General features: G+C 69.6%; 94 protein-coding genes, 2 tRNA genes and 5 pseudogenes (2 of these 101 running past the window's edge). 50 read left to right on the top strand and 51 right to left on the bottom strand.

Annotated features, from left to right (window positions below):
- Positions 1-236, bottom strand: partial view of a carbohydrate ABC transporter permease gene (locus OG241_RS20710; protein ID WP_405826339.1) — the start only. It extends 778 nt beyond the left edge of the window; the window shows 236 of its 1,014 coding nt (coding positions 1-236); it begins with the start codon at positions 234-236; its stop codon lies beyond the left edge, outside the window.
- Positions 237-241: 5 nt separating this feature from the next.
- On the bottom strand, positions 242-1,564 hold the full coding sequence (locus OG241_RS20705) for an ABC transporter substrate-binding protein (RefSeq protein ID WP_405817018.1): 1,323 nt from the start codon (positions 1,562-1,564) through the stop codon (positions 242-244).
- A 401-nt stretch (positions 1,565-1,965) separates the two neighbouring features.
- On the opposite strand from OG241_RS20705, the gene OG241_RS20700 reads away from it, so the two are divergent.
- Entirely contained in the window at positions 1,966-3,021 is a 1,056-nt protein-coding gene (locus OG241_RS20700) for a LacI family DNA-binding transcriptional regulator (protein ID WP_405817017.1), read from the top strand.
- A gap of 72 nt (positions 3,022-3,093) precedes the next feature.
- Here OG241_RS20700 and OG241_RS20695 read toward each other — a convergent pair.
- The 4 genes from OG241_RS20695 to OG241_RS20680 form a co-directional block, all read right to left on the bottom strand.
- Positions 3,094-3,166, bottom strand: a tRNA-His gene (locus OG241_RS20695).
- Positions 3,167-3,307: 141 nt separating this feature from the next.
- Positions 3,308-3,913 (bottom strand): oligoribonuclease, encoded by a 606-nt coding sequence (orn, locus tag OG241_RS20690; protein ID WP_405817016.1) that lies wholly within the window; start codon positions 3,911-3,913, stop codon positions 3,308-3,310.
- A gap of 189 nt (positions 3,914-4,102) precedes the next feature.
- Positions 4,103-5,392, bottom strand: coding sequence for a helix-turn-helix domain-containing protein (locus OG241_RS20685; protein WP_405817015.1), 1,290 nt, complete (start codon positions 5,390-5,392; stop codon positions 4,103-4,105).
- Positions 5,393-5,778: 386 nt separating this feature from the next.
- Positions 5,779-6,108, bottom strand: a complete 330-nt coding sequence (locus OG241_RS20680; RefSeq protein ID WP_405817014.1) for a hypothetical protein — start codon at positions 6,106-6,108, stop codon at positions 5,779-5,781.
- Between the two features lie 346 nt (positions 6,109-6,454).
- Between OG241_RS20680 and OG241_RS20675 the strand changes: the two genes are divergently transcribed.
- On the top strand, positions 6,455-6,982 hold the full coding sequence (locus OG241_RS20675) for a universal stress protein (RefSeq protein WP_006376589.1): 528 nt from the start codon (positions 6,455-6,457) through the stop codon (positions 6,980-6,982).
- Positions 6,983-7,306: 324 nt separating this feature from the next.
- Here the strand turns inward: OG241_RS20675 and glmS are convergent, their stop codons facing one another.
- The gene (glmS, locus tag OG241_RS20670; RefSeq protein ID WP_405817013.1) at positions 7,307-9,124 is read right to left on the bottom strand and encodes a glutamine--fructose-6-phosphate transaminase (isomerizing); all 1,818 of its coding nucleotides are present in this window, start codon (positions 9,122-9,124) and stop codon (positions 7,307-7,309) included.
- 73 nt (positions 9,125-9,197) lie between these two features.
- Positions 9,198-9,455 carry a hypothetical protein gene (locus OG241_RS20665; RefSeq protein WP_405817012.1) on the bottom strand — a complete coding sequence of 86 codons (258 nt, stop codon included), beginning with the start codon at positions 9,453-9,455 and terminating at the stop codon, positions 9,198-9,200.
- A 164-nt stretch (positions 9,456-9,619) separates the two neighbouring features.
- Here OG241_RS20665 and OG241_RS20660 point away from each other — a divergent pair, with 164 nt between their 5' ends.
- Positions 9,620-11,191: a purple acid phosphatase family protein gene (locus OG241_RS20660; RefSeq protein ID WP_405826337.1), complete on the top strand. Its 1,572-nt coding sequence runs from the start codon at positions 9,620-9,622 to the stop codon at positions 11,189-11,191.
- Between the two features lie 79 nt (positions 11,192-11,270).
- Here the strand turns inward: OG241_RS20660 and OG241_RS20655 are convergent, their stop codons facing one another.
- The 7 genes from OG241_RS20655 to OG241_RS20625 all read right to left on the bottom strand — a co-directional run bounded on the left by OG241_RS20655 (position 11,271) and on the right by OG241_RS20625 (position 19,552).
- The gene (locus OG241_RS20655) at positions 11,271-12,164 is read right to left on the bottom strand and encodes a DUF4429 domain-containing protein (protein ID WP_405817011.1); all 894 of its coding nucleotides are present in this window, start codon (positions 12,162-12,164) and stop codon (positions 11,271-11,273) included.
- Positions 12,118-13,962 (bottom strand): IucA/IucC family protein, encoded by a 1,845-nt coding sequence (locus OG241_RS20650; protein ID WP_405817010.1) that lies wholly within the window; start codon positions 13,960-13,962, stop codon positions 12,118-12,120. Before OG241_RS20650 ends, OG241_RS20655 begins: the two co-directional genes overlap by 47 nt.
- Positions 13,959-14,540 (bottom strand): GNAT family N-acetyltransferase, encoded by a 582-nt coding sequence (locus tag OG241_RS20645; RefSeq protein WP_405817009.1) that lies wholly within the window; start codon positions 14,538-14,540, stop codon positions 13,959-13,961. The genes OG241_RS20650 and OG241_RS20645 overlap by 4 nt, the downstream gene beginning before the upstream one ends.
- Positions 14,537-15,853, bottom strand: coding sequence for a lysine N(6)-hydroxylase/L-ornithine N(5)-oxygenase family protein (locus OG241_RS20640; protein WP_405817008.1), 1,317 nt, complete (start codon positions 15,851-15,853; stop codon positions 14,537-14,539). Before OG241_RS20640 ends, OG241_RS20645 begins: the two co-directional genes overlap by 4 nt.
- A gap of 10 nt (positions 15,854-15,863) precedes the next feature.
- A complete protein-coding gene (desA, locus tag OG241_RS20635; RefSeq protein WP_405817007.1) occupies positions 15,864-17,336 on the bottom strand; it encodes a lysine decarboxylase DesA in 1,473 nt (490 codons plus the stop codon).
- Positions 17,337-17,485: 149 nt separating this feature from the next.
- Complete coding sequence (locus OG241_RS20630) at positions 17,486-18,367, bottom strand: siderophore-interacting protein (protein WP_405817006.1); 882 nt, start codon at positions 18,365-18,367, stop codon at positions 17,486-17,488.
- Between the two features lie 117 nt (positions 18,368-18,484).
- Positions 18,485-19,552 (bottom strand): ABC transporter substrate-binding protein, encoded by a 1,068-nt coding sequence (locus tag OG241_RS20625; RefSeq protein WP_405817005.1) that lies wholly within the window; start codon positions 19,550-19,552, stop codon positions 18,485-18,487.
- A gap of 376 nt (positions 19,553-19,928) precedes the next feature.
- Between OG241_RS20625 and OG241_RS20620 the strand changes: the two genes are divergently transcribed.
- From OG241_RS20620 to OG241_RS20605, 4 genes are all read left to right on the top strand, one after another.
- The gene (locus tag OG241_RS20620; protein ID WP_405817004.1) at positions 19,929-20,744 is read left to right on the top strand and encodes an MHYT domain-containing protein; all 816 of its coding nucleotides are present in this window, start codon (positions 19,929-19,931) and stop codon (positions 20,742-20,744) included.
- Positions 20,745-20,807: 63 nt separating this feature from the next.
- On the top strand, positions 20,808-21,119 hold the full coding sequence (locus tag OG241_RS20615) for a DUF6980 family protein (RefSeq protein WP_405817003.1): 312 nt from the start codon (positions 20,808-20,810) through the stop codon (positions 21,117-21,119).
- Positions 21,120-21,241: 122 nt separating this feature from the next.
- Positions 21,242-22,420, top strand: a complete 1,179-nt coding sequence (locus OG241_RS20610) for a polyprenyl synthetase family protein (RefSeq protein WP_405817002.1) — start codon at positions 21,242-21,244, stop codon at positions 22,418-22,420.
- Positions 22,417-23,064: a biliverdin-producing heme oxygenase gene (locus tag OG241_RS20605; RefSeq protein WP_405817001.1), complete on the top strand. Its 648-nt coding sequence runs from the start codon at positions 22,417-22,419 to the stop codon at positions 23,062-23,064. Before OG241_RS20610 ends, OG241_RS20605 begins: the two co-directional genes overlap by 4 nt.
- Before the next feature lie 122 nt (positions 23,065-23,186).
- Here OG241_RS20605 and OG241_RS20600 read toward each other — a convergent pair whose 3' ends face one another.
- Genes OG241_RS20600 through OG241_RS20585 form a run of 4 tightly spaced genes read right to left on the bottom strand, consistent with a single transcriptional unit; the run spans position 23,187 to position 29,007 of the window.
- The gene (locus tag OG241_RS20600; RefSeq protein WP_405817000.1) at positions 23,187-24,395 is read right to left on the bottom strand and encodes an acyl-CoA dehydrogenase family protein; all 1,209 of its coding nucleotides are present in this window, start codon (positions 24,393-24,395) and stop codon (positions 23,187-23,189) included.
- Positions 24,396-24,401: 6 nt separating this feature from the next.
- Positions 24,402-25,388: a hydroxymethylglutaryl-CoA lyase gene (locus OG241_RS20595; protein ID WP_405816999.1), complete on the bottom strand. Its 987-nt coding sequence runs from the start codon at positions 25,386-25,388 to the stop codon at positions 24,402-24,404.
- A complete protein-coding gene (locus OG241_RS20590) occupies positions 25,385-27,379 on the bottom strand; it encodes an acetyl/propionyl/methylcrotonyl-CoA carboxylase subunit alpha (RefSeq protein WP_405816998.1) in 1,995 nt (664 codons plus the stop codon). The genes OG241_RS20595 and OG241_RS20590 overlap by 4 nt, the downstream gene beginning before the upstream one ends.
- Positions 27,380-27,390: 11 nt before the next feature.
- Positions 27,391-29,007: a carboxyl transferase domain-containing protein gene (locus tag OG241_RS20585; protein ID WP_405816997.1), complete on the bottom strand. Its 1,617-nt coding sequence runs from the start codon at positions 29,005-29,007 to the stop codon at positions 27,391-27,393.
- 117 nt (positions 29,008-29,124) lie between these two features.
- Between OG241_RS20585 and OG241_RS20580 the strand changes: the two genes are divergently transcribed.
- From OG241_RS20580 to tesB, 3 genes are all read left to right on the top strand, one after another.
- A complete protein-coding gene (locus OG241_RS20580) occupies positions 29,125-29,715 on the top strand; it encodes a TetR/AcrR family transcriptional regulator (RefSeq protein ID WP_405816996.1) in 591 nt (196 codons plus the stop codon).
- Positions 29,716-29,823: 108 nt separating this feature from the next.
- The gene (locus tag OG241_RS20575; RefSeq protein WP_405816995.1) at positions 29,824-30,981 is read left to right on the top strand and encodes an acyl-CoA dehydrogenase family protein; all 1,158 of its coding nucleotides are present in this window, start codon (positions 29,824-29,826) and stop codon (positions 30,979-30,981) included.
- A gap of 73 nt (positions 30,982-31,054) precedes the next feature.
- Entirely contained in the window at positions 31,055-31,936 is an 882-nt protein-coding gene (gene tesB, locus OG241_RS20570) for an acyl-CoA thioesterase II (RefSeq protein ID WP_405816994.1), read from the top strand.
- A gap of 9 nt (positions 31,937-31,945) precedes the next feature.
- Here the strand turns inward: tesB and OG241_RS20565 are convergent, their stop codons facing one another.
- On the bottom strand, positions 31,946-32,743 hold the full coding sequence (locus OG241_RS20565; RefSeq protein ID WP_405816993.1) for a phosphatase: 798 nt from the start codon (positions 32,741-32,743) through the stop codon (positions 31,946-31,948).
- 263 nt (positions 32,744-33,006) lie between these two features.
- Here OG241_RS20565 and speB point away from each other — a divergent pair, with 263 nt between their 5' ends.
- The 3 genes and pseudogenes from speB to OG241_RS20550 all read left to right on the top strand — a co-directional run.
- A complete protein-coding gene (gene speB / locus OG241_RS20560) occupies positions 33,007-34,005 on the top strand; it encodes an agmatinase (protein WP_405816992.1) in 999 nt (332 codons plus the stop codon).
- Positions 34,002-35,702, top strand: a complete 1,701-nt coding sequence (locus tag OG241_RS20555; protein WP_405816991.1) for a thiamine pyrophosphate-binding protein — start codon at positions 34,002-34,004, stop codon at positions 35,700-35,702. Before speB ends, OG241_RS20555 begins: the two co-directional genes overlap by 4 nt.
- A gap of 82 nt (positions 35,703-35,784) precedes the next feature.
- Positions 35,785-35,949, top strand: a pseudogene (locus OG241_RS20550) (transposase); the annotation flags it as partial.
- Here the strand turns inward: OG241_RS20550 and OG241_RS20545 are convergent.
- Entirely contained in the window at positions 35,914-36,699 is a 786-nt protein-coding gene (locus tag OG241_RS20545; RefSeq protein WP_405816990.1) for a class I SAM-dependent methyltransferase, read from the bottom strand. The pseudogene OG241_RS20550 and the gene OG241_RS20545 sit on opposite strands and share 36 nt — an antisense overlap.
- Before the next feature lie 383 nt (positions 36,700-37,082).
- On the opposite strand from OG241_RS20545, the gene OG241_RS20540 reads away from it, so the two are divergent.
- Entirely contained in the window at positions 37,083-38,534 is a 1,452-nt protein-coding gene (locus OG241_RS20540; protein WP_405826335.1) for an ATP-binding protein, read from the top strand.
- Positions 38,535-39,065: 531 nt separating this feature from the next.
- Here OG241_RS20540 and OG241_RS20535 read toward each other — a convergent pair.
- Positions 39,066-39,797, bottom strand: a complete 732-nt coding sequence (locus tag OG241_RS20535) for a hypothetical protein (protein ID WP_405816989.1) — start codon at positions 39,795-39,797, stop codon at positions 39,066-39,068.
- Positions 39,798-39,836: 39 nt separating this feature from the next.
- A complete protein-coding gene (locus tag OG241_RS20530; protein ID WP_405816988.1) occupies positions 39,837-40,760 on the bottom strand; it encodes a LysR family transcriptional regulator in 924 nt (307 codons plus the stop codon).
- A gap of 168 nt (positions 40,761-40,928) precedes the next feature.
- On the opposite strand from OG241_RS20530, the gene OG241_RS20525 reads away from it, so the two are divergent.
- Positions 40,929-42,134, top strand: a complete 1,206-nt coding sequence (locus OG241_RS20525; RefSeq protein WP_405826334.1) for a M20 family metallopeptidase — start codon at positions 40,929-40,931, stop codon at positions 42,132-42,134.
- A gap of 65 nt (positions 42,135-42,199) precedes the next feature.
- Positions 42,200-42,937 (top strand): DUF6585 family protein, encoded by a 738-nt coding sequence (locus OG241_RS20520; RefSeq protein ID WP_405816987.1) that lies wholly within the window; start codon positions 42,200-42,202, stop codon positions 42,935-42,937.
- Between the two features lie 77 nt (positions 42,938-43,014).
- Here the strand turns inward: OG241_RS20520 and OG241_RS20515 are convergent.
- Positions 43,015-43,131, bottom strand: a pseudogene (locus OG241_RS20515) (ribonuclease); the annotation flags it as partial.
- Between OG241_RS20515 and OG241_RS20510 the strand changes: the two are divergent.
- The 3 genes and pseudogenes from OG241_RS20510 to OG241_RS20500 form a co-directional block, all read left to right on the top strand.
- Positions 43,131-44,070: pseudogene (locus tag OG241_RS20510) on the top strand (thiamine pyrophosphate-dependent enzyme); the annotation flags it as partial. The pseudogenes OG241_RS20515 and OG241_RS20510 overlap by 1 nt on opposite strands.
- Positions 44,071-44,142: 72 nt before the next feature.
- Positions 44,143-44,217: transfer RNA gene (locus tag OG241_RS20505), tRNA-Trp, on the top strand.
- Between the two features lie 295 nt (positions 44,218-44,512).
- Complete coding sequence (locus OG241_RS20500; RefSeq protein WP_405816986.1) at positions 44,513-44,842, top strand: hypothetical protein; 330 nt, start codon at positions 44,513-44,515, stop codon at positions 44,840-44,842.
- Here OG241_RS20500 and OG241_RS20495 read toward each other — a convergent pair.
- On the bottom strand, positions 44,826-45,257 hold the full coding sequence (locus OG241_RS20495) for a VOC family protein (protein WP_405816985.1): 432 nt from the start codon (positions 45,255-45,257) through the stop codon (positions 44,826-44,828). The two genes, OG241_RS20500 and OG241_RS20495, sit on opposite strands and share 17 nt — an antisense overlap.
- Positions 45,258-45,427: 170 nt before the next feature.
- Between OG241_RS20495 and OG241_RS20490 the strand changes: the two genes are divergently transcribed.
- Positions 45,428-45,655, top strand: a complete 228-nt coding sequence (locus tag OG241_RS20490; RefSeq protein ID WP_405816984.1) for a superinfection immunity protein — start codon at positions 45,428-45,430, stop codon at positions 45,653-45,655.
- A 131-nt stretch (positions 45,656-45,786) separates the two neighbouring features.
- Here OG241_RS20490 and OG241_RS20485 read toward each other — a convergent pair whose 3' ends face one another.
- Positions 45,787-46,596 (bottom strand): endonuclease I family protein, encoded by an 810-nt coding sequence (locus OG241_RS20485; protein WP_405816983.1) that lies wholly within the window; start codon positions 46,594-46,596, stop codon positions 45,787-45,789.
- 252 nt (positions 46,597-46,848) lie between these two features.
- Positions 46,849-49,125, bottom strand: coding sequence for a glycosyltransferase family 39 protein (locus OG241_RS20480; protein ID WP_405816982.1), 2,277 nt, complete (start codon positions 49,123-49,125; stop codon positions 46,849-46,851).
- 221 nt (positions 49,126-49,346) lie between these two features.
- Here OG241_RS20480 and OG241_RS20475 point away from each other — a divergent pair, with 221 nt between their 5' ends.
- From OG241_RS20475 to OG241_RS20455, 5 genes are all read left to right on the top strand, one after another.
- Positions 49,347-50,207 (top strand): serine hydrolase, encoded by an 861-nt coding sequence (locus tag OG241_RS20475; protein WP_405816981.1) that lies wholly within the window; start codon positions 49,347-49,349, stop codon positions 50,205-50,207.
- Positions 50,208-50,312: 105 nt separating this feature from the next.
- Complete coding sequence (locus tag OG241_RS20470; protein ID WP_405816980.1) at positions 50,313-51,392, top strand: esterase-like activity of phytase family protein; 1,080 nt, start codon at positions 50,313-50,315, stop codon at positions 51,390-51,392.
- Positions 51,393-51,599: 207 nt separating this feature from the next.
- Positions 51,600-55,340, top strand: coding sequence for an ABC transporter ATP-binding protein (locus OG241_RS20465; protein ID WP_405816979.1), 3,741 nt, complete (start codon positions 51,600-51,602; stop codon positions 55,338-55,340).
- A 174-nt stretch (positions 55,341-55,514) separates the two neighbouring features.
- A complete protein-coding gene (locus OG241_RS20460) occupies positions 55,515-55,934 on the top strand; it encodes a hypothetical protein (RefSeq protein ID WP_405816978.1) in 420 nt (139 codons plus the stop codon).
- A 131-nt stretch (positions 55,935-56,065) separates the two neighbouring features.
- Positions 56,066-57,517, top strand: coding sequence for an aminopeptidase (locus tag OG241_RS20455; RefSeq protein WP_405816977.1), 1,452 nt, complete (start codon positions 56,066-56,068; stop codon positions 57,515-57,517).
- A 136-nt stretch (positions 57,518-57,653) separates the two neighbouring features.
- On the opposite strand, the gene OG241_RS20450 is transcribed toward OG241_RS20455, so the two are convergent.
- Together OG241_RS20450 and OG241_RS20445 are read right to left on the bottom strand one after the other, a co-directional pair.
- Positions 57,654-58,334, bottom strand: coding sequence for a hypothetical protein (locus OG241_RS20450; protein ID WP_405816976.1), 681 nt, complete (start codon positions 58,332-58,334; stop codon positions 57,654-57,656).
- 188 nt (positions 58,335-58,522) lie between these two features.
- Positions 58,523-60,349 (bottom strand): glycoside hydrolase family 3 protein, encoded by a 1,827-nt coding sequence (locus tag OG241_RS20445; protein ID WP_405816975.1) that lies wholly within the window; start codon positions 60,347-60,349, stop codon positions 58,523-58,525.
- Between the two features lie 524 nt (positions 60,350-60,873).
- Here OG241_RS20445 and OG241_RS20440 point away from each other — a divergent pair.
- Together OG241_RS20440 and aroA are read left to right on the top strand one after the other, a co-directional pair.
- Positions 60,874-61,800 carry a peptidoglycan-binding protein gene (locus OG241_RS20440; RefSeq protein WP_405816974.1) on the top strand — a complete coding sequence of 309 codons (927 nt, stop codon included), beginning with the start codon at positions 60,874-60,876 and terminating at the stop codon, positions 61,798-61,800.
- Between the two features lie 256 nt (positions 61,801-62,056).
- On the top strand, positions 62,057-63,304 hold the full coding sequence (gene aroA / locus OG241_RS20435; protein WP_405816973.1) for a 3-phosphoshikimate 1-carboxyvinyltransferase: 1,248 nt from the start codon (positions 62,057-62,059) through the stop codon (positions 63,302-63,304).
- On the opposite strand, the gene OG241_RS20430 is transcribed toward aroA, so the two are convergent.
- The 3 genes from OG241_RS20430 to OG241_RS20420 form a co-directional block, all read right to left on the bottom strand.
- Positions 63,301-64,101 carry a sugar phosphate isomerase/epimerase family protein gene (locus tag OG241_RS20430; protein WP_405816972.1) on the bottom strand — a complete coding sequence of 267 codons (801 nt, stop codon included), beginning with the start codon at positions 64,099-64,101 and terminating at the stop codon, positions 63,301-63,303. The genes aroA and OG241_RS20430 overlap by 4 nt on opposite strands.
- Before the next feature lie 10 nt (positions 64,102-64,111).
- Entirely contained in the window at positions 64,112-65,059 is a 948-nt protein-coding gene (locus tag OG241_RS20425) for a GNAT family N-acetyltransferase (RefSeq protein ID WP_405816971.1), read from the bottom strand.
- A 179-nt stretch (positions 65,060-65,238) separates the two neighbouring features.
- Positions 65,239-65,634 carry a nuclear transport factor 2 family protein gene (locus tag OG241_RS20420; protein WP_405816970.1) on the bottom strand — a complete coding sequence of 132 codons (396 nt, stop codon included), beginning with the start codon at positions 65,632-65,634 and terminating at the stop codon, positions 65,239-65,241.
- Positions 65,635-65,841: 207 nt separating this feature from the next.
- Between OG241_RS20420 and OG241_RS20415 the strand changes: the two are divergent.
- Positions 65,842-66,897: pseudogene (locus OG241_RS20415) on the top strand (MFS transporter); the annotation flags it as partial.
- Positions 66,898-66,977: 80 nt separating this feature from the next.
- Here OG241_RS20415 and OG241_RS20410 read toward each other — a convergent pair.
- Both OG241_RS20410 and OG241_RS20405 read right to left on the bottom strand, forming a co-directional pair.
- On the bottom strand, positions 66,978-68,048 hold the full coding sequence (locus tag OG241_RS20410; protein WP_405816969.1) for a helix-turn-helix transcriptional regulator: 1,071 nt from the start codon (positions 68,046-68,048) through the stop codon (positions 66,978-66,980).
- A gap of 313 nt (positions 68,049-68,361) precedes the next feature.
- Entirely contained in the window at positions 68,362-69,408 is a 1,047-nt protein-coding gene (locus OG241_RS20405) for a LacI family DNA-binding transcriptional regulator (protein ID WP_405816968.1), read from the bottom strand.
- Between the two features lie 302 nt (positions 69,409-69,710).
- Here OG241_RS20405 and OG241_RS20400 point away from each other — a divergent pair, with 302 nt between their 5' ends.
- The 6 genes from OG241_RS20400 (at position 69,711) to OG241_RS20375 (ending at position 76,061) form a co-directional block, all read left to right on the top strand.
- Positions 69,711-70,868 carry a Gfo/Idh/MocA family protein gene (locus OG241_RS20400; RefSeq protein WP_405816967.1) on the top strand — a complete coding sequence of 386 codons (1,158 nt, stop codon included), beginning with the start codon at positions 69,711-69,713 and terminating at the stop codon, positions 70,866-70,868.
- Positions 70,865-72,022 (top strand): dihydrodipicolinate synthase family protein, encoded by a 1,158-nt coding sequence (locus OG241_RS20395; RefSeq protein WP_405816966.1) that lies wholly within the window; start codon positions 70,865-70,867, stop codon positions 72,020-72,022. The genes OG241_RS20400 and OG241_RS20395 overlap by 4 nt, the downstream gene beginning before the upstream one ends.
- A 35-nt stretch (positions 72,023-72,057) precedes the next feature.
- Positions 72,058-72,855, top strand: coding sequence for a sugar phosphate isomerase/epimerase family protein (locus OG241_RS20390; RefSeq protein ID WP_405826332.1), 798 nt, complete (start codon positions 72,058-72,060; stop codon positions 72,853-72,855).
- A gap of 248 nt (positions 72,856-73,103) precedes the next feature.
- A complete protein-coding gene (locus tag OG241_RS20385; RefSeq protein ID WP_405816965.1) occupies positions 73,104-74,534 on the top strand; it encodes an AAA family ATPase in 1,431 nt (476 codons plus the stop codon).
- On the top strand, positions 74,531-75,295 hold the full coding sequence (locus OG241_RS20380; RefSeq protein ID WP_405816964.1) for an HNH endonuclease: 765 nt from the start codon (positions 74,531-74,533) through the stop codon (positions 75,293-75,295). The genes OG241_RS20385 and OG241_RS20380 overlap by 4 nt, the downstream gene beginning before the upstream one ends.
- A gap of 118 nt (positions 75,296-75,413) precedes the next feature.
- Positions 75,414-76,061, top strand: coding sequence for a dihydrofolate reductase family protein (locus OG241_RS20375; protein WP_405816963.1), 648 nt, complete (start codon positions 75,414-75,416; stop codon positions 76,059-76,061).
- A gap of 78 nt (positions 76,062-76,139) precedes the next feature.
- On the opposite strand, the gene rbsD is transcribed toward OG241_RS20375, so the two are convergent.
- The 5 genes from rbsD to OG241_RS20350 all read right to left on the bottom strand — a co-directional run bounded on the left by rbsD (position 76,140) and on the right by OG241_RS20350 (position 82,555).
- The gene (rbsD, locus tag OG241_RS20370; protein WP_405816962.1) at positions 76,140-76,535 is read right to left on the bottom strand and encodes a D-ribose pyranase; all 396 of its coding nucleotides are present in this window, start codon (positions 76,533-76,535) and stop codon (positions 76,140-76,142) included.
- 316 nt (positions 76,536-76,851) lie between these two features.
- Positions 76,852-77,796: a ribokinase gene (locus tag OG241_RS20365; protein WP_405826330.1), complete on the bottom strand. Its 945-nt coding sequence runs from the start codon at positions 77,794-77,796 to the stop codon at positions 76,852-76,854.
- 199 nt (positions 77,797-77,995) lie between these two features.
- Positions 77,996-79,960 (bottom strand): substrate-binding domain-containing protein, encoded by a 1,965-nt coding sequence (locus OG241_RS20360; protein ID WP_405816961.1) that lies wholly within the window; start codon positions 79,958-79,960, stop codon positions 77,996-77,998.
- A complete protein-coding gene (locus OG241_RS20355) occupies positions 79,950-81,503 on the bottom strand; it encodes a sugar ABC transporter ATP-binding protein (protein WP_405816960.1) in 1,554 nt (517 codons plus the stop codon). Before OG241_RS20355 ends, OG241_RS20360 begins: the two co-directional genes overlap by 11 nt.
- The gene (locus OG241_RS20350) at positions 81,500-82,555 is read right to left on the bottom strand and encodes a LacI family DNA-binding transcriptional regulator (RefSeq protein ID WP_405816959.1); all 1,056 of its coding nucleotides are present in this window, start codon (positions 82,553-82,555) and stop codon (positions 81,500-81,502) included. The genes OG241_RS20355 and OG241_RS20350 overlap by 4 nt, the downstream gene beginning before the upstream one ends.
- Before the next feature lie 313 nt (positions 82,556-82,868).
- On the opposite strand from OG241_RS20350, the gene OG241_RS20345 reads away from it, so the two are divergent.
- The 3 genes from OG241_RS20345 to OG241_RS20335 all read left to right on the top strand — a co-directional run bounded on the left by OG241_RS20345 (position 82,869) and on the right by OG241_RS20335 (position 87,470).
- Complete coding sequence (locus OG241_RS20345; protein ID WP_405816958.1) at positions 82,869-83,603, top strand: family 16 glycosylhydrolase; 735 nt, start codon at positions 82,869-82,871, stop codon at positions 83,601-83,603.
- Between the two features lie 74 nt (positions 83,604-83,677).
- The gene (locus tag OG241_RS20340; RefSeq protein WP_405816957.1) at positions 83,678-85,930 is read left to right on the top strand and encodes an ATP-dependent RecD-like DNA helicase; all 2,253 of its coding nucleotides are present in this window, start codon (positions 83,678-83,680) and stop codon (positions 85,928-85,930) included.
- 241 nt (positions 85,931-86,171) lie between these two features.
- A complete protein-coding gene (locus tag OG241_RS20335; protein ID WP_405816956.1) occupies positions 86,172-87,470 on the top strand; it encodes a citrate synthase in 1,299 nt (432 codons plus the stop codon).
- 703 nt (positions 87,471-88,173) lie between these two features.
- Here the strand turns inward: OG241_RS20335 and OG241_RS20330 are convergent.
- Positions 88,174-90,459, bottom strand: a complete 2,286-nt coding sequence (locus OG241_RS20330) for a heavy metal translocating P-type ATPase (RefSeq protein WP_405816955.1) — start codon at positions 90,457-90,459, stop codon at positions 88,174-88,176.
- A 19-nt stretch (positions 90,460-90,478) separates the two neighbouring features.
- On the bottom strand, positions 90,479-90,718 hold the full coding sequence (locus OG241_RS20325; RefSeq protein ID WP_405816954.1) for a heavy-metal-associated domain-containing protein: 240 nt from the start codon (positions 90,716-90,718) through the stop codon (positions 90,479-90,481).
- 173 nt (positions 90,719-90,891) lie between these two features.
- Here OG241_RS20325 and OG241_RS20320 point away from each other — a divergent pair, with 173 nt between their 5' ends.
- On the top strand, positions 90,892-91,935 hold the full coding sequence (locus tag OG241_RS20320) for a zinc-dependent alcohol dehydrogenase family protein (RefSeq protein ID WP_405816953.1): 1,044 nt from the start codon (positions 90,892-90,894) through the stop codon (positions 91,933-91,935).
- On the opposite strand, the gene OG241_RS20315 is transcribed toward OG241_RS20320, so the two are convergent.
- The 3 genes from OG241_RS20315 to OG241_RS20305 form a co-directional block, all read right to left on the bottom strand.
- Positions 91,916-92,518 (bottom strand): GNAT family N-acetyltransferase, encoded by a 603-nt coding sequence (locus tag OG241_RS20315; protein WP_405816952.1) that lies wholly within the window; start codon positions 92,516-92,518, stop codon positions 91,916-91,918. The genes OG241_RS20320 and OG241_RS20315 overlap by 20 nt on opposite strands.
- A gap of 58 nt (positions 92,519-92,576) precedes the next feature.
- Entirely contained in the window at positions 92,577-92,777 is a 201-nt protein-coding gene (locus OG241_RS20310) for an AlpA family transcriptional regulator (RefSeq protein ID WP_055525705.1), read from the bottom strand.
- Positions 92,778-93,122: 345 nt separating this feature from the next.
- Entirely contained in the window at positions 93,123-94,061 is a 939-nt protein-coding gene (locus tag OG241_RS20305; RefSeq protein WP_405816951.1) for a sugar phosphate isomerase/epimerase family protein, read from the bottom strand.
- 162 nt (positions 94,062-94,223) lie between these two features.
- Here OG241_RS20305 and iolC point away from each other — a divergent pair, with 162 nt between their 5' ends.
- The 5 genes and pseudogenes from iolC to mmsA all read left to right on the top strand — a co-directional run bounded on the left by iolC (position 94,224) and on the right by mmsA (position 99,826).
- Positions 94,224-95,174: a 5-dehydro-2-deoxygluconokinase gene (iolC, locus tag OG241_RS20300; protein ID WP_405816950.1), complete on the top strand. Its 951-nt coding sequence runs from the start codon at positions 94,224-94,226 to the stop codon at positions 95,172-95,174.
- Positions 95,171-96,112, top strand: coding sequence for a deoxyribose-phosphate aldolase (locus OG241_RS20295; RefSeq protein ID WP_405816949.1), 942 nt, complete (start codon positions 95,171-95,173; stop codon positions 96,110-96,112). The genes iolC and OG241_RS20295 overlap by 4 nt, the downstream gene beginning before the upstream one ends.
- Before the next feature lie 41 nt (positions 96,113-96,153).
- Positions 96,154-96,369, top strand: a pseudogene (locus tag OG241_RS20290) (5-deoxy-glucuronate isomerase); the annotation flags it as partial.
- A gap of 35 nt (positions 96,370-96,404) precedes the next feature.
- Positions 96,405-98,309: a 3D-(3,5/4)-trihydroxycyclohexane-1,2-dione acylhydrolase (decyclizing) gene (gene iolD / locus OG241_RS20285; RefSeq protein ID WP_405816948.1), complete on the top strand. Its 1,905-nt coding sequence runs from the start codon at positions 96,405-96,407 to the stop codon at positions 98,307-98,309.
- A gap of 14 nt (positions 98,310-98,323) precedes the next feature.
- Entirely contained in the window at positions 98,324-99,826 is a 1,503-nt protein-coding gene (gene mmsA, locus OG241_RS20280; protein WP_405816947.1) for a CoA-acylating methylmalonate-semialdehyde dehydrogenase, read from the top strand.
- A gap of 99 nt (positions 99,827-99,925) precedes the next feature.
- Here the strand turns inward: mmsA and OG241_RS20275 are convergent, their stop codons facing one another.
- Positions 99,926-100,702: a polysaccharide deacetylase family protein gene (locus OG241_RS20275; protein ID WP_405816946.1), complete on the bottom strand. Its 777-nt coding sequence runs from the start codon at positions 100,700-100,702 to the stop codon at positions 99,926-99,928.
- Positions 100,703-100,920: 218 nt separating this feature from the next.
- On the opposite strand from OG241_RS20275, the gene OG241_RS20270 reads away from it, so the two are divergent.
- The 3 genes from OG241_RS20270 to OG241_RS20260 all read left to right on the top strand — a co-directional run bounded on the left by OG241_RS20270 (position 100,921) and on the right by OG241_RS20260 (position 106,224).
- Positions 100,921-103,584, top strand: a complete 2,664-nt coding sequence (locus OG241_RS20270; protein ID WP_405816945.1) for an alpha/beta fold hydrolase — start codon at positions 100,921-100,923, stop codon at positions 103,582-103,584.
- Positions 103,581-104,480: an ABC transporter permease gene (locus tag OG241_RS20265; protein ID WP_405816944.1), complete on the top strand. Its 900-nt coding sequence runs from the start codon at positions 103,581-103,583 to the stop codon at positions 104,478-104,480. Before OG241_RS20270 ends, OG241_RS20265 begins: the two co-directional genes overlap by 4 nt.
- A 157-nt stretch (positions 104,481-104,637) precedes the next feature.
- Positions 104,638-106,224: a von Willebrand factor type A domain-containing protein gene (locus OG241_RS20260; protein WP_405816943.1), complete on the top strand. Its 1,587-nt coding sequence runs from the start codon at positions 104,638-104,640 to the stop codon at positions 106,222-106,224.
- Between the two features lie 90 nt (positions 106,225-106,314).
- Here the strand turns inward: OG241_RS20260 and OG241_RS20255 are convergent, their stop codons facing one another.
- The gene (locus tag OG241_RS20255) at positions 106,315-106,923 is read right to left on the bottom strand and encodes a chorismate mutase (protein WP_405816942.1); all 609 of its coding nucleotides are present in this window, start codon (positions 106,921-106,923) and stop codon (positions 106,315-106,317) included.
- Between the two features lie 173 nt (positions 106,924-107,096).
- On the opposite strand from OG241_RS20255, the gene OG241_RS20250 reads away from it, so the two are divergent.
- Positions 107,097-109,034, top strand: a complete 1,938-nt coding sequence (locus tag OG241_RS20250; protein WP_405816941.1) for an AMP-dependent synthetase/ligase — start codon at positions 107,097-107,099, stop codon at positions 109,032-109,034.
- Between the two features lie 82 nt (positions 109,035-109,116).
- Here OG241_RS20250 and OG241_RS20245 read toward each other — a convergent pair whose 3' ends face one another.
- From OG241_RS20245 to OG241_RS20235, 3 genes are all read right to left on the bottom strand, one after another.
- Positions 109,117-109,524, bottom strand: a complete 408-nt coding sequence (locus OG241_RS20245; protein ID WP_405816940.1) for a rodlin — start codon at positions 109,522-109,524, stop codon at positions 109,117-109,119.
- A 139-nt stretch (positions 109,525-109,663) separates the two neighbouring features.
- Positions 109,664-110,641 (bottom strand): LCP family protein, encoded by a 978-nt coding sequence (locus OG241_RS20240; protein ID WP_405816939.1) that lies wholly within the window; start codon positions 110,639-110,641, stop codon positions 109,664-109,666.
- Between the two features lie 209 nt (positions 110,642-110,850).
- Complete coding sequence (locus OG241_RS20235; protein ID WP_405816938.1) at positions 110,851-111,261, bottom strand: rodlin; 411 nt, start codon at positions 111,259-111,261, stop codon at positions 110,851-110,853.
- 223 nt (positions 111,262-111,484) lie between these two features.
- On the opposite strand from OG241_RS20235, the gene OG241_RS20230 reads away from it, so the two are divergent.
- The 3 genes from OG241_RS20230 to OG241_RS20220 all read left to right on the top strand — a co-directional run bounded on the left by OG241_RS20230 (position 111,485) and on the right by OG241_RS20220 (position 113,403).
- On the top strand, positions 111,485-111,892 hold the full coding sequence (locus OG241_RS20230) for a rodlin (protein ID WP_405826328.1): 408 nt from the start codon (positions 111,485-111,487) through the stop codon (positions 111,890-111,892).
- Positions 111,893-112,203: 311 nt separating this feature from the next.
- A complete protein-coding gene (locus tag OG241_RS20225; RefSeq protein WP_405816937.1) occupies positions 112,204-112,431 on the top strand; it encodes a chaplin in 228 nt (75 codons plus the stop codon).
- A gap of 102 nt (positions 112,432-112,533) precedes the next feature.
- Positions 112,534-113,403 (top strand): hypothetical protein, encoded by an 870-nt coding sequence (locus OG241_RS20220; protein ID WP_405816936.1) that lies wholly within the window; start codon positions 112,534-112,536, stop codon positions 113,401-113,403.
- Positions 113,404-113,518: 115 nt separating this feature from the next.
- Here OG241_RS20220 and OG241_RS20215 read toward each other — a convergent pair whose 3' ends face one another.
- Entirely contained in the window at positions 113,519-114,787 is a 1,269-nt protein-coding gene (locus tag OG241_RS20215) for an NAD(P)-binding domain-containing protein (RefSeq protein ID WP_405816935.1), read from the bottom strand.
- A protein-coding gene (locus OG241_RS20210) for an ATP-grasp domain-containing protein (RefSeq protein ID WP_405826326.1) crosses the window boundary here: on the bottom strand, positions 114,787-115,343 show its 3' portion. It continues 751 nt past the right edge of the window; only the last 557 of its 1,308 coding nucleotides appear in the window; the start codon falls outside the window, past its right edge; the stop codon is at positions 114,787-114,789. The genes OG241_RS20215 and OG241_RS20210 overlap by 1 nt, the downstream gene beginning before the upstream one ends.

Here is a 115,343-nt window from a genome sequence, read left to right as displayed (position 1 = left end):
GAGTGCAGCGAGGCCCAGGCCGTGTAGAGCAGCGGGAAGAGCCCGAAGGCGAGGAAGAGCAGGAAGAACGGCGAGACGAACGCGTACGGGCTCCAGCGCAGGTCCCGCTGCCAGCGGCGCGAGAGCCGGTCCCGGCGGCGCTTGTCCGCGTCGGGAGCCTCGGTGGCGGGCGGACGGGCCGGGGCCGCGCCCCCCTCCTTGGCGGGGGGCGCGGCGGTGTCGTGCCGGGCGGACATACCGGTCACTTCTCCAGGTTGTTGTCGATGGTCTTGGTGGCCGTGTCCCAGGCTTCCTTGGCCGACTTGCCCTTGGTCACCAGGATCACGCCGTTGTCGCTCAGACCCTGCATGATGATCTGGTCCTTCGGGCCGATGACCTGGACCGGGATCGCCTTGGCCGCCTCGCCGAAGATCGTGCCGATGGGGGCGTCACCCGTCATCTCGTTCTTCGCGCCGGTGACCTGGGGCAGCGTGTACGCGGCGGGCGTGCTCGGGAAGTTGCCCTGCACGCTGAAGAGCTTCGCCTGCTGCTCGGGAGCGGTCAGCCAGGTGATGAGCTTCGTCGCCTCCGTCACGTGCTTGCCCGACTTGGGCACGGTGAGGAAGGTGCCGCCCCAGTTGCCGGCCTTCGGCGGCACGGCCACGTCCCACTTGCCCGCGGAGTCCGGCTTCGACTTGGCCTTGATGGTGCCGAGCATCCACGGCGGGCAGGAGATCGCGGCGAACTTGCTGTTGGCGATCGTCGTGTCCCAGGCGGGCTGGAACTGCGTCTGCTTGCCGAGCAGTCCGTCCTTCGCGGCCTTGGCGGTCAGGTCGAAGCCGGCCTTGATCGCCGGGTTCGTCTTGTAGATGACCTCGCCGGACTCGTCGTAGAACTTCTTGCTCTCACTGCCGAGGATGGCGTTCAGCAGACCGCCGGGCGAGTCCATGAAGGTGGTGCCCGCCGGTGCCTTCGCCTTGTAGTCCTGACCGACCTGGACGAACTTGTCCCAGCTGCCCGCCCACAGCTTGCCCACTTCCTCGCGGTCGGTGGGCAGACCGGCCTCCTTGAAGAGGTCCTTGCGGTAGCAGATGGCCATCGGGCCGACGTCGGTGCCGAGTCCGACGGTCTGGCCGTCCGTGGTGGTGGCCTGCTTCCACTTCCAGTCCAGCCAGGTGCTCGCCTGGACGCCCGGGGCCTTGGACAGGTCCGTCAGCTTCGCGGCCTGCGTGCTCACGATCTCGGCGATGTTGGCCACTTCGACGGCCTGGACGTCCTGGAGGCCGCTGTTGGTGGCGAGGTGGTTGAGGAGCGGCGGGTAGTAGTTCTCGTTCCGCTCGATGACGTTCTCAGCGATCTTGATCTTCGGGTTGAGCTTCTCGTACTCGGCATAGAGACCGGCTTCCTTGAAGCCCATCGTGCCGAAGAGCCCCAGCGTGATCGTGGTCTTACCGCTGCCGCCGCTGTCCGGCGACGAGGTGTCGTCGCCGCCGTCGTCGGCACAGCCGGCCAGCAGCCCGGCGCCCAGCGACGCTACGGCCGCGAGGACCACCACCCTGCGGGTGGTTCGGGTACGTGCTCGCATTGCGTCCTCCTGTTGCCCTGACGTGCCGACCCCCCGGCCAACTGCATTGTTGGGCCCGTTCGTTCGTCTTGATTCAGCGCTGCGGCTCGGGCGGGGAACGTGCGGGATGTGTATGTGTCAGGTACCGTGGGAGCGCTCCCATCGGTGATGTGTTGAAGGTTCGTCGGTCCGGGCGGGGGTGTCAAGGGTGATGACGGGAGGAAGTGTCTTCAGTTATCTGCCTGTTAACTAATTCGGCAGGACGGTACGAACGGGACGCGGACCGATGAAGATCGGCCAGTGCGAGGCCGATGCGAGGCCAGTGCGCAAGCCGGCACCGGGGTGCCCCTGGTGGTGGCGGGCGTGCCGGAGAGGGCTGTTAGATTCCAGGCCAGGGTGTTGACAGGGAAGGGCGGAGCCAGATGGCAAGCCACGGAGCGCGGGGCCGCAGCGGCGGCCGGCCGACCCTCGAAGAGGTCGCCGCGCGCGCCGGAGTGGGCCGTGGCACGGTCTCCCGGGTGATCAACGGCTCACCGAGGGTCAGTGACGTGACCCGGGCGGCGGTCGAGGCGGCGGTCGCGGAACTGGGCTACGTCCCGAACACCGCGGCCCGCGCCCTCGCGGCGAACCGCACGGACGCGATAGCGCTCGTCGTCCCCGAGCCGGAGACCCGCTTCTTCGCGGAACCGTACTTCTCGGACATGCTGCGCGGTGTGGGCGCGGCGATCTCGGACACGGAGATGCAGCTCCTGCTGATCTTCGCGGGCAGCGACCGGGAGCGTCAGCGCCTCGCCCAGTATCTGGCCGCCCACCGGGTCGACGGCGTCCTCCTGGTCTCGACCCACGCGGACGACCCGCTTCCCGACCTGCTGGCCCAGCTGGAGATCCCGGCGGTGATCAGCGGCCCGAGGTCGGCGGCGGAAACCCTCACCTCGGTCGACTCCGACAACTACGGAGGCGGCCGGCAGGCAGTCGAGCACCTCCTCTCCCGGGGCCGCCGCAAGGTCGCCCACATCACGGGCCGGCTGGACGTGTACGGCGCCCAGCGCCGCGTCGACGGCTACCGCGAGGCCCTGGAGGCGGCGGGCCACGAGGTGGACGAGGACCTGATCGAACCGGGCGACTTCACCGAGGAGGGCGGCCGCAGGGCGATGACCCGCCTCCTGTCCCGCTGCCCCGACCTGGACGCGGTCTTCGCCGGCTCCGACGTGACGGCGGCGGGCGCCCGCCAGGTCCTGCGCGAACAGGGGCTCCGCATCCCGGAGGACGTGGCCCTCGTCGGCTACGACGACTCGGCCATCGCCCGTCACATGGACCCGCCCCTGACCAGCGTCCGCCAGCCGATCGTGGAGATGGGCCGGGCCATGATCGACCTCCTCCTGGAGGAGGTCGCGGACCGCCGCCCGACGGCATCCCGGGTACTGGAACGCCGCCAGGTGGTGCTACCGACGGAGCTGATGACTCGTACGTCGTCCTGAGGGTGTTTCCGGGAGTTGGGACACGACTGAGGGGCTGATCCGTTTTCACGGGTCAGCCCCTCAGTCGATCAGGGTGAGTGACGGGACTTGAACCCGCGGCATCCTGGACCACAACCAGGTGCTCTACCAGCTGAGCTACACCCACCATGACCGGCTTGGGAAGTCCGAGTGGTCTTCCTGACCGGCCGAGAAAAAGTGTACAGGGTCCGAAGGGGTGCTCGCGCCCGGCTTTCTCGGGGCTGTCGCGAGCACAGTCGTAGGCGCTGTCGCAGGCGTTGTCGTACGGCTAACGCGCCGCAGGCAGGACGTGCTTCGCGGCGATCGTGCGGGCCGTGTCCGAGTCCGGGCCGGGCTGCGGTACGAAGATCGCCTCGCGGTAGTAGCGCAGCTCGGCGATCGACTCGCGGATGTCGGCGAGGGCGCGGTGGTTGCCGTTCTTGTCGGGGCTGTTGAAGTACGCCCGCGGGTACCAGCGGCGGGCCAGCTCCTTCACCGAACTGACGTCCACGATCCGGTAGTGGAGGTACGCCTCCAGGGTGGACATGTCGCGCAGCAGGAAGCCGCGGTCCGTGCCGACCGTGTTGCCGCACAGCGGGGCCTTGCCCGGCTCCTTGACGTGCTCGCGCACATACGCCAGGACCTGTGCCTCGGCGTCGGCCAGCGTCGTGCCGCCGGCCAGCTCGTCGAGGAGACCGGACGAGGTGTGCATCTGCCGCACCACCTCCGGCATCGTCTCCAGCGCCGAGTCGGGCGGACGGATGACGATGTCCACCCCCTCGCCGAGTACGTTCAGCTCGGAGTCGGTGACCAGTGCGGCCACCTCGATGAGCGCGTCGTCGGACAACGAGAGACCGGTCATCTCGCAGTCGATCCACACCATGCGATCGTTCATGCGTCTCACCTTACGGGGAGGGGGCGCGCGGCGAACCAGTGGTGCGGTGGGGTTGTGCGGGGGGTTGGTGTGGGCGTCGCTGGGGGCTGCCGCCCCCAGGCCCCCGCTTCGGCCCTGAAGGGGCCTTGTCCTCAAACGCCGGACGGGCTGGAGATGCCCGTCCGGCGTTCGCAGGTGACCCTCTGCGCTCTACGCGCCGCTCCGCTGGCTCGGCAGGCTTGCGCGGTTTCCGACGTACGGGTCCCGGCTGTGGTCCGCCGACAGGCCTACCGAGCTCGCCGTGCGGCGGGCCTGGATCGGGACCGGGCTGTCCGGGTGCAGGGTGCGGTCGTGGCCGCCCTGGCCGTGGCCCGGGCCGTGCTGACCGTGGCCCTGGCCCGCCGTGGTCGGCGTACCCATGCCCCCGGGGCCACCCTGCGCCCCGGTCACCGCTCCGTCCGGCTCCTGCACCCGCTCACTCTGCGGCCTGCGTGCCCGGTACGCCGCGCGGTACGCGGCCGGGGACGAGCCCAACTGGCGGCGGAAGTGGCCGCGCAGGGCCACCGGGGAACGGAAGCCGCAGCGGCCCGCGACCTCGTCCACCGAGTAGTCCGACGTCTCCAGGAGACGCTGGGCCTGCAGGACGCGTTGCGTGATCAGCCACTGAAGCGGCGCGCTTCCCGTGAGCGAGCGGAAGCGGCGGTCGAACGTACGACGGGACATGTACGCGCGTGCCGCCAGCGTCTCCACGTCGAACTGCTCGTGGAGGTGCTCCAGCGCCCAGGCGACGACCTCGGCGAGCGGGTCGGCGCCGATCTCCTCTGGTAAAGACCGATCGAGGTAGCGCTCCTGGCCGCCCGATCGGCGCGGCGGGACCACCAGTCGGCGGGCCAGCGCACCGGCCGCCTCGTTGCCGTGGTCCGTCCGCACGATGTGCAGGCACAGGTCGATGCCTGCCGCCGTACCGGCGCTGGTCAGTACGTCGCCGTCGTCCACGAAGAGTTCGCGTGGGTCGACATGGACGGACGGATAGCGCTTCGCCAGCGTCGGTGCGTACATCCAGTGAGTCGTGGCCGGCCGGCCGTCCAGCAGGCCCGCCGCCGCGAGGACGAACGCGCCTGTGCACAGGCCTACGATCCGCGCACCTTCTTCATGGGCCCGGCGCAGTGCGTCGAGCGCTTCCTCCGGCGGCGGCGCGGTGATCGAACGCCAGGCGGGCACGACGACCGTGCCTGCCCGTGCGATCGCTTCCAGGCCGTTCGGCGCGGTCAGTTCCAGCCCGCCGGTGGTCCGCAGCGGGCCCTCTTCTCCGCCGCACACCAACAGTCGGTAGCGCGGAACGCCGGCGTCCTGGCGGTCAATCCCGAACACCGACAGTGGAATGGAACTCTCGAAGATGGGGCCGCCGCTGAACAGCAGCACCGCGACGATCTCCTTGCGGCGTCGCCCGGAAAGTTTCCGGGCCGCGGCTTCCGGCGCGGCAGTGGAGTCGTGGCTCATACTGCTAAGCCCCCCTCGGTGGTCGCGTCGCCCCTATCTTGTCGGGCCTGTCGCTCCAACACGTTTCCCCTCGGTCCTGCACGAGTCCCCCGCCGTAGACAGTCAAGATCGAATCTACTGTGTCCCATGATGCCGAGGTGACCAGTTGGTCACTCGACAGATTGTCGACTTGGCAACTTGGCGTAAAGCATTCGATCACGAAGCGTTGCACTCGTGGGGCGTGCAGGGAAGTGCGCCTCGTCTCAGTGGCCAATCCGCGTAGGGTGCGCGGCCCTGCCTGGACCCTTTCAGTGCAGGTGGAACAGGGGTTTGGGGGTTGTTCGGCCAAGGGGTGCACGGTTACCGGAAGTTGGCTGAAAACCATCGGGCGCGTGCGCTAAAACAGGTCAGTCGACCGGTGTACTTCCGCCGGAGTGTCGACCGCCCCTGTGGGGACCGGAACCGGTCCTCCCGTGCCGCCCCCGGGAAGGGGCGCCCTCCTCGGCGGGCCGCCCCCGGGCCGGGGCGCTCTCCTCGGCCGGCAGGCGGGCCGCACATCGCTCGGACTGCCTCAGCAGCACCCGGCACACCCCCGTCACGGCCGCCAGGCCCAGGGCCGTACCGGCCGCGCCGCCCAGCGAGGTGCCGTAGAGGACGAGCACCACGGGGACCAGAACGCAGCTGAAGGCCGCCCAGCGGACGAGGTCGGTCGCGGAGTCCTGGGTCGGTGAGGTCATGGCTGCTCCCTGTGACGAAGGGTCACCGGGTTCAACGCCTGTTCGAGCGGTCGGTCACTGGTCATGATGTCCGGAAGATGTGCGCGAACGCGATCGGCGTAGGCGAGATGTAGGCGAACCCTGTGGAAACAGCCTGTACGTGGCAGCAACCATTGCGTTACGGGCACCCCCTCGTGCATGCTCCCTGGAACCCGTCCGGAGCATGTGCGGGCTATGGGCTACGGAGGCGTGCAGCCGTACCCTTGGGGGTATGGGGTTGGGAAGATGATTCCCGGACACAGCTCCGCCGCACACTGTCGTCCCCATCACGTTGTCCCACCACGAGGATCAAAACGCCGAGAATCCCATGGCCGGTCACGAATTCCTGGAACCCGCGGACCGCAAGCGCCCCGTCGCCGATCACACGGCGGCCGAGCCCTTGGCGGCGGAAGAACCACGTCAGTCCTGCGACCCCGCGTTCAAGCACGGTGTCGTCGTCGGTTTCGACGGCTCGACGTCGAGCGAGCGCGCCCTCGCGTACGCCATCGGCATGGCCCACCGTTCAGGTTCGGGTCTGATCATCGTGCACGTCGCCAACCGGCTGCCCACCACGGTGTGGGCAGGCTGTGAGCCGCCCGTCTTCGTCGACGTGCCGGACCACAGAACCGAGGTCCTCGGGCTCGAACTCGCGTGCGCGGACTATCTGGCCGAGGTGCCCTGGATTCTTGTCGAGCGTGGTGGTGACATCTGCCACGAACTCGAAGAGGTGGGGCGGGAGTACGAGGCCGATGCGATTGTGGTCGGTTCGACCCATGGCATCGTCGGGCGCATCTTCGGGTCGGTGGCCGGGCGGCTGGCGAAGCGGGCTCAGCGGCCGGTTGTTGTCATTCCGTAGCTCTTCGGCGCCGCTCTTCTTCGTCCCCGAACTCCCTTGTGGTACGCCTTTTTACGCTGGGCGAACCTACCCGCGCGTAGAAGTGTTTGTGCGCTTGTGAAGGGTATATGCCGGTCACCGCGCCCGGGGTGTGACGGCCACGGATAGCTGCGCAGGCTGGGGGTTGGGCGACTCCCGGCGAATATGGGCGAGCCCCCCGTGGGTGGTGGCATCACGGGGGGTTCGTTCTGTTCGTTGGCCTCTGCGGGCTGGTGGGGGCTTGTCGCGCAGTTCCCCGCGCCCCTGGCGGGCGCCCCTTCGGGGCGGCCCTTCAGCGGGGGCCGGCTACTCCACCGTTACCGACTTTGCGAGGTTCCTCGGCTTGTCGATGTCTCGGCCCAGGGTCAATGCCGTGTGGTAGGCGAGGAGTTGGAGGGGGATGCCCAGCAGGATCGGGTCCAGCTCGTCCTCGTTCTTCGGGACGATGATCGTCTCGTCGGCCTTCTCCTGGTTCTGGTGGGCCACCGCGAGGATTCGGCCGCTGCGGGCCTTGATCTCCTCCAGGGCGGCGCGGTTCTTCTCCAGGAGGTCGTCGTTCGGGACGATCGCGACCGTGGGCAGCGCGGGCTCGATGAGGGCCAGCGGGCCGTGCTTCAACTCCGAGGCGGGGTAGGCCTCGGCGTGGATGTACGAGACCTCTTTGAGCTTCAGGGAGGCCTCACGGGCCACCGGGTAGCCCCGGACGCGGCCGATGAAGAGCATCGAGCGGGCCTCGGCGTACTGCTCGGCCAGCTTCTTGATCTCCTCCTCCTGCGCCAGGATCTCGGAGATCTGCCCGGGCAGCCTGCGCAGGCCCTCGATGATCCGCTTGCCGTCCCGGACCGACAGGTCACGGGTGCGGCCCAGGTGCAGGGCGAGGAGCGCGAAGGCGACGGTGGTGTTGGTGAAGCACTTCGTCGAGACGACGCAGACCTCGGGGCCCGCGTGCACGTACATGCCGCCGTCCGCCTCGCGGGCGATCGCCGAACCGACCACGTTGACGATTCCCAGGACCCGCGCGCCCTTGCGCTTCAGCTCCTGTACGGCGGCCAGCACGTCGTACGTCTCACCGGACTGGGAGACGGCCACGTACAGGGTGTCGGGGTCGACGACCGCGTTGCGGTAGCGGAACTCGGAGGCCGGCTCGGCGTCGGCCGGGATACGGGCCAGCTCCTCGATCATCTGGGCGCCGATCATGCCCGCGTGGTACGAGGTGCCGCAGCCGAGGATCTTGACGCGCCGCACGGCACGCGCCTCGCGGGCGTCCAGGTTGAGGCCGCCGAGGTGGACCGTGGAGAAACGGTCGTCGATCCGGCCGCGCAGGACGCGGTCGACGGCCTCGGGCTGCTCGTGGATCTCCTTGTGCATGTACGTGTCGTGGCCGCCCATGTCGTAGGAGGCGGCCTCCCACTCCACCGTGGTCGGCTCCGCCGTGGTGCGGGTGCCTTCCGTGGTGTAGGTGCGGAAGTCGTCGGCCTTGAGAGTGGCCATCTCGCCGTCGTCCAGTGTCACTATCTGCCGCGTGTGGGTGACCAGCGCGGCGATGTCGGAGGCGACGAACATCTCCTTCTCGCCGATACCGAGCACGACCGGCGAGCCGTTGCGGGCCGTCACGATGCGGTCCGGGAAGTCGGCGTGCATGACGGCGATGCCGTACGTGCCCTCGATCACATGCAGCGCCTGGCGGACCTTCTCCTCCAGGGTGTCCGCCTGGGAGCGGGCGATGAGGTGGGTGAGGACCTCGGTGTCCGTCTCGGAGAGGAACTCGACGCCGTCGGCCTCCAGCTTCTTGCGCAGTTCGGAGGCGTTGTCGATGATCCCGTTGTGGACGACGGCGACCTTGTTGTCGGCCGACATGTGCGGGTGCGCGTTGTGGTCGGAGGGGGCGCCGTGCGTGGCCCAGCGGGTGTGGGCGATGCCGGTGGTGCCGGCGAAGCGCTTGGGGACCTTGGCCTCCAGGTCCCGGACCCGGCCCTTGGCCTTGACCATCTTCAGGCCCGTCGCCTTCGGCGAGGTCACGACGATGCCCGCCGAGTCGTAGCCGCGGTACTCCAGGCGCTGCAGGCCTTCGAGGAGCAGCGGAGCCACGTCACGCCTGCCGATGTATCCGACAATCCCGCACATATATGAGTGTCCCTGTCCCTGTCGTAGTCGTACGTGGTTGTACTTAGTCGTACGTGGTCGTTGCTTGGGTGAGCTAGCCGTAGACGATGCGGCGTAGCTGCCGGAGGGTGAGCTCCGGCGGTGCGACCGCGCGGTGTCGCAGCTCCGCCTCGATCCGGTCGAAGATCTCCGTGTTCACCAGTCCCTGGCCCTGGAGTTCACGGTGGCGGCGACGGACATGATCCTCGGTTGTCTCGTCGAAGTAGGCGAGAACGTCCTGAATCACCCGCAGTGCCTCGCCCCGGGAGAGGGGTGTGGTACGTGTCAGATGATCAACGAGTTCGTCGTGCACCCGACGATCCTGAGGTAAAGCGTCGGCAATCGCAAGAATCCTGCCCGATATCGGGCAACGGTCTGTTGAAACTCTCATGGGACCCTGTTCGGTGCCTGTTCACCCTGTGTCCTGCGTGGCGATGGGTACCCAGAGCACCGTTTTCAGCCATGGACACTCCTCGCATGGGCGTACCCGAGCAGCTCGCCGACCGCATGAGCATGGCTGAGCAGCACGAGTACCTTCGCGCCAAGTTCTCGCGGCGCACGATGATCAGAAGCGGTGCCGTCACCGTCGGCGCCGTCGCGGGCGGAGCGTTCGTGCCGGGCGCAGCCCAGGCCGCGACACGGACCTCCGTACCGACGCAGACGCACACACAGCCCGAGAAGGTCGACGGCGCGCTCGTCGCCCCCTTCGGCCGTCACCTCGCCTGGGGCAACGACCCCCGCACGGAGATCACCGTCTCCTGGCAGGTCCCGGTCGCGGTGAAGAAGCCCTTCATCCGGATCGGCGCCCACCCGTGGGACCTCTCCCGCAAGATCGAGGCCGAGGTCCGCACCCTCTACACCCCGGCCGGTATCGGCGCCAGCGGCGACCACACCCAGTACTACCTGCACGCCAAGCTCAGCCACCTGCGCCCGGGGAAGACCTACTACTACGGCGTCGGCCACGCGGGCTTCGACCCGGCCGAGGCGCACCTGCTGGGCACGCTCGGCACCTTCACCACCGCCCCCGACCACAAGAAGCCGTTCACCTTCACGGCCTTCGGCGACGAGGGCGTCAGCTACCACGCCCTCGCCAACAACAGCCTGCTCCTCGGCCAGAACCCGGCCTTCCACCTGCACGCCGGCGACATCGCGTACGGCGACCCGGCCGGACAGGGCAAGGCCTCCGACACCGGCTTCGACTCGCGTGTGTGGGACCAGTTCCTCGCGCAGACCGAGTCGGTCGCCAAGTCCGTGCCGTGGATGCCGGCCTACGGCAACCACGACATGGAGGCCTGGTACTCGCCCAACGGCTACGGCGGCGAGGACGCCCGCTGGAACCTTCCCGACAACGGCCCGGACAAGAAGAACCTCCCCGGCGTCTACTCCTTCGTCTACGGCAACACGGCGGTCATCTCGCTCGACGCCAACGACATCTCCTTCGAGATCCCGGCCAACCTCGGTATCTCGGGCGGTACGCAGACCAAGTGGCTGGAGGCGCAGCTCAAGAAGTTCCGCGCCTCGAAGGAAGTCGACTTCGTCGTGATCTTCTTCCACCACTGCGCCTACTGCACCTCCACCGCGCACGCCTCGGAGGGGGGCGTGCGCCAGGAGTGGGTGCCGCTGTTCGAGAAGTACACGGTCGACCTGGTCATCAACGGCCACAACCACCAGTACGAGCGCACCGACGTCATCAAGGGCGGCGCGGTCACCAAGAAGCTCCCGATCGGCGGCACTTCGTACCCCGAGACCGAGGGCGTCGTCTACGTGACGGCGGGCGCGGCCGGCCGCAGCCTGTACGCGTTCACCGCCCCGCTCTCCTACGAGGGCCACGAGAACGAGGTCGACTCGGTCGCCTCCTTCATCAACACCAAGGACGGCAAGGTCAACGAGACGGTCACCTGGTCGCGCGTGCGCTACCTCGACTACTCGTTCCTCCGCGTCGACGTCACCCCCGCGTCCAAGGGCCGCCTCGCCACGCTGAGGGTGCGCGGTATCGCGGAGACGGGCGAGGAGGTCGACCACTTCACGGTCGCCCGCCGCGTACCCTGATCATGCGCGTATGCCCGGAAGGCAGGGCGTACGAGTGAGTTACGAGTGACACCGACAGGCGGTTCTCCGGCGCGTGTTCCTACATGCGCTTGAGGACCGCCTGTTTGGCGTGCGCGAACTCGTCGTCCGTGAGTACGCCGGTCTGGTGCAGCTCACCGAGTTCGCGCAGCCGTCGGAGGTGGGCGTCGTGGTCGTGTTCGGCCGACGGCGTGTTGTCGGCCGTGGGCCCGGTGATCTCCTTCCGCCGCTGCGACGGTACGTCCGTCACGGGCGTGGCCGGATGCGGCAGCCGGGCCTGGACGGCCGCCGCGACCAACGCCATCAGCGGGTCCTTCTTGAAACCCCACAGCTCGACGGAGTTGGGGTCGTACTTCGGCGGGGCCTTGGTCGGCGCGTTGCGCACACCGAAGCGCAGGTGGCCGTTCTCCAGGCCCACCGCCGGATGCCACTCTACGGCGACGATGTCGGCGACGGCCAGGGAACGGGGGCCGGCGGCGGCCTTCGCGTCCTCCGTCTTCCAGTTCCACTCCAGCCGGACGTGCTCACCGTCGAAGGCGGCGGTGCCGTCCCCGGCCGACACGGACAGCGGTACGGCGGGCCCGGGCAGCAGATACCGGTCCACGGCACCGGACGGCACCTCGTCGAGCAGCAGCGCGTTACGCACCTCGTCCACGAAGTACTCGGCGACGCCGTAGCGGTCGGACTCCACGTTCAGCTGGTACGGGTCGTCGGTCTCCGTCAGTTTGCCGCCGGTGGCCTGGAGCAGCGGGTCGGCGCCGTCGCGCAGCCGGAGCCTGAGGCGTCCCGCCTTTCTGCCCTGCTCGAAGGAGACTCCGGCCAACGCGTGCAGGGGGACGGTGAGTTCGCCCAGATCCTTGCGGAGCAGGCTGAGGTTCCTGTCGCGCCCCGGGGTGAGCCGGAGGGCGTCACCGTCGAAGACCCAGGTGCCGTCCTTCTGGATGATTTCCGCCATGGGGCTGATTGTTCCCGATGCCGCCCGCGATCGGGTTCTTCAGGTTGCCGATCAGCTGGAGGGCGCCTGCCGGATCCGCCAGATCCACCATCTGCTTGTTGTTGCGCAGCTGCAGCCGGTTGAGGCAGGACAGGGCGAACTCGGGGGCGAACATGTCGTACTGTCGGAATTTGTCGGCCAGTTGGGGGTTCGCCTCCTGGTAGGCATGGGTGACCTCGGCGACCGTTCGCCAGAAGTCGTCCTCCGTCAGGACGCCTTCGGTGGCGAGGTTCGCGGCCAGGAAGCGGAAGAAGCAGTCGAAGACGTCCGTGAAGACGGAGAGGAGCTTCTTCTCCTCCGGGACGTCCACCCGCAGTCGCTCGACCGTCGGCGGCAGTACCGCGTCCGGGTCCATGACGGCGATCTCCTCCGCGATGTCCTTGTAGATCGCGCGCTGGACCGCGCCGGCCCGCAGGACGAGGATGACGTTCTCGCCGTGCGGCATGTAGACCAGGTCGTAGGCGTAGAAGCTGTGCAGGAGCGGGGTGAAGTAGGCGCGGAGGTAGCTGCCCAGCCACTCCTTCGGGGGCAGGCCCGACTGCTCGACGAGCGCCGCCGCGAAGGAGCGGCCCTCGTGGTCGACGTGGAGCAGGGAGGCCATCGTCGCGAGCGACTCGCCCTCCCCGAGGGACGGCACCGGGCTCTCGCGCCAGAGCGCGGCCAGCATTTTGCGGTAGGGGGAGTAGCGGTCGGTGGCGGCCTCGTACTCCAGGTGGCGGTAGCCGACGGCAGCGCGCTCCCGGATGATCGACAGACCTGTCGACTTCAACACCGGGTCGTTGTCGATGAGCCCGGCGAGCCAGTCGTTGATGGCCGGGGTCGCCTCCATGTAGGCGGCCGAAAGCCCGCGCATGAACCCCATGTTGAGGACCGAGAGAGCTGTTTTGACGTAGTGCTTCTCAGGGTCGGTCCGGTTGAAGAAGGTCCGGATGGACTGCTGGGCGAGGTACTCGTCGTCGCCCTCGCCCAGGCAGACCAGGTGCCGCTGGGCGATCTCGGCGGCGAAGGTGACGCTGAGCTTGTTCCACCACTGCCATGGGTGCACCGGGATGAAGAGGTACTCGGTGGGGTCGAGGCCCTGGTCGGACAGTTTCGTACGGAAGCGGACGACCGTCTCCTGCCCCAACTCGGCGCGCAGGAAGGCCTCGTACTCGATGCCGACGCCCGCCGTGAACGCGGCGCGGGAGCGGTGCGCGGCCAGCCACACCAGCCGGACCGGGCTCGCGGTCTCGGGTGCGTACGAGAGGTACTCGTGCACGCCGAATCCCAGTCGGCCGTTGTTGGCGACGAAGCAGGGGTGACCCTCGGTCATCCCGGTCTCGATCTCCTGGAAGCCGCTGGTCACGAGCTCGGCGACGGGGATCTGCGGCTTGGCGAGCTTGTAGCAGGTGCCGGAGAGGGTGGAGGAGATCTCCTCCAGGTACACGGGCAGGACCTCGTCGCTCAGGCCGAGCGATTTCCGCAGCTCGATGAAGAAGTCGAGGGCGGCGAGCGGGAGTTGGGCCCCGTTGCGTTGCCGGGTGATGGAGTCGGCGTCGACCTGCCAGTGGTCGAGGGCGTGGCGGGTGGCGGTGAAGCGGTAGCGGGTCAGGCCGTCGTCGCCGAGTACGACGTACCGGTTCCCGTTCTCGGCCTGCTCGGGTTCGGGGGTGATCAGGCGTTCGTGCGCGAACTCGGCGAGGGCCTTGCGGATGAGGAGGCGGTTGGCCTGCTCCCAGCGTTCGGGGGAGAGGTGGGCCGTGGCGTCGACGAGGCTCATACGGACATCGCCTTCCCCGTGGTCTTCCTTGCGGCCTTCTTCGTCGCCTTCTCGAACTGCTCGCGGGTGCAGAAACTCAGCAACGCCTTCTTCTCCGGCTTCTGTATCTCTCGCTCGGGCACGAACCCGACGGCTTCGTTGAGGGCATGCACGGCCGTGTTGGTCACATCCGGCTCGACGACGACGCGGGCGGTGCGCGGGTCCTCGAAGAGGTGTGCCATCACGGTGGTGATGACGGCCCTGGTGAACCCGGGCACAGGTGTGTCGGTCGCCGGCACCAGGAAGTGCATGCCGACATCACCGGGCTCGGGCTCGTACAGACCGACCAGCTCGCGGTGGACCGGGTCGTACCGCTCCATCAGGAAGGCGGGTTCGCCGTCCCGGAGACCGAGAAGGGCCTCCTGGTGCTCGTCGGCGGCGACCTCCATATAGGCCCGCTCGACGTCTTCGAGCCGGGCGTCCAGCATCATCCAGTAGGCCGCCTTGGGGTGCGTGAGCCAGCTGTGCAGCAGCTCGGCGTCCCGGAGCGGGTCGAGCAGGCGAACGGTCAGGCTGCCTACGGCGGTTGAGGTGCTCATACGGCGAACTCCTGGAAGGCGATGGTCTTCTCGACCGGGTAGTACTCGCTGCCGAGCAGCTCGCCGATGATGAAGCTGTTGCGGTACGCGCCCATGCCCAGGTCGGGCGACGTGATCGAGTGCGTGTGGACACCGGAGTTCTGCAGGAAGATCCCGCGTCCGGTCGTGTCGATCGTGTAGTTGCGGGCGATGTCGAAGTTGCCCTGGGTGTCGTAGCGCAGCCGGTCGCGGACGGGCCCCAGGAACTCGGGCTCGGCGTACTTGTAGCCGGTGGCGAGGATCAGGCCCTGGGTGTCCAGGGTGTAGTCCTTCTCCTGCTCCTCCTGGCGCAGCCCGAGCGTGTAGGTCCCGCTGCTGTTCTCGCTGCCACTGCTACTTCCGCTGGCGCTTTCGTAAGTCACCGTGTTCAGTGCGGAGTTGGTGAGCAGACGGGTGGGGACCGGGCCGCCGAGGTTCTTCCGGTAGAGCAGGTCGAAGATCTCGTTGATCAGCTCGCCGTCGATCCCCTTGAACAGGCCCTTCTGCTCCTGCGTGAGGCGGTAACGGGTCCGCTCGGGCAGCGCGCGGAAGTAGTCGACGTACTCCGGGGAGGTCATCTCCAGCGTCAGCTTGGTGTATTCGAGCGGGAAGAAACGCGGCGAACGCGTCACCCAGTTGAGCCGGTAGCCGTGTACGTCGATCTCGCTGAGGAGGTCGTAGTAGATCTCGGCGGCGGACTGACCACTGCCGACGAGCGTGATCGACTCCTTGGCCTGCAACTCCCGCTTGTGCCGCATGTACTGGGAGTTGTGGATGAAGTCGCCGGCCAGGTCCGCGCACGGCTCCGGGATGTACGGGGGAGTGCCGGTGCCGAGGACGAGCTTGCGCGCCCGGTGCACATCACCGGCGACCGTGCGAACGACGTACAGCTCGTCCTCGTCCGCGTAAGTCACCTCCGCGACCGTGGTGTTGAAGCGGACGCTGCGGAGTTTGTGGGCGGCCCAGCGGCAGTAGTCATCGTACTCGACGCGCAGGGGGTAGAAGTTCTCGCGGATGTAGAACGAGTAGAGACGGCCCGATTCCTTCAGGTAGTTGAGGAAGGAGTACGGGGAGGTCGGATCGGCGAGGGTGACGAGGTCCGACATGAACGGCGTCTGGAGATGGGCGCCGTCGAGGAACATTCCCGAATGCCATTCGAAGTCGGGCTTCGATTCCAGGAAGAGGCCGTCGAGTTCGTCGATCGGCTCGGTGAGACAGGCGAGTCCGAGATTGAAGGGACCGAGACCGATCCCTATGAAGTCGTAGGTCTTGCGCACTGCTTCGGTCCTTTTCATGGCTTCGGCTTCAGGAAGCGACGGAAGTGAAGGAAGTGACGGAAGCAACGCGGTCAACGCATTCTCCGAGGTACTGCTCGGCATGGCCGGCGATCAGATCGAGTACGGCGGTGATGTCGTCCGTCGTGGTCTCGGGGTTGAGCAGGGTGAGCTTGAGGTAGTGCCGTCCGCCGACCTTCGTCCCGGCGACCACGGCCGCACCGGAGGCGAACAGGGCCTTGCGGGCGTACAGGTTGGCGCGGTCGATGTCCGCGGGGTCGGTGACGGCGGCGGGGATGTAGCGGAAGACGAGGGTGGAGAGGGAGGGCTCGACGACCACGTCGTAGCGCGGGTCGGCGGCCAGGATCTCCCAGCCCTCCTGGGCCAGGTCGCACACCTCGTCGAAGAGTTCGCCGATGCCGTCGGCGCCCATCACGCGCAGGGTCATCCACAGCTTGAGCGCGTCGAAACGACGGGTCGTCTGCAGGGACTTGTCCACCTGGTTGGGGATGCGCTCCTGCACCATGCGGCGCGGGTTGAGGTACTCCGCGTGATAGGTGGCGTGCCGGAGCGTGGCCGCGTCCCGGACCAGTACCGCGCTCGAACTCACGGGCTGGAAGAAGGACTTGTGGTAGTCGACGGTGACCGAGTCGGCGCGCTCGATGCCGGTGAGGAGGTCCCGGCGCCTGACCGAGGCGAGCAGTCCGCAGCCGTAGGCGGCGTCGACGTGCAGCCAGGTGCCGTACTGGGCACAGAGTTCGGCGATCTCGGGCAGCGGGTCGATGGAGCCGAAGTCGGTGGTGCCGGCGGTGGCGACGACGGCCATGGCGACCAGCCCGTCGCGCTGGCAGCGCTCCAACTCGTGGGCGAGGGCGACGGTTTGCATCCGCTTGTCGTGGCCGACGGGGATGGAGACGACCGCGTCGGGGCTCAGCCCGAGGAGCTTCGCGGACTTCTTCACGCTGAAGTGGCTGACCTCGGAGGCGAAGATCCGCAGGTCGGCGGCGGACTCGCTCTTCGCCTCCTCCCGGGCCAGCAGCAGCGCCTGGAGGTTGGACTGGCTGCCGCCGCTGGTGAAGACGCCGTCGGCGGCGGGGCCGAGGCCGATGCGCTCGTTGGTCCAGTCGATCAGTTTGCGCTCGATGAGGGTGCCGCCGGCCGACTGGTCCCAGGTGTCGAGGGAGGAGTTGACGGCGGAGAGGATCGCCTCGCCGAGCACCGCGGGTATGACGACCGGGCAGTTGAGGTGGGCGAGGTAGCGCGGGTGGTGGAAGTACACCGCGTCGTGCAGATAGACCTCTTCGAGCTCGTCGAGGGCGGCGGCCTCGTCGAGGAGGGGCCGGTCCAGGTCGATCCGGTCGATGCGGGGTGCGAGGGCGTCGACCGTGACGCCGGTGAACGGACGGTCCGTGGTGGCGAGTTTCGCCGCCACCCGCTCGACTCCTTCGGTCACGGAACGGCGGTACCGCTCCGCCGTCGTGTCATTGAGCAGGTGCGAGCGCATCGGGGGAGCCTCCGGAGGGACAGAGAGGGCAGGTGCGGGTCCGGCGTACCGAACGATCAACTTAGGTTAGCCTAACCTAAGTTTCCGTGAATCATCGGCCCCACCGTCACGGCTGTGAGCTGGGTCTTTCCCGTCATCGGCCTCTCCCGTCATTCGGACCGCTCGCGCAGCTGCTCCTCGCTCAGCCCGCGCCGCCAGTAACCGACGAACGTGACGGCCCGACGGTCGAGTCCGCGCTCCCGTACGAGATGCCGGCGCAGCTCCTTCACGGCGGACGACTCGCCCGCTATCCAGGCGTACGGCCACTCGGCGGAGGGGAGTTGGGCGGCTCGGATCGCTTCCAGGGCGGTGGGGGCGCCTACGCCCACGCCGGCACCGGTGGCCGCGCCGCGCACGAGCCAGGTGATCTCGGCGTCGGCGGCGGTCACCAGATCCTGGATGTCCCCGGCGTGCCCTGCCTCCAGCCAGACCTGGGCCCGGGTGCCGGCGGGCAGTGATTCGAGGATCGCGGAGGCTGCCGGTACGGCGGTCTCGTCCGCCCAGATGACGACGAGATCGGTGCCGGTCGGCGGGCGGAAGCGGATCGCGCGGTTGTCGGCGACCGCCGGCCCGAGCAGGAGGACCCGGTCCCCGGCGCCGGCCCGGGAGGCCCAGCGGGAGGCGGGCCCGGCGGGGGCGACGGCACCGGGCCCGACGCCGTGCAGAACGAAGTCGATGTCGATCTCCGTCGTACGGCCGTGAGCGTCGGCGCGCAGCGCGCGGAGTGTGTACGAGCGCATCACCGCCCGTACGTCGTCCGGGAGTTCACGCCACCCCTGCCACCACCCGTCGCCCAGCTCGACGGGCACGGCGGGGGCGTCCTGTCCCGGGTGCGGAAGGAAGAGGGACAGGCTCTGGTCGCGTCCGTCGGAGAAGAAGGCCGACAGATCGTCCCCGGCGAAGGTGATCCGGACGAGGGAGGGGCCGAGGCGTGCGGTGCGAATTACCTGGAGCGCGAAGAATCGGAAGGGGGCGGCGACGGCGGTGGTCATGCGAACTCCTGATGGTTGTCAGGGGCGCAGAAAACGCGCCCCGAAAGGGGCGCGGGGAACTGCGCGACCAGCCACGACGGGCCCGCAGTTCCCCACCACCGATGAAGCTTCTGACTCTTAACCGACCTTCTTCGCCTTCTCGATCGCCTCGGCGAGCGAAGTGAGAAGCGGCGTGCACTTGTCGTACGAAAGAATCGGCTCGGGATTGCGCGCGATCACCTGACCGGCCTTCACGGCAGGCAGCTGCTTCCAGGTCGCCTCGGTGATGTCGGCGGGCTGGATGGCCGACGTACGGTTGTCCATCATGATCACGTCGGCCTGGTACTTGTCGACGTTCTCCCAGCTCAGGCTCTCGTACCAGCCGCCGCTCGCCTTCAGGACATCGGCGGCGGGCTCGACGAAGTTCACGCCGAGTGCCTTGAAGTACTCCAGGTCGATGGAGAGGTTGGAGCCGGACACGTAGAAGATGTCCTGGCTCGCGGAACCGACCAGCACCCTGACGTCCGGCTTGGCCTTAGTGGCGGCGCGCAGTCGGGCGGCGGCGTCCTCGAAGGCCTTCTTCGCGGCGGTCACCTTCGCGGAGGCGGTGTCCGCGCCGAGGGTTTTGGCCAGCTCCAGCATGCGCTGCAGCGGCTGGTCGAGCTGGATGTCGAACACGGAGATGCCGACGGTCGGGGCGCCGACGGCGAGGATCTTCTCCTTGGACTCCTCGGGGACGTACCAGAGGGTGCCCGCACTGTCGAACATCGTGGTGACGAGGAGGTCCGGGGCGAGGGCCGCGTACTTCTCGATGTTGAACTGGCCCCACTCGTTGCCGAGGACGGTCACCTTCGTGACGTCCATGTCGCCGGCCTGGACATCTGCCTTGCCGTCCTTGGTCGTGGTCGGACCGAACACGCCCTTGACCTCGACGCCGTAGTCGTGGAGCGCGGCGGCGACACCGGTGAACGCGACGATGCCGGTCGGCACCTTGTCGGCCTTGGCGGTCTGGCCGCGGTCGTCCTTGAACGACCAGGGCCCGGCGGGAGGAGTCGCGGCGGCCTTCGACGTGTCAGCGCCCGCGCCCGCTCCACCGCTTTTCGCGTCCTCGTCCCCGCAGGCGGCGAGGACGGCCCCGAGGCCGAGGGCGCCGCCTGCGGCGAGGATGCCGCGGCGGGAGAGGTGGGTGGCACGGGCGTTGGACATGAGGTGGCTGCTTTCGAACAGGGCGGTTCGGCCCGTCGGACAATTCGCTAGGAAGGTTAGCCTAACCTCACCTGATGTCCGGTGGTCGGTCCGGTCCACCTCCTCCGTTGCTGTCGCCTTCGTGGTGAAGGGTGACGGTGAATCGATTCGGCAGACGATTGCCCCTTGTGTGTAGGAAGTGTGTTCTTGATGTGTTTGAATCAAGTGCAACTCGGCCAGGTGGCTTGAACTGTCCGCCAGGTTCCCCGTGCCCTGCTCCCCAGCAGGGTTGCCGTGCGTGCTGGTTCCAGCCACTTGGCCGAGCCGCCGGCAACAGCGTGTCGGCACACCGCTTTTGTGGTGCCGACTGCCGTGCACGCACGCGAAGGGAACCCGTATGACCGCCACCGTCTCCAACTTCTACTACGGAGCCGTGACCCTGATCGCCGCCTACCTGATGGCCTGCCTCGGCGCCGGGCTCGGGCTGCGGTGCACTACGCGGTCTCTGCGGCGCCCGCAGCGCAGGACGGGGTGGCTGGCGCTGGGCGCCGTGTCGATCGGCTGCGGTATCTGGACCATGCACTTCATCGCCATGATCGGCTTCAGCGTCCAAGGCGCGCTGGTCCACTACGACATGACGAAAACGCTGCTCAGTCTTGTCGTCGCCATCGCCGTGGTCGCCGTCGGCGTGTTCCTTGTCGGGTACCGGGGCGCGTCCCCCCTCAATCTGGCAACCGCGGGTACGGTCACCGGGCTCGGGGTCGCGGTCATGCACTACGTCGGTATGGCCGCCATCCACACCAACGGCACCATCGGCTACGACGCGCCGACCGTGATCCTGTCCGTCGTCATCGCCGTCGCGGCCGCCACGGCGGCACTGTGGGCGGCGGTCTCCATCCACACCCTGTGGGCCAGCCTCGGCGCGAGCCTGGTGATGGGTGTGGCCGTGACCGGCATGCACTACACCGGCATGGCCGCCGTCTCCGTCCATCTCACCGGCGTCACCGAGACCGCCCAGTCGTCGACCGACCTGCTGTCGTTCCTCCTGGTCATGCTCGCCGGCCCGCTCACCGTCCTCCTGATCTCCGCCGTCATCGTCATGTTCGACCCCGACATGATGCTCAACGAGGACAGCTGGGACGGGACATCACCGGCGGTGCTGCAGGGGACCGGCCCCGACAATCGGGTGCGGCAGGCGTCCCGGTCTGTGTAGGTCCGGGGCGGGGGTGGACGTGAGGTGGTCCCTCGTCTGCCCCCGACGGGGGATGATCAGCGGGTGACCGAGCACTGCTGTACGGAGATGGCCCGCCGCGTGGACCCGCACTGTGACGTCCATGCCGATCCGTACGCCTGCCCGGACGCGCTCGTCGGCTTTGTCGCGAAGTTCCAGGAGTACGGGCTGGTCGTCCACGACGGTGGTACCGCCATGATCGGCATCCTCTTCTGTCCGTGGTGCGGCCGGCGGTTGCCCGAGTCGCAGCGGGACCGGTGGTTCGACGAGCTGGAGGCTCTGGGCGTCGACCCGGGGGAGGACGACGTGCCCGTGGAGTTCGAGGACGGCAGCTGGCTCAGTGGGCCCACTGGCTGATTTTCGCCGCATCGGCCATCCTCGTGTCCTCGAACTCCCTTGCGAAATATGCCAGTTGCGATCACGCTTCTGCAGTCGACGGGGGTCGGGGGCGGGAGCCGGAAGTGGAGGCTGGGGCGGGGATGAGTGCTACGGAGAAGGCCGTTGACGCGGCTGGGGGAGCGGTGGACGCGGCGGACGCGGTAGCGGGGGTGGTGCGGAGTGACGCTGCTCTGCTGGAGGACGATCTGGCCGAGTTCCTCGCGTCGTTGACCGCTCCTGCGGCGGTCCCGGCGCAGTCCGTCTACGAGGCCGCCCTGCGGCGCTCCCTCTATGAGCCCGTCGCCGACGCCGTCGGCTCCAAGGTGGGCCAGGAGGCGCTGCCGCCGACCGCCGGGGCGCCCGGCGGCAACCGGGCCCCGCTGCGGCCGTCGATGGTGTACTGGGCCTACCGCAACTACCGGGGCTTCCCCGACGAGACCGGGAACGGGACCGGGGGCGACGATTCCGCGGCCGACCTGGCCGTCGTCCGGCGGGCCGCGGTTGCCGTGCGGGTCATGCTGAAGGCATTCGTCGCCATCGACGACATCCAGGACGGCAGCGACGTCCGCTACGGCGAACCCGCCCTCCACGTCACCCATGGCGTGCCCCTCGCGCTCAACACCGGGTCCTGGCTGATCGCGGCCGTCCTGCGGCACGCCGCTGACCCCGCTGTCGTGGACAGCCTCGCGCGGGCCGTCGAGAGCGGCTTCACCGGGCAGGCCGTCGACCTGTCCACGCGTACGGCCGAGACCCGCGCCGAGTTGCTGGCCGCGCCCCTCGAAGAGCGCGTGGCCTACTGGGAGTCGCTCGCCGCCCTCAAGACCGGCACGTTGTTCCGGATGCCGCTCGACTCCGCCCTCGCGGCCTTGCGTGTCGTCGAGGACGAGCAGTACGTCCTGGACGCCGCGATGCGCCAACTGGGCCTGGCGAGCCAGCTGTTCAACGACCTCACCGACTTCGTACCCGAGTTCGGCGGGGGGCGGATCCATGAGGACTACGACGGGCTCAGCAACCGGGTCTTCCTCGAACTGATCGAACCGGACTCCTCGCCTATGGCCGGGGAGCAGCTGAAGTCGTACGTCCTCGGGCATCCGAAACTGGAGCCGACGCTTCTCTCGCTCGCCGCCGAAGCGGTCCGGCTGAAGCGTGAGGCCAAGGAGAGCGTGTACCGGGTGTGCCGGTCCGACCGCAGCGCCGCCTACTTCGACCTCACGATCGAGCGCAAGGGCTATCTCATCGACCGTCTCCACCAGACACTCCAGCAGCGGAGCGGCGCGTGACGGCGGCGCCGGCCACGATGGTTGAGCGGCTGCGTACGAGCACACGCGACTGGCACGACGCCCTGGAGGCCACCCCTTTCGCGAGCGCGATGATCGCCGGGAACCTTCCTCTGGAGCGGTACGTCGGCCAACTTGCCGCCTATCGGTCGGTGTTGGGAGCGCTGGAAGGCGAACTCTCCCGCGTCACCGCCCCGGTCGCCGATGACCCGGTGTGGTCACCGGACCTTGGCAAACTCCCGCTCGTGGAGCGCGACTTGGCCTACTTCGCGAACCTCGGCACCGCGCCCGGCCCCTCGGCCGCCGTGGAGACGGAGGCGTTCGCGGCGGAGATCCGGCAGCGGGCCGCCGAGTCCGACCTCCCTGCCCTCCTCGGGTTCCTCTACGTCATGGAGGGCTCGACGCTAGGCGCCCTCTTCCTCCACCCGTACATCACCGCCACCTACCAACTGCCCGGCACGGACGGCGTCGCCTACTACACCAGCGGCGACCGCGACCGCTGGACCCGCTTCACCGCCCGAATGAACCAGGCGTTCGCCGAACCCGAGGCCCAGGACGCCGTCGTCGCGGCCGCCCGCCAGGCCTACGGCCACGTGGCCGCGATCACCAACGCCCTGTCCGAAGGCCTCGTCCCGGCCACCAGATGAACGCCGAGCCCCTGAAGCGGAGCGGGTGGTGCCGCCGGTGAACCCGCCGACACCACCCGGTATCGGCTCGGGGGACTGCACCTCCCCCTTGGTGAAGCAGTCAAGCTGGTGTCAGTGTGAGCTCAGCTCGCCAACCCCGCCCTCGGTCCCGCCCCCGTGCCCGACTTCTCGTCCGCCCCCAAGCCCAACTCCCGTGCGATCAGCATCCGTTGCACCTCACTCGTGCCCTCCCCGATCTCCAGGATCTTTGAGTCGCGCCACATTCGGGCCACCGGGTACTCGTTCATGAAGCCGTAGCCGCCGTGGATCTGGGTCGCGTCGCGGGCGTTGTCCACCGCGATCGTGGACGAGTACAGCTTGGCCAGGGCGGCTTCCTTCTTGAAGGGCTCGCCCGTTACCAGGCGGGAGGCCGCGTCGCGCCAGGCCAGGCGGGAGGTGTGGGCCTTCATCTCCATGTCCGCGATCTTGAACTGGATCGCCTGGTTCGCGCCGATCGGGCGCCCGAACGCCTGCCGTTCCTTGGCGTACTTCACCGACTCGTCCACGCAGCCCTGGGCCAAGCCGGTCGCCAGCGCCGCGATCGCGATGCGCCCCTCGTCGAGGATGCGCAGGAACTGGGCGTAGCCGCGCCCCTCCTCGCCGACCAGGTTCGCGGCCGGGACGCGTACGTCGGCGAAGGACAACTCCCTGGTGTCCGAGGCGTTCCAGCCGACCTTGGAGTACGGCGCCGCGACCGTGAAGCCCGGCGTGCCGGAGGGGACGAGGATCGCGGAGATGAGCGGCCTGCCGTCCGGCTTGCGGCCCGTCACCGCCGTCACCGTCACGAAGCCCGTGATGTCCGTACCCGAGTTGGTGATGAAGCACTTCGTACCGTTGATCACCCACTCGTCGGTGTCGGTGTCCAGGCGGGCCGTCGTCCGAGTCGCGCCCGCGTCCGAGCCGCCGTCCGGTTCCGTCAGGCCGAACGCACCCAGGATCTCGCCGGCGCAGAGACGCGGGAGCCACTCACGCTTCTGTGCCTCCGTGCCGAAGAGGTGGATGGGCATCGCGCCCAGCGAGACCCCCGCCTCCAGGGTGATCGCCACCGACGAGTCGACCCGCGCCAGTTCCTCCAGCGCGATGCCCAGCGCCAGATAGTCGCCGCCCATCCCGCCGTACTCCTCGGGGAACGGCAGTCCGAACAGGCCCATCCTGCCCATCTCGCGGACGATCTCGTACGGGAACTCGTGCCGCTCGTAGAAGTCGCCGATCTTCGGGGCCACGACGTCGTGCGCGAACTGCTCGACGGTACGGCGGAGTTCTTCCAGTTCGGGGGAGAGCTTGTGGTCCATGGTCCTTCACTGCTCCTGGGATTCCGTCGATTCCGCGGATTGCTCGGAATCCTTGTGGGAAAGGGCGCGTACGGTGCGGGACGGGCTCGGCCGGCCCAGCTGGTCGGCCATCCAGGTGCTCGTGGCGACGAGGCTGCCGAGGTCTACGCCGGTCTCGATGCCGAGGCCCTGGAGCATCCACACCAGGTCCTCGGTGGCCAGGTTGCCGGTCGCCGACTTGGCGAACGGGCAGCCGCCGAGACCGCCCGCGGATGCGTCGACCGTGGTGACGCCGTGCTGGAGCGCGGCCAGGGTGTTGGCGAGCGCCTGGCCGTAGGTGTCGTGGAAGTGCACGCCGAGCACGTTCGTCGGCACGCCCTGTTCGTTGAGGGAGGAGAGCAGCTCCAGGACATGTCCGGGGGTGGCGACGCCGATCGTGTCGCCCAGGCTCAGCTCGTCGCAGCCCATGTCCCGCAGCGCCGTGCAGACCCGCGCCACCTGGTGCACGGGGACCGCACCCTCCCAGGGGTCGCCGAAGCACATCGACAGATAGCCGCGTACGTGCGCGCCCTGGTCCTTCGCCCGCCGGACCACCGGCTCGAACATCGCGAGCGCCTCGTCGACCGTCCGGTTGAGGTTGGCCTTCGCGAAGGACTCCGTGGCGCTGGCGAAGACGGCGACCTGGCGTGCGCCGAGCGACAGGGCCCGGTCCAGGCCGCGTTCGTTCGGTACCAAAACCGGCAGCGCCACCCTCGGATCACTCTGCTTGCTCAGATCGCTGACGAGCGGGAACAGCTCTTCCGCGTCCGCCAGTTGGGGCACCCACTTGGGGTGGACGAAGCTGGTCGCCTCGATCGTCGTCAGGCCCGCGGCGGCCAGCCGGCGGATGAACTGCGCCTTCACCTCCGTCGGGACGGTCGTCTTCTCGTTCTGCAGACCGTCACGCGCGCCCACCTCGTGGATCCTGACCCGCGCGGGCAGATCCGGGGCCGGTACGACCATGGGAAGCGTCATTTCTCCTCCTCCGCCAAGGGCTCTGCTGGCTCTGTCGGGGGCTCTGTCGGGGCCTCTACGGGGGTGATCACGGCGAGTACCTGGTCCATCGCGACCGTTGTCCCCGGGGTGACGTCCAGCTCGGCGACCGTGCCCGCGTGCGGGGCGGCGATGACGTGCTCCATCTTCATCGCCTCGACCACCAACAGGCTCTGGCCGGCGGCCACTTCGTCCCCGACCGCCACCTTCACCACCGTCACAGTGCCGGGCATCGGCGCGGTCAGCGAGTCGGCTCCCGCGTGCGCGGCGCCGGTGAGCGAGGCCGCCACCGGGTCGTGGTCGCGCACCTGCCACGCGTCGCCGTCCCGGCCGAGCCAGTCGGCGGCGCGGTGGAAGGTGTGGCGGACGCCGTCCAGGACGACGGACACCTGGGCGTCGGTGACCGTGTGGGTGCCCCGGGGGACGTACTCCACGGGGTCCTGCACCCGCAGCCAGAAGGCCGCCGGCTTCGGTGTGCCCCCCAGCCGCCAACCGCTCGGCACGGAGAAGGGATCCGTCCAGCCGCCCTCCGTCGCCTTCGGCCGCAGCGCCTCCTGTCGTACGGCCGCCGCCGCCTCGTAGACCTCCTCCGGCACGCCGTCCGGGACGAGGGAGTCGACCTCACGTTCCACCAGCCCCGTGTCCAACTCGCCCGCCACGACCGCCGGATGGGCGAGCAGCCGGCGCAGGAAACCGGCGTTCGTCGGCACGCCCAGCGTGACCGTGTCCGCGAGGGCCGCCCGGAGTTTCCGGAGCGCCGTCGCGCGGTCGGGGCCGTACGCGATCACCTTGGAGAGCATCGGGTCGTACAGCGAACCGACCTCCGTGCCCTCGCTCAGCCCTGAGTCGGTGCGGACGCCGTCACCGGAGGGTTCGCGCAGGGCGAGCACCGTGCCGCCGGACGGCAGGAAGCCGCGCGCACCCGCCCGTACGGAGACGGTCTCCGCGCAGATCCGGGCCTCCACGGCGTGTCCGGTCAGCCGTACGTCCTCCTGCGTGAAGCCGAGCGGCTCGCCCGACGCCACCAGCAGCTGCCACTCCACCAGGTCGAGGCCGGTGACCAGCTCCGTCACCGGGTGTTCGACCTGGAGGCGGGTGTTCATCTCCATGAAGTAGTAGGAGGAGGGGTCGCTCCCCGGGACGATGAACTCGACAGTGCCCGCGCCCTCGTACCCGCACGAGCGGGCCGCCTGGACCGCCGCCTCGCCCATCGCCGCACGGGTCTCCTCGTCCAGGAGGACGGACGGCGCCTCCTCGATGAGCTTCTGGTGGCGCCGCTGGAGCGAACACTCACGCTCGCCCAGGTGTACGACGTTTCCGTGGGCGTCGGCCAGGACCTGGATCTCGATGTGCCGGGGCCGGTCCACCCACCGTTCGACGAGGAGCGTGTCGTCGCCGAAGGAGGCGCGGGCCTCGCGCCGCGCGGCGGCGATCTCCTCGGGCAGGCCGGCTGCGTCCCTGACGAGCCGCATGCCCTTGCCGCCGCCGCCCGCGCTCGGCTTGAGCAGCACGGGCATGCCGATCTCCCGTGCCGCGTCGGCCAGTTCGGCGTCCGTGAGGCCGCTGCCGCTCGACCCGGGGACCACCGGGACCCCGGCCGCGCGGACCGTCTCCTTGGCGCGGATCTTGTCGCCCATGAGGGCGATCGCGTCCGCCGGGGGACCGATGAACGCCAGCCCCGCCTCGGTGCACGCGCTCGCGAAGGCGGCGTTCTCGGCGAGGAAGCCGTACCCGGGGTGCACCGCCTGCGCGCCGGTGCGGGCGGCGGCTTCGAGGAGGCGGGGGACGGACAGATAGCTCTCCGCCGCTGCCGCCGGCCCGATCCGTACCGCCGTGTCGGCCGCGCGAACGTGCCGGGCGTCCGCGTCGGCGTCGGAGTGGACGGCGACCGAGCGCACCCCGAGGGAGCGCAGCGTACGGATGACGCGTACGGCGATCTCGCCCCGGTTGGCCACAAGTACCGTGTCGAACATGGACGTTCCCCTCACATCCGGAAGACGCCGAACTGGGGGTCGCCCAGTGGCGCGTTGGCGCAGGCGGTGAGCGCGAGACCCAGTACCTGGCGGGTTTCGAGGGGGTCGATGACTCCGTCGTCCCACAGGCGGGCGGTCGCGTAGTAGGCGTTGCCCTGGCGCTCGTACTGCGCGCGGATCGGGTCCTTGAAGGCGTCCTCGTCGGCAGCCGGCCAGGTCTCCCCGCGGGCTTCCAACTGGTCCCGCTTGACGGTCGCGAGGACGGACGCGGCCTGTTCGCCGCCCATGACCGAGATCTTGGCGCCGGGCCACATCCACAGGAAGCGCGGCGAGTACGCCCGGCCGCACATCGAGTAGTTGCCGGCGCCGTACGACCCGCCGACCACGACGGTCAGCTTGGGCACGCGCGTGCAGGCCACGGCGGTGACCATCTTGGCGCCGTGCTTGGCGATGCCACCCGCCTCGTAGTCCCGGCCCACCATGAAGCCGGAGATGTTCTGGAGGAACACCAGGGGGATGCCGCGCTGGTCGCACAGTTCGATGAAGTGGGCGCCCTTCTGGGCGGATTCGGAGAACAGGATGCCGTTGTTGGCGACGATCCCGACCGGGTGCCCGTGGATACGGGCGAAGCCGGTGACGAGGGTCTGCCCGAACTCGGCCTTGAACTCCGAGAAACCGGAACCGTCGACCACGCGCGCGATGATCTCCCGTACGTCATAGGGGGTGCGGGAGTCGACGGGCACGGCGCCGTAGAGCCCGTGGGGGTCGACCTTGGGTTCGACGGAGGGCCGGACGTCCCAGGGCAGTGGCCCGCGCGCGGGGAGGGTGGCGGCGATGTTGCGGACGATGCGCAGGGCGTGCGCGTCGTCCTCGGCGAGATGGTCGGTGACGCCTGACACGCGCGCGTGGACGTCCCCTCCGCCCAGTTCCTCGGCGGTGACGACCTCGCCCGTGGCGGCCTTCACGAGTGGGGGGCCGCCCAGGAAGATGGTCCCCTGGTTGCGGACGATGACGGCTTCGTCGCTCATTGCGGGAACGTAGGCACCACCGGCGGTGCAGGACCCCAGCACGGCGGCGATCTGCGGAATGCCGGCGCCGGACATCCGCGCCTGGTTGAAGAAGATCCGCCCGAAGTGGTCACGGTCGGGGAAGACCTCGTCCTGCATGGGCAGGAAGGCGCCCCCGGAGTCCACGAGGTAGACACAGGGAAGCCGGTTGTCGAGGGCGACCTCCTGCGCGCGCAGATGCTTCTTGACGGTCATCGGGTAGTACGTGCCGCCCTTGACGGTGGCGTCATTGGCGACGATCACGCACTCCCGGCCGCTGACCCGGCCGATCCCGGCGATGACACCGGCGGCGGGCGCCTGTCCCTCGTACATCCCGTCGGCGGCGAGGGGAGCGAGTTCCAGGAAGGGCGACCCGGGGTCGAGGAGCCGGTCGACGCGCTCCCGGGGGAGCAGCTTCCCGCGCGCGGTGTGCCTCGCCCGGGCCTTCTCGCCCCCGCCCAGCCGGGCCGCGGCCAGCTTTCCGCGCAGTTCCTCGACCAGGGCGCGGTGAGCCGTCTCGTTGGCCCGCCAGGCCTCCGACGCGGGGTCCGCCGCGCTGTGGAGCTCCGGTGCCTCCTGCATCCTGCGGTCCCCTTACCCAGGTCACCCAGTGGTTGGCTGATGGTCGACAAGTTAATGAGCGTTAACCCAACCCCTTCAGGTTAACGACCGCTAACCTCCGTGTCTAGAATCATTTGCATGGCCACGAGAACCGACGCCCCGACCCGCCGCGAACAGATCCTCAAGGAGGCCGCGAGGCTCTTCGCCGAGCGCGGTTTCCACGGTGTGGGCGTGGACGAGATAGGGGCGGCCGTGGGCATCAGCGGCCCCGGCCTCTACCGCCACTTCCCGGGCAAGGACGCGATGCTCGCCGAGCTGCTGGTGGGCATCAGCGGCCAGCTCCTGACCGGCGGCAAGCGACGGGTCGCGGAGGCCGGCGGGGACTCCGGGGCACTCCTCGACTCCCTCATCGAGGGCCACATCGACTTCGCCCTCGACGACCGCCCCCTGATCACCCTCCACGACCGCGAACTGGACCGCCTGCGCGACAGTGACCGCAAGCTGGTGCGCCAGCTCCAGCGGCAGTACGTCGAGCTGTGGGTGGAGGTGGTGCGCGAGGTGTACCCGGAGCTGGCCGAACCGGCCGCCCGCTCGGCCGTCCACTCGGTCTTCGGCCTGCTGAACTCGACCCCCCACCTGGGCCGCCCGGGAGCCCTTCCGGGCCGGGCCGTCACGGCCGGTCTGCTGCACCGGATGGCGCGGGGCGCGTTCGCCGCCGCGGGGGAGTGATGAGCGTTACGGCGCGACTCCTCTGGACGGCGATTCGTACTCGCGGGTACGGTTGATCTGAGCAAGCGCTTAGCGTCGGGAAGCGACTGGAAGAGAGAGGTGCGGGCCGTGCGCCGTACTGTGTTCAACGAGGACCACGAGGCGTTCCGGGAGACTCTGCGCGCCTTCATCGAGGCCGAGGTCGTTCCCGTCTACGACGAGTGGTTCGCCGCCGGTCAGGCGCCGCGTGACTTCTACTACAAGCTCGCCGAGCTGGGCGTCTTCGGCATCCGCGTCGACGAGGAGTACGGCGGCGCCGGCATCGACTCGTACAAGTTCGAGGCCATCCTCTACGAAGAGACCGCGCGCGCGGGTGTGTCCTTCGGCGGCTCCGGTGTCCACGTGCTGCTCGGTCTGCCGTACGTCAAACTGCTCGCCAACGAGGAGCAGAAGAAGCGCTACCTGCCGAAGTTCGTCTCCGGTGAGGAGATGTGGGCGATCGCGATGACCGAGCCGGGCACCGGCTCCGACCTCGCGGGCATGAAGACCACCGCCAAGCTGAGCGAGGACGGCACGCACTACGTCCTCAACGGCTCCAAGACCTTCATCACCGGTGGTGTGCACGCCGACCAGATGATCGTCTGTGCCCGCACCGACTCGCCCAGCGCCGAGGACCGCCGCCACGGCATATCCCTCCTCGTGGTGGACACCAAGTCCGAGGGCTACTCGATCGGCCGCAAGCTGGACAAGCTCGGCCTGAAGACCTCGGACACGGCCGAGCTGGCGTTCGTCGACGTCAAGGTGCCCGTCGAGAACCTCCTCGGTGAGGAGAACAAGGGCTTCTACTACCTCGGCCACAACCTCGCCTCCGAGCGCTGGGGCATCGCCTACGGCGCCTACGCGCAGGCCAAGGCCGCCGTCCGGTTCGCCCAGCAGTACGTCCAGGAGCGCGTCGTCTTCGGCAAGCCGGTCGCGCACTTCCAGAACACCAAGTTCGAGCTGGCCGCCTGCAAGGCCGAGGTGGACGCCGCCGAGGCCGTCGCCGACCGCGCCACGGAAGCGCTGGACGCGGGCGAGCTGACCCCGGCCGAGGCCGCCAGCGCCAAGCTGTTCTGCACCGAGGTCGCGCACCGCGTGATCGACCGCTGCCTCCAGCTGCACGGCGGCTACGGCTTCATGAACGAGTACCCCATCGCCCGTCTGTACGCCGACAACCGCGTCAACCGGATCTACGGCGGCACCAGCGAGATCATGAAGTCGATCATCGCGAAGGACATGGGTCTCTGACCAACTGGCGGGTCTCTGGCCAGGACACGGACCCGTAAGGTCCCGGAAACCGCTGACCAGTAGAAATGACCCCATGAGTCAGGCACTTCAGTCCCTCCTCGATCTGCTCGACCTCGAGCAGATCGAGGAGAACATCTTCCGCGGCCGGTCCAGGCCCGCCATCGTCCCGCGCGTCTTCGGCGGGCAGGTGGCGGCCCAGGCACTCGTCGCAGCCGGGCGCACGGTCCCCCCGGACCGCCCCGCGCACTCGCTCCACTCGTACTTCCTGCGCCCCGGCGACCCCGGCGTGCCGATCGTCTACACCGTCGACCGCATCCGCGACGGCCGTTCCTTCACCACCCGCCGGGTCGTCGCGATCCAGCACGGGCAGCCGATCTTCCACCTCTCGGCGTCTTTCCAGGCGCACGAGGAGGGCCTCGACCACCAGGCCCCCATGCCCGCCGCCCCCGACCCGGCGACCCTCCCCACGGCCGAAGAACAGCTCCCCCGGTACGCGCACCTGGACCCGGCGGTCGTCGAGAGGTTCCTGCAGTCCCGCGAGGCCGTCGACATCCGCTACGTCGACGACCCGCCCTACGGCAGGTACGGCGAGCCCCGCGAACCGCGCTCCCAGGTCTGGTTCCGTACGAACGGCAAGCTCGGCGGCGCCGTCGACGAACCGCTGCTCCACGTCTGCCTCGCCACGTACGTCTCCGACTACACGCTGCTCGACTCCATCCTGCTCGCGCACGGACGGGGCGGCTGGGCGGTCAACGACGTGGTCGGCGCCTCCCTGGACCACGCGATGTGGTTCCACCGCCCGTTCCGCGCCGACGAATGGCTGCTGTACGACCAGGAGTCACCCTCCGCGTCCGGCGGCCGGGGTCTCGGCCAGGGCCGCATCTACACGCAGGACGGACAGCTGGCCATCACGGTCATCCAGGAGGGCGTGATCAGGGTCCCCCGCACCCCCTGACCTGCGTTTCTAGTCCTCGCTGAGCAGCTCGGCCTCGTTCAGCAGGAACGCCGTCAGCGGGTCGTAGAAGCGCGGGCTCGTCACATGGTCGTCGAGCGGAACGGCCACCTGGAGGGTGCCCTCCGCCTCGGCCAGGAACAGCGCCGGGTCGTTGCAGTCGGCGTACCCCACCGAGTCGATGCCGTGCTGTCCCGCGTACCCCGCCCAGCCGTGGTCGGCGACGACCAGGTCGGGCAGCGGGCGGCCCTCGCGCTCCATTGCCGTCAGGATCGCGCGCATCGGCTCGCCGGAGTGCGTGTGCCACAGCGAGGCCCCGTGCTCCAGCACCGCCACGTCCGCGAACTGGAACACGTACCCCTCGTCCGTCGTCAGACCGTCCGGGATGACGACGATCTCGCAGCCGGCGGCCCGCAGCGCCTGGGCCGTGGCGCGGTGCACATCGAGCAGGCCGCCCGGGTGGCCGGTCGCGAACAGCACCCGCTGCTGTCCGTCGGCCGCCTTGCGCAGCCGGGCCGCCAGCCGCTCCAGCCCGGCGATCGTCAGCTCGGGGTCGATGGTGTCCTGGCCGTACCGGTGTTCGGGATCGTCGTTCACGCCGACCCGCTCGGCCATCACGGCGAGCACGTCCTGCTCGTCGGTCCAGCGGTCGCCCAGCTCCAGCCCGAGCCAGTAGTGCCGTTCGCCGTTCGCCAGCTTGCGGTAGTGGGAGAGGTTGTTCTCGCGGGGCGTGGCGACATCACCCGCGATGCGGGTTCTGACGAGGTGATCGACAAGCTCGGAGCGGCTGGGAATCCCGGGTATCGGCATGCCTCCCATTGTGAGGCAGACGACACCGCGAGCACCCGGACGTCCCGGCCGCTGGGACGCAGGTCACGCGGCCTGACCACGGCGACCGCCGCGGCTGCCGACGCCCCCGGCACCCGGCCGCGCACCTTCCCCGCCCGACCACCATCTACGCTGGCGCGAGCGACTCGCCGGGCGCACCATCGAACTCATACCCGAACCCGTATCCGCGGATCCGAATCCACATCCAGACGGGCCCCGAGGCGCAGGAAAGAAGGCAGAACAGCATGACCAGCAGTTACGAGACGTCCGCGACGCCCCGCGGCCCCGTCGACTCGTCGCGCATTCCGAGGTACGCCGGTCCCGCGACCTTCGCGCGGCTGCCGCGCCTCGACGAGGTCGGCGGACGGACGGATGTCGCCGTGGTCGGGGTGCCGTTCGACTCGGGCGTCTCGTACCGGCCGGGCGCACGCTTCGGCGGCAACGCGATCCGCGAGGCGTCGCGGCTGCTGCGGCCGTACAACCCGGCGCAGGACGCGTCTCCGTTCGCCCTCGCGCAGGTTGCGGACGCCGGGGACATCGCCGTCAACCCGTTCGACATCAACGAGGCCGTGGAGACGGTGGAGGCGGCGGCCGACGACCTGCTGGCGACGGGGGCGAGACTGATGACCCTCGGCGGCGACCACACGATCGCGCTTCCCCTGCTGCGCTCGGTGGCGAAGAAGCACGGCCCGGTGGCGCTGCTCCACTTCGACGCGCACCTCGACACCTGGGACACCTACTTCGGCGCCGAGTACACGCACGGGACGCCGTTCCGCCGGGCGGTGGAGGAAGGCATCCTCGACACCTCCGCCCTCTCGCACGTCGGCACCCGCGGCCCGCTGTACGGCAAGCAGGACCTGGACGACGACGCGAAGATGGGCTTCGGCATCGTCACGTCGGCGGACGTCATGCGACGCGGTGTCGACGAGGTCGCCGACCAGCTCCGCCAACGCATCGGGGACCGCCCGCTGTACATCTCGATCGACATCGACTGCCTCGACCCGGCCTTCGCCCCCGGCACGGGCACGCCCGAGGCGGGCGGTATGACGTCGCGGGAGCTGCTGGAGATCCTGCGGGGCCTGGTGTCCTGCAACCTGGTCTCCGCGGACGTCGTCGAAGTCGCCCCCGCGTACGATCACGCCGAGATCACGTCGGTCGCGGCGTCGCACACGGCGTACGAACTGACGACGATCATGTCTCGTCAGATCGCCGAGGCGAGGGCTCAGGAAAAGGCGGCGAAGTGACCCACGACCACGACCTGGTGCTGAAGCCGACCGCCGCCCAGACGGAGGCCGCGCTGAACCCGCCCGCCGGCCGCACCGGCGGCGACCTGGTCGTGGAGACGCTGGCCGGCCTGGGCACGACGACGGTCTTCGGCCTGCCCGGCCAGCACGCCCTGGGCCTGTTCGACGCGCTGCGCCGCTCGGACCTCCGGTACATCGGCCTACGGGTGGAGAACAACGCGGGGTTCGCGGCGGACGCGTACGGCAGGATGACGGGCGAGGCGGCGCCGCTGCTGCTGTCGACCGGCCCCGGCGCGCTGACGTCACTGGCGGCACTCCAGGAGGCGGCGGCGGCCTCGGCCCCCGTCCTGGCGATCAGCAGCCAGATCCCGACGGCCGGGCTGGGCGGCGGCCGACACGGCTACCTCCACGAACTCCCGGACCAGCAGGCGTCCTTCAGGGCTGTGGTGAAGTCGGTCCACACGGTCCGTACGCAGTCCCAGATCCCCTCGGCGATCGCCGACGCCTGGAAATCGGCGCTCACGGCCCCGCACGGCCCGGTGTGGGTGGAGATCCCGCAGGACGTACTGACGGCCAGGACACTGATCCCGGTGGTGACGGGCGGCGACGCCTTCCCTGAGGAACTGCCCCCACGCCCCGAACTGACGGCGCTGGCAGCCCACTTGCTCTCGAACGCCGAGCGCCCGGCGATCATCGCGGGCGGCGGAGTCGTACGGGCGGACGCGTCGGGCAAGCTGCGGGCGCTGGCGGAGCGTCTCCGGGCGCCGGTGGTGACGACGTACGGCGGCAAGGGCGCGTTTCCGTGGACGCATCCCCTCTCCCTCCAGTCCTGGCTGGAGGACCGGCACATGACCGACTTCCTGGAGGACGCGGACGTCCTGCTGGTCGTCGGCTCGGGTCTGGGGGAACTCTCCTCCAACTACCACACGTTCAGGCCGCGCGGCCGCATCGTCCAAGTCGAGGCGGACCTCGGCAAGTTGGAGTCCAACCACCCGGCACTGGGCATCCACGCGGACGCCCGACTGGCGCTGATGGGGTTGCTGGAGGCGCTGGAGGACACGACCGGCTCCCAGGTGGACGGCACGGCGGCGGAGCAGCGGGTGCGCGAGGTGCTCGACCGGGTGCGTACGCGCCTCGAAGGGCAGCAACTAACCCTGGAACAGGGCCTGTTGACCTCGATCAGGGCAGCGTTGCCACCCCGCTCCCCGTCCTTCTGGGACATGACGATCCTGTCCTACTGGGCCTGGTCGGCCTTCGACCCGCGCGGCACCAACACCATGCACTCGGCCCAGGGCGCGGGCGGCCTCGGCTACGCCTTCCCGGCGGCCCTGGGAGCAGCGGTGGCCGACCCGACGTACCCCGTGCTCGCGGTCTCGGGCGACGGCGGCGCCCTGTACGGCATCGCGGAGTTGGCGACGGCCCGGCAGTACGACCTGAACGTCACCTGGCTGATCGTGGACGACGGGGGGTACGGCATCCTGCGCGAGTACATGACGGACACGTTCGGCGAGACGACGGGCACGGAGTTGGCGCGCCCGGACTTCGTGGCGCTGGCCGAGTCGTTCGGGGTCCCGGCGGTACGAACGTCACCGGAGACACTGGAGACGGACCTCGCGAAGGCGCTGGGGGAGGCGGGGCCTTCGGTGGTGGTGCTTCCGGCGGTGTTGCGGATGTTCGCGGCTACGCACTCGGGGTGACGGGGTGACAGGGTGAGGGGAGCGGGTGCTATCCGCGAACCGGGAGTGCAAGCAAGGGCTTCTTGGCTGCAGTGCGAGGTTGCTTAGGGCCCAGTTCACCGCCCTGCGCTACTTCACCCTCGACGCCACCGACCACGCCAGCCACAAGGAGCAGGGCAGCATGATCCGCCGCTACATCATCTGGCGGAACAACCATGCCCAGGACGAGCGCCTACGCGCGGTCGTGAACAGGGCGAACGTCGCCTGACGCAGCCGCACCCCGACGGAACAACGCGGTCCACAGGAACGTCGCGCCGAACAGCGCTGACTCGGGCGACTCCTCCCGCATGCGGCGCAGTTCGACCTCTGCCAGATCAGAGAAGATCCAGCGCAGCGATTCGGGTGTGTAGGCGAGGCCACCCTGCAACTCGCGTTCACGGTAGAGGTCCGCGTCGGCCAGCTCCGACCCCATTCCCGCCTCGCCGGCGGCGAAGCTGGTCAGTGCGAGATGGCCGCCAGGTGCGAGAACCCGGTCGAGGAGGGCCAGGTAGCTGACGCGGCGGTGCGGCGGTAGGTGGTGGAAGCACCCCGAGTCGACGACCAGGTCGTAAGGGCGGCTCAACTCGGTGGCAGGGAGAGCGAAAGCGTCACCACACAGGAAGCGGACGTCGACTCCAGCCTTGTGAGCCCGATCCTCACCCCAGGCGACGGCCACCGGGGAGAGGTCGACGGCGTCCACCTCGAAGCCGCGCGATGCAAGGTACACGGCATTGCGGCCCGGCCCGCACCCCAAATCCAGGGCCCGCCCGGGAGCGATCAGGCCCTGGTCGAGGTAGGCGGCCAAGTTCTCGTCCGGCTTCGCCACGAAGAACGGGACCGGCCTCGACCGGTCGGCATAGAAGCGGTCCCAGAAGCCCTTGCCGTCGCCCGTCGCCAAGCGGCCGGCCTCGGATTCAGATGCGAAGAGCCCGTCCAAGAGCGCAAGAACGTCCTCGACGGTGCGTACGGTCCGGTCCATCCGGCCCCCTTTCGACCGACGTCGATCATAGGAGGGAGGATAATAAAAGGCCAGGTCAGACGGCGTTTAGCCACAGCTGGAATGGGCTGCTGCGGGCCCCGAAGAAGACAGGTAAGCAACCCACTTCAGACCCCGACCCCGCGTCCGCCAGCCACCCATCAAGGGCCGGAAAGGGACCATCCTCGGCCGCGCCGGGGAGACAATTTCGACGAGTTTTCCAGCGGTGCTAAAGGGCGAACGTTGTCTGATGCGGGAGCAACTGCTGCACCTGGTTGAGTTGGCCCAGCTTCCCACAGTGCGGGCCGTGCAGCAGGTTAAGATAAACCCAGATATAATAAGTGTACCTATATATGCGAGAGTGTGCTGTGGACAAGCCTTCCGAGATGTTCGCCCGTGACTTCGAGTGGGCCGAGCTGACCCGGTTCGCAGCCCTGCCCGGTCCGCGTGCCACGCTCGGGGTGGTCTCCGGTCGTCGTCGTCAGGGCAAGACCTTTCTGCTTGACGCGGTCTCCCGGGCCGGCGGCGGCTTCATGTTCACCGCCACCGAGACGACTGAGGCCGATGCCCTGCGACAGTTCGGCGAGGCCCTCGCCCGGTACCGAGGACAGCCCACCCCGTTCCGTTTCACCCACTGGGACGAGGCTGTCACCGAGCTCATGCGCATCGCTGTCGCGGGCGAGCCCACTGTCGCGGTCATCGACGAGTTCCCCTTCCTTGCCAAGGCTTCCCCCTCTCTTCCATCGATCATCCAGCGCGCTCTCGACCCCGCCGCCCAGCACACGAACACTCCCGTACGCCTGCTCCTGTGCGGTTCCGCAGTGTCCTTCATGGGCGGGTTGCTGTCCGGAAGCGCGCCCCTGCGTGGCCGCGCCGGCCTCGAACTCATCGTCCCCACGCTGGACTTTCGGCTCGCCGCCGAGTTCTGGCAGATCACCGACCCGCGCACAGCCCTGCTGACCAATGCCGTCGTCGGCGGCACACCTGCCTACCGTCGTGAGTTCACCCAGGGCGACACGCCCTCCGGTGCTGATGACTTCGATGCCTGGGTCACCCGGGCCGTCCTCAACCCGGCCCGTCCGCTCTTTCGTGAGGCCCGCTATCTGCTCGCCGAAGAGCCAGACCTCCACGACACGGCGCTGTACCACTCCGTGCTGGCCGCCATCGCCGCGGGCAATGCCGCCCGTGGCGGCATCGCCGACTATCTCGGCCGCAAATCCACCGACCTCGCTCACCCGCTGACCGTCCTCCAGGACGTCGGCATGATCACCCACGAAGCGGACGCGTTTCGCCGAAACCGCTCCGCCTACCGCATCGCCGAGCCACTCGTCACCTTCTACCACGCGGTCATGCGTCCGGCTTGGGGCGACCTGGAACGCCCCGGGCGGGCACCCGACGTATGGCGTCGTGCCCAGGCCACGTTCCGCAGCAAAGTCGTCGGCCCGCACTTCGAGCAGGTCTGCCGGGAATGGGCCCGCTGGCACGCCGCGTCCGAAACCCACGGCGGACAGGTGACGCGTGTCGCAGGCGGCACGGTCAACGATCCTGCCGCCAAGACCAGCCATGAAGTCGACGTCGCCGTCCACGGGGAAGCCGGCGACGGTCGCGAAACGCTGCTCTCCATCGGCGAAGCAAAGTGGAACGAGGTGATGGGCAGCGGCCACCTGGAGCGCCTGAAGCACATCCGTACCCTGCTCACCTCGCGAGGCACCGCCACTGAGGCGACCCGGCTGCACTGTTACAGCGGCGCCGGTTTCACCGAAGAGCTGCACCATCTGGCCAAGAGTGACCCCGCGATCCAGCTGATCGACCTGCCTCGCCTCTACCACGGCGAATGAAGGCCGGTCCTGGAGCCAGGTCTCGTCGCGCAGGGGGGACATGACGATCCCCTCTGGGGCGGTAGACCCCTACCCCCCACGGCTTGGCCACTCAACCCGGTGAACCTTCCTGGTCACAGCACAAGCCGCGGCCGGAACGTGACGGAGCCCGGGAGCATGTCCAGCTCCCGGGCTCCAGCTTGCCACCCATTTGCGCACACCGACGGCGTTTAAGAACCGCGGGTCATATTGAGATCGACGTGTTCTGCCTTTGAACTACAGCGCCACGAGAGAGGCGCCGGGGGGACTTGAACCCCCATCCGTCGATGTTCGCCCACGTTCGGTCGATCCGGTGTTCGGCGGCGAATACTGAGACTGGAGCGAGAATCTGAGTTTCACGGGGCCGCCTCTGCCAGGCTTGGGCCACCCCCGCACGTGGTGCGGGGAGAGGGATTCGAACCCCCAACTGACACCCCTTTATCAGCTTCAACATCAGTTTCAGCTTGCGCTCATCGCGCACCCTCCGCTCGCGACGGAGGGCGTATGTGGGGGCTACCGGAAGAGGTAGCCGAATACCGCGTCGCCGACCCGCTGGTCGGTGACCTCGGTGTTGTTCGCCTCCTCACGCGCGAACTTGACGGCCTGCTGGAGCTTCTCGACTCGGTCGAGCAGCTCGTTGACCCGTCGGGCGGGCAGCGCGCCGGAGAACTTCACCGTGGTCCAGTAACCGACCGGGACGTCCTCGTAGTACACCTCGACCTGCGCCGGGTGCTTCTCCGTGGCCTCGGCCTTCACGTGGTTGCGCGGAACCTTCTTCGTGCGGATGGTCCGCACCGGGTCCGTCTTCCACGAGTCCGTCGAGGGGTCCAGGTTCCACGACTCGGAGGCGTCGAGCACCGGCAGCTTGCGAACGAAGGTGTGCAGGTCGGTGAGTTGCTTCTCCAGGAACAACAGGTACGGGACGGGCACCTGGGGCAACAGCACCGTACCGTCGACCACCACGTCCGCGACCGCGGACCGGTTCGCCCAGTCCTTCGTCGCGGTCACGTCGAAGAGCCGCGTCAGCGTCCCGGCGGTCGCCCGCAGAGCGTCCTCGGCCTTGATCTGCACTCGAGTGGACTCGGGCGGCAGCTGCTCGCCCTCCTCGTCCTTGGGCTGGTAGGTCCGGGAGATGCCGGCCAGCAGGGCGGGCTTCTGCACGTCCTGGTGAGCCTGGGTGAGCTCCTGGAGAGCCTTGGACTTGACGCCCTTTTCGACTGCGATGATCTGATTCAGCTTCGGCACACGCCGAACCTAACAACTCCGCGCCCCACGCACATCCGATTAAACGCCCGCCCTGTCGTTCCGTCCCTGGGAGGCGGTTCGGCGTGCGGCGTCCCGCAGCGACTCCCCAAGTTTTAGTGCCGCCGGCAGCGGGGCGGCGGGCAGGGCCATGTGGACCGTGCGGCGCAGCGCCGGGTCGGCGACTCGGCACAGGGCGAGTTCGGCCGGGAGCGCCCAGGTCGCCAGCGACGGGACGAGGGCCACCCCCAGGCCGGCGGCGACGTACCCGAACTTGCCTGTCCACTCCGCGATTCTGATGATTTTGCGTGGGGTGAAGCCGGCCCGGGCGCAGGCGTCGGCGAGCATGGTGGGACGGTCGCCGTACGTGTCCTGGAGCCAGGCCTCGTCGCGCAGGTCGCGCAGGTCGATCGACTCCGCTGCTGCCAGGGGGTGTTCGCGGTGGAGGGCGACGAACAGCTCGTCCGCCAGCAGTACGGCCGTCGTGATGCCGTCGGCCGAGGGCAGGCCGGAGGGGTAGTCGCTGACCACGGCCAAGTCGAGTGAGCCCTCCGCGAGTTGCTCCACCAACGTGGCGCTCCGGCCTTCGACCGCGACGATCTCGACGTCAGGTCTCGCCTGGCTGAACTCCCGCAGGGCGGCCGGTACCAGCGAGATGTTGGCGGTGGCGAAGGCTCCCACGCGGAGCATCCCGCCCTGGCCCGCGTGGATCACGGTCAGCTCCTGCTCCGCCCGCGACAGACGTTCCAGTACGTCCACGGCGTGCCGGTGCAGCGCCCGGCCTGCGGGGTTCAGGCGTACGCCCCTGGGGAGCCGTTCGAAGAGGGGGCCGCCTGCTTGTTGTTCGAGGGTGGCGATCCGTCTGGACACCGCGGACTGCGTGTAGTTGAGCTGGATCGCCGCAGCGGTGAACGATCCGGTCTCCGCCACGGTCACCAGCAGGCGTAGCGCGTCGGTCTCGAACACGTTCCCTTCCCCCCGCCCCGTATCTCTCCTGTGCGTTCTCCGTACGCATTCCTTGGCTGCATGGCTTCCATGCAATCTAGTCGCTGGTGGAATGTCACGCCCCCTCATAACGTCTCATCACGTCGCCAATTCGCAATCCGAGGGGGAAACGTGATCGCTCTGCCCGCGATGCTTGCCGATCTTGAGGAACTCGTGCTCTGCGAGTCCTTCTCCGCCGATCATGCCGCCGTCGCTCGCAGCGCCCGCGTGGTCGGCGCGCTCGGTGCGAGGCTGCTGGGCGCGGTGCCGGAGACGATCGTGGTCGGTGGGGTGACCCATCTGCGGTGGACCTTCGGCACCCCGTGTGTGCTGCTGGTGGGGCATCACGACACGGTGTGGCCCGGTGGTTCGCTGGAAAGTCATCCCTGGTCGGTGGCCGACGGGATCGCCCGGGGGCCGGGGGTTCTGGACATGAAGGCGGGGCTGGTGCAGATGTTCCACGCGCTGGCCTCCCTGCCGTCGCCGGAAGGTGTGTGCGTGCTGGTCACCGGGGACGAGGAGGTCGGTTCCCCGACCTCCCGGGAGTTGATCGAGGAGTCCGCGCGGGGCCTCGCCGCCGCCTTTGTGCTGGAGGCGTCCGCAGACGGGGCGGGCGCACTCAAGACCGCCCGCAAGGGCACCTCACGCTACGAGGTCGTGGTGCACGGCAAGGCCGCCCACGCCGGGCTGGAACCGCACCGGGGGATCAACGCGGCGGTCGAGGCAGCTCACCAGGTGCTGGCCATCGCCGGACTCGGCGCCTCGGCGGCCGGAGACACCGGCGACCCCGGAGACACCGGCGACCCCGGTGGCACCGGCGACCCCGGTGGCACAGGCGACCTCGGCGATCCCGGTGACACCGGCAACCCCGTTGATTCCGCCGGGACTTCGCCCGCCCTCGGGGCCCTCACCATCACGCCCACCCTGATGTCGGCCGGCAGCACGCTCAACACCGTGCCCGCGCAGGCGAAAATCTCGGTGGACGTACGTGCGCCGACCGTGGCGGCGCAGGACCGCACGGACGAGCTCATGCGGGGGCTCACCGCCCGGACCCCCGGCGCCCGGATCACGGTGCTGGGCGGCAGGCAACGGCCGCCCATGGAACCCGGTTCCTCCGCCGGACTGTTCGCCCTGGCCTCTCGCATCGCGTCGGAGCTGGGCCAGGAACCGCTGAAGGGGGTCGCCGTCGGCGGTGCCTCGGACGGCAACTACACGGCGGCCGTCGGCTGCCCGACGCTGGACGGGCTCGGCGGCGTCGGCAGCGGCGCCCACGCGGACACCGAGCATGTGCGCATCGCGGCGATGGTCCCCCGTACGCGACTTCTCGCCGAACTCATCGCCCGGACACGGACGTAGCTGATCGCCGGCGCCTACCCGCGCCGTCACCTTCCCGAAGTCACCCCTACGTGAAGCAGAGGCTCATGACCACACAGACGCCCCAACCACCCTCACCCGAGGCCGCCGCGCTGGCCGCTCGTCATCAACTCGGCCTTCTTGAGGGCTCGTTCGCTCCCAAGCGGCTCGGCATACTGATGTTCGTCGTCTACCTCAACATGCTTTTCGTGTCCTCGGCGTTCTTCCTGGTGCCCGGGCTCGTGTGCTTCTGGTGGCTGCGCCGCTTCCCGAACTTCAGCAGGAAGCAGGCCGCCAAGCGTCTCCACCTGTTCGAGCACGGCATGATCGTGCAACCGCAGTTCGGGGACGGTATGACCGCCATCCGCTGGGATTCCGCGAAGCTCTACCAGGACATCACCCAGTTGTTCATCAACGGCGCCCCCGCTCCTATCAAGTACGTCTACTCCATCTCCGCCCCGAGCTTCGGCGGTGCGGAGATCACGGAGTTCTACGAGAGACCCGAGGCGTGGGGACCCTGGATGCAGGAATCGATACTTCGAGCCCAGGGGCAGGCGGTCCTGGACTCGGTGCTGGAGGGCGGGAAGGCCGACTTCGGTTCATTCTCGGTCTCGCGTACCGGCGTGGCCACCGGTGGGAAGAAAGCTCTGCCGTGGTCCGAGGTTCACGACATCCAGGTCCGAGGAGGCTCGGTCCACGTCATGAAGTACGGCACGTCCAGCCCATGGTTCACCGTCACGGCCAGCGGTGTCGTGAATCTCCACCTCTTCCTGACCATCGCCGGAAGCCTCTACCGGAAGAAGTAGCCGGTACCGGTCGGTGACGCGCTGAACGCCCCGTGGGTGACGGGGCGTTCAGTGTGAGGCGGTGAGGCAAGGAACTGCTACCAGATCGCTTCGACCCACTCCGGGTGGTCGATGAACGGGTTGCTGCCGTTGCCGACCTTCTCGTTGGGCTCCAGGTCGGCCCAGCCGTCGTCGCCCTCGTAGCGGAGGGCCATACGGCGGAAAGGGCGCGTTCCCCTGGACGCACCCGCTCTCCCTCCAGCCCTGGCTGGAGGACCGGCACATGACCGACTTCCTTCAGGACGCGGACGTCCTGTTGGTTGTCGGCTCGGGCCTGGGTGAACTCTCCTCCAACTACCACACGTTCAGGCCGCGCGGCCGGGTCGTCCAAGTTGAGGCGGACCTCGGCAAGTTGGAGTCCAACCACCCGGCACTGGGCATCCACGCGGACGCCCGACTGGCGCTGATGGGGTTGCTGGAGACGGTGTCGGCGAGGGAGGAGGAGAGCGCGGGGGAGCGGGTGCGGGGGGTGCTGGACCGGGTGGCCGCGCGCCTCTGCGACCAGGAACTCGCTCTGGAACAGGGCTTGTTGATGTTGATCAGGGCGGCGTTGTCACCCCGCGCACGGTCCTTCTGGGACATGACGATCCTTCGTACTGGGCACGGTCGGCCTTCGACCCGCGCGGCAAAAACACCACCTGATCGTGGACGACGGGGGTTACGGCATCCTGCGCGAGGACATGACCGACACGTTCGGGGAGGCGACGGGGACGGAGCTGGCCCGCCCGGACTTCGTGGCGCTGGCCGAGTCGTTCGGGGTACCGGGGATAAGGACGACGCCGGAGACACTGGCGACGGACCTCGCGAGGGCGCTGGGGGAGCCTGGGCCGTCGGTGGTGGTGCTTCCGGCGGTGCTGCGGATGTTCGCGGCTTCCAGACCGGCTTCGTCAACACTCGTGGTTCCCATACGACGGTTCGAGTGCAGACGCCCTGGGCTTCGCTTGCCTTCGTGCTTGCTGCGATCACCGCGTTCCCGGCCCATCCGCGTTTGCTCACCCGAGGTTGGCTTCCCGGACTTCGACGAACGGTGTGTCCGAGCAGGCCGTCCATGCCGTCCCGCTGCGCAACTCGCTCTGCGTGCGAGGGGTGTCTAGCAGGCGCTCGCTGAACTCGGCGCACTGCAAAAGGACTGCGACAGTGAGAGTCCTTACGATGGCGGGCGGGGCGGAGCCGTAGCGCAGAGGTCGTCGCGCGCGGTCTCCAAAATCGCGAGGACGCCGGTTCGAATCCGGCTGGCTCTGCCTCCTCGCCGTATCCGGCGCGGCTGCCGCGTACAGGACGGTACCGGTGTCGGTTCGGCGTGGGGGCCTCCAATCATTCGTCTCGGGCGAGGATCAGGCTGGCCGAGCCCTCTTCGAGATGAGGCAGGGGCGCACGCTGAACGAACGCTGAGACGCTGTGACGAGCCTATGACCGGAGGGGTGGCTTCCGTCACAGCTCGGCCGGCCCTGCATCTGACGTGCTGCTGTGCGCCAGGCTCACAATCCGCACCGCCAACCCGTTTCCGACGAGGGGGTGGCTCGGGTGTCAAGGGACATGGATCGACGCGGTGAGCTGCTTGCCGCGCTGCATCGAGCGGGCCGTGAGCACAGCAACGCCGCAGTGACGTTCCATGCCGCTGTCGGGGCCCGGACGGGGTTGGGCCTCACCGAGGAGAAGACTCTCGACCTGCTGGAGCGCAAGGGGTTCGTCCGTCGGGTGCGTGACCGCGACGACGGCCGCCGGGTGATCGTCGAGATCGAACGTGAACACGTGGCGAGCTTCGGCGGTCTGTTCGCGGGATTCGTGGCCGGGCTGGAAGCCCTGTGCGCCGGCTACTCCGACGAGCAGCTCGAAGTGATTCTCGACTTCATGGTGATGGGCTGATGGCGACGAGTTCGATCTCGAAGCCGTCGTCGTTCTCCAGGTAGGCGGCGTAGTGCTGCGCGCCCCCGGCGTGCGGATGCTGGTCGGGGAACATCAGGTGCCAGCCGTGCCGGGTCGCGTCGGTGGCCAACTGGTCGACCGCAGTGGTGTCTTCGACGTGGAAGGCCAGGTGGTTCAGCCCTGGTCGGCAGCGGTCGTGCCGGTCGGCGGTGAGGGCCGGGGACTGCTCGAGGACCAGGTAGGTGTGGCCGAGCCGCCAGCTGCGTCCGTTGGTCCAGTTCTGGAAGAGGGTGTGGCCCAGGGACTCCAGCAGCCAGCCGAGAGAGGTGACCGCGCGGTCGAGGTCCGGCACCCACAGCTCGATGTGGTGCAGCGTGCCATGGGCGGGGCGGTGCACGCTGACTTCACGTCGCACTGGGTGTGCCTTCCCGACCGACGCGGCGAACGTCGGCCTGCTCGATGACCGTCAGAGGGTCATTCCAAATCGCCCTCGGCGCAACCCTGTTGATGTTCCTGGCGGCGTTCTTCCAGATTTTGGCCGCACAGAGGCCGCATAGAGTACGACGACATTCTGAAGATCGATCCGTGGAGCGCACTGTGAACATCATGCTGACCGTAGTGGTTGTAGTGGCCTTTGCCGTGCTCTACCTGCTGCCGTCGTACCTGGCGTTCGCGCGTGATGCGAAGGACCGGTGGCTGATCCTCATCATCAACGTGTTCCTCGGTGGATCGGTCATCGGGTGGGGTGTTGCCCTCTACATGGCGACCCGTACGCCCAAGAAGGCCAAGGGAGCGGCGGAGACGCTCGCGTAGGTGTCGCGCAGCCTTCCTGACCGTCGCCGAATACCTCGACGGGACACAGCAGAAGCCCTGAACTCCCCTTGGATCATGGGGAGTTCAGGGCTTGGCGGCGAGGCGTATGAGCCTGCTTGCTGCCGGATCGCCTACCAGATCGCCTCGACCCACTCCGGGTGGTCGATGAACGGGTTGCGGTTGTGCTGGTAGGTGTCGTAGATGACCTGGTTGCGCTTCTCCTCGAAGGCGCTGGGCGGGTCCGCCTCGCTCCACGCCTTGAGGACGGAGAGCTTGCCCATGAACGGGTTGCTGCCGTTGCCGACCTTCTCGTTGGGCTCCAGGTCGGCCCAGCCGTCGTCGCCCTCGTAGCGGACGGCCATGTAGAGGATCATGCGGGCCACGTCGCCCCGGTCCGCGGCGCGCGGCGCGAAGGAGTCGGAGTCGACGGTGCTGCCGCCGCCGTTGGTGACCGCGCTGCCGCCGTTGTCGAAGTCCAGGTTGCCGCGGATGCTGTTGACCTGGACGTCGGCCGGGCGCAGGTGGTGCAGGTCCGTGCCGGGGCCGGTCGCCTCGCCGAAGTCGCCGTGGGACTTGGCCCACACGTGCTCGCGGTTCCAGTCGCCGACGTCGCCGCCGTTGAGGGACTTGGCGCGGGAGACACCGCTGTACAGCAGGATCACGTTGCTGCTGTTGTTCGGGTCCTGGTCGGTGACCTTGAGCGCGTCCCAGACCGCCGAGTACGAGATCTTCGTCTGGCTGCTGATGATCGTGTGCAGCGAGGACTTGAGGCTCGTGCCGGTCTTGCCGATCGCGTCCTTGTAGTACGTCGAGTCGTACGCGGTCGTCGTCGCGCCGGCCGGGGTGGCGGTCATCGTGGGGATGGCGATGGCTGCCAGGACGGTCGCTGTGGCGAGTGCCACGGTCTTCCAGCGGCGGGTGCGTATGAGCGTCGCGGGCATCGGGGGTGTCCGTTCTACGCGTGTCGAATGGGGGAGACATCCGGGAGCGTGACATGGACATGCGTTTCAGGCAATGAACTGCACGTGTCTGTTCGGTGACTTAAAGCGGCAACTCGGTTGATTTTGGCGTCATTTGACGCGCGTAGAACCAAGAAGGAGCCAAGCGGTGGCCGAGAAACGGTCCAGCAGGCGGAAAGGGGAGTGCCCCTGACCGGCGTTACGGTCAGGGGCCACTCAGGGTCGTTCGCGGGCTCAGCTGACGTCCGACGCGTCCAGACGGTAGATCGTCGATGTCGTCGACGTCGCCGTGCTCGACGAGTTGGCCGTCTCCGTCGTCGCACCGGCGCTGTAGTCGCTCTCCTTCACCACCGTGCCGTACTTCTGCACCCAGGTGGTGAGTTCCTGATCGCCGCCGCCCATGCCGCCCATGCCGCCGCCGAGCTGGATGTAGTGCAGCTCGCCGTTCTTCACCAGTTCCTTGAGCCTGGCCAGGGTCATCGCCTTGTCCTGACCGGTGAAGCCGAACATCGAGATGACGGGCTTGTGAGTACTGAGGATCAGCTGGCCGGCGCTCTGCGAGTTGGACACCGCGAGCAGCCACTTGGCGCCGTCCTGGTGCTTCTCCAGGTACGAGACCAGCTCGTTGCTGACGCTGCCGCCCCTACCGCCGCCGCCCATGCCGCCACCGCCGCCGGGAGCCGTACCGGTCTCGCTGTTCTGGCCGCCGGTCGTGCCGCTGCCGGGAGCTGTGCCGCCGCCCGGGGACCCGCCGTTCGTGCCACCGGGTGCGCCGCCGCCCTGCGGGAGTTCACCGTTGCCGCCATCCGGCCGCATCTGGCCGTTGCCACCGCCGGGGAACTCCCCGGTCGCCCGGCCGCCCTGCTGGGTGCCGCTCGGTCGGCCGCCGTTGCCGCCGCCGAAGCCCCCGCCGCCGGGACCGCCCATGCCGCCGCCGCTCGACGGACCCGCGGTCGGGTTGGTGCCGCTCATGCCGCCGCCGGTGGAGGAGAGGGCGGGCGAGACGGCGTAGGCCGTCGGACCCGCGAGGGCCGCCACGATCGCCGCGACGACGGAGGCGCCGAGCAGCCGGACCCTCGTACCGGAGCTCGCGGTCCGCAGGACGAACAGGCCCGCGATCGCGAGGACCATGAGGACGGCGACCGTCGGCCACAGCCAGGTGTTCCAGCCGGTAGCCCGGCGCAGGACCACGATCGCCCAGACGCCGGTGACCGCGAGGCCGGCCGGCAGGACCCAGGACCAGCGGGCGTCACCGCTGCGGAAGGCGCCCCACAGCATGACGCCGCCCGCGCCGGTCAGCGCCGCGATGCCGGGGGCGAGCGCGGTCGTGTAGTACGGGTGCATGGTGCCCTCGGCCATGGCGAAGGTCACGTAGTGCAGTGCGAGCCAGCCGCCCCACAGGACGAGCGCGGCGCGCGTCAGGTCGGTGCGCGGGGCTCGTCCGCGCAGCACGAGGCCGGCGGCGAGCGCGAGGAACGCGAAGGGGATCAGCCAGGAGATCTGGCCGCCGAGGATGTCGTTGAACATCCGGCCGATGCCCGCGGTGCCGGCGAAGGTGCCGCCCCCGCCTCCGCCCCCGCCGCCTCCGCCGTTGCCCTCGCCGCCGAGGACGCGGCCCAGGCCGTTGTAACCCATGATCAGGTTCCAGGCGGAGCCGTCGGTCGAGCCGCCGATGTACGGGCGGTCGTCGGCCGGGACGAGCGAGACCGCCGTGGCCCACCAGAAGCTGGAGACGGCCAGGGCGACCGCGGCCAGGGCCAGGTGGACGGCCTTCTTCTTCCAGCCGAGCTTCGACGCGTACACGTACACGGCGAAGACGGCGGGCAGGGCGATGTAGCCCTGGAGCATCTTGGTGTTGAAAGCGAGCCCGAAGAGGACCGCGGAGCCGATGAGCGGCAGCAGCCTGTCGTTGTGCACGGCGCGCAGGGCGAGGGCCGCGCCGCCGACCATCAGCAGGACGAGGATGGTGTCGGGGTTGTTGTCGCGGTTGATCGCGACGGTGATCGGGGTGAGCGCGAGGACGAGCGCGGCGATCGTGGCCGCCACATGCCCGAAGACCCGCTTCACGGAGGAGTGCAGGATCCAGATCGTGCCGACGCCGGCCCCGACCTCGGGCACCATCATCTGCCAGGTCCCGAAGCCGAAGACGCGGCACGACAGGCCCATGAGCATCATCGCGAACGGCGGCTTGTCGACGGTGATGAAGCTGCCCGCGTCGAGCGAGCCGAAGAACCACGCCTTCCAGCTCTGCGTACCGCTGTAGATCGCGGCGCTGTAGAAGCTGTTGAGGCTGGAGGCGGAGAGGTTCCAGGAATACAGGACCCCGGCCAGCAGCATGATCGCGAGCAGCGCGGGGAGCGACCAGCGCGGCGCTTTCTCGGGCGTGTCTGTCGCGGCGGGGGCCGGGGGAGTCACGGGAGTCACAGGGGTCGCGGGATCGGCGGAACCGGCCGAACCGGCGGCTACGGGTGTCTCCGGAGCGTGGGGGCTTGGGTTGGTGGCAGAGGTCACCAGCGAATCGTGCGGACCTGGGATGGGTGCGCGCTGTGGCGTGACTGGGGGGCACCTGTGAATCGCGACAACAGTGCGTAAACGCGCGGTGCGGGTTTTCCCCAAGAAAAATCCGAAAGGCAGTGCGACGTAACGTACAACCATTCGTATATGTGCGTGGTCTGAAAAAGACCAGCGTGCCGGGGGCGCGTTGACGCCGTTCACGGGGATGGGGAACCACCATGACTCACCACATATCCAGATCCGCGCGTGCCCGCATACTTGGCGGCGCCGCCGTCTGCGCCGCCACCGTGCTGTCGCTCGTGGCCACCGCGACACCCGCCAACGCGGCTGCGGCGGCCGTCAGTTGTACGTCGGCCAAGCCCGCCCTCGCCACCAAGCTGAAGCGGGACATCACCACCGCTCTCTCCGGGCGCCGGGGCTCCATCAGTGTCGGCGTCTTCGACCGGGCCACCAAGACGACCTGCGTGTACCGGGCGCAGACCGCCTACGACTCCGCCAGCGTCGTCAAGGTGACCGTCCTGGCGACCCTGCTCTGGGACGCGCAGAAGCACAACCGTGCTCTGACGGCCACCGAGAAGAGCCTCGCCAAGGCCATGATCACCAAGTCGGACAACGGCTCGACCACGAAGCTGTGGAACCAGCTCGGCCTGACGAAGATCAGGAACTTCGTCGCGGCCGCCGGTATGACCCAGACCAAGCCCGGCACGAACGGCTACTGGGGGCTCACCCAGATCACCGCCCGTGACGAGCAGAAGCTCCTGGCGCTCACCACCATCACCAACACGGTTCTGACCGACAACTCCCGTGCCTACATCCAGCAGTTGATGAGTGAGGTCATCTCCTCCCAGCGCTGGGGCACCCCGAAGGGCGCGCCCGCGGGTGTCTCCGTGCACGTCAAGAACGGCTGGCTGCAGCGCGCGACGAACGGCTGGCGGGTGCACAGCGTCGGCACCTTCAAGGGCGGCGGCCACGACTACATGATCACGGTGCTCACCCAGGGCAACAGCACCTGGAACTATGGCATCGCGACCATCGAGGGCGTCGCCAAGGTCGTCCACCGGGACCTCGCCGCCAGTTGATCGCGGGCTGATCGCCAACTGTCGCGAACGGTTCACCGGCTGCCCGCGAACCGACTTCACCGCAGCGCCTCCCGGCCGTCACCGACCCGATCTACGGTGACGGCCATGCGCCTGCGACCCCAGCGATCTCTGTCACCTCTGCGAACCCTGCTCACCACGGTCACCGCCGGTCTGGCGGTGGCCGGTTGTCTGACCGCCGCCGGACCGGCGAACGCCAACTCCCTCACCGGCAGAGCGAGTAGCGCCACCGGCGTCAGTCACGCCTGCTCGCCCACCGTCTCCCTCGACCGCTTCTCCGACGCGCTCGACAAGACGACGTACGACGGCACCTTCGTCGGCAACCTCTCCGCGCTCGCCGTGGACCGGAACGGCGACCTCGCCGCGCTCTCCGACCGCTCGTCCCTCTTCACTCTCGACCGGCGGACCCTGAGCCCGACGAGCGTCGTCCCCCTCGCCGACGAGACCGGCGCCGCGCTCGACTCCGAGGGCCTGGTCGTCGACTGGGACGGCACCCGCCTCGTCTCCTCCGAGACGGAACCCTCCGTACGCCGCTACTCCCGCGACGGCCGCATCCTCGACCGGCTCCCGGTGCCGGACGCGCTCCGCGTCACCCCGGCCGGCCGCGCCACCGCCAACCAGACCTTCGAGGGGCTCACCCTCCTCCCCGGCGGCCGTACGCTCCTGGCGTCCATGGAGTACGCGATCTCCGGCGACTCCACGGGCATCGTCCGCTGGCAGACCTGGGATCGCCGAGGCAGCCATTTCGTGCTGGGCGCCCAGTACGCCTATCGCACCGACGCCGGTCTCGGGGTGCCCGAGGTCGCCGCGACCCCCGACGGTCGGCTCCTCGTCCTGGAGCGCGGTTTCACCGCCGGTGTCGGCAACACGGTCCGCCTCTACCTGGCCGACCCGCGCCACGCCACGGACACGAGCGGCGTCGAGAACCTCCCCGGCCAGGACAACGGCGTACGCCTGGTCAAGAAGACCCTCCTCGCCGACATCGTGAACTGCCCGTCACTGGGAGCGACCGCGAAGCAGCCCCAGCCGAACCCCCTTCTCGACAACATCGAGGGCATGGTCGTCACCGGCCGTACCCATGGGGCCCTGCGCGTCCTGCTGGTCAGCGACGACAACCAGAACGCCGTACAGACGACCCGCTTCTACTTCCTGCGGGTGCGCACCTGACAACCGTCTGACCGCCGTCCGAACACCGCCCGATCGCCCGCGCGATTTGTTGCGGAGGGATGAAATCCCCTTCCGTCCGTGTTGGTGCTTACCGGCGGAGTGCGGAATCGCGGATCTACGAAGGGCGCCGGAGTGGCAGAGCAGCGGGGGCGTAAGCCGGGACACGAACCGGAACCCGAAACGGCACCGGTACCGGCATCGGCACAGGTGACGGCCCAGGTACCGGCGCCGGGATGGGCCCGGCGGCTCGTCGGATACGCCTGGCGGTATCCGAAGGACGTCGTGCTCTCGCTCGGCTCGTCCCTCGGCGGTATGGCCCTCATGGCGCTGGTCCCGCTGATCACCAAGGTGATCATCGACGACGTGATCGGCGACAAGACAAGGTCCATGGCGCCCTGGGCGGGCGCGCTCGTCGTGGCCGCCGCGCTCGTCTACGTCCTCACCTACATCCGCCGCTACTACGGCGGCCGGCTCGCCCTCGACGTCCAGCACGACCTGCGGACGGAGATGTTCGAGACGATCACCCGGCTCGACGGGCGCCGCCAGGACGCGCTGTCGACCGGGCAGATCGTCGGACGGGCCACCAGCGACCTCCAGCTGATCCAGAGCCTCTTCTACATGCTCCCGATGACCCTCGGGAACGTGGTGCTCTTCGTGATCTCCCTGGCGATCATGGCCTGGCTGTCCATCCCGCTCACCCTGGTCGCCCTCGCCGTCGCCCCCGCCCTCTGGATCGTCGCCAAGCGCAGCCGTACGAAGCTCCACCCGGCCACCTGGTACGCGCAGGCCCAGGCCGCCGCCGTCGCCGGTGTCGTGGACGGGGCCGTGACCGGCGTACGCGTGGTGAAGGGGTTCGGGCAGGAGGACCAGGAGACCGGGAAGCTCAGGGAGGTCGGGCGGCGGCTCTTCGCGGGGCGGCTGCGGACCATCCGGTTCAACTCCGTCTACACCCCGGCCCTTCAGGCGGTGCCCGTGCTCGGGCAGGTCGCCATGCTCGCCGTGGGCGGCTGGCTGGCCGTGGGCGGACACATCACGCTCGGTACGTTCGTCGCCTTCTCCACCTATCTCGCCCAGCTCGTCGGACCCGTGCGCATGCTCGCCATGGTGCTGACCGTCGGACAGCAGGCGCGGGCCGGTACCGAGCGTGTCCTCGAGCTCATCGACACCAAGCCGTCCATGGCCGACGGGCACAAGGACCTGCCCGCCGACGCCCCGGCCACCGTCGAGTTCGACGACGTGTCGTTCGGGTACGACCCCGAGCACCCCGTCCTCGACGGGCTCAGCTTCGAGATCCGGCCCGGCGAGACCCTCGCCGTCGTCGGCTCCTCCGGCTCCGGAAAGTCGACCGTCTCGCTCCTCCTGCCGCGCTTCTACGACGTGACACGCGGTGCGGTCCTCATCGGCGGGCACGACGTCCGCGAGCTGACCCACGACTCGCTGCGGGCCGCGATCGGGCTGGTCCCCGAGGACTCGTTCCTCTTCTCCGACACCGTCCGCAACAACATCGCGTACGGCCGACCGGACGCCACCGACGAACAGATCCTCACCGCCGCGCGCGCCGCCCAGGCGGACCGTTTCATCGCCGAGCTGCCGAACGGCTACGACACCAAGGTCGGCGAGCACGGCCTCACCCTCTCCGGCGGCCAGCGTCAGCGCGTCGCCCTCGCCCGCGCGATCCTCACCGACCCCCGGCTCCTCGTCCTCGACGACGCCACCTCCGCCGTGGACGCGCGCGTCGAGCACGAGATCCACGAGGCCCTGGGGCAGGTCATGCAGGGCCGGACGACCCTCCTCATCGCCCACCGCCGCTCCACCCTCGGCCTCGCCGACCGCATCGCCGTCCTCGACGGCGGACGCCTCGCCGACCTCGGCACCCACGACGAACTCCAGGCCCGCAGCGCCCTGTACCGGCGGCTGCTGACCGACCCGGACGAGCTGGGCGGCGTCTCACCCGGCCGCGCCCTGCCCACCCTCGCGCCCGAGGACACCTCCGTACGGGAGGAGCTGGACGCCGAGTTCGACGCCGAGCGCGGAGTCACGCCGAGGCTGTGGAACGGCGACCGCGACCCCAAGGACACCGCGTTCGACGGGATGCCGGCCACGCCCGAACTCCTCGCCCAGGTCGAGGCGTTGCCCCCGGCCGCCGACACCCCGGGCATCGACGAGGCACGCGCGGTCAGGCCCGAGGAGTCGTACGGGCTGAAGCGGCTGCTGCGCGGCTTCGGGAGGCCGCTGCTGGTGAGCCTCGCGCTGGTCGCCGTGGACGCCGGGATGGGGCTGCTGCTGCCGATCCTGATCCGGCACGGCATCGACTCGGGTGTCTCCCAACTCGCCCTGGGTGCCGTGTGGGTGGCCGCCGGGCTCGCGCTGGTGTCCGTCGTCGTCCAGTGGGCGGCGCAGATCGGCGAGATGCGGATGACCGGCCGTACCGGCGAACGCGTGCTGTACGCACTCCGGTTGAAGATCTTCGCCCAGCTGCAGCGCCTCGGACTCGACTACTACGAACGGGAGTTGACCGGGCGGATCATGACCCGGATGACGACCGACGTCGACGCCCTCTCCACGTTCCTGCAGACCGGGCTGGTCACCGCGTTCGTCTCCGTCGTCACCTTCTTCGGCATCATGGTCGCCCTGTTGGTGCTCGACGTACAGCTCGCGCTCGTCGTGTTCGTCACCATCCCGGTGCTGGTCGTCGGCACGTTCTACTTCCGCCGGGCGAGCGTGAAGGCGTACGAACTCGCCCGTGAGCGCGTGTCGTCGGTCAACGCAGACCTCCAGGAGTCGGTGTCCGGGCTGCGGATCGTGCAGGCCTTCCGGGGCGAGCGGACAGGTGCCGAGCGGTTCGCGCAGGGCAGCGACAGCTACCGCCAGGCGCGCGTGCGGGGGCAGTGGCTGATCTCCGTGTACTTCCCCTTCGTACAGCTGCTGGCCTCGGTCGCGGCGGCGGCGGTGCTGGTCGTGGGCGCGGGGCGGATCGACGACGGGACGCTGACGACCGGTGCGCTGGTCGCCTACCTCCTCTACATCGACCTGTTCTTCGCTCCCGTGCAGCAGCTCTCGCAGGTCTTCGACGGCTACCAGCAGGCGACCGTCTCGCTGGGCAGGATCCAGGAACTCCTCCAGGAGCGGACCTCGACGGAGGCCGCCGAGGAGCCGATGGAGGTCATCTCCCTGCGGGGCGACATCGCCTTCGAGGGCGTGGACTTCGCATACGGGTCCGGCGACGACGCCGAAGAGGCCCTGAGCGGCGTCCGGTTGACGATTCCGGCCGGGCAGACCGTCGCCTTCGTCGGCGAGACGGGCGCCGGCAAGTCGACGCTCGTGAAGCTGGTCGCCCGCTTCTACGACCCGACCGGCGGCCGGGTCACCGTCGACGGCACCGATCTGCGTGCCCTCGACATCACCTCGTACCGGCATCGCCTCGGGGTCGTGCCGCAGGAGGCGTATCTGTTCCAGGGGACCGTGCGGGACGCCATCGCGTACGGGCGGCCGGACGCCACCGACGCCCAGGTGGAGGCGGCGGCCCGGGCGGTCGGGGCGCACGACATGATCGCCACGCTGGAGGGCGGCTACCTGCACGAGGTCGCCGAGCGCGGACGCAACCTCTCGGCGGGCCAGCGCCAGCTGATCGCGCTGGCCCGCGCCGAGCTGGTCGACCCGGACATCCTGCTCCTCGACGAGGCGACCGCCGCCCTGGACCTGGCCACCGAGGCCCAGGTCAACCAGGCGACCGACCGTCTCGCAGGCCGCCGTACGACCCTCGTGGTCGCCCACCGCCTCACCACCGCCGCCCGCGCCGACCGGGTCGTCCTGATGGACCACGGTCGGGTCGCGGAGGACGGCACCCACGAGGAACTGCTCCAACTCGACGGCCAGTACGCCGAGTTGTGGCGCACGTTCGTGGGCGCGGCGGAGCCCGAGGAGCCGGTCACGTCTTCATCCCGCTGAGTGAACGCGCCCCAAAGGGGCGCGGGGAACTGCGCGGCCAGCCACGGACGGCCCGCAGCCGAACACCGCACTTCCCGCAGAGCGTCTAGCGCAACCGTTCGACAGGTGCCGTGCGTCCGTACATCAGTACGGACGCACGGCTAAGGTCGTCGGTGGCAGCTGGAGGGGGAGACGGTGAGTGGTGGTTCGGTACGGAGGCGGGTGGCGCTCGGTCTGGCCGTGCTGACCGCGTCCGGGATGCTCTCCCTCGCGAGCCCGGCCGCGGCCGAGGCGGCCTCCGCCGCCTCCACCTCAGCCTCCTCCGAGGTCTCCGCGTGCTCCGGCCGCAAGGCGCGGACCCTGACCTTCTCCACCGGCGTCGTGAACATCTACCGGCGCAACGGCTACGTCTGCGCGGTGACCGTGCCCAAGCGGGCGGGCGCCCGTCAGTGGATGTCGGTGAGCGTACGGGCGCGGGGCGGACGGCCGGTCGTCGACGAGGGACTGTTCTCGAAGCGGGCCGGACCGGTGACCGTGCACGCGGGACGGCGGCAGGTGTGGATCAAGGGGGCGGTAGGGCGAGGATCGGTCAGTTCTGGCTGGATCCGGTGTTGAGCCCGGTGTTGAGCCTCGTCACGGACCCTATGCACTGACCCACTGCCCGAGGGATTTCCCTATCGCCCCTGGTGCGCCGCCCAGTTGCTCCGATAGCTTCCGGCGCACAGATGTCTCACAGGGGAGGGTGCATGCGCAAGGCGCTCAGATGGCTGCTCGCGCTCGCCGTGCTCATAGGCACGTTGAGTACGGCGGGAGCGGCGACCGCCGCTCAGCCGGAGGCCACCAGCACCACGCGAACGACCAGCAGTGCGGACATCAAGGACCAGCTCCTCGCGATCCCGGGCATGAGCCTGATCCAGGAGAAGCCGTACACCGGCTACCGGTACTTCGTCCTCAACTACACCCAGCCGATCGACCACCGGCACCCGTCCAAGGGCACGTTCCAGCAGCGGATCACCGTCCTGCACAAGGACGTCGCGCGGCCGACGGTCTTCTTCACCAGCGGGTACTTCGTCAACACGAACCCGAGTCGCAGTGAGCCGACGCGGATCGTCGACGGCAACCAGGTCTCCCTGGAGTACCGCTTCTTCACTCCGTCCAGGCCCGACCCGGCCAACTGGTCGAAGCTGGACATCTGGCAGGCGGCCAGCGACCAGCACCGCGTCTTCACGGCGCTGAAGAAGATCTACACCAAGAAGTGGCTGTCCACGGGCGGTTCGAAGGGCGGCATGACCGCCACGTACTACGAGCGCTTCTACCACCGCGACATGGACGGCGTCATCGCGTACGTCGCCCCCAACGACGTGGTGAACAACGAGGACTCGGCCTACGACCGGTTCTTCGCGAGCGTCGGCACCAAGGAGTGCCGCGACCGGCTGAACGCCGTACAGCGCGAGGCGCTCGTCCGCCGGGAGCCGCTGGAGAAGAAGTACGCGGAGGTCGCCGCCACCGAGGGCTACACCTTCGACACCATCGGCAGCCTCGACCGGGCGTACGAGGCCGTCGTCCTCGACTACGTCTGGGGCTTCTGGCAGTACAGCCTGCTCGCCGACTGCGAGTCCATCCCGGCGGACGCGAAGAACGCGGCCGACGACGACATCTGGACCTCGATCGACACGATCTCCGGGTTCTCCGCCTACACCGACCAGGGCCTGGAGCCGTACACGCCGTACTACTACCAGGCGGGCACCCAACTCGGCGCGCCCAACATCAAGTTCCCGCACATCGAGAAGAAGTACATCCGCTACGGCTACCAGCCGCCGCGCAACTTCGTCCCCCGGGACATCCCGATGAAGTTCCAGTCGTGGGCGATGCGTGACGTCGACAACTGGATCCAGCGCCGCGCCCAGCACATGCTGTTCGTGTACGGGCAGAACGACCCGTGGGGCGCCGAGCGGTTCCGTCTCGGCAAGGGCGCGAAGGACTCGTACGTCTTCGCCGCTCCCGGCCTGAACCACGGCGCGAACGTCGCGGGTCTGGTCCCCGAGCAGAAGGCGCTCGCCACGGCCCGCATCCTGGAGTGGGCCGGCGTCGCGACGACCGCCGTCCAGTCGAACCCGTCGGTGGCCAGGCCGCTGGCGACGTACGACGCACGGCTCGACAAGCGGAACATCGAGCGCGAGCCCACACTGCGCCCGTAGCCACCTGAGGCTGCCTGCTCAGACGGGCTGCTCACGCGGGTTGTTCAGACCGTCACGACGGCCGACCGGTTCACATTCCGGTCGGCCGTTCTGGCATTCACCGGCGGTGTGTGTAGTCCCGCCCCCACGGAATCCGTCATACCGGTTTCGCGCATCCCACCGGCCGCTCCCCGCCCAGCTGCACGTAAAGGGCGGTGGAGGTCGGGCAGTTGAAGCGTTTGGTGACGGCCTCGGTCACCCGGTACTCCGGCTTCTTCTCGCCCTTCCCGTCGCACGCCGTCTCGCGCACCTCTCCGCGCCCGGCGCTGTACACGCAGTCGCCGACGATCGTGCGCGGGCCTCCGCCGCCGCCGGGGTCGCCGGGGTGCGGAGCCTGGAGGTTGCGCATACAGGCGTAGCCCTGGGGGACGGCCCCGTCGCCGTCCTCGTCGGCGGCGGGTCGCTGTTCGCTGATGTGCAGCACGAAGTCGGTGGTCGCCGGGCACGTCGGACCCTCGGTCACCGTGCCGTCGTACCGGGCCACGACCCGGGCCGCTGCGCGCTCGCTGGTGCAGGGCACCTCGGTGAAGCTGGTGGTGCCGAAGGAGCTGCACTCGTCGATGGAGAGGAAGACGGTGCCGTAGCCGGTGGGCCGGGGCGACACCGGCCGCTGGCCGACCACCGTGCCGGCGGCGGCCCCGGAGGCACCCGCCGACGAGCCGCCCACCGCCCCCTTCCCGTCCTCCGCCGAACCGCCCGACGACAGTTGGCAGCCGGTCGCCGTGAACACCGCGACCAGCATCAGCAGCACGCAGGCGAGCACCCGCACGCACGCCACCGCACCGGATCCCGCAGACCCCACAGGCCCCACGGATCGTTTTCCGTACATCGCATCCCCCAGAGTTCCCCCGCCCAGCCTGGCCCGCGACGCCAGGGATACGCCGGAAGTTCAGCGGATTTGCGCCTATTGGGGGTGGTGCGCCGGTTGTGCGACGTACGCCGTGTACGCCTCCCTACCTCCTGCTCCTAGTACGACAGTCCGTGACCGATCGGATACAGCACGCTCGTCGGATCGTCCGCGCGCAGCACCGGTACCGGCAGCTTTCCGCGCGGCCGGACCCGCCCCGCGATCACCCGCGCGGCGGCCCGGAGTTCGACGTCGGTCCAGGAGTAGGTGGCCAAGTAGGCCTGTACATCCGGAAGTTGGGCCACGTCGTAGGGGTTGCGGACGGCGACGCACACCACGGGCCGTCCGGTGGCGAGGAGTTGGGCGACGAGGGTCCGCTGGCTGCTTGCGCCGCTGAGGTTGTACGTCCCGACCACCACCGCGTCCACCTCCCCGGCGGCGGCGACCGCCCGGGCGATGACGGCGGCCGAGGGGGCGGTGCCGGTCGACAACGCGGTTGCGGTGAAGCCCAGTTCGGTGAGAGCGGCGGCCAGCACGGAGGTGGGCGGCCCGGTGGTACCGGACGGCGAGGCGGGATCGGCCCCGACGACGAGCACCCGCTTGTGGGTCACCCGGGAAAGAGGCAGCAGCTTCCCCTCGTTGACGAGCAGGGTGGTGGTCCGCTCGGCGATCCGGTCGGCGGCCAGAAGATGGCCACGGACACCGACCGCACGGTCGACCCCGTCATGGGTGACGTACGGCCGGTCCAGCAGCCCGAGCCGGTTCTTGAGCCGGAGGATGCGCAGGACGGACGTGTCGAGCCGCTCCTCGGTCAACTCCCCCTGCCGTACTGCCTCGAGGACGGCGTTCCAGGCGATGTCGATCGACGGCGGGTTGAGCAGCTGGTCGACCCCGGCCTTCAGCGCGAGCACCGGAACACGGTCGTCGCCGTACTTCTCCCGTACGCCCTGCATGCCCAGCGAGTCGGTGACCACGACCCCGTCGTAACCGAGTTGCCCGCGCAGGATGCCGGTGAGGATCGGGTGGGAGAGCGTGGCGGGGTCGCCGGAGTCGTCGAGGGCCGGGACCATGATGTGCGCGGTCATGATCGAGTCGATGCCGGCGCGGATCGCGGCACGGAAGGGCGGCGCGTCGACGGTGTTCCACTGCTCGCGCGTGTGCTCGATGACCGGGAAGCCGTAGTGGCTGTCGACGGCGGTGTCCCCGTGCCCCGGGAAATGCTTTGCGGTGGCGGCGACGGAGGACCGCTGGTACCCCATGACCTGTGCGGCGACCAGCCCGGCGACGGCCTTCGGGTCGGCGCCGAACGACCGTACGCCGATCACCGGATTGGCGGGGTTGACGTTCACGTCGGCCACCGGCGCGTAGTCCTGGCGGATACCGAGGGCGCGCAGCTCGGCGCCGCTGATCCGGCCGGCGGTACGCGCGTCGGTGCGGGAGCCGTTCGCGCCGAGGGCCATGGCCCCGGGGAGGAGGGTGGCGGGTCTGCCGACGCGGGCGACGATCCCGTGCTCCTGGTCGGTGGAGATGAGAACCGGCAGACCGCGGCTGAGCGAGAGGGAGGCCTTCTGGATGCCGTTGCTGAGGTCGGCGATCTGATGCGGGTCCCGGGTGTTGTGCGCCCAGGTGAAGTAGATGATCCCGCCGACCCGGTACCTGGCGACGAGCTCGGCCGCCGTCCGTACGCCGATCTCGGCGAGGTTGGCGTCGATGTCGGCCTGGTCGGGCGCGGTGGCGGAGTGCCCGTAGACCCGCATGACGAACAGCTGGCCGACCTTCTCCTCCAGGGTCATGCCGGAGACGATCCGGCGCAGGCGCGCGTCACTGTCGTACGAGTGCGCCTCACCCCCGAGAGCGAGCGCGGCGCCGGTGCCGGCGGTCGCGGCGAGGAGGGCGCGTCTGGAAGGGCGGGTACTGATCCCGTTCTGTTCAGCTGGGTCGCGCACGAAGGCGCTCCTTCCCTCGTGAAGGAAACTTCCGAGAAGTCACGAATAACCGGGAAGTTTCTTCCAGTCAAGGGTGCGCACGCTAACGCGAGATGGCCGATTGTCCCCGTAAAGGCCCCGGAAAGGGGCCGTCACCGGCGCATCGGAGGGGGCGCGCCGGTGACGGCGGGCTGCCGGCCGCAGGCGGTTCGGAGAGGGTGCGTCAGCGTTCGCAGCCAGCAGCGAGGCCGACACCGCGCAGCGGTGACTCATCCGGCAGTCGTGTCGGTTGGACGGGGCGGGGCGGCGACGGGTTCCCGGATCGTGGCCGATTCCGCGAAGTCGGTGTGGGAGTGGGTGGAGGGGCGGGTGTGAGGGCTGCGCACGGATACCCGCACGTCGGCGCCCCGACACGCGCAATCACGTCAACTATCTTATTTTCCAAGCCAGTTGCGGGATGATCCCAGTATTGCCCTGCGTCTCTCACGGCAGCCGCGCCTGTCGAGGGACCGGCCAGGGGGAAGCCGAGACACAGGAGGCGCGAGATGGCCACGAAGTCAGGACCACAGCGATACCCCGGCGCCAGCCGGGCGAACTGGTACCAGGACGATCACCCGGGCGACCCGATGCAGGTCGACGTCGTCGTCCTGCACACCACCGAGGGGCGCACCCTGCCCACGTACAGCGGTGGCTCGATAGCGCCCAACCTGACGGCGGTGCCGGACTTCACCGCGAAGAAGCTGAAGTGGTACCAGCACTTCGACATAGAGACCTCGTCCCGGGCCCTCGCCAACCAGCGGGGCGGCGTCGAGACCAACACGCTCAACGTCACCCAGGTCGAACTGGTCGGCACCTGCGACCCCAAGACCCACAAGAAGTGGACGGCGGAGGGCCACGCGCACATCTACTGGCCCGACGCCCCCGACTGGGCGCTCAAGTCGGTCGCGCGGTTCCTGGCCTGGATGCACGAGGAGCACGGCGTGCCGCTGGCCGGCCCGAAGTCCTGGCCGGCCTACCCGACCTCGTACGGCGACGGCGGCGGCCAGCGGCTGTCGTTCACCGACTGGAAGGCGTTCAAGGGCGTGTGCGGCCACATGCACGTCCCGGAGAACGACCACGGCGACCCGGGCGCGATCGACTTCGCCACGCTTGTCAAGTACGCCAAGGCCGAGCTGGACGTGGACGACTCCACCGACGAGCACACCCCGCCGCAGAGCACACCCAAGCCGAAGGTGCCCGCCTACCCGGGCCGCAAGTACTTCAAGGAGGGCGCCGTCAACCCACACGTCCTCAAGCTCGGCAAGCAACTCGTCAAGCGAGGCTTCGGCGACCACTACAAGGTCGGCCCGAGCCGCAGCTGGGGAGAGGCCGACCGCCTCAACGTCCGCGACTTCCAGAAGTCCCAGAAGGACCTACGCGGCGACGCAGACGGCTACCCGGGCCCCCTGACCTGGCGCCTACTGTTCTCCTGACCTTATGGGGGGGGCCGCTGCCAAAGGCAGCGCCCCCCTTAAGGGGCGCGAGGAACTGCGCGACAAGCCACAACGGCGCCGCAGCGCACCGAAAACCCTGCCCCGGTAAGGGGCGCGAGGAACTGCGCGACAAGCCACAACGGCGCCGCAGCTCACCGACAACCCCTGGCTCCACCTCCGGAGGAAAACGCACCGTTCATGGTCCATTTCGCGGACGTTCCGGCGCCCGCGGCGCGGAGCGGGCGAGCATAGGGACATGGCCGTCGTAGAGATTCCCGGTTCAAAGTCCATCACCGCGCGCGCCCTCTTCCTCGCCGCGGCAGCCGACGGGGTCACCACCCTCGTACGCCCCCTGCGCTCGGACGACTCGGAAGGCTTCGCCGAGGGCCTGGTCGGCCTCGGCTACCGGGTCGGACGGACCCCCGGCGCCTGGCAGATCGACGGCCGCCCCCAGGGCCCGGCGGCCACCGAGGCCGATATCCACTGCCGCGACGGCGCCACGACCGCCCGCTTCCTCCCGACCCTCGCCGCCACCGGCCACGGCACCTACCGCTTCGACGCCTCTCCCCAGATGCGCCGCCGCCCCCTCGCCCCCCTCACCCGCGCCCTGCGCGACCTGGGCGTGGACCTGCGGCACGAGGAGGCGGAGGGGCACCACCCGCTGACCGTCGAGGCGGCGGGCGTGGAGGGTGGAAACGTCACCCTCGACGCCGGGCAGTCCTCCCAGTACCTCACCGCGCTGCTCCTCCTGGGCCCCCTGACCCGCAAGGGCCTGCGCATCCACGTCACCGACCTCGTCTCGGCCCCCTACGTGGACATCACCATGGCGATGATGCGGGAGTTCGGGGCGGAGGTACGTCAGGACGGCGACGTCTTCGTGGTCCCGCCCGGCGGCTACCGGGCCACCACCTACGCCATCGAGCCCGACGCCTCGACTTCCAGCTACTTCTTCGCGGCAGCGGCCCTCACCGGCGGCGAGGTGACGGTCCCGGGCCTCGGCACCGGCGCGCTCCAGGGCGACCTGGCCTTCGTCGACGTACTGCGCCGGATGGGCGCCCGGGTGGAGATCGCCGAGGACCGCACGACGGTCACCGGAACCGGTGAACTCCGGGGCCTGACAGTCAACATGAGGGACATCTCCGACACCATGCCCACCCTGGCGGCGCTCGCCCCCTTCGCCTCCGGCCCCGTACGCATCGAGGACGTGGCCAACACACGCGTGAAGGAGTGCGACCGCCTGGAAGCCTGCGCGGAGAACCTCCGACGGCTGGGGGTACGGGTGGAGACGGGCGAGGACTGGATCGAGATCCACCCCGGCGCGCCCGGTACGGCCCTCACCCCGGGCACGGACATCAAGTCGTACGGCGACCACCGCATCGTCATGTCCTTCGCGGTGACCGGCCTGCGCGCACCCGGGATCACCTTCGACGACCCGGGGTGCGTACGCAAGACGTTCCCCGGGTTCCACGAGGCGTTCGGAGAGCTGAGGCAACTGCTCCGCTAGGCCGACTCGTTGAGGAGCCGGGCGAGGTGCTCGCGGCCGGCGCTCAGCAGGCCCTCCAGGGGTTCGGCGGCCTCGTACCACCGCTTCTCGTACTCCCAGCACAGCCAGCCGTCCCAGCTGTGCCGGGTGAGGACCTCGACGCACTCGGCGAGCGGCAGAACGCCGGCGCCCAGGGCGACCGGGGTGGTGTCCTCGGCCGAGGCGATGTCCTTGACCTGCACGTATCCGAGGTGCGGGGCGAGGGCCAGATAGCTGTCCGTCGGCTGCTCGCCGCCGAGCCAGGTGTGCATGACGTCCCAGAGCGCGCCCGCCTGACGGTGACCGACGGGGCCCAGGACGCGGATCGCGTCGGCGCCGGTGCGGTGCGAGTCGTGGGTCTCCAGCAGGATGCGTACGCCGATGTCGGCCGCGTACTCGGCGGCGCTGCCGAGCCTCCGGGCCGCCGTCGCGTCGGCCTCCTCGGGGCTCTGGTCGGTGCCGCCGCCGGGGAAGACGCGCACGAAGGGGGACCCGAGGTCGCGGGCCAGCTCGAGCAGCGCCCGCAGCTCGGTGAGCACGGGTTCGTCGTCGCCGGGGGCCGCGACCCGCACGTACCCGGCGAGACCCAGGAGCTCGACGCCGGACGCCTTGAACTCGGCGGCCACATCGGCCCGTTCGGCGAGGGTGAGACCGAGGTGGACGGGCTCTTCGGGGTGCGTGCGCAGTTCGACGCCGTGGTAGCCGTGGGTGGTCGCGAGCCGCAGGACCTCGGGGAGGGGGAGACCGGGCACGCCGAGGGTGGAGAACGCCAGTTTCATACGAGGGACCCTATCCGTCACTCCACTTTTCAGTCGTGCTGTGGAGATCCAGTCGCCAGTCCTGGCCGACCAGGTCCCTGCCGAAGGAGCGGTGGGGCTTCTCGGCGGAGAGGACGAAGCCGTGCCGCTGGTAGATGCGCCGGGCGGCGCCGAGTACGTCGTTGGTCCACAGGACGAGGTCGCGGTAGCCGACCTCGCGTGCGAAGCCGATGACGGCGCCGACGAGCCGGTCACCGATCCCGAGCCCGCGCGCCTCCGGCTCGACGAGCAGCAGCCGCAGCCGGGCCGTCCCCGGCGCCTCGTCCCGTACGCACATCACGCACCCGACCGGCCGACCGTCCAGCTCGGCGATCCACACCCGCTCCAGATGAGGATCGTGATCCTCCGCGAAGTCGGCGACGATCCTCGCCACCAGCCCCTCGTAGTCGATGTTGAAGCCGTACTCGGCCGCGTAGAGCGCCGCGTTGCGCTGCACGATCCAGCCGAGGTCACCGGGGTCGGGCTCACGCAGCACGACGTCCTCGCGGCGCGGGGACCGGCTGTCGGAGAGAAGCGAACGGACCGTGCGCAGCGCCTCCGCGAGCCGGGGCCGGTCGGCGGCGGGCACGCCGGCGAGCAGCGAGGAGATGGCCTCCGTGGACCGCTCGTCCAACAGCCCGGCGGTCTCCCGCCCCGCCTCGGTGAGCGTGACCCGCCGCCGCCGGGGATCCCGCTCGGAGGGCGCCCGCTCGATCAGCCCGTCCTGCTCGAACTTGTTGAGGATACGGCTCAAGTACCCGGCATCCAGGCTGAGTTCGGCACGGAGATCGGCGGCGTCGGTACGGGCGGAGTGGGCCAGCTCGTAGAGGACGCGGGCCTCGGTGAGGGTGTAGGGGGCGTAGAGGCGGGTGCTGTAGTCGAGGGCGCCGATGACGTTCGTGTAGAAGCGGTTGAAGGAGCGGATGTCCTGCACGGTCATGGAACGGACCACCTCGCGGATGCCTGGAGCGCAGGGACAGCTGACTCAGATGGTTGACTCAGTCAGAGATATCGCTGCCACGAGGGTAGGACGCGGACGAGGTGTTCCTCAAGGCCCGGCAGCACTCCGGTCCTCGCCGCGATCCGGACACGGCGGAAGCCGACCCCCGACGCGCTGTCTCAGGCCCAGAACTCGTTGCTGCTGTCGATGTCCTCGACGCACTCGTCGAGGTCGGTGATCTTGTCCCCGACGATCCGGAAGACGAGGGCACCGGTCGCGTCGATCGACCTGCCCCGGCGCTCACCGGTGTAGCGGTGTGTGGAAACCACGTGCCCCCGGCCGTCGACGAGGACGTTCAGCGGTACGACGCGCAGGGTCCCGTCCGTCTCCTCGCCGAGCCGGCGGTACATGTCGATGATCGCGTCCTGCCCCTTGAAGTCCCCGGAGAGGGAGTGGCTGCCGGGGACGTGATGCGTGGCGTCCCCCGCCAGCAGAGTGCGCATGGTGTCCATGTCACCGCGCGAGAACGCGTCGTAGCCCTTGCGTATGAGGGCCGCGTGCGGGTGCTCAGTCATGATGATCGCCACCTTTCGGAGTGTGGGCGATGTCCGACCGACGAACCCCATTGTCCTCGGGTTCGGGGCACCACGCAGGTCAGGCACGGAGCCCGCCCTGGACGGAATCCAGGGCGGGTGGCGCGGGTGATGGCCGCCGTCGGCTTCGGAAACGGTCGGGTCATCACCGACAACGACCTCACGACCTCACCTCTTCACTGACAGGAGATGTCAGTGAACCTCCGGATAGTGGGTGCCATGATCCTCAGCCACCACTCCGGCCGGGCAGAGCGGCTGCTTGTGCCCGCTGCTTTCGCCACCGCTCTCGGCAACAACGTCCAACTCATCGTCGGTGCACTGCTGGTGATCAGGGAGCAGCAGACCATGATGGCCGTCGGCTGGCTCTTCATCGCGGTCGCCGGGCCGCAAGCGTTGTTGTCGCCCTTCTTCGGACGGGTGGCCGACCGCTTCGACCGGCGGACCCTGTGGATCTGCTGCGATGTCACCAGTGCGGCGCTGGCCCTCGGGCTGCCGCTGTGGCTGGCCTGCGGAGGCTCCCCCGAGCCCGGGATCTACGGCGCCAATCTGGCGCTCGCCGTGGTCGGTGCCCTGTTCTTCCCGGCAAGCTCCGCGCTGATCAAGGAACGGGTCCCGGCGGACCGGCTACGGCGGTTCAACGCCCGCTACGAGATGGGGACCCAGGCGGGGATGCTGCTGTCGGCGACGATCGGCGGGCTGTCCGTCCAGGCGTTCGGTGCCGTGCCGCTGCTGGTGTTCAACGCCGGGACCTTCATCGTCTCGGCGCTCTGCGTCGCCGCGGTGGGGCGTCATCCGGACCGGACGACGACGGCCACTGCTGCCGGGGCGCCGGCGCCGGCGTCTGCGGCGCCGAGCGGGCCGTTGCGCATGCGCCGCTTCATCCTCCTCTACGCCCAGGGGAGTGTGGTCGTCACGGTCTTCAACGCTCTGCTGCCAACCGCCGTCATTGGCGAACTCCACCTGGGGGCCGCGACGTTCGGTGCCGTGGACGCCCTCGGGGGCCTCGGTTTCCTGGCGGCCACCGGCGCCTACCGGATCGTCAGCAGACGCAGTCCGGACCTTCGCATCGCCGTCGTGGGATTTCTGCTCTGCGCTGTTGGCCTGGTACTGCAGAGCCAGTTCGGGATCGTCGGCTATCTCGTCGGGGTGCCGCTGGGTGCGTTCTTCTTCGGGCAGGCCAGGATCGCTTCCCGGACCATGCTGATGACGTCGGCCGACGAGGCTTCGGTGGGCAGGGTCTTCGGGCTGGCGAACGGTGGCGGGCTTGCGGCCACGGTCGGGGTGATGTTGCTGATCGCGACGGTCACCGACCACAGTGACACGCGCTACGGCTTCGGGGTCCTCGCTGCCCTTGCGCTGCTGGCGACCCTGTCCGCCGGACTGCTGCTGAGGTCGCCGACCCCCGCCCGGCCTGGTATCTCCGCCGGCCGGTACCGGTCGAGCACGGCCGCCGCCCTCTCCGTGATCTCGCGGCGCAGTTCCTCGGGAGCCAGCACCTCTATGTCCGGCCCCAGCGACAGCAGCGTCGGCACCGCCAGCTCGACCGACTCCAGCGGTACCGTCGCCGTCACCCAGCCGTCTGCTTCCGGCGGGCCCGCCGAGGCTTCGACGGCTCGGACCAGTGCCGCGTCCAGGCGGTCCGGCAGCGCGGACAGCAGCGCGGGAGCAATCCGGACGGAGGCCTGAAGCCGCAGTCTGCGGGCGTCGTAGACGGTGAGGTAGTCCTGCCAGTGGGCGGCCAGGTCGAAGCCGTCGGGGCGCTCGAAGACGTCCTCCCCGACGTCCAGACGGAGGATCGACGACACCCGGTAGGTCCGCACCGCGCCGTCCACCGCTGCGACGAGGTACCAGACGCCCGCCTTGAGGACCAGCCCGTAGGGGTCGAGCTCACGCTCGACTTCCTGCGGTTCGGCCCAGCGGCGGTAGCGCACCTGGATCCGCCGCTGGTTCCACACGGCATTGGCGAGCGACACGAGAAGGGGCGCGGAGTCCTGTTCCCGGTACCAGCCGAGCGCGTCGAGGTGGAACCGCTCTCGGACCCGGCCGGCTCGGTCCCGCAGCGGAGTCGGCAGCGCCGCAGTCAGTTTCAGCTGTGCCGCCGCCAGCACCTCGCCCAGTCCCAGGTCGTCCGCCGCACCGGGCAGCCCGGCCAGGAACAGGGACTCGGCCTCGTCGGCGTGCAGTCCGGTGAGCCGGGTCCGGTAGCCGCCGAGCAGCTCGTAACCGCCGTGGTGCCCGGCGTCCCCGTACACCGGAATGCCCGCGCCGCTCAGTGAGTCGATGTCCCGGTAGACGGTCCGTACCGAGACCCCCAGCTCTTCAGCGAGCTCACCGGCCGTCAGCCTGCCCCGGTTCTGCAGCAGGAGGACGAGGGAGAGGAGCCGGGCCGCGCGCATGAACCGATCACTCCCTGTCCGGGCCCGAGTCGGGTTCGTTCGGCCCGTATCCCATCCCAACACGCGCTCATGGCCTCGCCGCGAACATCGGCCTCAGCAGCCTCCCATCGACCCGTGGAACCCCCTCACCACGGCCACCGACCGCCTTACGGGCCTTCCTGGACCAGGACGGCATCCCCCGATCGAAGTCCTGGCGAACACCGGGCAGTTGACCTTGCCGGCGCCCCAGGTCCCCGACCGCGAGGACCTCACCCCACCCACCGCACCCGTCCCCGCCCGGACGCCCCCTGCCTTTTTCCTATCCCGCTTTTTCCTACCTCCGAGGCACCCCCGAAGACCCCCGAACCATCAACTCCCCCCGAACCGTGGCGATCCCCCCGGGCGGCGGCTCCTCACGCCCCATCGCGATCCGCCCCGCCCGGGCCCCCGCCTCCGACAACGGCAACCGCACCGTCGTCAGCGAAGGCACCGCGTCCACGCTGAACGGCAGGTCGTCGAACCCGGCGACGGACACGTCGTCCGGAATCCGCCGCCCCGACTCCCGCAGCGCGGCGCACGCCCCGATCGCGACGGAGTCGTTCGCCGCGACCACAGCCGTGAGCGACGGGTCCCGGCGCAGCAGCTCCAGCGTGGCCTCGTACCCCGACCGCCGGTCGTACCGCCCATGGACGGTCCACCGGGGGTCCTCCTCGATCCCGTGGACCGCCAGCGCCGCCCGGTGCCCCTCCAGCCGGTGCCGGGTCGTCGTCCGTTCCTCCGGGCCCGCGATGTACCCCAGGCGCCGGTGCCCGAGCCCGATCAGGTGCTCGGTCAGCTCCTGCCCGCCCCCGCGGTTGTCGAAGGTCAGTGCGATCGCCGAGGTGTCCGGCGCCGGCGGGCGCCCGCACAGGACCACCCTCGTACCCGCGTCCGCGAGCCGGCGCAGCTTGGCCGAGACCGCCGCGAGGTGCGGCGGGTTCTCCACCGCGCCGCCGGTCAGTACGACCGCCGCCGCGCGCTGCCGCTGCAGCAGGGTGAGGTACGTCAGCTCGCGTTCCGGAGAGCCGCCCGTGTTGCACACGACCGCCAGCCGTTCGCCGCCCGCGCGCCCTCCCGGGCCCGAGACCTCCGACTGGATCGCGCTCGCCATGATCCCGAAGAAGGGGTCGGCGATGTCGTTGACGAGAATCCCGACCAGGTCGGAGGTGGCCGCCGCGAGCGCGCTCGCGGGGCCGTTGAGCACGTAGTCCAGGTCGTCCACGGCGCGCAGCACCCGCTCGCGGGTCGTTGCGGCCACGGGATAGTTCCCGTTCAGTACGCGCGACACCGTCGCGGGCGAGACCTGCGCGCGGGCCGCCACGTCCGCCAGGGTCACCGTCATCTCGTCGTCCTCCGGTCGCGCGACTTGTCGCCTATCGCGTTGCTGTAAGTTGTCGTAATTTGCGTCTTCAGGTCCATACCGATGCAGACCCTATGACCTTTAGCCCTCCCTGTTCGCCCCCTCGAACAATTCGGCGTCTCTGTGCTCTTGTCCAGACCGCTGCACAGAGGCTAGCTTCTCCCTAGATAGAAAGCGCTTGCTGCATCGCTTGCCAGTAGGGCCGCCGGAGGCAGCTCTCCAGCCGGGCGTACGCGGCGCGGAACCGCGTACCCCGCCCCTGTGGCACCTACGAAGGGAAAGACGTGACACGCAAGACGGTGCGTATCGCCATGAACGGCGTGACCGGGCGCATGGGCTACCGCCAGCACCTGGTCCGCTCGATCCTCGCTCTGCGCGAGCAGGGCGGTCTCGACCTCGGTGACGGAACCGTGCTGTGGCCGGAACCGATCCTGGTCGGCCGCCGTGAGCACGCGCTGAAGGCGCTCGCCGAGCAGCACGGCCTGGACCCGGAGAACGTCTCCACGAACGTGGACGAGGTCCTCGCCGACCCGACCGTCGACATCTACTTCGACGCGCAGGTCACCTCCGCGCGCGAGGAGTCGATCCGGAAGGCGATCGCGGCGGGCAAGCACATCTACACGGAGAAGCCCACCTCCACCGGCCTCGAAGGCGCCCTTGAGCTGGCCCGCCTCGCGAACGCGGCCGGTGTGCGCCACGGCGTCGTCCAGGACAAACTGTTCCTCCCGGGCCTGCTGAAGCTCAAGCGCCTCATCGACGGCGGCTTCTTCGGCCGCATCCTCTCCATCCGGGGCGAGTTCGGCTACTGGGTCTTCGAGGGCGACTGGCAGAGCGCCCAGCGTCCGAGCTGGAACTATCGCGCCGAGGACGGCGGTGGCATCGTTGTCGACATGTTCCCGCACTGGGAGTACGTGCTGCACGAGCTGTTCGGCCGGGTGAAGACCGTCCAGGCCCTCACCGCCACCCACATCCCGCAGCGCTGGGACGAGAACGGCAAGCCGTACGACGCCACGGCCGACGACGCCGCCTACGGCATCTTCGAGCTGGAGGGCGGCGCCATCGCCCAGTTCAACTCGTCCTGGACCGTACGGGTCAACCGCGACGAACTCGTCGAGTTCCAGGTCGACGGGACGGAGGGATCGGCCGTCGCGGGTCTCCGCAACTGCCGCGTCCAGCACCGCAGTTCGACTCCGAAGCCGGTCTGGAACCCGGACATCCCGGCGACCTACTCCTTCCGCGACCAGTGGCAGGAGATCCCGGACAACACCGAGTTCGACAACGGCTTCAAGGCGCAGTGGGAGCTGTTCCTGAAGCACGTCTACGCCGACGCGCCCTACCAGTGGGACCTGCTGGCCGGCGCCCGTGGTGTCCAGCTCGCAGAACTGGGCCTGAAGTCCTCGGCGGAGGGCGTCCGTCTCGACGTACCGGAGATTCAGCTGTGACCATCCAACTCCCGGACGCTACGGGGTTGTTGCGGGCGTACGAGCCTCGCGCGACCCCCCTCGCCGTCACCCCCGGCACCCCCTTCACCTCCCGTACGGTCTACTCGGCGGCCCACGTCGTCGCCGACCCGTACGCGGACGTGTCCCCGGACTCCCCGGCCGCCGTCGACTGGGACGCGACCCTCGCCTTCCGCCGCCACCTGTGGTCCCACGGGCTCGGCGTGGCGGAGGCCATGGACACCGCCCAGCGCGGCATGGGCCTGGACTGGGCGGGCGCGGCGGAGCTGATCCGCCGGTCGGCCGCCGAGGCCAAAACGGTGGGCGGCCTCATTGCCTGCGGCGTCGGCACCGACCAACTCACCACCCCCGGCGCCTCCTTGGCCGACATCCGCAAGGCGTACGAGGAGCAGCTCGCCCTCGTCGAGGAGGCGGGCGCCAAGACGATCCTGATGGCGTCCCGCGCTCTCGCCGCCGCCGCGAAGGGCCCCGAGGACTACCTCGACATCTACGGCCACCTCCTGCGCCAGTCCGCCGAGCCGGTGATCCTGCACTGGCTCGGCCCGATGTTCGACCCGGCGCTGGAGGGCTACTGGGGGTCGAGCGACCTCGACGCGGCGACCGACACCTTCCTCGAGGTCATCGCCGCCCACCCCGACAAGGTCGACGGCATCAAGGTGTCCCTCCTCGACGCCCAGCGCGAGATCGACATCCGCCGGCGTCTCCCGCAGGGCGTGCGCTGCTACACGGGCGACGACTTCAACTACCCCGAGCTGATCGCGGGCGACGAGCAGGGCTTCAGTCACGCCCTCCTCGGCATCTTCGACCCGCTGGGCCCGCTGGCCGCGCAGGCGGTACGCGTCCTCGACACCGGCGACACGGCCGGCTTCCGTGAACTCCTCGACCCCACGGTCGAGTTGTCCCGCCATCTCTTCCAGACACCCACCCGCTTCTACAAGACGGGCGTGGTGTTCCTGGCCTGGCTGGCCGGTCACCAGTCGCACTTCACCATGGTCGGCGGGCTGCAGTCGGCCCGCTCCCTCCCGCACTTCGCCCGCGCCTACCGACTCGCCGACGGCCTGGGCCTGTTCCCGGACCCGAAACTGGCCCAGGAGCGGATGAGGAACCTGCTGTCCCTGTACGGAGTGGCCCAGTGACCGCCGCCGACCTCGCGCGCTTCAGCATCAACCAGATGACGGTCAAGCAGCTCAGCCTGCCCGAACTGGTCGACGTCTGCCTGGAGTTGGGCGTCCCCGGTGTCGGCCTCTGGCGTGCTCCGGTCCAGGAGTACGGCGTCGAGGCGACGGCGAAACTGCTCCGCGACGCGGGCCTCGCCGTCACCACCCTCTGCCGGGGCGGCTTCTTCACCGCGATCGACCCGGCGGAGCGCGCGGAGGCCCTGGCCGACAACCGCCGGGCGATCGACGAGGCGGCCACGCTCGGCACGGACACCCTCGTCCTGGTGTCGGGCGGCCTGCCGGCCGGCTCGAAGGACCTGTACGGCGCCCGGGAGCGCATCGCCGACGCCCTCACCGAGCTGGGCCCGTACGCCGAGAAGAACGGCGTACGGCTGGCCATCGAGCCGCTCCACCCCATGTACGCGTCCGACCGCTGCGTGGTCTCGACGCTCACCCAGGCCCTCGACCTGGCGGAGCGGTTCCCCGCCCACCAGGTCGGCGTCGCGGTGGACACATACCACATCTGGTGGGACGACAACGCGCCCGCGCAGATCGCCCGCGCCGGTGCCGGCGGCCGGATCCACACCTTCCAACTCGCCGACTGGACAACCCCGTTGCCGGAGGGCGTCCTCAACGGACGCGGTCAGATCGGTGACGGTTCGATCGACATGCGGGAGTGGCGGACGTACGTCGAGGCGGCCGGCTACACCGGTCCCATCGAGGTCGAACTGTTCAACGACGCGCTGTGGGCCCGGGACGGACGCGAGGTGCTGGCGGAGACCGCGGCGCGGTTCGTGGAGCACGCGGCGTAACGGCCGCCCGGCGGCAGAACCGTCCGTATCCGGTGGGACGCCGGGTGCGGACGGTTCCCTGTTTCCGGCCGTCGCGGAAATGCGGGAGATGCGGAAATACCGGATCGAGGGACGCGGGCGCGGAACCGTACGGATCCCTCCCGCCCGTAGGATCGAACGGGCGGTTCCCGTCCCGCGCAGCCCCAGATTCCAGCCCCCGACTCGAAGTCCCGAAGTCCCGAAGACCCGAACGAACGGACATCGACCCCATGTACGTCAGCCGGATCTCCGTACAGGACATCAAGTCCTTTCACGGACCCCGTCAGGTCGATCTGACGTTGACCCGACCCGACGGCAGTCACGCCGGCTGGACGGTTCTCGCCGGCCGTAACGGATCCGGGAAGACGACACTGCTGCGAGCCATGGCGCTCGCGCTCAGCGGGCCGGTGGTGGCGCGCAGTCTGGTGCCGGGGTTCGAGAACTGGGTGGCACAGGGGTCCGGATGGGGCGAGGTCCAGGTCGAGCTCACCCGGAACTCGCCGTACGACCGTTTCTCGCAGGGCCGGCCGCCCAAGGGCTCCTTCAAGGCGGGGCTCGTCTGGAGAGTGCCCCCCAAAGGCGCACAACCCGTACTGCAGGAGGTCCGCTACACCAGGGGCCCGACCAGCATCGCTCGCCGGGGCCCTTGGTCGGACAACCCGGAGGGCTGGTTCTGCGCGGCGTACGGGCCGTTCCGGCGCATGGCCGGAGGCTCCGGTGAGGTGCAGCGGCTGATGCTGGCGTCCGGCCCGGTGGCCCGGCAGGCGAGCCTCTTCCACGAGGACGCCTCACTCTCGGAGGGCGTCGCCTGGCTGATCGAACAGCATCTGCGGGCGCTCGAAGGCAGGGCGGGCGCCGCCGGGCTGAAGGCGTTCGCGCTCGCGCTTCTCCGGGACGGACTGCTGCCGGACGGCTACCGGATCATCGACGTCGACTCCGAGGGGCTGTGGGTCGAGCGGGACGGCAGCCGCTTCCCGCTGCGCGAGATGAGCGACGGATTCCGTACCGTCGCGGCCCTGGTGGTGGACATCCTGAAGCAGTTGTACGACGCGTTCGGCGCACACGCGTTCAGCGCCGACGCGTTCAAGGCCGGCCTCGGGGAGTCCGAACTCTGGAAGGCCAGAGGGGAGTCGATCGCTCTCCTGACACCCGGCGTCGTCATCATCGACGAGATCGACGCACACCTCCATGTCTCCTGGCAGCGTCGCATCGGCCCCTGGCTGACCGAACACTTCCCCCGCATCCAGTTCATCGTCACCACACACAGCCCGTACATCTGCCAGGCCGCCGACCCCGGCGGGCTGATCCGGCTGCCCGGCGTGGACGAGCAACGACCTCCCGAAGTCGTCGACCAGGACCTCTACGAGCGGGTGGTGTACGGCAGCGGCGACGACGCCGTGCTCTCCGACCTGTTCGGCCTCGACACGCCGTACTCCGAGCGGGCCGAGCAAGTCCGGGCGGAGTTCGTGGAGTTGGAGGAGCGGATCTACGAGGGTGACATCGAGCCCGAGTCGCTGGCCCGCTACCAGGAGCTCAAGGGCCTGCTCACCAGTTCACCGACAGCCCGCCTCGACGAGATGACCGCCCATCTGCAACGCCTCGCGGAAGAGATCGCCGACGGCGAGGAGAGCGGGGAGCACGAGGGGAGTGGGGTCGGGTGATCCGGCTTCGGCGCGCGGTCCTGCCGCCGGAAACCGTGATCCGGTTAGGGGAGTACACCGAGGACATCCGTCAACAGCCCTCGGAAGCGGAGCGCAGGGCCAGGGCGAAGAACCTCTGGGCCGCCAGCTCGGTCCGTCGGCGGGTCCGCCCGGCGCTCGTCGCGGGCCTGGCGGAGATGGCACCCGGCCATGAGCGCTGCATGTACTGCGGTGACAGCCAGGGAACGGACGTCGACCACTTCGAGCCGAAGAGCCTCACTCCGCTCCGCACCTTCGACTGGTTCAACCATCTGCTCGCCTGTTCGTACTGCAACAGCAACCAGAAGGGGAACCGCTTCCCGACCGCCCCCGACGGCACCGCGCTCCTCGTCGACCCGTCGGCCGAGGATCCCCTGGACCACCTCCGTCTGGTGCTCACACTGGGAACGTACAAGGCGCTGACGGACCGGGGCCGTTCCTGTATCGAGGTGTTCGGCCTCAACCGCAGACCGGTCCTGGTCAAGGGACGCAGGGACGCGTACGCGACGGCCAGGCACTCCATCGAGCTGTGGCGCCTGGCCATGGACAAGGGGCAGACCGGCAAGGCCAGGGAGATCGTCCGGGTGGCCTGGAACCGCCCCCTCGTCGACGTCCTCGTCGCCATGTTCCACCAGTCCGAACACCCGGCCGCCGAAGCCCTGTTCGCCAACGAGGCCGACATCCTTAGCCTGCTGCGCGACCCGGAACTGCGCGCCGCGTTCATGCACCTGGGCCGACGGTGACGTATCTCGGGCGGTAGGGCCTCCGACCGGCGGGCGACACCGCCTCCGGTTACCTTGAGGTCCTGGAAGTAATCGGTGAAGCTCGACACCCCCAGCCGCAGGAACGGAGACGCCAGTCATGTCCCTCGTCCGCGTCCACAACTTCTCGATCTCGCTCGACGGCTTCGGCACCGGTGAGGGGCTGACCCTCGACGCGCCGTTCGGCCACGCGGGCGAGGAACTGCACCAGTGGATGTTCACCACCCGGTTCTGGCACGAGATGACCGGCGGGACGGGCGGCACCGCCGGCCTCGACGACGCCTTCGCGCGCCAGTTCACGCCCGGGATCGGCGCCGAGATCATGGGCGCCGGGAAGTTCGGCCCGCCCGGCTGGCACGAGGACCCGGAGTGGAAGGGGTGGTGGGGGCCCAACCCGCCTTTCCACACACCGACGTTCGTCCTCACCCACCACCCGCGCCCGTCGATCGAGATGGAGGGTGGCACCACGTTCCACTTCCTCGACACGTCCCCCGCCAAGGCGCTCGACGCGGCCCGCGAAGCAGCGGGCGGCCAGGACGTCCGCATCGGCGGTGGGCCCACCGTGGTCCGCGACTTCCTCGCCGCCGGACTCGTCGACCACCTGCACACCGTGGTCGTCCCGATCCTGCTCGGCCGAGGCGTACGCCTCTGGGAGGGACTGGAGGGCGTGGAGAAGGACTACACCGTCGAGACCGCCTCCTCGCCCACCGGAGTCACCCATGTGACGTTCACCCGTACGGGTCTCTGAAGCCGTGATTCTCTGAAGGCGTGGGCCTCTGAAGCCCTACGCCCGCCGAGTCCGGCTCACAAGCCCACCGAGCCCGCCTCAGAAAAAGACCCCGCACCGCAGCAGAACGTTCGCGTACGGCCTGGCCTCCCCGGTCCGTACGACCAGCCGCGCCCCCGCCGACAGCTCCTTGAGCCGCTCGTGCGGGACAAGGGTGAGGCCGGGGCCGGGAAAGTGCCCGTCCAGCAGCTTCGCGGCCCCCGGATTGGCCTCCCGTACCTCCGTCGCCGCCGTGGCACCCTCCACGACCAGCTCGGCGAGCAGCCCCTCGACCACCTCGGCGAACGAAGGCACCCCGGCCCGGAAGGCCAGGTCGACGACGCGCGGCCCGGCCGGGATCGGCATCCCGGCGTCACATATCAGCACCCCGTCGCCGTGGCCCAACTCGGCCAGCGCGCCCGCGAGATGACGGTTCAGGATCCCGCCCCGCTTCACTGGGTTCCTCCGAGGATGCCTTGGCCTTCAGGGCGGGGAGGAATCGGACTCCTGCGGAGCAGGGCAGGGAGCGGGATTTCGCCCCAAAGGCGAAACATCGTCCACCTGAGCGGGTAGGCTGCACGCCGTGCGTTGCGAGAACCAAGCGCGTACGCCGTGCTGATCGAGAGCCAAGACAGCACATGCACCTCCAAGCTTTGCCGTATCAGACCGGGCTGGTTTCAACCCGGCTGGTGTTGATCGTGGAAGACCTGTTGGGTCGCTGACCTGCAGGCAGCGTGAGCCAGGAATCCCCCTGCTTCAGCTGGGGGAGGATTCAATGGGACCCACCTCGCACGGCCGCGCCGGTACCGCCCAGCGCCTCGACCTCCTCGGCCGTGGGGAAGGAGTCCTGGGCCCCCGCCCGGGTGACCGCGGCCGCGCCCACCCGCGCCGCGTACGCCGCCGCCAGGGCCAACGACTCGCCCGCGCCCAGCCGCCACGCCAGCGCGGCGGTGAACGCGTCGCCCGCCCCCGTCGTGTCCACGGCGTCCACCGGCACCGAGGGCACCCGTACCCGCTCCCCGGCCCGTACGGCGACCAGCGCGCCCTCGGCGCCGAGGGTGATGACGACCGAGCGCGGCCCGAGCGCGAGCAGCGTCTTCGCCCAGTCCTCCGGCGAGTCGCCCAGCTCGGCGTCCGCACCGGCGATCACCCGGGCCTCGTGCTCGTTCACGATCAGCGGATCGCAGGCGGCCAGGACCTCACGCGGCAACGGGCGCGGAGGGGACGGGTTCAGGACGAACCGGCTCTCGGGAGCCAGGTTCCGTACGACCTCCACGACCGACTCGAGCGGAATCTCCAGCTGCGCCGACACCACCCGCGCCGCCTGGAACAGGCTCCCCGCGGCCTGGATGTCCTCGGGCGTCAGCCGCCCGTTCGCACCCGGCGACACCACGATGCTGTTGTCGCCGGACGGGTCCACGGTGATCAGCGCGACCCCCGTCGGCGCCCCGCCGACCAGGACGCCCACCGTGTCGACGCCGGCGTCCACCAGCGAGTCGAGCAGCAGGCGGCCGTGGCCGTCGTTGCCGACCCGCGCCAGCAGCGCCGTACGGGCTCCCAGTCGGGCGGCGGCGACCGCCTGGTTGGCGCCCTTGCCGCCCGGGTGGACGACCAGGTCGGATCCGAGCACCGTCTCACCGGCCGCGGGCCGCCGCTCGACCACGGTGACCAGGTCGGCGTTGGCCGATCCCACGACCAGCAGGTCGTAGTCGTACATGAACAGTCTCCCCATACAGATCAGTTGTACCGGCTGACAGTCGGTCAGACGGCCAAATGCCCAGTTCGGTCGGTCCACCGGTCGGTCAGTGGGCAGGCCGGGCGCCTCGACAAGAGGCGCCCGGCCGTTCCCGCTCTCCAGTTGTGAGCCTGCTCAGCTTCCAGCCGCAAGCCTGCTCAGTCTCCCGCCGAGAGCCCGCTCAGCCGCCGAACGCCGCCACGTTCTCCTTCGTGACCACCTTCACCGGCACCATCACCGTCTTCTCGACGCCCTTGTCCTCGGCGACCCGCAGCGCGTTCTGCACCGCGATCCTCCCGAGTTCCTTGGGCTGCTGGGCGACCGACGCGTACAGCGAACCGTCCGCGACCGCCTTCAGCCCGTCCGGCGTACCGTCGAAGCCGATCACCTGCACCGACGTGCCGGCCTTGCTGCCCAGCGCCTTGATCGCGCCGAGGGCCATCTCGTCGTTCTCGGCGAAGACACCGCTGATGCCGGAGTTGGCCTGGAGGAGGTTGGTCATGACGTCGAGGCCCTTGGTGCGGTCCCAGTCTGCGGGCTGCTTGGCGACGACCTTGATGCCCGGGTAGGCCTTCAGCCCCTCGGTGAAGCCGGCGCCGCGCTCACGGCTCGCGGAGGTGCCCGCCTGGCCCTGGAGGACGACGATCGTGCCCGTGCCGCCCAGCTTCTCGGCCAGCGCCTTCGCGGCCAGCCTGCCGCCGGCCGTGTTGTCGGAGGCGACGAGGGTGGCGGTGTCCGCGTTGTTGACAGAGCGGTCGACCGCGACGAGCGGGATACCGGACTTGTTGACGGCCCGCGCGGCAGGCCCCGTCGCGTCCGAGTCCACCGGGTTGACGATGATCGCCCCGAGACCCGAACTGGTGAAGTTCTGCAACTGGTTGGCCTGCTGGGAGGCGTCGTTCTGGGCGTCGGTGACGGTCAGGTCCACGCCCAGCTTCTTGGCCTCGGCCTGGGCACCGGCCCGGATCTGCACGAAGAAGGGGTTGTTCAGCGTCGACAGGGACAGACCCACCTTCTGGCTGGTCGCGGACGACGAGCCACTGTGCAGCAGCGAGGTCGCACCCACGACCGCCGTCGCGACCACGGCGGCCAGCACGTACGTCAGTGCCTGCTTGCGCCGGTCCCCGCCACCGGCAGCCCCGGCGGGCGTCACCGAGGCGCCGCTCTTCCTGCGCACGGTGTCGAACAGCACCGCCAGCGCGATCACGACACCGATGACGACCTGCTGCCAGAAGGCGGACACCGAGAGCAGGTTGAGGCCGTTCCTGAGCACCGCCAGGATCAGCGCGCCGATCAGCGTCCCGGACGCCTTGCCGGTACCGCCCGCCAGACTCGCCCCACCGATGACCACCGCCGCGATGGCGTCCAGCTCGTACCCCTGCGCGGCCTGCGGCTGCGCGGAGGACAGCCGCGACGCGAGCACGATGCCCGCGGCGGCGGCGAACAGCCCGGACAGCGCGTAGATCGCCAGCTTCTGCCGCTTCACCCGCAGCCCGGACAGCCGGGCCGCCTCCTCGTTGCCGCCGATCGCGTACATGGAGCGACCCAGGTACGTACGGCCGAGAACGAACGCGGTGACGAGCCCCATGGCCACCATCACCAGCACGGGCACCGGCAGCCAGCCGCCCAGCGTGTCACCGAGGTGCGAGACCGAGTCGGGGAACGCGATCGGCGAACCCTGCGAGATCACCAGGGAGAGCCCACGCCCCACCGACAGCATGGCGAGCGTCGCGATGAACGGCGGCAGTTTGCCGTACGAGATCAGGAAGCCGTTGACCAGGCCGCACGCGATGCCGGTGAGGACGGCCAGCACGACCGCGATCGCGACCGGCACGCCCTCCGAAGTCGCCGCCCAGGCAAGGACGGTGGCCGACAGCGCGGCGACGGAACCGACCGACAGGTCGATGCCCGCCGAGACGATCACGAAGGTGACACCGAAGGCGAGGACGGCCGTCACGGCCGCCTGGACGCCCACGTTGAGCAGGTTGTCCGTCGTCAGGAAGTCGCCGGACAGCGCCGACATCGCGATGACGAGGACGATGAGCGCGGTCAGCGCCCCGTTGTCGAGCAGGATGCGACGCAGGCCGCTCGTGGCGGCACTCGCGCCACTCGCGCCCGTCGTTCCCTTGAGCGTGTCAGTGGCCACGGGAGCCCTCCACAGCAGTCGTTCCCTTGTTGGTGTTCATGGTGTTGTTGCTGACGTTCGTGCTGACGGCGAGCGCCATCACGGAGTCCTGGGTGGCCTCGGCGGCCGTGAGTTCACCGGCGATCCGGCCCTGCGCCATGACCAGCACCCGGTCGCTCATCCCGAGCACCTCGGGCAGATCGCTGGAGATCATCAGTACGGCGGCACCGGCGGCCGTCAGCTCGTTGATCAGCTGGTAGATCTCGACCTTGGCGCCGACGTCGATACCCCGGGTCGGCTCGTCGAGGATCAGCACCCGGGTGTCCGCGAGCAGCCACTTGCCGATGACGACCTTCTGCTGGTTGCCCCCGGAGAGGGTGCGCACCTGCTGGCCGAGCCCGGCCATCCGTACGCCCAGCTGCTCGGCGACCTTCGCGGCTGCGGCCCGCTGCCCCTTGAGGTCGACCAGCCCGCCCCTGGTGGCGGCCCGCAGGGTGACCAGGCCGAGGTTCTCCTCGACGGAGGCGTCGAGGACCAGCCCCTGCCCCTTGCGGTCCTCGGGCACGAGCCCGATCCCGGCGGCCATGGCGGCCCCGACATCGCTCCCGCGCACCTCGGCGCCCGCGACGGACACGGACCCCTGGTCGTACGGATCGGCGCCGAACACCGCGCGCGCGACCTCGGTACGCCCGGCCCCGACCAGCCCCGCGATGCCGACGACCTCACCGGCCCGCACCTCGAAGCTCACGTCGTGGAAGACGCCGTCCCGGCTGAGCCCCTTCACCGTGAGAAGCGCGGTGCCCGCCTCGGTGGCCTCCCTCGGGTACTGCTGTTCGATCGACCGTCCGACCATGAGCCGTACGAGCTCGTCCTCGGGCGTGTCGGCGGGCACCTGCCCGACGCTCTTCCCGTCCCGGATCACCGTCACCCGGTCCCCGAGGGCGGCGATCTCGTCCAGGTGATGGGTGATGAAGACGATCCCGACCCCGTCCTCGCGCAGCGTGCGCACGATCGAGAACAGCTTCTCGACCTCTTCGGAGGTGAGGACGGCGGTCGGCTCGTCCATGATCAGCACGCGTGCGTTCAGGCTCAGCGCCTTCGCGATCTCGACCATCTGGAGCCGCGCGATACCGAGTTCACGCACCCGCGCGCGTGGAGACACGTTCACACCCACGCGCTCCAACAGCACGGCCGCGTCGGCCTCCATCCGCTTGCGGTCGATCATCCCGTAGCGGCGCGGCTGCCGCCCCAGGAAGATGTTCTCGGCGACCGTCAGATCGGGGACGAGGTTGAACTCCTGGTAGATGGTGGCGATCCCGAGCCGTTCGGAATCCTGCGCACCATGGATACGGGTCTCCTCGCCGTCGACGAGGACACGGCCGGCATCGGGGCGGTAGGCGCCGGAGAGCATCTTGATGAGGGTGCTCTTGCCCGCGCCGTTCTCGCCGAGCAGTACGTGCACCTCGCCGCGCCGCAGCTCGAAGTCGACGCCGTCGAGCGCGACCACGCCGGGAAAGGACTTCCGTATGCCTTCGATGCGCAGCAACTCGTCCTGGTTGCTCACGGCTGACTCCTGTTCGTCACGGGGGGCTGTGCGGGGGTCTGTACAGAGGGAGTTGGGGGAGTCGGCTCACCGCACGAGCGTCGTACGACGAGGTGCGCGGCCAGCGTCACGGACTGCGGAGGGCGGCCCTCGATCATGTCGACCAGCGCCCGGACGGCGGCCCGCCCCAGTTCGCCGGTCGGCTGCGCGATGGCCGTGACGGGCGGATCGGTGTGCACGAACCACGGGATGTCGTCGAAGGCCGCGAGCGCGATGTCCCGCGGAACACGCATCCCACGCGCGCGTACGGCGTCCAGCGCGCCCAGCGCCATCAGGTTGTCGGCCGCGAACACGACCTCGGGCGGCTCGGCCAGATCGAGGAAGGCGTCCGTCACCCGGCGCCCGCTCTCGGCCTGGAAGTCGCCCTGCCCGATGTAGGCGTCGGGGAGCGGCAGCCCGTACTCGGCCAGGGCCTCTCTGAAGGCCTCCACGCGCTCACTGCCGGTGGTGGTGGCCGCCGGGCCCGCGATGATCGCGAGCCGCCGGTGCCCGAGCCTGTACAGGTGGGACACGAGCTCCCGGACCGCCGTCCGCCCGTCCGCCCGTACGACCGGCACGTCCACGCCCGGGATCCAGCGGTCCACGAAGACCATCGGGGTGCCCCCGCGCGCGGTGTCCAGCATCAGCGGGGAGCCGCCGTCGGTGGGGGAGACGAGGAGGCCGTCGATACGGCGGTCCAGCAGGGTCCGTACGTGGTGGTCCTGGAGGTCGGGGCGTTCGTCGGCGTTGCCGATGATCACGCTGTAGCCGAGGGCGCGCGCCTCCTCCTCGACCGAGCGGGCCAGGGTCGTGAAGTAGGGGTTCAGCACGTCGCTGATGACCAGGCCGAGGGTGCGGGTCTGGTCGGTGCGCAGGGAGCGGGCGACGGCGTTCGGGCGGTAGCCCAGCGCCTCGACGGCGGCCAGTACGCGTGCGCGTGCGTCCGCGCTGACCGACGGATGGTCGTTCAGGACCCGCGACACCGTGGCGACGGACACGCCCGCCTCGGCGGCGACGTCCTTGATGCTCGCCATCGCCGGACCACCTCCTTGTGGTTCCGTAGCCGCGTGGAATCGTTTACACGGCTGACCGGAGACCGATGGAATCGATTACACGCACATAAATCAAGCCCCTGGCCGGTTCTCGATACCGGATCGTGATGGAGGGAGCGTGAGCGCTTCTGTGAGCAGTCTCAGGATGTGATCAAGGCGTGTTCAATTCCCGAAGGCACATGTCGATCATCGCCGCACATCTTGTCAATGAACGAACGGATCCTTACAGTCCACCGACAAGTGGAGCGTGGAAGCGCTCCCAACCCCCCACGTTCATCCAAGCAATGGAGCTGCGATGACCTCCACACCGCGCATGCCGAGCCGTAGACGCATACTCGGCGCAGGCCTGGCCGTACCGCCCGCACTCATCCTGGGTGCGCAGACCGCACGCGCCGCTTCCTGGGGCAGTCCGGTGACTGTCAACTCCTGGAACAAGATCAACGCCAGGTGGACGCCCAACAACGAGCTGGAGACGTATCGGCCGGACTGCGTCTGGTACGAGGGCAACACGCTGGTGATCAAGGCGTACAACGCCGGAGGCGGGGTCTACTACTCGGGCCGCGTGGAGTCGACGGCGCAGTACGGATACGGCACGTACAGCTTCACCGCGAACATGCCCAACGGGCGGGGCCTGCTGCCGGCGGTCTGGGCGGCGGCCCTCAACCCCTGGCTCCCGGAGTTCGACGCCGCGGAGATCGTGGGACAGAACCCCAATGTCGTCTACCAGACGTCCCACGACATGAACAACAACCAGCAGCAGTTCTCGAAGACGAACTCGTCGGGCTGGACGAACGCGTACCACCGGTACTCGTTCAGTTGGTTCCCGGACCACATCGACTACGCCGTGGACGGCGTCACCACGGGCACCACCTGGTACCGGACCCCGGCCGGGACGAGCCTGCGCTTCATCGTCAACCTCGCGGTCGGCGGTGACTGGCCCGGCAACCCGGACTCCTCCACCTGGGCCACCTCCGACGGCGCCCGCTACCTCAAGGTCTCCTCCATCACCCACACGCCGTACTTCCCCTGAGGTGACCCGCGGGTGACAGCCCCGGCCCCGGTCGACAGGCCCGGGCTGTCACACCCGCCCGGTACCGTCGGATCATGTCGAAGCAGACGGGGAACTCCACGGGGGAACGGCATTTGGCCGTCCTCGAAGGCGTCCTGGAGCGGATCACGTACGCCAACGAGGAGAACGGCTACACGGTCGCCCGCGTCGACACCGGGCGCGGCGCCGGTGACCTCCTCACGGTCGTGGGCGCGCTGCTCGGCGCCCAGGCCGGCGAGTCGCTGCGTATGGAGGGCCGTTGGGGCTCGCATCAGCAGTACGGCAAGCAGTTCACCGTCGAGAACTACACGACCGTCCTGCCCGCCACCATCCAGGGCATCCGCCGCTATCTCGGCTCGGGACTGGTCAAGGGCATCGGCCCGGTCTTCGCCGACCGGATCACCCAGCACTTCGGCCTGGACACCCTCCGGATCATCGAGGAGGAGCCCAAGCGGCTCATCGAGGTGCCGGGCCTCGGCCCCAAGCGCACCGCGAAGATCGCCGACGCCTGGGAGGAGCAGAAGGCGATCAAGGAGGTCATGCTCTTCCTGCAGAGCGTGGAGGTCTCCACGTCCATCGCCGTGCGCATCTACAAGAAGTACGGCGACGCCTCGATCTCGGTCGTCAAGAACCAGCCCTACCGCCTCGCCTCCGACGTCTGGGGCATCGGCTTCCTCACCGCCGACAAGATCGCCCAGTCCGTCGGCATCCCGCACGACAGCCCCGAGCGCGTCAAGGCGGGCCTCCAGTATGCCCTTTCGCAGGCCACCGACCAGGGCAACTGCTACCTCCCCGAGGAACGGCTGATCGCGGACGCGGTGAAGCTCCTCCAGGTCGACACGGGCCTCGTCATCGAGTGCCTTGCCGAACTCGCGGCCCCCCCGGAGGAAGGGGAGGACCCTGGTGTCGTCCGGGAGAAGGTCCCCGGCCCCGACGGAGACTCGGAACCCGTGACAGCGGTCTACCTGGTCCCCTTCCACCGCGCCGAACTCTCCCTCTCCGCCCAGCTGTTGCGCCTGCTGCGCACCGGTGAGGACCGGATGCCCGCCTTCCACGACGTGGCCTGGGACAAGGCGCTGAGCTGGCTCCAGGGGCGTACGGGGGCTGATCTCGCCCCCGAGCAGGAAGCTGCCGTCCGGCTCGCGCTGACGGAGAAGGTCGCCGTCCTCACCGGCGGACCCGGCTGCGGCAAGTCCTTCACGGTCCGCTCCATCGTGGAGCTGGCCCGCGCCAAGAAGGCCAAGGTCGTCCTCGCCGCCCCGACGGGCCGCGCCGCCAAACGCCTCGCCGAACTCACCGGCGCTGAGGCCTCCACCGTCCACCGTCTCCTCGAACTGAAACCCGGCGGTGACGCGGCCTACGACAGGGACCGTCCCCTGGACGCCGACCTGGTGGTGGTGGACGAGGCCTCGATGCTGGACCTGCTGCTCGCCAACAAACTGGCGAAGGCGGTCGCGCCGGGCGCGCATCTGCTGTTCGTCGGGGACGTGGACCAACTCCCCAGCGTCGGCGCCGGGGAGGTCCTGCGGGACCTGCTCGCCGACGGCAGCCCGGTCCCCGCCGTCCGGCTCACCAAGGTCTTCCGACAGGCCCAGCAGTCGGGCGTCGTGACGAACGCGCACCGGATCAACGCAGGGCAGCATCCGGTCACCGACGGCATGAAGGACTTCTTCCTCTTCGTCGAGGACGACACGGAGGAGGCCGGCCGGCTCACCGTCGATGTGGCCGCACGGCGAATTCCGGCCAAGTTCGGCCTGGATCCCCGGCGGGACGTCCAGGTGCTCGCCCCGATGCACCGGGGCCCGGCGGGCGCCGGAAACCTCAACGGGCTGCTCCAGCAGGCGATCACACCGGGGCGCCCGGACCTCCCCGAGAAGCGGTTCGGCGGCCGGGTCTTCCGGATCGGCGACAAGGTCACGCAGATCCGCAACAACTACGACAAGGGCGAGAACGGCGTCTTCAACGGCACCGTCGGCGTCGTCACCTCCCTCGACGAGGTGGAACAGCGCCTCACCGTGTTGACGGACGAGGACGAGGAAGTGCCGTACGACTTCGATGAGCTGGACGAACTCGCCCACGCGTACGCGGTGACCATCCACCGCTCCCAGGGCAGCGAGTACCCGGCGGTGGTCATCCCGGTCACCACGGGCGCGTGGATGATGCTCCAGCGCAACCTCTTGTATACGGCCGTCACCCGGGCGAAGAAGCTGGTCGTCCTGGTCGGTTCACGCAAGGCGATCGGCCAGGCGGTGCGCACGGTGTCGGCAGGTCGGCGCTGCACGGCACTGGATCACAGACTGCGGTCGTGACCGGCGCGACCGTGGTGACCTCGCGGCGCCGGCAGAAAAATGATCGATCAAATGAGTCACAAAGCTCACAGGGCACTTCCGGAACCAGGGCGAAGGGGGGCAGGATGAGTAGCTTGGCGGCACTCAGTGCCGCCAATAGGCCCAATGGTCGACCCCGAGTGCACTCTCCTGCGCCAAATGGGGGATGGTAGAGACAGTCAGGGCACCTCGAAGAAGAGGCACAACGTCGGTGAGGGATGACGTGAGCGAGCACACCAACAACGCTGTAGTACTGCGGTTCGGCGACGGCGAGTACACCTACCCGGTGATCGACAGCACCGTCGGCGACAAGGGCTTCGACATCGGGAAGCTCCGCGCTCAGACCGGTCTCGTAACTCTGGACAGCGGCTACGGCAACACCGCCGCCTATAAATCCGCGGTCACCTACCTCGACGGCGAGCAGGGCATCCTTCGGTACCGCGGGTACCCGATCGAGCAGCTCGCCGAGCGCTCCACCTTCCTCGAGGTGGCGTTCCTGCTGATCAACGGCGAGCTTCCGACCGTGGACGAGCTCTCCGTCTTCAAGAACGAGATCACGCAGCACACCCTGCTGCACGAGGACGTCAAGAACTTCTACCGTGGCTTCCCGCGCGACGCGCACCCGATGGCGATGCTGTCGTCGGTCGTCTCCGCGCTGTCGACCTTCTACCAGGACAGCCACAACCCGTTCGACGAGAACCAGCGCAACCTCTCGACGATCCGGCTGCTCGCCAAGCTTCCGACCATCGCCGCGTACGCGTACAAGAAGTCGATCGGTCACCCGTTCGTCTACCCGCGCAACGACCTCGGTTACGTCGAGAACTTCCTCCGTATGACGTTCTCGGTGCCGGCGCAGGAGTACGACCTCGACCCGGTCGTCGTCTCCGCCCTCGACAAGCTGCTGATTCTGCACGCCGACCACGAGCAGAACTGTTCGACGTCGACGGTCCGTCTGGTCGGCTCCTCGCAGGCCAACATGTTCGCGTCGATCTCGGCCGGTATCTCCGCGCTCTGGGGCCCGCTGCACGGCGGCGCCAACCAGTCCGTGCTGGAGATGCTGGAGGGCATCAAGGCGAACGGCGGCGACGTCGACTCCTTCATCCGCAAGGTGAAGAACAAGGAGGACGGCGTCCGCCTGATGGGCTTCGGCCACCGGGTGTACAAGTCCTTCGACCCGCGCGCGAAGATCATCAAGGCTGCCGCGCACGACGTCCTCTCGGCCCTCGGCAAGTCCGACGAGCTGCTGGACATCGCGCTGAAGCTGGAGGAGCACGCGCTCTCCGACGACTACTTCGTCTCGCGCAACCTCTACCCGAACGTCGACTTCTACACCGGCCTCATCTACCGCGCGATGGGCTTCCCGACCGAGATGTTCACGGTCCTGTTCGCCCTCGGCCGCCTGCCGGGCTGGATCGCCCAGTGGCACGAGATGATCAAGGAGCCGGGGTCGCGTATCGGCCGTCCGCGCCAGATCTACACGGGTGTGGTGGAGCGGGACTTCGTGCCGGTCGAGCAGCGCTAGGCGCTCCGCGCGGCGGGCGGGACTTTGGCTGCCGGTTCGTTGTGGCTTGTCGCGCAGTTCCCCGCGCCCCTTCGGGGGCGCGGGTGAGCCCGCGCCCGAACTCCGCGCGAGGGGTTCGTTAGGACGAAAAAGCGGAAGGCGCCCTGCCGACGGTCCCCCCACGGGCCGGCGTACAGGGCGCCTTCCCATGTCCCGGTGCGGATTCCCCCCACGGGATCCGGCCGGGCGTTTCGGAGGACAGCGCCTGAATTCGCTATCACTGGTGTGCAGGCCGCCGAGGCGGCCGTTGTGTTGAGCAAAACGAGCAAAACTCGTCGTACTCCTGCTGTGTGCGGTCTGCCGGGACGCGCACGCTGGGGTGGGCCGCTCAAGCTTCCCGGTGTACGTGTCCCGGCAACGCATCTCCGAGGACGTCCCCCAAGACATCCTCAGACGCCAGCCCGCGCCCCCCAAGACGCTGGTCTGACATCGCCAACTTAGACCTTCGAAGCCCTTCGATGGTTACGTTCACAGCAGTGTGATCTGCGTCTCTCGCATAAGCCTTTAGGTACGCCAGATCCCGGTTGTCGCGACCGGGACCCCAGCGTAAGGATGATGCGGGAGCCTTGTGAAGAGCTTATGTGAGGCTCGCGTCGGACTCCATAGGGACTATGACACCGACTTGTGCGTACTGGCGGTAACTTCGGCCGGTCAGGGCCCGATCTCAGCGGAAAGTGCGCAGTCGGAGGCTGTTGGTGACGACGAACACCGAGGAGAAGGCCATCGCGGCCCCCGCGATCATCGGATTCAGCAGTCCGGCCGCGGCCAGCGGCAGTGCGGCCACGTTGTAGCCGAAGGCCCACACCAGGTTGCCCTTGATGGTCGCGAGCGTCTTCCGGGACAGCCGGATGGCGTCGGCGGCCACGCGCAGGTCCCCGCGTACCAGTGTCAGATCGCTCGCCTCGATCGCCGCGTCCGTGCCGGTACCCATCGCCAGGCCCAGATCGGCGGTGGCCAGCGCCGCCGCGTCGTTCACGCCGTCGCCGACCATCGCGACGGTCCGCCCCTCGCGCTGGAGCCGCCGTACGGCGTCGACCTTCTCCTCGGGCAGGACGTCCGCGATCACCTGGTCGATCCCGACGGCCGCCGCCACCGAGTCCGCCACCGCCCGGTTGTCCCCGGTCAGCAGCACCGGAGTCAGCCCCAGTGCCCGCAGTTCGCGCACGGCCTCGGCGCTGGTCTCCTTGACCGCGTCGGCGACGGTGACGACACCGCGTGCCATCCCGTCCCAGGCGACCACGACGGCCGTACGTCCGCCGCTCTCGGCCTGGGCCTTCGCGTGGGCCAACTCCTGGGGGAGCGGCCCCGACAGCCCGTCCGTGAGCCGTCCGACGGCCACCTCGTGCCCGTCCACGCGCCCGCGTACGCCCCTCCCGGCCACGTTCTCGAAGGCCTCGGCCTCCGGGAGTGTCCCGACCCGCTCCACCGCCCCGGCGGCGACAGCTCGGGCGACCGGATGCTCGGAGGCGTGTTCGAGGGCGCCCGCGAGCCGCAGTACCTGCTTCTCGTCCTCGCCCTCGGCGACGTACACCTCCTGGAGGGTCATCCGGCCCGTGGTGACCGTGCCCGTCTTGTCCAGGACGATCGTGTCGACGCGGCGCGTGGACTCCAGGACCTCGGGGCCCTTGATGAGGATGCCGAGCTGCGCCCCGCGCCCGGTGCCGACCATCAGTGCGGTCGGGGTGGCCAGGCCCAGCGCACAGGGGCAGGCGATGATCAGGACGGCGACGGCGGCGGTGAAGGCGGCGACCGTGTCGCCCGTGACGCCGAGCCAGGCGCCGAACGTACCGAGCGCGATCAGCAGCACCACGGGCACGAAGATCCCGGAGATCCGGTCGGCGAGCCGCTGCACCTCGGCCTTGCCGTTCTGCGCGTCCTCCACCAGCCGGGCCATCCGCGCGAGCTGGGTGTCCGAGCCGACCCGGGTGGCCTCGACGACCAGCCGGCCCCCCGCGTTCACGGTCGCGCCCGTGACGGCGTCCCCGGCCCCCACGTCGACCGGCACGGACTCGCCGGTCAGCATCGACGCGTCGACCGCCGAGGCACCCTCGACGACGGTGCCGTCGGTGGCGATCTTCTCCCCGGGCCGTACGACGAACCGGTCCCCGATCGCCAACTCGCCGACGGGAACGCGCACTTCACGCCCTCCGCGCAGCACGGAGACGTCCTTGGCGCCCAGTTCCATGAGGGCCCGCAGTGCCGCACCCGAGCGGCGCTTGGCGCGGGCCTCCAGATAGCGCCCGAGGAGGATGAACGCGATGACCCCGGCGGCGACTTCGAGGTAGATCTCGGAGGTGTCGCCCGTACGGGAGGCGGTGAACGAGAAGCTTTCCCGTATCCCCATCCCCTCCATCCCCGGCATCGCGGGCCTGCCCGCGTCGCCCCAGAACAGGGCCCACAGGGACCAGCCGTACGCGGCGAGCGTGCCGACCGACACCAGGGTGTCCATGGTGGCCGCGCCGTGCCGGGCGTTGGTGAACGCGGCCCGGTGGAACGGCAGTCCGCCCCAGACGACGACCGGGGAGGCGAGCGTCAGCGCGAGCCATCGCCAGTTGTCGAACTGGAGCGCGGGAACCATGGACATCAGGACGACGGGCGCGGCGAGCAGCACGGAGACGACGAGCCGCTGCCGCAGACCGGCCAGTTCGGGGTCGGCGTCCCGCTCGGTGGCGGGTGCCTCCGTCACAGCCGGCGGAGGCGGCTCCTCGGCCGTGTACCCCGTCTTCACGACGGTGGCGATCAGGTCGTCGACCGCCACGCCGTCGGCGTACGCGACCTTCGCCTTCTCCGTCGCGTAGTTGACCGTGGCGAGGACGCCGTCCATCCGGTTGAGCTTCTTCTCGACGCGGGACGCGCAGCTGGCACACGTCATCCCGCCGATGGTCAGCTCGACCTCGTGGGGCGTGACTATCGGGGTCTCGGTGCTGGTACTGATACCGGTGCTGGTCATGGTCGCCGCGTCCCTGTGGTCAGGCCCGGCCGGCCAGCTCGAAGCCCGCTTCGTCGACCGCGGCGCGCACGGCGGCCTCGTCGAGCGGGGCCTCGGAGACCACCGTGACCACGCCGGTGGCGGCGACGGCCTGCACCGAGGTGACGCCTGTGAGCTCGGAGATCTCAGCCGAGACCGAGCCCTCGCAGTGCCCGCAGCTCATGCCGGTCACCTGGTAGACGGCGGTGACGGAACCCGGGGTGTCGGTCTGCGCGGTCATGTCGTTGCTCCTCTTCGGATCTTCGAGGCGTCTGTCGTGGGGCGTCGCCGTGACGGACGAGCCCCGTGAGTCTCACCCTACTATACCCCTGGGGGGTACTTGACGGACGCTCGTGGCAAGATCTTCGGCACGCGCGGCTGTGGCCGCGGCTACGACGGTGAGGGCGAGGGCGTATGCGTGCGGTGGTGTTCGAGCGGTACGGGGAGCCGGCCGAGGTGCGAGAGGTGCCGGACCCCGTACCCGCGCCGCACGGCGTCGTGGTGCGCGTCGAGGCCACCGGGCTGTGCCGGAGCGACTGGCACGGCTGGATGGGCCACGACCCCGACATCGCCCTGCCGCACGTGCCCGGCCATGAACTCGCCGGTGTCGTCGAGGCGGTCGGCGCCCGGGTGACCGGCTGGCGGGCCGGGGACCGGGTGACGGTGCCCTTCGTCTGCGCCTGCGGGAACTGCCCGTCCTGCATGGCCGGTGACCAGCAGGTGTGCGAGCGGCAGACTCAGCCGGGGTTCACGCACTGGGGTTCGTTCGCGGAGTTCGTGGCGCTGGACCACGCCGACGTGAACCTCGTCGCCGTACCGGAGGGGATGTCCTTCGGGACGGCGGCCTCCCTGGGCTGCCGGTTCGCGACGGCGTACCGGGCGGTGGTCCAGCAGGGGCGGGTGGCGGCGGGGGAGTGGGTCGCGGTGCACGGGTGCGGCGGTGTCGGCCTGTCCGCCGTGATGATCGCGGCGGCCTCCGGTGCCCGGGTCGTCGCGGTCGACGTGTCCCCCGGAGCACTGGAACTGGCGCGGAAGTTCGGCGCGGCGGGGTGCGTGAACGCGGCCACGACCGACGACACGGCAGCGGCCGTACGTGAACTGACGGGCGGCGGCGCCCAGTTGTCGCTGGACGCGCTCGGCTCACCGGTCACCTGCGCGGCCTCGGTGAACGGCCTGCGCCGCCGGGGCCGGCACGTCCAGGTCGGCCTGCTCCCGTCGTCCACCGGTTCGACACCCGTCCCGATGGCCCGCGTCATCGCCCTGGAACTCGAACTCCTGGGCAGCCACGGCATGGCCGCCCACACCTACCCGCCGATGCTCGAACTCGTCCGGGCGGGCATCCTCCGACCGGACCTGCTGGTCACGTCCACCATCCCGCTGACGGAGTCGCCGCCCGCGCTGGCGGCGATGGGGGCGGCGCCGGGGGCGGGCGTGACCGTCATCGAACCGTGGCGCTGATCCCGGCGAGGTCGGGATACCCCTGGTGGGCGGCCCATTCGGGGGCGAGGACGGACATGCGTAGGGCATCGATCCATTCGCCCGCGTGCAGCAGGGTCTGGCGTTCGACGCCCTCGGCCACGAAGCCGGCCTTCTCGTAGGCGCGGCGCGCCCGGGGGTTGAAGGCGAAGACGTGCAACGACACGCGGTGCAGGCCCAGTTGCTCGAAGGCGTGCCCGACGATCAGCCGGACGGCCTCGGTGCCGAGACCCCGGTCGCGGCCACCCGGGCCGATCAGGATGCGGAAGCTGCAGTTCTGGTTGTCCTCGTCCCACTCGTTCAGGACCGCCTCGCCGACGAGTTCCCCGCTCGCCCGGTCCACTATGCCCAGATCGAGCCGGTCGGCCTGGGCGCTGCGGGTGGTGTACCAGGAGCGCAGCCGGTCCGGGTCGAGGGGTTCGGCGGGGCTGCCGGTGAGCCTGATCACCTCGGGATCGGCCAGGATCCCGGCCATCACGGGGACGTCGTCCTCGGTGAACGGCCGCAGCACGGCCCTCTCGCCGGTGAGGACGGGTTTGTGGGAGAAGTCGACAGGGTTGTTCATGTGGCGCACTGTGCCCCACCCGCGAGCGGGGCACAGGTGAATATCTGGTCGGGCGTCGCTAGTCGTCTCTCCGGCCGCGGTTGCCCGGTCGGGCCGCGACCCACGCTCGTACGGTGTCGGCGTACCAGTAGGGCTTACCGCTCTCCACGTGGTCGGGCGCGGGCAGCAGACCGTGTTTGCGGTACGACCGCACGGTGTCCGGCTGGACACGGATGTGTGCGGCGATCTCTTTGTACGACCAGAGCCGTCGGTCGGTCATCGGTGCACCTCCCTGCGCGTGCGCCACGGGGCCGGCCAGGGTGGGCCGTCGGGGGAGCCGGACGCTGCGCTTGGCGATCACAAAGCCATTGCCCGTTGAACGACCTCTGTGACCCTGGGTCGGTGTCTGTTGACACGGTGTGACGCAGAACCCGCGTACGTTCGACATGCGTGACAGAAAGGTGGCTTTTGTGACACAAGTGACGCAGAGGCGTACGCCCGCACATCGGAGTGGCAACTTGCCCTGAGGGGCGCACGCCGATAGGCGGCGCCCCCCAGGGGCGCGGGGAACGGCGCGACAAGCCCCCACCGGGCCGCGGGCAGAACAACCGCTCAGCCGGCGGAGCTACGCCCCGCAGGAGCGGAGGAACGCCCGGGTCCGCTGCGCGATCGGCAGCGGCTTGTCCGGCTCGCACGGGTACATGTCCTGCTCGACGATCGCGAACAGATCCACGTCCAGCTTCTGGGCGGCGGCCAGGACCGGCCCCAACTCCGGTACACCGGCCGGGGGTTCGCACATGACACCGCGTGCCACCGCCGGGCCGAACGGAACCTCGTTCGCCTTGACGTCCGCCAGGATCTCGGGGTCGACCTGCTTGAGGTGCAGGTAGCCGATCCGCTCGCCGTAGGTCTCGATCAGCTTGACGCTGTCACCGCCGCAGTAGGCGTAGTGGCCCGTGTCCAGGCAGAGCGAGACGAGCGAGGAGTCGGTGCCGTCGAGGAAGCGTGTGACGTTCACCTCGCTGTCGATGTGCGTGTCGGCGTGCGGGTGGACGACGATCTGGAGGCCGTACCGCTCCCGCACCTCGTGGCCGAGGCGCTCGGTCAGTGTGGTCAGGTTGCGCCACTGCTCGGGCGTCAGGGTGTCGGACTCCAGCACCACACCGGTCTTGTCGTCCCGCCAGAAGGACGGGATGACCACCAGATGGGACGCGCCCATGGCCTGGGCCAGCACCGCGTTGTCCGCGACATGCGCCCAGGTCTTCTCCCAGACGGATTCGCCGTGGTGAAGCCCGGTGAAGACGGTGCCCGCGGACACCTTCAGGCCGCGCTTGGTGGTCTCCTCGGTGAGGACGGCCGGGTCGGTCGGCAGGTACCCGTAGGGGCCCAGCTCGATCCACTCGTAGCCCGACTGCGAGACCTCGTCGAGGAAGCGCTGCCAGGGAACCTGCTTGGGGTCGTCCGGGAACCACACGCCCCAGGAGTCGGGCGCCGACCCGACTCGGATGCGTGACAGCGGGGACCCTGACTGGGAGGAAGCGGAGGAAGGGGACGACGTAGTCATGAGCGTCAGCTTCAGCTCACGCCGGGACGCGTGTCAAGGTCTGGTCCGAATGTCCGGACAAACTATTGACAGGGCTCCGTGAGGCGGGCTAGACCTGAGGGCGAGCCGCTGTGCGAGTCGTCGTGCGAGCCGCGTGAGCCGAAGAAAAGCGAAGGGAACTCGATGGCGTACGACCTGATCACCATGGGGCGGATCGGAGTGGACCTCTATCCACTGCAGACCGGTGTGCCACTCGCCCAGGTGACCACCTTCGGAAAGTTCCTCGGCGGCTCGGCGACCAACGTCGCGGTCGCCGCGTCCCGCCTCGGGCACAGCACCGCGGTGATCACGCGGACCGGCGACGACGCCTTCGGGCGCTATCTGCACGACGCCCTGCGCGACTTCGGCGTCGACGACCGCTGGGTCACCTCGGTGCCCGGCCTCAACACCCCGGTCACCTTCTGCGAGGTGTTCCCGCCGGACGACTTCCCGCTGTACTTCTACCGGCAGCCCAAGGCGCCGGATCTTGAGATCGACGCCCACGAGCTGGACCTGGGCGCGGTCCGCGAGGCGGGCATCTTCTGGATCACGGGCACCGGCCTGAGCGAGGAGCCGAGCCGCACGGCGACTCTGGCCGCCCTCGCCCACCGCGCCAAGTCCGGTACGACGGTCTTCGACCTCGACTGGCGCCCCATGTTCTGGAAGGACCCCGCGTCGGCGCGCCCCTTCTACACCGAGGCCCTGCGCCACACCACCGTCGCCGTCGGCAACCTCGACGAGGTGGAGGTGGCGACCGGCGTACGCGAGCCGCACGCCGCCGCCCGCGCCCTTCTGGACGCCGGAGTCGAACTGGCGGTCGTCAAGCAGGGCCCGAAGGGCGTCCTCGCCGTCAACAGCAAGGGCGAGACGGCCGAGGTGCCCCCGCTCCCCGTGAACGTCCTCAACGGCCTCGGCGCCGGTGACGCCTTCGGCGGCTCCCTCTGCCACGGCCTCCTCGAAGGCTGGGACCTGGAGCGCATCATGCGGCACGCCAACGCGGCCGGCGCGATCGTCGCCTCCCGCCTGGAGTGCTCGTCGGCGATGCCCACCCCGGCCGAGGTCGAGGCGGCACTCGCGGCAGGAGCGGTGCGATGACCTCTGTGACCTCCGCCGCCCTGACCGGCGACGCCGCCAGACCCGTCGCCCCCCTCGCCCCCGTCGACATCTCCGCCCTCGCCGCCACCCGCGCGCGGCACCCCGAGGCGGTCGCGGAAGCCGCCGCCCGCCGTACCCGGCGGCCCCTCCTCGGGGACTCCGGCCGGCTGATGATCGTCGCCGCCGACCACCCCGCCCGGGGCGCCCTCGGCGTCGGCAACCGCAAGCTGGCCATGGCCAACCGGGCCGACCTGCTCGAACGGCTGTGCCTCGCCCTCTCCCGTCCCGGTGTCGACGGCGTCCTCGCGACCGCCGACATCCTGGACGACCTGCTCCTGCTCGGCGCCCTGGACGGCAAGGTCGTCATGGGGTCGATGAACCGCGGCGGCCTCTCCGGCGCCACCTTCGAACTCGACGACCGCTTCACCGGCCACCGCCCCGAGGACATGGCCCGCTTCGGCTTCGACGCCGGCAAGCTGCTCGTACGCATCGACTACGACGACCCGGGCTCCCTCACCACCCTGGAGTCCACGGCCCACGCCATCGACGCGATGGCCGAGCGGAAACTCCCGCTCTTCGTCGAGCCGTTCATCAGCAGGCGCGGCCCCGACGGCAAGCTCCGCAACGACCTCTCCGCCGAGGCCGTCACCAAGTCCATCGCCATCGCGTCCGGCCTGGGCGGCAGTTCGGCGTACACCTGGCTCAAGGTGCCCGTCACCGAGAACCCGGACGACATGGCCGAGGTCATGCAGACCTCCACCCTGCCCGCCGTACTGCTCGGCGGCGAGGTCGGCGACGACCAGGACGGCGCGTACGAGAAGTGGCGCGGCGCGCTCCAACTCCCCACCGTCCAGGGCCTCGTGGTCGGCCGCTCGCTGCTGTACCCGGCGGACGGCGATGTGTCCGCCGCCGTGGACACCGCCGTCGGGCTGCTGTGAGGCGTGCGATGACCGGGATGACAGAGACGACCGAGGGGTACGGCAGCTGTACCGTGCGGGCGGAGTACGGCACCGCTACGCACGACAAGATCCAACTCCTGGGCGGGGAAAGGGTGTTCGCGTCGGTCGCCGACCGCGCGCACGCACCCCGGGCCGCCCGGGCACTGATCGCCTCCGGCGCGGGAGGCCGCTTCGCCCTGGCAGGAGCGAAGTGTGGGCGACGACTCCCCGCTCGCTACGGCCCCGCGCCGGAGGTCCACTTGGCACACCCGCACACCACGGGGGAGCACCGATGACCCCGCCCACCACCGCACCCGGCTCCACGACGAGGCTCACGGTCGCGCAGGCGCTCGTCCGCTTCCTGGCCGCCCAGTACACCGAGCGGGACGGCGTCCGCCGCCGGCTGATCGAGGCCACCTGGGGCATCTTCGGCCACGGGAACGTCGCCGGCCTGGGCCAGGCGCTCGTCGAGTACGCCGACGACATGCCGTTCCACCAGGGTCGCAACGAACAGTCCATGGTGCACGCGGCAGTTGGTTATGCCCGTCAGTCCAACCGGCTCTCCGCGCACGCCGTGACGACGTCTATCGGCCCGGGCGCCACCAACCTCGTCACCGGCGCCGCGCTGGCCACGATCAACCACCTCCCGGTACTGCTCCTCCCCGGCGACACCTTCGCGACCCGCCCGGCGGACCCGGTCCTCCAGCAGCTCGAAGTCCCGTACGCCGGTGACGTGTCGGTCAACGACTGTCTGCGCCCGGTGTCCAGGTACTTCGACCGCGTCACGCGCCCCGAGGCGCTGATCCCGGCGGCGCTGCACGCGATGCGGGTCCTCACCGACCCCGTCGAGACGGGTGCCGTAACTCTCGCTCTCCCGCAGGACGTTCAGGCCGAGGCGTACGACTGGCCCGACGAGTTCTTCGCCGACCGCGTGTGGCACGTACGCCGCCCGGTGGCCGACCCCGACGAACTGACGGAGGCGGTACGGCTGATCCGTACCGCCCGCCGTCCCCTGATCGTCGCGGGCGGCGGAGTCCACCACAGCCGTGCGGAGGAGGCGCTGGCGGAGTTCGCCTCGGCGACCCGCATCCCCGTCGCCTCCACCCAGGCCGGCAAGGGCTCCCTGCGCCACGACCACCCCCAGGACGTGGGCGGCGTCGGCCACACCGGAACGGCGACGGCGGACGAACTCGCGCGCCTGGCAGACCTGGTGATAGGCGTCGGCACCCGTTACACGGACTTCACCACGGCCTCGCACACCCTCTTCGCGTCGCCGGACGTCCGCTTCCTGAACCTCAACATCGCCCCGTACGACGGCCACAAGCTGTCCGCCACCCCGCTGATCGCGGACGCCCGCAGCGCCCTGGAACAGCTGACGGAGGCACTGGCGCTCCACGAGCACGGGGTCACGGACGAGTACGCCCGCGAGTACACCGAGGACAAGGAACGCTGGGAACAGCGCGTCGACGCCGCCTACGAGGCCGACGAACCGGACGTACGCCCGACGCAGCCGCAGGTACTGGGCGCGCTGGACGAGATCGCCGACGAGTCGGACGTCCTCATCAACGCGGCCGGCTCGCTCCCCGGCGACCTGCACAAACTCTGGCGCGCGCGGTCGCAGGACCAGTACCACCTCGAATACGGCTATTCCTGCATGGGATACGAGATACCGGCCGCGATCGGTGTGAAACTGGCGGCGCCCGAGCGTCCCGTATGGGCGCTGGTGGGCGACGGCACGTACCTGATGATGCCGACGGAGATCGTGACAGCCGTACAGGAGGGGATCGCCATCAAGCTCCTCCTGATCCAGAACCACGGCTACGCGTCCATCGGCGGTCTGTCGGAGTCGGTGGGCGGCGAGCGCTTCGGCACCGCCTACCGCTACCAGGCGGACGACGGAACCTACACGGGCGCCCCCCTGCCCGTGGACCTGGCCGCCAACGTGGCGAGCCTGGGCATGCGCGTCCTGCGCGCGAAGACGGTACGGGAGCTGCGGGCGGCGCTCGCCGAGGCTCGTGCCGCCGACACTCCCACTTGTGTCTACGTCGAGACCCAAACGACAGACACAGTGTCGGGCGCGCCCCCGGCGCAGGCCTGGTGGGATGTTCCTGTGGCCGAGACCGCGACCCGCCCGTCAGCGGTCAAGGCACGTGAGCTGTACGAACGGCACGTCTCTACCCGACGCCGCCATCTGTGAAGGAGAACCTGGGCATGACGAAGATCGTCAACCACTGGATCGGCGGCAAGACCGTCGAAGGCGCGTCGGGCACGTACGGGCCGGTCACCGACCCCGCGACCGGCGCGGTCACCACGAACGTCGCCTTCGCGACCGTCGACGAGGTCGACGCCGCGGTCGCCGCGGCCAAGGACGCGTACGCGACCTGGGGCAAGGCGTCGCTCGCCAAGAGGAGCACCATCCTCTTCAAGTTCCGCGCGCTGCTGGACGCCAACCGCGACGCGATCGCCGAGCTGATCACGGCGGAGCACGGCAAGGTCCACTCCGACGCGCTCGGTGAGGTCGCCCGCGGCCTGGAGATCGTCGAACTCGCGTGCGGTATCACCGTGCAGCTGAAGGGCGAGCTGTCGACGGAGGTGGCGAGCCGTGTCGACGTCTCGTCGATCCGCCAGCCGCTGGGCGTCGTCGCCGGCATCACGCCGTTCAACTTCCCGGCCATGGTGCCGATGTGGATGTTCCCGATCGCCATCGCGTGCGGCAACACCTTCGTGCTGAAGCCGTCCGAGAAGGACCCGTCGGCGGCCATGAAGATCGCCGAACTGCTGGCCGAGGCCGGCCTGCCCGACGGTGTCTTCAACGTCGTCCACGGCGACAAGGTGGCGGTCGACCGCCTCCTGGAGCACCCGGACGTCAAGGCGGTGTCGTTCGTCGGTTCGACTCCCATCGCCCGCTACATCCACACCACGGCCTCGGCGAACGGCAAGCGCGTCCAGGCCCTGGGCGGCGCCAAGAACCACATGCTGGTCCTCCCGGACGCGGACCTGGACGCGGCGGCCGACGCCGCCGTCTCCGCCGCGTACGGCTCGGCGGGCGAGCGCTGTATGGCGATCTCGGCGGTCGTCGCGGTCGGCGCGATCGGCGACGAGCTGGTGGACAAGATCCGCGAGCGCGCCGAGAAGATCAAGATCGGCCCCGGCAACGACCCCACCTCCGAGATGGGCCCGCTCATCACGAAGGTCCACCGCGACAAGGTGGCCTCGTACGTCACGGGCGCGGCGGCCGAGGGTGCGGAGGTCGTCCTCGACGGCAGTGGCTTCACGGTCGACGGCTTCGAGGACGGCCACTGGATCGGCATCTCCCTCCTCGACAAGGTGCCGACGACGGCGAAGGCCTACCAGGACGAGATCTTCGGCCCGGTCCTGACGGTCCTGCGCGTCGACACGTACGAGGAGGGCCTGGCGCTGATCAACGCCTCCCCCTTCGGCAACGGCACCGCGATCTTCACCCGGGACGGCGGCGCGGCCCGCCGCTTCCAGCTGGAGGTCGAGGCCGGCATGGTCGGCGTCAACGTCCCGATCCCCGTCCCGGTGGGCTACCACTCGTTCGGCGGCTGGAAGGACTCCCTCTTCGGGGACCACCACATCTACGGCAACGACGGCACCCACTTCTACACCCGCGGCAAGGTCGTCACGACCCGCTGGCCGGACCCGGCCGACGGCCCGTCGGGCGTGGACCTCGGGTTCCCGCGCAACCACTGAGCAATCCGCAACTGTGCCCGCTGACCTGGACTTTTCAGGTGGGCGGGCATACGCGTTCCGGTTCGTGTTCTTGTTCGTATTCGTATTCGTGTCAGGCGGTCACCGGTAGATCTTGCCGGGTTCGGCCTTCGCCGGAGCGAGGAGCTGGCTGACGGTCACGAACGTGTAACCCTGCTGGCTGAGCGACTTCAGGATGGCGGGCATGGCGGGCACGGTGCCCTTGTGCAGCGGGTGGAGCAGGATGATTCCGTCGCGGCCGGCGCCATCGAGGATGCGCTTGGTGATCAGCGCGGAGTCGTCCGTCGCGTAGTCCTTCGCGGTCACGGTCCACAGAACCTGCGCCAGGCCCAGCTCCTTGGCGACCTTGGACACGCGGTCGTCGGTGGCGCCCCCGGGCGGACGCATCAGCGTCGGCTCACTGCCGGTGAGCGCGGTGATCGCTCGTCCCGTGCGTTCCAGCTCGGCTCGGATCCGCGCGTCGGAGACATCCTTCAGCACGGGGTGCGTCCAGGTGTGGTTCCCGATCTCATGGCCGTCCGTGGCGATCCGCCGCACCACCTCCGGGAACTTGTGGATGCGCCGGCCCTCGAGGAAGAACGTCGAGGGCGCCTTGTACTCCTTCAGGAGGTCCAACAGCCGGTCGGTGGGTTCACCCGGGTTGCCGTCGAAGGTGAGCGCGATGCACTTGGCCTTCTGGCAGTCCACCTGCCCAGACGGTACGCCTGCCTCCGACGCGGCCCGGTCGCGTTCCGCGCGCGGGGACAGGGTCTCCAACCTGTACGCCTGGATGACCATGACGACGGTCACGGTCACAGCCGCCACCACGGCCACGGTCAGGGGTATGAGCAGGCGAAGCCGTCTCTTCAGGAAATTCACGCCCAGGGAGAGGACCGTTGACGCCGGGGAGTTGCCTGGCCGCCTCGATTGTGAGCTGCCACACGTGAGTGCCACCCGCTCGCCCCTGCCCGGATCTCCGGGGGCCCGTTCGTACCACGGCTGGAGTACGCCCACCCCGTGCCGTACGCCTGCGGGATGGCGGGAGGTTCCGACCGCTGGCTGCCCCGGATGTCAGTGGCGGCCCGTACCGTTGACGTATGGATCTTCGAATGCCCGGACTGCGGGGAGCGCGGCCCCGGCGGCCACGACGGCTGATCGCCGGCGTGGCCGCCGTCGTAGTCGTGCTCGCCGGCGCCGGTACGTGGACGGCCGTCGCCTCTGACGACGCGCCCGCGGTGCACCGCGCCGACCGGGTCATGGACGTCGGAGGCGGGGTGCGGATCGACACCTCGTTCTTCACAGCGGGGTCGGACACGTCCCGCCGCCCCGCCGTCCTCCTCGGCCACGGCTTCGGCGGCAGCAAGGACGACGTACGGTCCCAGGCCCAGGACCTCGCCCGCGACGGGTACGCGGTGCTGACCTGGTCCGCCCGTGGCTTCGGCAGATCGACCGGCAAGATCGGGCTGAACGACCCGAAGGCCGAGGTCGCCGACGTCTCGAAACTCTTCGACTGGCTCGCCACGCGCCCCGAGGTCCAGCTCGACAAGAGCGGCGACCCGCGCGTGGGCATGGCCGGCGGTTCCTACGGCGGCGCGATCGCCCTCCTCGCCGCCGGGTACGACGACCGGGTCGACGCCATCGCGCCCGCGATCACCTACTGGAACCTCGCGGACGCCCTCTTCCCCAATGGCGTCTTCAAGAAGCAGTGGGCCGGCATCTTCATCAACAGTGGCGGCGGCTGCGACAAGTTCGAGGCCACGCTGTGCCGGATGTACGACCGGGTCGCCGAGGCCGGCGAGCCGGACACGGCGGCCACCGACCTCCTCACCGAACGGTCGCCGTCCGCCGTCGGCGACCGCATCAAGGTGCCCACCCTGCTGATCCAGGGCCAGACGGACTCCCTCTTCCCGCTCGGCCAGGCCGACGCCGCCGCGAAGGCGATCCGCGCCAACGGCGCCCCCGTGGACGTCGACTGGATCGCGGGCGGCCACGACGGCGGCGACATGGAGACCAGCCGCGTCGAGTCCCGGGTCACCTCCTGGTTCGACCGCTACCTGAAGGGCGACAAGGCCACCGACACCGGCCCCGCCTTCCGCGTCACCCGCACCGGCGGCATCGACTCCACCGACGGTGCGGCGACCCTGCGCGGCGCCACCTCGAACACCTACCCGGGCCTGGAGAGCGGGCAGCGCGCGTTCCCCCTCACCGGCAAGGAACAGTCGTTCGACAACCCGGCCGGCGCCGCCCCGCCCGCCGTCTCCGCCCTGCCCGGCCTCGGCGCGGCGGGCGGCCTCTCCCAGCTCTCCTCCCTCGGAGTCGGCGTCTCACTCGACTTCCCGGGCCAGAACGCGCACTTCGATTCCGCGCCGGTCGCCGACGACGTACGGATCACCGGTTCCCCCACGGTCACCGTCCACGTGAAGTCGACCACCGAGGACGCCGTCCTCTTCGCCAAGGTGTACGACGTCTCCGAGAACGGCAGGCAGCAGGTGCTGCCCGGCCAGCTCGTCACCCCCCTCAGGGTCGACGGCGCCAAGGCGGGCAAGGACGTCACGATCACCCTCCCGGCCATCGACCACGAGGTCGAACAGGGCCACCGCCTCCGCCTGGTCCTCGCCTCCACGGACCTCGGGTACGCCTCCCCGGCCGCCCCGGCCACATACACCGTCTCCGTCGGCAGCGACCTCAAGGTCCCCACCGCCCCCGGCGTCACCACGGCCTCGGCCGGACTGCCCGCCTGGGTGTGGTGGCTGCCCCTCGCGGGCGCCGCGATCGCCCTGGCCCTGCTGCTGTCCGGCCGCCGCCGTACGGCACCGTCCGCCCCGGACCCCGAACTGGCCGAAGTCCCGCTCCAGATCACCGACCTGAGCAAGCGGTACGCGAAGTCGTCCGACCGGTATGCCGTCCGGGACGTGTCCTTCCGCGTCGAGAAGGGCCAGGTCCTCGGACTCCTCGGCCCCAACGGCGCCGGCAAGACGACCACCCTGCGCATGCTGATGGGCCTCATCAAGCCGGACGCCGGCGAGATCCGCGTCTTCGGGCACGCCATCCGCCCCGGCGCCCCAGTCCTCTCCCGTGTCGGCGCCTTCGTCGAGGGCTCGGGCTTCCTCCCGCACCTCTCCGGCCGCGAGAACCTGGAGCTGTACTGGCAGGCGACGGGCCGCCCGGCCGAGGACGCCCACATGGAGGAGGCCCTGGAGATCGCGGGCCTCGGCGACGCACTCGCGCGCGCGGTGCGCACGTACTCCCAGGGCATGCGCCAGCGCCTGGCCATCGCCCAGGCCATGCTCGGCCTGCCCGACCTCCTCATCCTCGACGAACCCACCAACGGCCTCGACCCGCCCCAGATCCGCGAGATGCGCGGGGTCATGATCCGGTACGCGGAGGCCGGCCGCACGGTCATCGTCTCCAGCCACCTCCTGGCGGAGGTCGAGCAGTCCTGCACCCACCTCGTCGTCATGGACCGCGGCAAGCTGGTCCAGGCGGGCCCGGTCAGCGAGATCATCGGCTCCGGCGACACCCTGCTCGTCGGCACCACGACCCCCGTGGAGGAGCCGGTCGTCGAGAAGGTGGCCGCCCTGCCGGGCATCGTCTCCGCCGTACGCACCGACGACGGCCTCCTGGTCCGCCTCGCCCCCGAAGACGGCAGCGCCCAACGCCTCGTCGTCGAACTCGTCCGCCTCGAAGTGCCCGTGGAGTCGGTGGGCCCCCACCGCCGCCTCGAAGACGCCTTCCTCACCCTGATCGGAGGTTCCGCATGACCACGACGAACACGACCAGTACGTCCAACACGACGAGCACGCTCGTGGAGCGGGCGGAGACGGCCGACGGGTACCGCGCCCGGCGGACACTGCCCCTGCGCGTCGAGCTGGTCCGCCAGCTCAAGCGCCGCCGCACGCTTGTCATGGGCGGCATCCTCGCCGCGCTGCCGTTCATCCTCGTCATCGCGTTCGCGATCGGCGGCGAGCCCGGCGGGCGCAACGGCCAGGTCACCCTGATGGACACGGCCACCGCGTCCGGCGCCAACTTCGTCGCCGTCAACCTCTTCGTCTCCGCGGGCTTCCTGCTCGTCATCCCCGTCGCCCTGTTCTGCGGGGACACGGTCGCCTCGGAGGCCAGCTGGTCCTCCCTGCGCTATCTGCTCGCGGCCCCCGTGCCACGCGCCCGCCTCCTGTGGTCCAAGCTCTCCGTCGCCCTCGGCATGAGCCTCGGCGCGATGCTGCTGTTGCCGGTCGTGGCCCTCGTGGTCGGCACGGCGGCCTACGGCTGGGGCCCACTGGAGATCCCCACCGGCGGCTCGCTCGCCGCGGGCACGGCGGCCCAGCGCCTGCTGGTCGTCGTGGGATACCTCTTCGTGTCCCAACTGGTCACCGCGGGACTGGCGTTCTGGCTGTCGACGAGGACGGACGCCCCGCTGGGAGCGGTCGGCGGCGCCGTCGGCCTGACCATCGTCGGCAACGTCCTGGACGCCGTGACGGCCCTAGGCGACTGGCGCGACTTCCTGCCGGCGCACTGGCAGTTCGCGTGGGCCGACGCCATCCAGCCCCGCCCGGAGTGGGGCGGCATGATCCAGGGGACGGCCGTCTCGATAACGTACGCCCTCGTCCTGTTCGCCCTGGCCTTCCGGGGTTTCGCCCGCAAGGACGTCGTCTCCTAGGTCACCGGAGGATCACCTACCGGTCTCGACAGCCGCCCCTCGTGGCCACTTCGAGATCCATCCGCAACACCCCGTACCGCACATTCCGGCCCCCTCCGCCGTCACAGTCACAGAAGTTGACGTCGTCCGGCGTCAACGGACGGAGGGGACACGGCAGATGAAGCGGACCCGGATCCACCGAGCACGACGCCTGCGCGGCACGCTGATCGCGCTGACGGCCGCGAGCGGTCTGCTGCTCACCGGCTGCAGCGGTGACGCCGGTGACAGCGGCCAGAGCAGCAAGGCGGACAGCCGGCAGAACTCCGGCGGCGGCTCGGGTTACGCACCCGCACCCGCCCAGAGCAACGGCTCCGGCGAACAGCAGGACGGCCGAACGGACAGCGAGGGCGAACAGGGAGACACCGAAGGCGACTTCGCCCCGCCCCCCGACTACCTCTCCACCTTCGCCCTCGACGTCGACACCGCCTCGTACGGCTACGCCCGCCGCACCCTCGCCGACGGACACCTCCCCGACCCGTCCACGGTCCGGCCCGAGGAGTTCGTCAACAGCTTCCGCCAGGACTACGAACGCCCCGACGGCAACGGCTTCTCGGTCACCGTCGACGGCGCCCGCACCGACCGCGAGGACTGGTCCCTGGTCCGCGTGGGCCTCGCCACCCGCACCGCCGAGCAGGACGGCGAACGCCCGCCGGCCGCCCTCACCTTCGTCATCGACATCTCCGGTTCCATGGCCGAGCCCGGCCGTCTCGACCTCGCCAAGGACTCCCTCGGCGTGATGACGGACCGGCTGCGCGACGACGACTCGGTGGCGATCGTCACCTTCAGCGACGAGGCCGAGACCGTCCTGCCGATGACCCGCCTCGACGACCACAGAGACCGCGTCCACGACGCGATCGACGAACTGGAACCGACCGACTCGACCAACCTCGGCGCAGGCGTACGCACCGGCTACGCCACCGCCGTGAAGGGCCTGCGCGAGGGCGCCACCAACCGGGTCGTGCTCGTCTCGGACGCCCTGGCCAACACGGGCGACACCGAAGCCGACTCCATCCTCGACCGCATCTCCGACGCCCGCCGCGAACACGGCATCACCCTCTTCGGCGTCGGTGTCGGCAGCGACTACGGCGACGCCCTGATGGAACAACTCGCCGACAAGGGCGACGGCAACACCACCTACGTCTCGAACGAGAGCGACGCCCGCAAGGTGTTCTGCGAGCAGCTCCCGCGCAACGTCGACCTCACGGCCCGCGACGCCAAGGCCCAGGTCGCCTTCGACCCGGAGACGGTCGCCGAGTTCCGCCTGATCGGCTACGACAACCGCCGCGTCGCCGACGACGACTTCCGCGACGACCGGGTGGACGGGGGAGAGGTGGGCCCCGGCCACACGGTCACCGCTCTCTACGCGGTCCGCACCAAGCAGTCCGCCTCGGGCCATCTGGCCACGGCCACGGTCCGCTGGCTCGACCCCGAGACCCGCGAACCCCACGAGGAATCGGGCCAGTTGGAGTCGGGCTCGCTGAACGAGGCCCTCTGGGACGCCCCGTCCCGCCTCCAGGTAACCGCCGTCGCCGCCTACTTCGCCGACGCCCTACGCAAGGGCGACGACGACTGGACCACCCTGCCCGGCGCCCCCACCCTGGGTGAACTCGCCGAGCGAGCCGACAAGTTGGCGGACACGACCGAAGACAAGGCGGTCCACCAACTGGCCGAGGCGATAAACCAGGCACGCCGCTATCAGGACTGAACGGTGCGAGGGACGCCCCTTTTAGGGGCGCGGGGAACTGCGCGCCCAGCCCCACGGCCCCGCGGCCAACAACCCACGGAACCAGGGAAGCTATCCGCACACAGACGTAACAGCCCGCCCCAGCCCCTCCAAGTGCAACCCGTCCAACCGGTACCCCCAAGCGGAGCGCCCCGCAGCAAGCCAAAGCCGAGGCTCACACCCGTACCCCGCCCGAACCCCCTGCGTCTCCTTCAACGCGTCCAGCAACTCGGTGGTGATCCGATCCAGGATCGGCCGCACCTCCTTCACCAGATCAGGCCGCTCGGTCGGCCGCAGCTCGGGATGCGCGTCCCAACGGGCGTACAGCCCACGCTGGACCACCTTGTTCGCCTCGATCTGGTCCCGGAACACGGCAGCCACCGCCGCCGGGTCGAGACCGAGCCCGACGGCCCGCGCCGAGACATCGTCCAGGATCTGCTGCTCACGCACCGGGTCGTCGATCGGCTTGTCGGTGCCGTACTTGGCGGCGGCGACCTTGTCGGCGACCAGCAGCCGCTCGGCGAACAGATCGGTCAGAGAGGACAGAGACGACGGGGCAGGGGAGGGGGAGAGGGCGACACTGCTCACTCGTACCGGAGTTGACGAGTGAGCCACGGCAGGCGCCGCGCCGGATACGGCGAGGACGGCCGACGCGCACACGGCGAGAAGAACGGACCGCACGAGGGTTCCTTTCGGTGGGGGGAGGCCAAACCGACGCCGGACCGAAGCCCCGCGCCGGTCAGCAAAATATCCGCCCCGGATGATCTACTTGCGCGCGACCCATTGAACTTTCCCTACGCATCGGTAATTTGACTCGGAATCAGAAGCGGGACCAGTCACCGGGAGCGAGTGTCATGGGCGTACGCAGGGATCTGAAGCGGGCGAAGCGACGCACCGATCTGGCGGCTCGCCACCGGATCGAGCTGATCCGCGACGAGAAGAGCGGCGCCGTCCGCGAGGCCCGCGCCGCGCCCGTCGTGGCGATCCCCACCACGGGCAGCACCGCCGACCTGCCCTACACCAACGCGGCCGAAGCCCCCGACGCGGTGATCCTGCGCCGCCGTACGGACGACGGCACCTGGCGCCCGATCACTGCCGCCGCCTTCGCAGCCGAAGTCACCGCCACAGCCAAGGGGTTGATAGCGGCCGGCCTCGAACCGGGCGGCCGGGTCGCGGTGATGTCCCGTACCCGCTACGAGTGGACGGTCCTGGACTTCGCGATCTGGGCGGCGGGCGGCCAGACCGTCCCCGTCTACGCCACCTCGTCCGCAGCCCAAGTGGACTGGATCGTAAGGGACTCGGGAGCCCGTCTGGTCGTCACGGAAACGCCGGACAACACGGCCACCGTCACCACCGGCACGGCCACCCACCCCGAACCCCCGCGAGTCCTCACCCTGGACGAGGGCGCGATGACCGAACTCACCACCCTGGGCCGGGAGGTGTCGGACGAGGAGGTGACCAAGCGACGCACCGCCCTGACCCCCGACACCACCGCGACGATCTGCTACACCTCCGGCACCACCGGACAACCCAAGGGTTGCGTCCTCACCCACGCGAACCTGCACGCCGAGGCCGCCAACGTCGTCGAGCTGCTGCACCCGATCTTCAAAGAGGTCACCGGCCAGACCGCCTCGACCCTCCTCTTCCTCCCCCTCGCCCACATCATGGGCCGGGCCCTTCAGATCGGCTGTCTGATGGCCCGTATCGAGATCGGCCACTTCCCGAGCATCAAGCCCGACGAACTCCGCCCGATGCTGCGGGAGTTCAGACCGACGTTCCTGGTCGGGGTCCCGTACCTCTTCGAGCGGATCCACGCCACCGGCCGCGCGACCGCCGAGAAGATGGGCCGCGCCGCCTCCTTCGACCGAGCCCACCGCATAGGCGTCCGCTTCGCCGAGGCGTACCTGGAGAAGTTCCTCGGAACCGGAACCGGTAGCGCCAAGGGCCCGGGCCTCGGCCTCTACGCAGCCTGGGCCCTGTACGACCTGCTCGTGTACCGCCGGATCCGCAACGAACTGGGCGGGCGCATGCACTACGCCATCAGCGGAGGCTCCCCGCTCGACCGCGACCTCAGCCTCTTCTTCTACGCCGCCGGAATCATCGTCTACGAGGGCTACGGTCTGACGGAGACGACCTCCGCCGCCACCCTCGTGCCGCCCCTGGCACCCCGCCCCGGCACGGTCGGCCAACCCGTCCCCGGCACCGCGGTCCGGATCGCCGACGACGGCGAGGTTCTCCTCAAGGGCGCGGTCGTCTTCGAGGCCTACTGGAACAACCCGGCGGCGACGGACGCGGTACTGAGCGACGGCTGGTTCGCCACCGGCGACCTCGGCGCCCTCGACGACGACGGCTACCTCACCATCACCGGCCGCAAGAAGGACATCATCGTCACCTCCGGCGGCAAGAACGTCGCCCCGGCCGTCCTGGAGGACCGGCTGCGCAGCCGTGCGCCGGTCGCCCAGTGCATGGTCGTCGGCGACAACCGTCCCTTCGTCGCCGCCCTGATCACCCTCGCCCCCGATTCCGTCGCCCACTGGCTGTCGGTCCGGGGGCTGCCCGCCGACACACCGATGGCAGAGGTGATCCGCGACCACCGGATGCGCGCCGACGTCCAGCGGGCCGTGGACCACGCCAACGCGGCGGTCTCCCGGGCCGAGTCGATCCGCGCCTTCACCCTGGTCGAGGGCGAGTTCACCGAGGACAACGGCATGCTCACCCCGTCCCTCAAGGTCAAGCGTCATGCCGTACGGGAGGCGTACGCGGCCGAGATCGAGGCGCTGTACAGCAAGTGAGCCCGAAGCAGTAGCGCCCCGAACGCCGAACGGCGGGCCACCGGAGAACCGGTGACCCGCCGCCGCAACCGAGCGGGGAGGCTCAGTTGTTGTGGGCGCCGTTGCTGGACAGGATCGGGATGTCGCTGAGGATGTGCGACAGCGGCTCGTCACCCTTGGCCTGCGTCGAGTTCTCGACACACTGCTGGTTCTGCGGAGCCGACAGGATCGGGATGTCCTGGACGGCGATCGGCACCGCGCCGGCGATGGAACCGAGGTTGAGCTTGGCAGGGAGGCCGACACACGGCTTGTTCAGCGAACCCTGGATGAGCGAGAGCTGCGGGCTCATGTCACCGAACGTGGCCGAGTTGCCGAACTCCTGCTCGGCGCCGTTGCCGCTGATGGAGGTCGTGCCTCCGTCGTTGGCGGTCGCCAGCGCCTGGGGCGCCGCCACGGCGGAGATACCGGCGACGGAGGCGGCGAGGGCCGCGGTTGCCCACAGCTTCTTCATGTTCATTCCCTTCGAAAAGCGGACTCCGGTGAGGAGCTGCGTGATCGTCAACGGCCCAACCCCCGGCGGGGTTGCGATGATTGCCCCGTTTGGCCCAGTGAGTGAGGTGTACAGGCGGCCGTACGAGGGAAACGGGGCGTCATGGGCACGCCAGCCGATTGCCGCGCACCGGCACGTCCTTCCCGAACACCGGCGGATCGCCGGGCTTGGGATCCGTACCCACCGCGATCAGCGGTCGGTCCTCGCGCACCTTGGTGAACATCGCTTTGGCCTTCGTGGCGTCCCAGCGCAGAGTCGAGCCGATGCCCGTCTTCGGCGGGTTGAACCCGGCGACCGGCACCGTGGCGAACTCCGTCCGGGTGGCCGGCACCTTGCTCAACGCCGCCGCAAGCGTGACGAGCGCCTTCACGCCGTCCTTCCCGAAACCCTGCTGGACCTTGGCCGGACCGAGCAGCGTCCGGGCCACCCGGCCCATGAGGACGGGGTCGGTGAGCACTTTCCGGGCGGTCAGCTGCTGCAGGGCCGCGACCAGGAACCGCTGCTGCCGCTGGATCCGCCCCAGGTCGGCACTCTGGTCGACATGCCGCGAGCGGACGTACTGCAGGGACTGACCGCCCTTGAGCAGATGCCGTCCCGGCGCCAGGTTCAGCTTGGTCTTCGAGTCCTTGAGGCGCCGTTTCGTGCACACCTCGACCCCGCCGACCTGGTTGACGGCGTCGATGAACCGCCGGAAGTCGAGCTGCAGATACTGCTCGACACTCACGCCCGTCGCCGCCTCCACCGTCCGCTCCAGGAGCGTCGCACCGCCCTCCGCGTACGCGCCGTTGAGCTTCGCGGGATGAGCGGGGCGTTGTTTCGCCGACGCCTTGGGTTTGTACGCCGGGATCGTGGCGAGGGAGTCGCGCGGCAGGCTGATCACGCTGACGCGGTCGCGCTTGGCGGACACATGGACGAGCATCATCACGTCCGCGCAGTTGCAGGCGAAGCCGCCCGCGTGGAACTTGCGGCGCTCCTGCTCGGTGATGGTGCCGCGGCCGTCCGTGCCCAGCAGCAGGATGTCGGTTCCCTTGGCGGGGGCGGCGCCACCCGTGGGTCTCAGGGGTGGCTGCTGGGGCACGCCACAGCCGATCGCTGTCGCAGCACACAGCAGCGCGACGCCGCACAGGCGGGAAAGACGGGCAAACCGGAACAAAGCGTGTCTCGTCGTCACCCGACGCAACGTAGGCCAGCGGGCCGCCGAGAGTTCGACGGCCCGCTGGTGAAGGCTCGAATTGAGCCCGGACGTACGCCCGGCTCAGTCGTCGCCGGTGGTACAGGTACTGCCGGTCAGTTGTTGCCCAGGCCGTTGCTGGACAGGATCGGGATGTCGCTGAGGATGTGCGACAGGGGCTCGTCACCCTTGGCCTGCGTCGAGTTCTCGACACACTGCTGGTTCTGCGGGGCCGACAGGATCGGGATGTCCTGGACGGCGATCGGCACGGCGCCAAGAACGGAACCGGCGTTGATCTTGGCGGGCAGGCCGATGCAGGGCTTGTTGAGGGAGCCCTGGATGAGCGCCATCTGGGGGCTCATGTTGCCGTACGTGGCCGAGTTGCCGTACTTCTGGGTGGCGCCGTTGCCGCTGATGGAGGTCGTGCCACCGTCGTTGGCGGTCGCCATGGCCTGCGGCGCGACCGCAGCGGAGGCACCGATGACGGAAGCGGCGACTGCGGCGGCAGCCATAACCTTCTTGATCACTTGCTGTGTCCCTTCGGAAGAAACCCCGTCCACCGGAGCGCTCTGATCAACTGCCTTGAGCGCGCATAGTTGCTCCGGTTCACTCCGATGGCCCATAGAGAGCGCTGTTCCCCGAGGGGGCCTGGAGCGGGCCAATCGGGTGAAGAGGCGAAACCAATCCCCGCACATCCGGTTGATGCGAGAGCAGGAACATGTGTCTCTGCCAGGAAAGGAAAGCAAAATGCTGAAGAAGGCAATGGCCGCGGCGGCGGTAGCGGTATCTGTCGTCGGAATCTCGGCGGCGGCCGCCCCTCAGGCGCTTGCCACAGCGGACGACGGCGGCACGACGTCCGTCAGCGGGAACGGGGCGGTCTCGAAGTTCGGCAACTCCCTGACCAAGGGCGACATGAGCCCTCAGATGAGCCTCGCGCAGGGCACGCTCAACAAGCTCTGTATCGGTCTGCCCGTCAAGGTCAACGCCGGTTCCATCGTCGGCGCGGTGCCGATCGCCGTTCAGGACATTCCGATCCTGTCCGCGCCGCAGAACCAGCAGTGCGCCGAGAACTCGACGCAGGCCAAGGGCGACGAGCCCCTGTCGCACATCCTCAGCGACATCCCGGTCCTGTCCAGCAACGGCATCGGCAACAACTGACCTGCCGCGACCGGCTGACACGTCGTCAACGGTCGTCCGGTCACTCGTAAACGCAGCTCGGACAGCCTCCGCACACGGTGTGGGGGCTGTCCGCGTTTCGTTGTCTGGCCGCATTTCTTCAGCCATTCGTGTGCATTGGGTTTTCTGGCGCTTCGGGGCGTTCGAGTGAATTAACCGTGGGACCACGTTCCGTAGTTTCTTCGGCTGTCTATCTCTCGTTTTACAACTGCCGGTCATGGTGCGAGCCGTCCATGTTGCGCTCGCTCGGCCTTCGGCCGACACAGGGCATGACCGCAGAGAAGGGAAACTTCATGAAGAAGAGCGTTGCTGTCATCGCCGGCGCGATCATGGCGCTCGGAATGGCCGTCCCGGCCTTCGCGGACGCCGAGGCCGAGGGCTTCGCCGCCAACTCCCCGGGTGTGCTCTCCGGCAACGTGATCCAGGTTCCCATCCACGTTCCGATCAACGTGTGCGGAAACTCGATCAACATCATCGCGCTGCTGAACCCGGCGATCGGCAACACCTGCATCAACGACTGACGTATAGCACCAGCCGTTAGGCGGTGTCTGGGCCGGTCTTGGAAAACCTTTCGGTGCCAAGGCCGGCTTTTTCTCACCTCTCCCAGCAGGAAGATAATCAGAATGCGACAGCCTCTGAGCAGGGGGATGGTCGTGGCGGCCGCCGCGACGAGCATCTTGTCCCTGTACGGCATCACCGCCCTCGCGGACGCGGACGCGGGCGGGACGGCAAAGAGCTCCGGTTCACACGGAGCCCCGGGCACCCCACATGACGACCCCGGCTACGGGCACGGCAACAGCAACAGCAACAGCAACGGGCACGGGCACGGGCACGGGCACGGGCACGGGCACGGCAACAGCAACAGCAACGGGCACGGGCACGGGCACGGGAACAGCAACGGTCACGGGAACGGCTACGGCGACACGCCGCCCGGCGGCTACGGCGACACCCCGTCGACGAAGCCGCCCACGAAGCCGCCGACCAAGCCTCCGACCAAGCCCCCCACGAAGCCGCCCACGAAGCCCCCGACGAAGCCGCCCACCAAGCCTCCGACGAAGCCGCCCACGAAGCCTCCGACCAAGCCGCCCACGAAGCCGCCGACGAAGCCCCCGACGAAGCCGCCCACGAAGCCGCCGACGAAGCCCCCGACGAAGCCCCCGACGAAGCCGCCGACCAAGCCGCCGACGAAGCCGCCGACGAAGCCCCCCACGAAGCCGCCGACGAAGCCGCCGACGAAGCCCCCCACGAAGCCGCCGACCAAGCCGCCCACGAAGCCCCCGACGAAGCCCCCCACTAAGCCCCCGACCAAGCCCCCCACGGGCCCGCCGACGACCACGCCCCCCGTCCACCCGCCGACGAAGCCGCCGCATCTGCCGCCGACCGGTAGTCATGAGGAGTTGATCGCGGCCTCGGCCGTCAGCGTCGCGCTGATCGCCGGTGGTGTCGTCCTGTACCGCCGGGGCAGGCGTGGGGAGCCCGGCGCCCACGAGTGAGGCGCGGGTAGGACCCAGGCGCCCGGACGAGCCACGCGCCCCGCAAGGGGCGCGTGGCCGTACCGGCCCGGGCGCGACCAGCCCTCACCCTCACCGGGGTCGGGGCAACGAACCGCTACCGCGCGGAGCGAACCCCCTCGCGCCGCCCCTGCCCCGGCACCGTCGCCCTGCCGGTCGGGGCGCCCGCCCGCAGCCGGCGCCGTACCCCTCGTACGAGCGTCTCCGCGGTGAATGTCGCGCCGTGTACGAAGCGCATCGCCGGGCCGAAGCCGGACGCCGTCACCAGGCCCGCCAGGAACAGGCCGGGGTACGAGGACTCGAAGTGTTGCCCGACCGCCGGGGAACCGTCTCCCAACGCAGCCAGGCTGCCGCCGAGTCGGGGGTGCAGCAGGCTCAGCCGGTCGCAGGTCGCCCTGAACCCCGTTGCCGCGATGACGTGTTCGGTCTCCAGGGAGCGCCGCTCGCCGGACCGGGTGACCGTGTCCAGCCGTACGCCGCCGCCGGAACCAGTCAACTCCCTTGCGTTCGCCACCTCCTGGCCGACGAGCACCTCCACCGCCGGTTCCACGCGGTCGCGGACCCACCAGGCGCCCGCCGGGCCCAGGGCCGTGGCGGCGATCCGGGCGCGGGTCGGTTCCGGGAGGCGGTGGAAGAGGCCGGGGCGTTCCGCGTAGAACCAGTTGCGCCAGCCGCAGCCCAGGCCGCTGTGCGGGGCGCGGGCCGAGCGCCACCAGGGGCGCTCCCACGGCGGCGGTACGTCGTTCCAGTTCAGCTGCTCCGCACGGGCCAACACCCTTACCCGCGTTCCCTGTTCGGCGAGCAGTGCGGCCGTCTCCAGGGCTGCCTGGCCACCGCCGATCACCGTGACGTCCCGGCCCCGGAAGCGGTCGAGGTCGCTGTGGTGGCTGCTGTGCGAGACCAGGTCGGGGCCGAGGCCGCGCAGCGCGCCGGGGATCTCGACGAAGGGCAGGACACCGACGGCCAGGGCGACGGTCCGGGCGCGCACCGTCTCGCCGTCCTCCGCCACCGCCTCGAAGCCCCCGGCGACGGGCGTCACCCGGGTCACCGTCCGTTCGTCGACCTCGGGGACGGCGTTGCGGGCGAACCACTGGCCGTACGCGGCGAACATCTCCAGCGGGATCGGCTGCCCGTGCCGTGCCTCGACGCCCTGACCGGCGCAGTACGTGTCCAGGCGCCAGCGGTCGTCGGGGTCGGACAGGTTCGACGCCCACGGCTCCGACTTGAGGTACATGCCCCGGGGCATGTGGTCGCGCCACGAGGCCATGGGCCGGCCGAGGACGCGCAGCCGCAGCCCGGCGCCGGCGGCGTGGGAGGCGATGGACAGGCCGTAGGGGCCCGCGCCCACCACCAGCAGGTCGTACATCAGTAACTCTTCGCTTTCTCGTCGTCTGTCAGGGAGTTGTCGGCCAGGGAGCTGTCGGTCACCGGCTGCGGCGCGTCGGCCACCGCCTGCCGGACCACGCGGGCCCGGGGGTCGTCCGGTCCGGGGCGCTCGCACAGCCGGCGCAGCCGGGTCGGCAGCCGGCGGGCGGCGTGCCGGGCCCACAGGGCCCACATCGCCCAGCCGGGCGCGAGGTCGTCCGGGGCGTGCCAGGCCAGTTCGCGGCCGGCCGGGGCCGGACGCAGTGCGCTGAACGGCGCGTAGTTCTCGACCACGAACGCTCGCCCGGGCCGGGCCACCCCCTCGGGCAGCGGACGGTGGGTCAGGTCGAGGTGCTGGGCGCGTACGACGTCCAATCCGGCCGAGTCGGTGAAGAGCCGGAACTGGGCGCCGGGGCGCGGGTTGAAGTCGAGCAGGTGGTAGGCGCCGGTCGTGGCGCAGCGGCGGAAGTCGAGGTCGAAGATGCCCCGGTAGCCGAGTTCGCCGATCAGGCGTTCGGTGAGCGCCTGCACCGACGCGTTCGGCGTCCAGTGGCCCA

Source organism: Streptomyces sp. NBC_01390, assembly GCF_045040105.1.
Lineage (GTDB): Bacteria > Actinomycetota > Actinomycetes > Streptomycetales > Streptomycetaceae > Streptomyces.
This window is presented reverse-complemented; position numbering and strand designations above follow the sequence as displayed.

Bases quoted from the DNA above. Each gene is read 5' to 3' on its own strand.
- OG241_RS20590 (WP_405816998.1), bottom strand. From the start codon at position 27,379: ATGTTCGACACGGTACTTGTGGCCAACCGGGGCGAGATCGCCGTACGC.
- OG241_RS20340 (WP_405816957.1), top strand. From the start codon at position 83,678: ATGTCGAAGCAGACGGGGAACTCCACGGGGGAACGGCATTTGGCCGTC.
- OG241_RS20345 (WP_405816958.1), top strand. From the start codon at position 82,869: ATGACCTCCACACCGCGCATGCCGAGCCGTAGACGCATACTCGGCGCA.
- OG241_RS20330 (WP_405816955.1), bottom strand. From the start codon at position 90,459: ATGACCAGCACCGGTATCAGTACCAGCACCGAGACCCCGATAGTCACG.
- OG241_RS20700 (WP_405817017.1), top strand. From the start codon at position 1,966: ATGGCAAGCCACGGAGCGCGGGGCCGCAGCGGCGGCCGGCCGACCCTC.
- speB (WP_405816992.1), top strand. From the start codon at position 33,007: ATGACCAGCAGTTACGAGACGTCCGCGACGCCCCGCGGCCCCGTCGAC.
- OG241_RS20625 (WP_405817005.1), bottom strand. From the start codon at position 19,552: ATGTCCAACGCCCGTGCCACCCACCTCTCCCGCCGCGGCATCCTCGCC.
- OG241_RS20215 (WP_405816935.1), bottom strand. From the start codon at position 114,787: ATGTACGACCTGCTGGTGGTGGGCGCGGGCCCCTACGGCCTGTCCATC.
- OG241_RS20630 (WP_405817006.1), bottom strand. From the start codon at position 18,367: ATGACCACCGCCGTCGCCGCCCCCTTCCGATTCTTCGCGCTCCAGGTA.
- OG241_RS20270 (WP_405816945.1), top strand. From the start codon at position 100,921: ATGGATCTTCGAATGCCCGGACTGCGGGGAGCGCGGCCCCGGCGGCCA.
- OG241_RS20315 (WP_405816952.1), bottom strand. From the start codon at position 92,518: ATGAACAACCCTGTCGACTTCTCCCACAAACCCGTCCTCACCGGCGAG.
- iolD (WP_405816948.1), top strand. From the start codon at position 96,405: ATGACCCCGCCCACCACCGCACCCGGCTCCACGACGAGGCTCACGGTC.
- OG241_RS20295 (WP_405816949.1), top strand. From the start codon at position 95,171: ATGACCTCTGTGACCTCCGCCGCCCTGACCGGCGACGCCGCCAGACCC.
- OG241_RS20365 (WP_405826330.1), bottom strand. From the start codon at position 77,796: ATGTACGACTACGACCTGCTGGTCGTGGGATCGGCCAACGCCGACCTG.
- OG241_RS20595 (WP_405816999.1), bottom strand. From the start codon at position 25,388: ATGACGCTTCCCATGGTCGTACCGGCCCCGGATCTGCCCGCGCGGGTC.
- OG241_RS20565 (WP_405816993.1), bottom strand. From the start codon at position 32,743: ATGCCGATACCCGGGATTCCCAGCCGCTCCGAGCTTGTCGATCACCTC.
- OG241_RS20470 (WP_405816980.1), top strand. From the start codon at position 50,313: ATGCGCCTGCGACCCCAGCGATCTCTGTCACCTCTGCGAACCCTGCTC.
- orn (WP_405817016.1), bottom strand. From the start codon at position 3,913: ATGAACGATCGCATGGTGTGGATCGACTGCGAGATGACCGGTCTCTCG.
- OG241_RS20220 (WP_405816936.1), top strand. From the start codon at position 112,534: ATGCGACAGCCTCTGAGCAGGGGGATGGTCGTGGCGGCCGCCGCGACG.
- OG241_RS20475 (WP_405816981.1), top strand. From the start codon at position 49,347: ATGACTCACCACATATCCAGATCCGCGCGTGCCCGCATACTTGGCGGC.
- OG241_RS20640 (WP_405817008.1), bottom strand. From the start codon at position 15,853: ATGAAAAGGACCGAAGCAGTGCGCAAGACCTACGACTTCATAGGGATC.
- OG241_RS20250 (WP_405816941.1), top strand. From the start codon at position 107,097: ATGGGCGTACGCAGGGATCTGAAGCGGGCGAAGCGACGCACCGATCTG.
- OG241_RS20520 (WP_405816987.1), top strand. From the start codon at position 42,200: ATGACCACACAGACGCCCCAACCACCCTCACCCGAGGCCGCCGCGCTG.
- OG241_RS20430 (WP_405816972.1), bottom strand. From the start codon at position 64,101: ATGAAACTGGCGTTCTCCACCCTCGGCGTGCCCGGTCTCCCCCTCCCC.
- OG241_RS20425 (WP_405816971.1), bottom strand. From the start codon at position 65,059: ATGACCGTGCAGGACATCCGCTCCTTCAACCGCTTCTACACGAACGTC.
- OG241_RS20405 (WP_405816968.1), bottom strand. From the start codon at position 69,408: ATGACGGTGACCCTGGCGGACGTGGCGGCCCGCGCGCAGGTCTCGCCC.
- mmsA (WP_405816947.1), top strand. From the start codon at position 98,324: ATGACGAAGATCGTCAACCACTGGATCGGCGGCAAGACCGTCGAAGGC.
- OG241_RS20645 (WP_405817009.1), bottom strand. From the start codon at position 14,540: ATGAGCACCTCAACCGCCGTAGGCAGCCTGACCGTTCGCCTGCTCGAC.
- OG241_RS20650 (WP_405817010.1), bottom strand. From the start codon at position 13,962: ATGAGCCTCGTCGACGCCACGGCCCACCTCTCCCCCGAACGCTGGGAG.
- OG241_RS20455 (WP_405816977.1), top strand. From the start codon at position 56,066: ATGCGCAAGGCGCTCAGATGGCTGCTCGCGCTCGCCGTGCTCATAGGC.
- OG241_RS20260 (WP_405816943.1), top strand. From the start codon at position 104,638: ATGAAGCGGACCCGGATCCACCGAGCACGACGCCTGCGCGGCACGCTG.
- OG241_RS20410 (WP_405816969.1), bottom strand. From the start codon at position 68,048: ATGCGCGCGGCCCGGCTCCTCTCCCTCGTCCTCCTGCTGCAGAACCGG.
- OG241_RS20610 (WP_405817002.1), top strand. From the start codon at position 21,242: ATGAGTGCTACGGAGAAGGCCGTTGACGCGGCTGGGGGAGCGGTGGAC.
- aroA (WP_405816973.1), top strand. From the start codon at position 62,057: ATGGCCGTCGTAGAGATTCCCGGTTCAAAGTCCATCACCGCGCGCGCC.
- OG241_RS20660 (WP_405826337.1), top strand. From the start codon at position 9,620: ATGGGCGTACCCGAGCAGCTCGCCGACCGCATGAGCATGGCTGAGCAG.
- OG241_RS20225 (WP_405816937.1), top strand. From the start codon at position 112,204: ATGAAGAAGAGCGTTGCTGTCATCGCCGGCGCGATCATGGCGCTCGGA.
- OG241_RS20620 (WP_405817004.1), top strand. From the start codon at position 19,929: ATGACCGCCACCGTCTCCAACTTCTACTACGGAGCCGTGACCCTGATC.
- tesB (WP_405816994.1), top strand. From the start codon at position 31,055: ATGAGTCAGGCACTTCAGTCCCTCCTCGATCTGCTCGACCTCGAGCAG.
- OG241_RS20375 (WP_405816963.1), top strand. From the start codon at position 75,414: ATGTCCCTCGTCCGCGTCCACAACTTCTCGATCTCGCTCGACGGCTTC.
- OG241_RS20675 (WP_006376589.1), top strand. From the start codon at position 6,455: ATGGCCGGTCACGAATTCCTGGAACCCGCGGACCGCAAGCGCCCCGTC.
- OG241_RS20265 (WP_405816944.1), top strand. From the start codon at position 103,581: ATGACCACGACGAACACGACCAGTACGTCCAACACGACGAGCACGCTC.
- OG241_RS20580 (WP_405816996.1), top strand. From the start codon at position 29,125: ATGGCCACGAGAACCGACGCCCCGACCCGCCGCGAACAGATCCTCAAG.
- OG241_RS20485 (WP_405816983.1), bottom strand. From the start codon at position 46,596: ATGCCCGCGACGCTCATACGCACCCGCCGCTGGAAGACCGTGGCACTC.
- OG241_RS20705 (WP_405817018.1), bottom strand. From the start codon at position 1,564: ATGCGAGCACGTACCCGAACCACCCGCAGGGTGGTGGTCCTCGCGGCC.
- OG241_RS20310 (WP_055525705.1), bottom strand. From the start codon at position 92,777: ATGACCGACCGACGGCTCTGGTCGTACAAAGAGATCGCCGCACACATC.
- OG241_RS20440 (WP_405816974.1), top strand. From the start codon at position 60,874: ATGGCCACGAAGTCAGGACCACAGCGATACCCCGGCGCCAGCCGGGCG.
- OG241_RS20325 (WP_405816954.1), bottom strand. From the start codon at position 90,718: ATGACCGCGCAGACCGACACCCCGGGTTCCGTCACCGCCGTCTACCAG.
- OG241_RS20390 (WP_405826332.1), top strand. From the start codon at position 72,058: ATGACGGTCAAGCAGCTCAGCCTGCCCGAACTGGTCGACGTCTGCCTG.
- OG241_RS20320 (WP_405816953.1), top strand. From the start codon at position 90,892: ATGCGTGCGGTGGTGTTCGAGCGGTACGGGGAGCCGGCCGAGGTGCGA.
- OG241_RS20500 (WP_405816986.1), top strand. From the start codon at position 44,513: ATGGATCGACGCGGTGAGCTGCTTGCCGCGCTGCATCGAGCGGGCCGT.
- OG241_RS20545 (WP_405816990.1), bottom strand. From the start codon at position 36,699: ATGGACCGGACCGTACGCACCGTCGAGGACGTTCTTGCGCTCTTGGAC.
- OG241_RS20585 (WP_405816997.1), bottom strand. From the start codon at position 29,007: ATGCAGGAGGCACCGGAGCTCCACAGCGCGGCGGACCCCGCGTCGGAG.
- OG241_RS20685 (WP_405817015.1), bottom strand. From the start codon at position 5,392: ATGAGCCACGACTCCACTGCCGCGCCGGAAGCCGCGGCCCGGAAACTT.
- OG241_RS20655 (WP_405817011.1), bottom strand. From the start codon at position 12,164: ATGGCGGAAATCATCCAGAAGGACGGCACCTGGGTCTTCGACGGTGAC.
- OG241_RS20245 (WP_405816940.1), bottom strand. From the start codon at position 109,524: ATGAAGAAGCTGTGGGCAACCGCGGCCCTCGCCGCCTCCGTCGCCGGT.
- OG241_RS20600 (WP_405817000.1), bottom strand. From the start codon at position 24,395: ATGGACCACAAGCTCTCCCCCGAACTGGAAGAACTCCGCCGTACCGTC.
- OG241_RS20525 (WP_405826334.1), top strand. From the start codon at position 40,929: ATGCTTGCCGATCTTGAGGAACTCGTGCTCTGCGAGTCCTTCTCCGCC.
- OG241_RS20420 (WP_405816970.1), bottom strand. From the start codon at position 65,634: ATGACTGAGCACCCGCACGCGGCCCTCATACGCAAGGGCTACGACGCG.
- OG241_RS20680 (WP_405817014.1), bottom strand. From the start codon at position 6,108: ATGACCTCACCGACCCAGGACTCCGCGACCGACCTCGTCCGCTGGGCG.
- iolC (WP_405816950.1), top strand. From the start codon at position 94,224: ATGGCGTACGACCTGATCACCATGGGGCGGATCGGAGTGGACCTCTAT.
- glmS (WP_405817013.1), bottom strand. From the start codon at position 9,124: ATGTGCGGGATTGTCGGATACATCGGCAGGCGTGACGTGGCTCCGCTG.
- OG241_RS20385 (WP_405816965.1), top strand. From the start codon at position 73,104: ATGTACGTCAGCCGGATCTCCGTACAGGACATCAAGTCCTTTCACGGA.
- desA (WP_405817007.1), bottom strand. From the start codon at position 17,336: ATGCGCTCGCACCTGCTCAATGACACGACGGCGGAGCGGTACCGCCGT.
- OG241_RS20350 (WP_405816959.1), bottom strand. From the start codon at position 82,555: ATGGCGAGCATCAAGGACGTCGCCGCCGAGGCGGGCGTGTCCGTCGCC.
- OG241_RS20305 (WP_405816951.1), bottom strand. From the start codon at position 94,061: ATGACTACGTCGTCCCCTTCCTCCGCTTCCTCCCAGTCAGGGTCCCCG.
- OG241_RS20540 (WP_405826335.1), top strand. From the start codon at position 37,083: ATGTTCGCCCGTGACTTCGAGTGGGCCGAGCTGACCCGGTTCGCAGCC.